General features: G+C 72.0%; 117 protein-coding genes, 3 tRNA genes and 1 pseudogene (2 of these 121 running past the window's edge). 47 read left to right on the top strand and 74 right to left on the bottom strand.

Going from position 1 to position 110,114, the window contains the following annotated elements:
* Positions 1-873, top strand: partial view of an ABC transporter ATP-binding protein gene (locus ABD998_RS01725; RefSeq protein WP_345435298.1) — the 3' portion only. Its footprint begins 636 nt before the window's first position; the window shows 873 of its 1,509 coding nt (coding positions 637-1,509); its start codon lies off the left edge, out of view; the stop codon is at positions 871-873.
* On the opposite strand, the gene ABD998_RS01720 is transcribed toward ABD998_RS01725, so the two are convergent.
* Genes ABD998_RS01720 through smc form a run of 4 tightly spaced genes read right to left on the bottom strand, consistent with a single transcriptional unit; the run spans position 857 to position 6,918 of the window.
* On the bottom strand, positions 857-1,357 hold the full coding sequence (locus tag ABD998_RS01720) for a DUF2004 domain-containing protein (RefSeq protein WP_345435296.1): 501 nt from the start codon (positions 1,355-1,357) through the stop codon (positions 857-859). The two genes, ABD998_RS01725 and ABD998_RS01720, sit on opposite strands and share 17 nt — an antisense overlap.
* Positions 1,358-1,381: 24 nt before the next feature.
* On the bottom strand, positions 1,382-2,251 hold the full coding sequence (ftsY, locus tag ABD998_RS01715) for a signal recognition particle-docking protein FtsY (RefSeq protein ID WP_345435294.1): 870 nt from the start codon (positions 2,249-2,251) through the stop codon (positions 1,382-1,384).
* Positions 2,252-2,287: 36 nt separating this feature from the next.
* On the bottom strand, positions 2,288-3,412 hold the full coding sequence (locus tag ABD998_RS01710; RefSeq protein ID WP_345435292.1) for a class I SAM-dependent methyltransferase: 1,125 nt from the start codon (positions 3,410-3,412) through the stop codon (positions 2,288-2,290).
* The gene (gene smc / locus ABD998_RS01705; RefSeq protein WP_345435290.1) at positions 3,409-6,918 is read right to left on the bottom strand and encodes a chromosome segregation protein SMC; all 3,510 of its coding nucleotides are present in this window, start codon (positions 6,916-6,918) and stop codon (positions 3,409-3,411) included. The genes ABD998_RS01710 and smc overlap by 4 nt, the downstream gene beginning before the upstream one ends.
* 211 nt (positions 6,919-7,129) lie before the next feature.
* Here smc and ABD998_RS01700 point away from each other — a divergent pair, with 211 nt between their 5' ends.
* From ABD998_RS01700 to cofD, 4 genes are all read left to right on the top strand, one after another.
* On the top strand, positions 7,130-7,252 hold the full coding sequence (locus ABD998_RS01700) for a hypothetical protein (protein ID WP_345435288.1): 123 nt from the start codon (positions 7,130-7,132) through the stop codon (positions 7,250-7,252).
* Between the two features lie 207 nt (positions 7,253-7,459).
* A complete protein-coding gene (locus ABD998_RS01695) occupies positions 7,460-7,750 on the top strand; it encodes a hypothetical protein (protein WP_345435286.1) in 291 nt (96 codons plus the stop codon).
* Between the two features lie 71 nt (positions 7,751-7,821).
* Positions 7,822-8,898, top strand: a complete 1,077-nt coding sequence (locus tag ABD998_RS01690) for a GNAT family N-acetyltransferase (RefSeq protein ID WP_345435284.1) — start codon at positions 7,822-7,824, stop codon at positions 8,896-8,898.
* Positions 8,899-8,927: 29 nt separating this feature from the next.
* Positions 8,928-9,935 carry a 2-phospho-L-lactate transferase gene (cofD, locus tag ABD998_RS01685; protein WP_345435282.1) on the top strand — a complete coding sequence of 336 codons (1,008 nt, stop codon included), beginning with the start codon at positions 8,928-8,930 and terminating at the stop codon, positions 9,933-9,935.
* Positions 9,936-9,947: 12 nt separating this feature from the next.
* Here the strand turns inward: cofD and ABD998_RS01680 are convergent, their stop codons facing one another.
* From ABD998_RS01680 to ABD998_RS01650, 7 genes are all read right to left on the bottom strand, one after another.
* Entirely contained in the window at positions 9,948-10,622 is a 675-nt protein-coding gene (locus ABD998_RS01680) for a SatD family protein (protein ID WP_345435280.1), read from the bottom strand.
* 72 nt (positions 10,623-10,694) lie between these two features.
* Positions 10,695-11,591, bottom strand: coding sequence for a bifunctional DNA-formamidopyrimidine glycosylase/DNA-(apurinic or apyrimidinic site) lyase (mutM, locus tag ABD998_RS01675; protein ID WP_345435278.1), 897 nt, complete (start codon positions 11,589-11,591; stop codon positions 10,695-10,697).
* Positions 11,584-12,273: a ribonuclease III gene (gene rnc / locus ABD998_RS01670; protein WP_345435276.1), complete on the bottom strand. Its 690-nt coding sequence runs from the start codon at positions 12,271-12,273 to the stop codon at positions 11,584-11,586. Before rnc ends, mutM begins: the two co-directional genes overlap by 8 nt.
* Positions 12,274-12,292: 19 nt before the next feature.
* Entirely contained in the window at positions 12,293-12,502 is a 210-nt protein-coding gene (gene rpmF, locus ABD998_RS01665) for a 50S ribosomal protein L32 (RefSeq protein WP_050721097.1), read from the bottom strand.
* Positions 12,503-12,504: 2 nt separating this feature from the next.
* Positions 12,505-12,999: a YceD family protein gene (locus ABD998_RS01660; protein ID WP_345436889.1), complete on the bottom strand. Its 495-nt coding sequence runs from the start codon at positions 12,997-12,999 to the stop codon at positions 12,505-12,507.
* A gap of 119 nt (positions 13,000-13,118) precedes the next feature.
* Positions 13,119-13,619 carry a pantetheine-phosphate adenylyltransferase gene (gene coaD, locus ABD998_RS01655; RefSeq protein WP_345435274.1) on the bottom strand — a complete coding sequence of 167 codons (501 nt, stop codon included), beginning with the start codon at positions 13,617-13,619 and terminating at the stop codon, positions 13,119-13,121.
* 19 nt (positions 13,620-13,638) lie between these two features.
* Positions 13,639-15,804: an ATP-dependent DNA helicase RecG gene (locus ABD998_RS01650; protein ID WP_345435272.1), complete on the bottom strand. Its 2,166-nt coding sequence runs from the start codon at positions 15,802-15,804 to the stop codon at positions 13,639-13,641.
* 50 nt (positions 15,805-15,854) lie between these two features.
* Here ABD998_RS01650 and ABD998_RS01645 point away from each other — a divergent pair, with 50 nt between their 5' ends.
* Complete coding sequence (locus tag ABD998_RS01645; RefSeq protein ID WP_345435270.1) at positions 15,855-16,424, top strand: RsmD family RNA methyltransferase; 570 nt, start codon at positions 15,855-15,857, stop codon at positions 16,422-16,424.
* Positions 16,425-16,430: 6 nt separating this feature from the next.
* Here ABD998_RS01645 and thiL read toward each other — a convergent pair whose 3' ends face one another.
* Positions 16,431-17,417, bottom strand: a complete 987-nt coding sequence (gene thiL / locus ABD998_RS01640; protein ID WP_345435268.1) for a thiamine-phosphate kinase — start codon at positions 17,415-17,417, stop codon at positions 16,431-16,433.
* Positions 17,418-17,466: 49 nt separating this feature from the next.
* Between thiL and ABD998_RS01635 the strand changes: the two genes are divergently transcribed.
* On the top strand, positions 17,467-17,988 hold the full coding sequence (locus ABD998_RS01635; protein WP_345435266.1) for a DUF3515 family protein: 522 nt from the start codon (positions 17,467-17,469) through the stop codon (positions 17,986-17,988).
* Here the strand turns inward: ABD998_RS01635 and ABD998_RS01630 are convergent, their stop codons facing one another.
* From ABD998_RS01630 to ABD998_RS01600, 7 genes are all read right to left on the bottom strand, one after another.
* A complete protein-coding gene (locus ABD998_RS01630; protein ID WP_345435264.1) occupies positions 17,989-19,083 on the bottom strand; it encodes a D-alanine--D-alanine ligase family protein in 1,095 nt (364 codons plus the stop codon).
* Positions 18,983-20,098: an NAD(P)H-dependent glycerol-3-phosphate dehydrogenase gene (locus tag ABD998_RS01625; RefSeq protein WP_425562943.1), complete on the bottom strand. Its 1,116-nt coding sequence runs from the start codon at positions 20,096-20,098 to the stop codon at positions 18,983-18,985. The genes ABD998_RS01630 and ABD998_RS01625 overlap by 101 nt, the downstream gene beginning before the upstream one ends.
* Positions 20,098-20,844: a lysophospholipid acyltransferase family protein gene (locus ABD998_RS01620; RefSeq protein ID WP_345435260.1), complete on the bottom strand. Its 747-nt coding sequence runs from the start codon at positions 20,842-20,844 to the stop codon at positions 20,098-20,100. The genes ABD998_RS01625 and ABD998_RS01620 overlap by 1 nt, the downstream gene beginning before the upstream one ends.
* Positions 20,841-22,205, bottom strand: a complete 1,365-nt coding sequence (murA, locus tag ABD998_RS01615) for a UDP-N-acetylglucosamine 1-carboxyvinyltransferase (RefSeq protein WP_345435258.1) — start codon at positions 22,203-22,205, stop codon at positions 20,841-20,843. The genes ABD998_RS01620 and murA overlap by 4 nt, the downstream gene beginning before the upstream one ends.
* A 67-nt stretch (positions 22,206-22,272) precedes the next feature.
* Complete coding sequence (leuD, locus tag ABD998_RS01610) at positions 22,273-22,869, bottom strand: 3-isopropylmalate dehydratase small subunit (protein WP_345435256.1); 597 nt, start codon at positions 22,867-22,869, stop codon at positions 22,273-22,275.
* 11 nt (positions 22,870-22,880) lie between these two features.
* The gene (gene leuC, locus ABD998_RS01605) at positions 22,881-24,335 is read right to left on the bottom strand and encodes a 3-isopropylmalate dehydratase large subunit (RefSeq protein WP_345435254.1); all 1,455 of its coding nucleotides are present in this window, start codon (positions 24,333-24,335) and stop codon (positions 22,881-22,883) included.
* A 232-nt stretch (positions 24,336-24,567) separates the two neighbouring features.
* Positions 24,568-25,605 (bottom strand): TerC family protein, encoded by a 1,038-nt coding sequence (locus ABD998_RS01600; RefSeq protein WP_345435252.1) that lies wholly within the window; start codon positions 25,603-25,605, stop codon positions 24,568-24,570.
* A 333-nt stretch (positions 25,606-25,938) separates the two neighbouring features.
* Here ABD998_RS01600 and ABD998_RS01595 point away from each other — a divergent pair.
* From ABD998_RS01595 to ABD998_RS01560, 8 genes are all read left to right on the top strand, one after another.
* Positions 25,939-26,011: transfer RNA gene (locus ABD998_RS01595), tRNA-Glu, on the top strand.
* 87 nt (positions 26,012-26,098) lie between these two features.
* The gene (locus tag ABD998_RS01590) at positions 26,099-26,728 is read left to right on the top strand and encodes an MBL fold metallo-hydrolase (RefSeq protein WP_345435250.1); all 630 of its coding nucleotides are present in this window, start codon (positions 26,099-26,101) and stop codon (positions 26,726-26,728) included.
* A 99-nt stretch (positions 26,729-26,827) separates the two neighbouring features.
* A complete protein-coding gene (locus ABD998_RS01585) occupies positions 26,828-27,640 on the top strand; it encodes a shikimate 5-dehydrogenase (protein WP_345435248.1) in 813 nt (270 codons plus the stop codon).
* Between the two features lie 33 nt (positions 27,641-27,673).
* Positions 27,674-28,924 carry a CoA transferase gene (locus ABD998_RS01580; protein ID WP_345435246.1) on the top strand — a complete coding sequence of 417 codons (1,251 nt, stop codon included), beginning with the start codon at positions 27,674-27,676 and terminating at the stop codon, positions 28,922-28,924.
* Positions 28,925-29,067: 143 nt separating this feature from the next.
* Positions 29,068-29,277 (top strand): hypothetical protein, encoded by a 210-nt coding sequence (locus ABD998_RS01575; RefSeq protein ID WP_345435244.1) that lies wholly within the window; start codon positions 29,068-29,070, stop codon positions 29,275-29,277.
* Between the two features lie 54 nt (positions 29,278-29,331).
* Positions 29,332-30,285 carry a LysR family transcriptional regulator gene (locus ABD998_RS01570; protein ID WP_345435242.1) on the top strand — a complete coding sequence of 318 codons (954 nt, stop codon included), beginning with the start codon at positions 29,332-29,334 and terminating at the stop codon, positions 30,283-30,285.
* A 127-nt stretch (positions 30,286-30,412) separates the two neighbouring features.
* A complete protein-coding gene (locus ABD998_RS01565) occupies positions 30,413-31,390 on the top strand; it encodes a putative oxygenase MesX (RefSeq protein WP_345435240.1) in 978 nt (325 codons plus the stop codon).
* Positions 31,391-31,418: 28 nt separating this feature from the next.
* Positions 31,419-32,447: a methionine synthase gene (locus ABD998_RS01560; protein WP_345435238.1), complete on the top strand. Its 1,029-nt coding sequence runs from the start codon at positions 31,419-31,421 to the stop codon at positions 32,445-32,447.
* A 148-nt stretch (positions 32,448-32,595) separates the two neighbouring features.
* Here ABD998_RS01560 and ABD998_RS01555 read toward each other — a convergent pair whose 3' ends face one another.
* On the bottom strand, positions 32,596-33,534 hold the full coding sequence (locus ABD998_RS01555; protein ID WP_345435236.1) for a DUF1998 domain-containing protein: 939 nt from the start codon (positions 33,532-33,534) through the stop codon (positions 32,596-32,598).
* 34 nt (positions 33,535-33,568) lie between these two features.
* Here ABD998_RS01555 and ABD998_RS17775 point away from each other — a divergent pair, with 34 nt between their 5' ends.
* Genes ABD998_RS17775 through ABD998_RS01545 form a run of 3 tightly spaced genes read left to right on the top strand, consistent with a single transcriptional unit; the run spans position 33,569 to position 35,205 of the window.
* Entirely contained in the window at positions 33,569-33,961 is a 393-nt protein-coding gene (locus ABD998_RS17775) for a tyrosine-type recombinase/integrase (protein WP_425562924.1), read from the top strand.
* A complete protein-coding gene (locus tag ABD998_RS01550; protein WP_345435234.1) occupies positions 33,870-34,652 on the top strand; it encodes a hypothetical protein in 783 nt (260 codons plus the stop codon). Before ABD998_RS17775 ends, ABD998_RS01550 begins: the two co-directional genes overlap by 92 nt.
* The gene (locus ABD998_RS01545) at positions 34,639-35,205 is read left to right on the top strand and encodes a hypothetical protein (RefSeq protein ID WP_345435232.1); all 567 of its coding nucleotides are present in this window, start codon (positions 34,639-34,641) and stop codon (positions 35,203-35,205) included. Before ABD998_RS01550 ends, ABD998_RS01545 begins: the two co-directional genes overlap by 14 nt.
* A 126-nt stretch (positions 35,206-35,331) precedes the next feature.
* Here ABD998_RS01545 and ABD998_RS01540 read toward each other — a convergent pair.
* Together ABD998_RS01540 and ABD998_RS01535 are read right to left on the bottom strand one after the other, a co-directional pair.
* A tRNA-Gln gene (locus ABD998_RS01540) sits at positions 35,332-35,403 on the bottom strand.
* Between the two features lie 91 nt (positions 35,404-35,494).
* Positions 35,495-36,376: a LysR family transcriptional regulator gene (locus tag ABD998_RS01535; RefSeq protein ID WP_345435230.1), complete on the bottom strand. Its 882-nt coding sequence runs from the start codon at positions 36,374-36,376 to the stop codon at positions 35,495-35,497.
* Positions 36,377-36,520: 144 nt separating this feature from the next.
* Between ABD998_RS01535 and ABD998_RS01530 the strand changes: the two are divergent.
* Together ABD998_RS01530 and ABD998_RS01525 are read left to right on the top strand one after the other, a co-directional pair.
* Positions 36,521-36,862: pseudogene (locus ABD998_RS01530) on the top strand (cupin domain-containing protein); the annotation flags it as partial.
* Positions 36,846-37,634 carry an alpha/beta hydrolase gene (locus tag ABD998_RS01525; protein ID WP_345435228.1) on the top strand — a complete coding sequence of 263 codons (789 nt, stop codon included), beginning with the start codon at positions 36,846-36,848 and terminating at the stop codon, positions 37,632-37,634. The pseudogene ABD998_RS01530 and the gene ABD998_RS01525, both read left to right, overlap by 17 nt.
* Before the next feature lie 58 nt (positions 37,635-37,692).
* On the opposite strand, the gene gltX is transcribed toward ABD998_RS01525, so the two are convergent.
* From gltX to ABD998_RS01495, 6 genes are all read right to left on the bottom strand, one after another.
* A complete protein-coding gene (gene gltX, locus ABD998_RS01520; protein ID WP_345435226.1) occupies positions 37,693-39,201 on the bottom strand; it encodes a glutamate--tRNA ligase in 1,509 nt (502 codons plus the stop codon).
* Between the two features lie 10 nt (positions 39,202-39,211).
* Entirely contained in the window at positions 39,212-40,444 is a 1,233-nt protein-coding gene (locus tag ABD998_RS01515) for an MFS transporter (protein WP_345435224.1), read from the bottom strand.
* Entirely contained in the window at positions 40,441-41,208 is a 768-nt protein-coding gene (locus ABD998_RS01510) for a fumarylacetoacetate hydrolase family protein (protein ID WP_345435222.1), read from the bottom strand. The genes ABD998_RS01515 and ABD998_RS01510 overlap by 4 nt, the downstream gene beginning before the upstream one ends.
* Before the next feature lie 71 nt (positions 41,209-41,279).
* A complete protein-coding gene (locus tag ABD998_RS01505) occupies positions 41,280-42,362 on the bottom strand; it encodes a branched-chain amino acid aminotransferase (protein WP_345435220.1) in 1,083 nt (360 codons plus the stop codon).
* A 56-nt stretch (positions 42,363-42,418) separates the two neighbouring features.
* On the bottom strand, positions 42,419-43,474 hold the full coding sequence (locus ABD998_RS01500) for a 3-isopropylmalate dehydrogenase (RefSeq protein WP_345435218.1): 1,056 nt from the start codon (positions 43,472-43,474) through the stop codon (positions 42,419-42,421).
* 37 nt (positions 43,475-43,511) lie between these two features.
* Positions 43,512-45,047: an MFS transporter gene (locus ABD998_RS01495; protein ID WP_345435216.1), complete on the bottom strand. Its 1,536-nt coding sequence runs from the start codon at positions 45,045-45,047 to the stop codon at positions 43,512-43,514.
* Between the two features lie 88 nt (positions 45,048-45,135).
* Here ABD998_RS01495 and ABD998_RS01490 point away from each other — a divergent pair, with 88 nt between their 5' ends.
* On the top strand, positions 45,136-45,678 hold the full coding sequence (locus tag ABD998_RS01490; RefSeq protein WP_345435214.1) for a TetR/AcrR family transcriptional regulator: 543 nt from the start codon (positions 45,136-45,138) through the stop codon (positions 45,676-45,678).
* A gap of 33 nt (positions 45,679-45,711) precedes the next feature.
* On the opposite strand, the gene serA is transcribed toward ABD998_RS01490, so the two are convergent.
* From serA to prfB, 5 genes are all read right to left on the bottom strand, one after another.
* Entirely contained in the window at positions 45,712-47,304 is a 1,593-nt protein-coding gene (serA, locus tag ABD998_RS01485) for a phosphoglycerate dehydrogenase (protein WP_345435212.1), read from the bottom strand.
* 131 nt (positions 47,305-47,435) lie between these two features.
* The gene (locus tag ABD998_RS01480; RefSeq protein WP_345435210.1) at positions 47,436-47,783 is read right to left on the bottom strand and encodes a hypothetical protein; all 348 of its coding nucleotides are present in this window, start codon (positions 47,781-47,783) and stop codon (positions 47,436-47,438) included.
* A 5-nt stretch (positions 47,784-47,788) separates the two neighbouring features.
* Positions 47,789-48,292, bottom strand: coding sequence for a DNA polymerase III subunit gamma/tau (locus tag ABD998_RS01475; protein WP_345435209.1), 504 nt, complete (start codon positions 48,290-48,292; stop codon positions 47,789-47,791).
* 17 nt (positions 48,293-48,309) lie between these two features.
* Positions 48,310-51,480 carry a lamin tail domain-containing protein gene (locus tag ABD998_RS01470; RefSeq protein ID WP_345435206.1) on the bottom strand — a complete coding sequence of 1,057 codons (3,171 nt, stop codon included), beginning with the start codon at positions 51,478-51,480 and terminating at the stop codon, positions 48,310-48,312.
* A gap of 89 nt (positions 51,481-51,569) precedes the next feature.
* Positions 51,570-52,679 (bottom strand): peptide chain release factor 2, encoded by a 1,110-nt coding sequence (gene prfB / locus ABD998_RS01465; RefSeq protein ID WP_345435204.1) that lies wholly within the window; start codon positions 52,677-52,679, stop codon positions 51,570-51,572.
* Between the two features lie 43 nt (positions 52,680-52,722).
* On the opposite strand from prfB, the gene ABD998_RS01460 reads away from it, so the two are divergent.
* Positions 52,723-54,045, top strand: coding sequence for an MFS transporter (locus ABD998_RS01460; protein ID WP_425562942.1), 1,323 nt, complete (start codon positions 52,723-52,725; stop codon positions 54,043-54,045).
* Positions 54,046-54,051: 6 nt separating this feature from the next.
* Here the strand turns inward: ABD998_RS01460 and ABD998_RS01455 are convergent, their stop codons facing one another.
* From ABD998_RS01455 to ABD998_RS01420, 8 genes are all read right to left on the bottom strand, one after another.
* Positions 54,052-54,207 carry a hypothetical protein gene (locus ABD998_RS01455; protein WP_345435202.1) on the bottom strand — a complete coding sequence of 52 codons (156 nt, stop codon included), beginning with the start codon at positions 54,205-54,207 and terminating at the stop codon, positions 54,052-54,054.
* A gap of 68 nt (positions 54,208-54,275) precedes the next feature.
* Positions 54,276-54,692: a pilus assembly protein TadG-related protein gene (locus ABD998_RS01450; RefSeq protein WP_345435200.1), complete on the bottom strand. Its 417-nt coding sequence runs from the start codon at positions 54,690-54,692 to the stop codon at positions 54,276-54,278.
* Positions 54,689-55,150: a TadE family protein gene (locus ABD998_RS01445; RefSeq protein ID WP_345435198.1), complete on the bottom strand. Its 462-nt coding sequence runs from the start codon at positions 55,148-55,150 to the stop codon at positions 54,689-54,691. The genes ABD998_RS01450 and ABD998_RS01445 overlap by 4 nt, the downstream gene beginning before the upstream one ends.
* Positions 55,125-55,508: a TadE/TadG family type IV pilus assembly protein gene (locus ABD998_RS01440; RefSeq protein ID WP_345435196.1), complete on the bottom strand. Its 384-nt coding sequence runs from the start codon at positions 55,506-55,508 to the stop codon at positions 55,125-55,127. Before ABD998_RS01440 ends, ABD998_RS01445 begins: the two co-directional genes overlap by 26 nt.
* A 2-nt stretch (positions 55,509-55,510) precedes the next feature.
* The gene (locus ABD998_RS01435) at positions 55,511-55,702 is read right to left on the bottom strand and encodes a hypothetical protein (protein ID WP_345436885.1); all 192 of its coding nucleotides are present in this window, start codon (positions 55,700-55,702) and stop codon (positions 55,511-55,513) included.
* Between the two features lie 36 nt (positions 55,703-55,738).
* Complete coding sequence (locus ABD998_RS01430; RefSeq protein WP_345435194.1) at positions 55,739-56,692, bottom strand: type II secretion system F family protein; 954 nt, start codon at positions 56,690-56,692, stop codon at positions 55,739-55,741.
* Positions 56,680-57,540, bottom strand: coding sequence for a type II secretion system F family protein (locus ABD998_RS01425; RefSeq protein WP_425562923.1), 861 nt, complete (start codon positions 57,538-57,540; stop codon positions 56,680-56,682). The genes ABD998_RS01430 and ABD998_RS01425 overlap by 13 nt, the downstream gene beginning before the upstream one ends.
* Positions 57,531-58,676: a CpaF family protein gene (locus ABD998_RS01420; protein WP_345435192.1), complete on the bottom strand. Its 1,146-nt coding sequence runs from the start codon at positions 58,674-58,676 to the stop codon at positions 57,531-57,533. Before ABD998_RS01420 ends, ABD998_RS01425 begins: the two co-directional genes overlap by 10 nt.
* A gap of 72 nt (positions 58,677-58,748) precedes the next feature.
* Between ABD998_RS01420 and ABD998_RS01415 the strand changes: the two genes are divergently transcribed.
* From ABD998_RS01415 to ABD998_RS01405, 3 genes are all read left to right on the top strand, one after another.
* Complete coding sequence (locus ABD998_RS01415) at positions 58,749-59,126, top strand: TIGR03618 family F420-dependent PPOX class oxidoreductase (RefSeq protein WP_345435190.1); 378 nt, start codon at positions 58,749-58,751, stop codon at positions 59,124-59,126.
* A gap of 49 nt (positions 59,127-59,175) precedes the next feature.
* Positions 59,176-59,257 (top strand) — tRNA-Leu (locus ABD998_RS01410).
* 45 nt (positions 59,258-59,302) lie between these two features.
* On the top strand, positions 59,303-60,040 hold the full coding sequence (locus ABD998_RS01405) for a DedA family protein (protein ID WP_345435188.1): 738 nt from the start codon (positions 59,303-59,305) through the stop codon (positions 60,038-60,040).
* Positions 60,041-60,050: 10 nt separating this feature from the next.
* Here ABD998_RS01405 and ku read toward each other — a convergent pair whose 3' ends face one another.
* On the bottom strand, positions 60,051-60,920 hold the full coding sequence (ku, locus tag ABD998_RS01400; RefSeq protein ID WP_345435186.1) for a non-homologous end joining protein Ku: 870 nt from the start codon (positions 60,918-60,920) through the stop codon (positions 60,051-60,053).
* Positions 60,921-60,995: 75 nt separating this feature from the next.
* Between ku and ABD998_RS01395 the strand changes: the two genes are divergently transcribed.
* The 3 genes from ABD998_RS01395 to ABD998_RS01385 all read left to right on the top strand — a co-directional run bounded on the left by ABD998_RS01395 (position 60,996) and on the right by ABD998_RS01385 (position 65,958).
* A complete protein-coding gene (locus ABD998_RS01395; protein WP_345435184.1) occupies positions 60,996-63,356 on the top strand; it encodes an ATP-dependent DNA ligase in 2,361 nt (786 codons plus the stop codon).
* Positions 63,357-63,456: 100 nt separating this feature from the next.
* Entirely contained in the window at positions 63,457-64,803 is a 1,347-nt protein-coding gene (gene gdhA, locus ABD998_RS01390; protein WP_345435182.1) for an NADP-specific glutamate dehydrogenase, read from the top strand.
* Between the two features lie 129 nt (positions 64,804-64,932).
* The gene (locus ABD998_RS01385) at positions 64,933-65,958 is read left to right on the top strand and encodes an NAD(P)H-dependent flavin oxidoreductase (protein ID WP_345435180.1); all 1,026 of its coding nucleotides are present in this window, start codon (positions 64,933-64,935) and stop codon (positions 65,956-65,958) included.
* 6 nt (positions 65,959-65,964) lie between these two features.
* Here ABD998_RS01385 and ABD998_RS01380 read toward each other — a convergent pair whose 3' ends face one another.
* The 4 genes from ABD998_RS01380 to murI all read right to left on the bottom strand — a co-directional run bounded on the left by ABD998_RS01380 (position 65,965) and on the right by murI (position 69,107).
* Positions 65,965-66,876 (bottom strand): cation diffusion facilitator family transporter, encoded by a 912-nt coding sequence (locus tag ABD998_RS01380; RefSeq protein WP_345435178.1) that lies wholly within the window; start codon positions 66,874-66,876, stop codon positions 65,965-65,967.
* 79 nt (positions 66,877-66,955) lie between these two features.
* Positions 66,956-67,540, bottom strand: a complete 585-nt coding sequence (gene rdgB / locus ABD998_RS01375) for an RdgB/HAM1 family non-canonical purine NTP pyrophosphatase (RefSeq protein ID WP_345435177.1) — start codon at positions 67,538-67,540, stop codon at positions 66,956-66,958.
* Positions 67,540-68,274, bottom strand: coding sequence for a ribonuclease PH (rph, locus tag ABD998_RS01370; RefSeq protein WP_345435176.1), 735 nt, complete (start codon positions 68,272-68,274; stop codon positions 67,540-67,542). Before rph ends, rdgB begins: the two co-directional genes overlap by 1 nt.
* Positions 68,271-69,107 carry a glutamate racemase gene (murI, locus tag ABD998_RS01365; protein ID WP_345435174.1) on the bottom strand — a complete coding sequence of 279 codons (837 nt, stop codon included), beginning with the start codon at positions 69,105-69,107 and terminating at the stop codon, positions 68,271-68,273. The genes rph and murI overlap by 4 nt, the downstream gene beginning before the upstream one ends.
* Before the next feature lie 59 nt (positions 69,108-69,166).
* Here murI and ABD998_RS01360 point away from each other — a divergent pair, with 59 nt between their 5' ends.
* Positions 69,167-70,498, top strand: coding sequence for a nicotinate phosphoribosyltransferase (locus ABD998_RS01360; protein ID WP_345435172.1), 1,332 nt, complete (start codon positions 69,167-69,169; stop codon positions 70,496-70,498).
* Between the two features lie 59 nt (positions 70,499-70,557).
* On the opposite strand, the gene ABD998_RS01355 is transcribed toward ABD998_RS01360, so the two are convergent.
* Genes ABD998_RS01355 through ABD998_RS01345 form a run of 3 tightly spaced genes read right to left on the bottom strand, consistent with a single transcriptional unit; the run spans position 70,558 to position 73,189 of the window.
* On the bottom strand, positions 70,558-70,824 hold the full coding sequence (locus ABD998_RS01355; RefSeq protein WP_345435170.1) for a DUF3039 domain-containing protein: 267 nt from the start codon (positions 70,822-70,824) through the stop codon (positions 70,558-70,560).
* Positions 70,825-70,862: 38 nt separating this feature from the next.
* Entirely contained in the window at positions 70,863-72,419 is a 1,557-nt protein-coding gene (locus tag ABD998_RS01350) for a hypothetical protein (protein ID WP_345435168.1), read from the bottom strand.
* The gene (locus tag ABD998_RS01345) at positions 72,395-73,189 is read right to left on the bottom strand and encodes an ABC transporter ATP-binding protein (RefSeq protein ID WP_345435166.1); all 795 of its coding nucleotides are present in this window, start codon (positions 73,187-73,189) and stop codon (positions 72,395-72,397) included. The genes ABD998_RS01350 and ABD998_RS01345 overlap by 25 nt, the downstream gene beginning before the upstream one ends.
* Positions 73,190-73,374: 185 nt before the next feature.
* Here ABD998_RS01345 and ABD998_RS01340 point away from each other — a divergent pair, with 185 nt between their 5' ends.
* From ABD998_RS01340 to ABD998_RS01330, 3 genes are all read left to right on the top strand, one after another.
* The gene (locus ABD998_RS01340) at positions 73,375-74,070 is read left to right on the top strand and encodes a phosphocholine cytidylyltransferase family protein (RefSeq protein WP_345435164.1); all 696 of its coding nucleotides are present in this window, start codon (positions 73,375-73,377) and stop codon (positions 74,068-74,070) included.
* 29 nt (positions 74,071-74,099) lie between these two features.
* On the top strand, positions 74,100-75,083 hold the full coding sequence (locus ABD998_RS01335) for a hypothetical protein (protein ID WP_345435162.1): 984 nt from the start codon (positions 74,100-74,102) through the stop codon (positions 75,081-75,083).
* Between the two features lie 111 nt (positions 75,084-75,194).
* Positions 75,195-75,497, top strand: coding sequence for a hypothetical protein (locus tag ABD998_RS01330; protein WP_345435160.1), 303 nt, complete (start codon positions 75,195-75,197; stop codon positions 75,495-75,497).
* Here the strand turns inward: ABD998_RS01330 and ABD998_RS01325 are convergent, their stop codons facing one another.
* Positions 75,498-75,806, bottom strand: coding sequence for a helix-turn-helix domain-containing protein (locus ABD998_RS01325; protein ID WP_345435158.1), 309 nt, complete (start codon positions 75,804-75,806; stop codon positions 75,498-75,500).
* A 133-nt stretch (positions 75,807-75,939) separates the two neighbouring features.
* Here ABD998_RS01325 and ABD998_RS01320 point away from each other — a divergent pair, with 133 nt between their 5' ends.
* Positions 75,940-76,155: an SCO4848 family membrane protein gene (locus ABD998_RS01320; RefSeq protein WP_345435156.1), complete on the top strand. Its 216-nt coding sequence runs from the start codon at positions 75,940-75,942 to the stop codon at positions 76,153-76,155.
* A 3-nt stretch (positions 76,156-76,158) separates the two neighbouring features.
* Here the strand turns inward: ABD998_RS01320 and ABD998_RS01315 are convergent, their stop codons facing one another.
* The 3 genes from ABD998_RS01315 to ABD998_RS01305 all read right to left on the bottom strand — a co-directional run bounded on the left by ABD998_RS01315 (position 76,159) and on the right by ABD998_RS01305 (position 78,266).
* A complete protein-coding gene (locus tag ABD998_RS01315; protein WP_345435154.1) occupies positions 76,159-77,007 on the bottom strand; it encodes a class I SAM-dependent methyltransferase in 849 nt (282 codons plus the stop codon).
* Positions 77,008-77,144: 137 nt separating this feature from the next.
* On the bottom strand, positions 77,145-77,399 hold the full coding sequence (locus ABD998_RS01310; RefSeq protein WP_345435152.1) for a type B 50S ribosomal protein L31: 255 nt from the start codon (positions 77,397-77,399) through the stop codon (positions 77,145-77,147).
* 78 nt (positions 77,400-77,477) lie between these two features.
* Positions 77,478-78,266 carry an ABC transporter ATP-binding protein gene (locus ABD998_RS01305; RefSeq protein WP_345435150.1) on the bottom strand — a complete coding sequence of 263 codons (789 nt, stop codon included), beginning with the start codon at positions 78,264-78,266 and terminating at the stop codon, positions 77,478-77,480.
* Between the two features lie 58 nt (positions 78,267-78,324).
* On the opposite strand from ABD998_RS01305, the gene serB reads away from it, so the two are divergent.
* Positions 78,325-78,960: a phosphoserine phosphatase SerB gene (serB, locus tag ABD998_RS01300; protein WP_345435148.1), complete on the top strand. Its 636-nt coding sequence runs from the start codon at positions 78,325-78,327 to the stop codon at positions 78,958-78,960.
* A gap of 39 nt (positions 78,961-78,999) precedes the next feature.
* On the opposite strand, the gene fabG is transcribed toward serB, so the two are convergent.
* Positions 79,000-79,710, bottom strand: a complete 711-nt coding sequence (gene fabG / locus ABD998_RS01295; RefSeq protein WP_345435146.1) for a 3-oxoacyl-ACP reductase FabG — start codon at positions 79,708-79,710, stop codon at positions 79,000-79,002.
* Between the two features lie 97 nt (positions 79,711-79,807).
* Between fabG and ABD998_RS01290 the strand changes: the two genes are divergently transcribed.
* Genes ABD998_RS01290 through ABD998_RS01280 form a run of 3 tightly spaced genes read left to right on the top strand, consistent with a single transcriptional unit; the run spans position 79,808 to position 81,266 of the window.
* Complete coding sequence (locus ABD998_RS01290) at positions 79,808-80,191, top strand: DUF3099 domain-containing protein (protein ID WP_345435144.1); 384 nt, start codon at positions 79,808-79,810, stop codon at positions 80,189-80,191.
* The gene (locus tag ABD998_RS01285; RefSeq protein WP_345435142.1) at positions 80,188-80,424 is read left to right on the top strand and encodes a hypothetical protein; all 237 of its coding nucleotides are present in this window, start codon (positions 80,188-80,190) and stop codon (positions 80,422-80,424) included. Before ABD998_RS01290 ends, ABD998_RS01285 begins: the two co-directional genes overlap by 4 nt.
* Positions 80,421-81,266: an SURF1 family cytochrome oxidase biogenesis protein gene (locus ABD998_RS01280; RefSeq protein ID WP_345435140.1), complete on the top strand. Its 846-nt coding sequence runs from the start codon at positions 80,421-80,423 to the stop codon at positions 81,264-81,266. Before ABD998_RS01285 ends, ABD998_RS01280 begins: the two co-directional genes overlap by 4 nt.
* 103 nt (positions 81,267-81,369) lie before the next feature.
* On the opposite strand, the gene ABD998_RS01275 is transcribed toward ABD998_RS01280, so the two are convergent.
* From ABD998_RS01275 to ABD998_RS01255, 5 genes are all read right to left on the bottom strand, one after another.
* A complete protein-coding gene (locus tag ABD998_RS01275; RefSeq protein WP_345435138.1) occupies positions 81,370-82,968 on the bottom strand; it encodes an ABC-F family ATP-binding cassette domain-containing protein in 1,599 nt (532 codons plus the stop codon).
* 78 nt (positions 82,969-83,046) lie between these two features.
* Entirely contained in the window at positions 83,047-83,376 is a 330-nt protein-coding gene (locus ABD998_RS01270; RefSeq protein WP_345435136.1) for a CHY zinc finger protein, read from the bottom strand.
* Positions 83,373-83,966 carry an energy-coupling factor transporter transmembrane component T family protein gene (locus ABD998_RS01265; protein ID WP_345435134.1) on the bottom strand — a complete coding sequence of 198 codons (594 nt, stop codon included), beginning with the start codon at positions 83,964-83,966 and terminating at the stop codon, positions 83,373-83,375. The genes ABD998_RS01270 and ABD998_RS01265 overlap by 4 nt, the downstream gene beginning before the upstream one ends.
* Entirely contained in the window at positions 83,963-84,655 is a 693-nt protein-coding gene (locus ABD998_RS01260; RefSeq protein WP_345435132.1) for an energy-coupling factor ABC transporter ATP-binding protein, read from the bottom strand. Before ABD998_RS01260 ends, ABD998_RS01265 begins: the two co-directional genes overlap by 4 nt.
* Before the next feature lie 8 nt (positions 84,656-84,663).
* On the bottom strand, positions 84,664-85,257 hold the full coding sequence (locus ABD998_RS01255; RefSeq protein ID WP_425562922.1) for a biotin transporter BioY: 594 nt from the start codon (positions 85,255-85,257) through the stop codon (positions 84,664-84,666).
* 64 nt (positions 85,258-85,321) lie between these two features.
* Here ABD998_RS01255 and ABD998_RS01250 point away from each other — a divergent pair, with 64 nt between their 5' ends.
* Positions 85,322-85,870, top strand: coding sequence for a TetR family transcriptional regulator (locus ABD998_RS01250; protein WP_345435128.1), 549 nt, complete (start codon positions 85,322-85,324; stop codon positions 85,868-85,870).
* 3 nt (positions 85,871-85,873) lie between these two features.
* Here ABD998_RS01250 and ABD998_RS01245 read toward each other — a convergent pair whose 3' ends face one another.
* The 7 genes from ABD998_RS01245 to sufB form a co-directional block, all read right to left on the bottom strand.
* On the bottom strand, positions 85,874-87,277 hold the full coding sequence (locus tag ABD998_RS01245; protein ID WP_345435126.1) for an MFS transporter: 1,404 nt from the start codon (positions 87,275-87,277) through the stop codon (positions 85,874-85,876).
* Positions 87,274-88,428, bottom strand: a complete 1,155-nt coding sequence (locus ABD998_RS01240; protein ID WP_345435124.1) for a MalY/PatB family protein — start codon at positions 88,426-88,428, stop codon at positions 87,274-87,276. Before ABD998_RS01240 ends, ABD998_RS01245 begins: the two co-directional genes overlap by 4 nt.
* 69 nt (positions 88,429-88,497) lie before the next feature.
* Complete coding sequence (locus tag ABD998_RS01235; protein WP_345435121.1) at positions 88,498-88,827, bottom strand: metal-sulfur cluster assembly factor; 330 nt, start codon at positions 88,825-88,827, stop codon at positions 88,498-88,500.
* A 9-nt stretch (positions 88,828-88,836) separates the two neighbouring features.
* Positions 88,837-89,607 carry a Fe-S cluster assembly ATPase SufC gene (sufC, locus tag ABD998_RS01230; RefSeq protein WP_345435119.1) on the bottom strand — a complete coding sequence of 257 codons (771 nt, stop codon included), beginning with the start codon at positions 89,605-89,607 and terminating at the stop codon, positions 88,837-88,839.
* A gap of 1 nt (position 89,608) precedes the next feature.
* Entirely contained in the window at positions 89,609-89,935 is a 327-nt protein-coding gene (locus ABD998_RS01225; RefSeq protein ID WP_345435117.1) for a non-heme iron oxygenase ferredoxin subunit, read from the bottom strand.
* The gene (sufD, locus tag ABD998_RS01220; RefSeq protein WP_345435115.1) at positions 89,932-91,143 is read right to left on the bottom strand and encodes a Fe-S cluster assembly protein SufD; all 1,212 of its coding nucleotides are present in this window, start codon (positions 91,141-91,143) and stop codon (positions 89,932-89,934) included. Before sufD ends, ABD998_RS01225 begins: the two co-directional genes overlap by 4 nt.
* The gene (gene sufB, locus ABD998_RS01215; protein WP_345435113.1) at positions 91,144-92,562 is read right to left on the bottom strand and encodes a Fe-S cluster assembly protein SufB; all 1,419 of its coding nucleotides are present in this window, start codon (positions 92,560-92,562) and stop codon (positions 91,144-91,146) included.
* Between the two features lie 228 nt (positions 92,563-92,790).
* Between sufB and ABD998_RS01210 the strand changes: the two genes are divergently transcribed.
* Both ABD998_RS01210 and ABD998_RS01205 read left to right on the top strand, forming a co-directional pair.
* On the top strand, positions 92,791-93,873 hold the full coding sequence (locus tag ABD998_RS01210; protein WP_345435110.1) for a COX15/CtaA family protein: 1,083 nt from the start codon (positions 92,791-92,793) through the stop codon (positions 93,871-93,873).
* Positions 93,874-93,988: 115 nt separating this feature from the next.
* On the top strand, positions 93,989-94,435 hold the full coding sequence (locus ABD998_RS01205) for a hypothetical protein (RefSeq protein ID WP_345435107.1): 447 nt from the start codon (positions 93,989-93,991) through the stop codon (positions 94,433-94,435).
* A 48-nt stretch (positions 94,436-94,483) separates the two neighbouring features.
* Here ABD998_RS01205 and ABD998_RS01200 read toward each other — a convergent pair whose 3' ends face one another.
* On the bottom strand, positions 94,484-95,551 hold the full coding sequence (locus tag ABD998_RS01200) for an alpha/beta fold hydrolase (RefSeq protein WP_345435105.1): 1,068 nt from the start codon (positions 95,549-95,551) through the stop codon (positions 94,484-94,486).
* A 26-nt stretch (positions 95,552-95,577) separates the two neighbouring features.
* Between ABD998_RS01200 and ABD998_RS01195 the strand changes: the two genes are divergently transcribed.
* Positions 95,578-95,844, top strand: coding sequence for an AbrB/MazE/SpoVT family DNA-binding domain-containing protein (locus ABD998_RS01195; protein WP_345435103.1), 267 nt, complete (start codon positions 95,578-95,580; stop codon positions 95,842-95,844).
* A gap of 6 nt (positions 95,845-95,850) precedes the next feature.
* Here ABD998_RS01195 and ABD998_RS01190 read toward each other — a convergent pair whose 3' ends face one another.
* Positions 95,851-97,338, bottom strand: coding sequence for an MFS transporter (locus tag ABD998_RS01190; protein WP_345435101.1), 1,488 nt, complete (start codon positions 97,336-97,338; stop codon positions 95,851-95,853).
* 38 nt (positions 97,339-97,376) lie between these two features.
* A complete protein-coding gene (locus ABD998_RS01185) occupies positions 97,377-98,309 on the bottom strand; it encodes a heme o synthase (protein WP_345435099.1) in 933 nt (310 codons plus the stop codon).
* A gap of 293 nt (positions 98,310-98,602) precedes the next feature.
* Here ABD998_RS01185 and tkt point away from each other — a divergent pair, with 293 nt between their 5' ends.
* From tkt to pgl, 6 genes are read left to right on the top strand one after another with little or no spacing between them, the layout of a single operon-like run.
* On the top strand, positions 98,603-100,699 hold the full coding sequence (gene tkt / locus ABD998_RS01180) for a transketolase (protein WP_345435097.1): 2,097 nt from the start codon (positions 98,603-98,605) through the stop codon (positions 100,697-100,699).
* Entirely contained in the window at positions 100,696-101,802 is a 1,107-nt protein-coding gene (gene tal / locus ABD998_RS01175) for a transaldolase (protein ID WP_345435095.1), read from the top strand. The genes tkt and tal overlap by 4 nt, the downstream gene beginning before the upstream one ends.
* On the top strand, positions 101,799-103,391 hold the full coding sequence (locus tag ABD998_RS01170) for a glucose-6-phosphate isomerase (RefSeq protein ID WP_345435093.1): 1,593 nt from the start codon (positions 101,799-101,801) through the stop codon (positions 103,389-103,391). The genes tal and ABD998_RS01170 overlap by 4 nt, the downstream gene beginning before the upstream one ends.
* Before the next feature lie 22 nt (positions 103,392-103,413).
* Complete coding sequence (zwf, locus tag ABD998_RS01165) at positions 103,414-104,961, top strand: glucose-6-phosphate dehydrogenase (protein WP_345435091.1); 1,548 nt, start codon at positions 103,414-103,416, stop codon at positions 104,959-104,961.
* Entirely contained in the window at positions 104,958-105,896 is a 939-nt protein-coding gene (locus ABD998_RS01160) for a glucose-6-phosphate dehydrogenase assembly protein OpcA (RefSeq protein ID WP_345435089.1), read from the top strand. Before zwf ends, ABD998_RS01160 begins: the two co-directional genes overlap by 4 nt.
* The gene (gene pgl / locus ABD998_RS01155; RefSeq protein ID WP_345435087.1) at positions 105,896-106,669 is read left to right on the top strand and encodes a 6-phosphogluconolactonase; all 774 of its coding nucleotides are present in this window, start codon (positions 105,896-105,898) and stop codon (positions 106,667-106,669) included. Before ABD998_RS01160 ends, pgl begins: the two co-directional genes overlap by 1 nt.
* A gap of 78 nt (positions 106,670-106,747) precedes the next feature.
* Here pgl and ABD998_RS01150 read toward each other — a convergent pair whose 3' ends face one another.
* The 5 genes from ABD998_RS01150 to gap all read right to left on the bottom strand — a co-directional run.
* A complete protein-coding gene (locus tag ABD998_RS01150) occupies positions 106,748-107,101 on the bottom strand; it encodes an RNA polymerase-binding protein RbpA (protein WP_345435085.1) in 354 nt (117 codons plus the stop codon).
* Positions 107,101-107,349: a preprotein translocase subunit SecG gene (gene secG / locus ABD998_RS01145; protein ID WP_345435083.1), complete on the bottom strand. Its 249-nt coding sequence runs from the start codon at positions 107,347-107,349 to the stop codon at positions 107,101-107,103. Before secG ends, ABD998_RS01150 begins: the two co-directional genes overlap by 1 nt.
* A 93-nt stretch (positions 107,350-107,442) precedes the next feature.
* The gene (gene tpiA, locus ABD998_RS01140; protein WP_345435081.1) at positions 107,443-108,234 is read right to left on the bottom strand and encodes a triose-phosphate isomerase; all 792 of its coding nucleotides are present in this window, start codon (positions 108,232-108,234) and stop codon (positions 107,443-107,445) included.
* Positions 108,225-109,439, bottom strand: coding sequence for a phosphoglycerate kinase (locus ABD998_RS01135; protein ID WP_345435079.1), 1,215 nt, complete (start codon positions 109,437-109,439; stop codon positions 108,225-108,227). Before ABD998_RS01135 ends, tpiA begins: the two co-directional genes overlap by 10 nt.
* A gap of 78 nt (positions 109,440-109,517) precedes the next feature.
* Positions 109,518-110,114 carry the 3' portion of a type I glyceraldehyde-3-phosphate dehydrogenase gene (gene gap, locus ABD998_RS01130; protein WP_345435077.1) on the bottom strand. The gene runs 408 nt beyond the window's last position, so 597 of the gene's 1,005 nt are visible here — the last part of the coding sequence; the start codon falls outside the window, past its right edge; the stop codon is at positions 109,518-109,520.

Raw genomic sequence — 110,114 nt, 5'->3', positions numbered from 1 at the left:
GCGGTGGCGCGCATCGCCGACCGTGTCGCGGTGCTCGACGCGGGGCGCGTCGTGGAGACCGCGACGACCGCCGCCCTCCTCGCCGCGCCGCACCATCCGACGACCGCCGCCCTCCTCGCGGCGCGTCCGTCCGGCCCGCGCCCGGGGCCGCCGGCCGAACAGGGACGCACGCTCCTCGAGGCGAGGGCGCTCGTGCGGCGCTACTCCTCCGGCGCGGGCACCGCGACGGCCGTCGACGGCGTCGACCTCGACGTCCGGGCCGGCAAGACGGTCGGCATCGTGGGCGAGTCGGGATCGGGCAAGTCGACGCTCGCGCGCCTCCTCCTCGGCGCGGAACGGCCGGACGCCGGCTCCGTACGGCACGGCTCCCCCGTTCCGCGCGTGCGGCTCGTGCCGCAGGATCCGCTCGGCTCGTTCGATCCGCGGCACGACGTGGCCCGCATCCTGCGTCTGTCGCACCGCGACGGCGCACCGGGCCCCGAGGCGCTCCTCGCACGCGTGGGGCTCTCCCTCGACGTGCTCGCGCGGCGCCCGGCATCCCTGTCGGGCGGACAGCGCCAGCGCGTCGCGATCGCCCGCGCTCTCGCGGGCCGCCCCGACGTGCTCGTGTGCGACGAGCCCGTCTCGGCGCTCGACGTCACGACCCAGGCGGGCGTGCTCGACCTCCTGCGCGGACTGCAGCGCGACGAGGGGCTCGGCGTCGTGTTCATCTCGCACGACCTGGCCGTCGTGCGCACGATGGCCGACCGGGTCGCCGTCATGCAGGCGGGGAGGATCGTCGAGGAGGGCCCGACGGAGGCGGTCTACGCCGCACCGTCCCATCCCTTCACGCGCGAGCTGATCGCGGCGATGAGCGCTACTCGGCGCTCGTGACGGAGTGCACGGCGCCGTCGCTCGTGAGGTTCACGAGCAGGACGTCGTCGGTCGCATCGGGGTCGAGCGCGTACTCGAGCACCGCGAACGGGTCGCCGCCGCCGTGCTCGTCGGCGAGGATCGTCATGCTCATGAGGTTGAGCGAGCGGATGATGTCGACCGCCGCATCGCCGGAGACGTCCACGAGGAACTCCTCGAGCCCGTCCCCCAGGGCCTCCTGCTGCATGAGGATGTACTCGGTGACCTCGCTCGCCCTGTTGTCGACCTCGCCGAGCATGGCGACGCGGCTGCGGCGGTCGATCTCCTCGAGCGATGACACGATCGCCGCGGCGGCGTCGAGCGCGTCCTGCGACACGTCTTCCTGATCGGGCGCCGTCAGGTCGACCGACACCGTCTGATCGCCGAGCTCAACGTTCTCGGACCAGAAGATCGAGCCGTCAGGGCCGGACTCCAGCAGGCCGAAGAAGTCGTGTTCGATCGCCATGGGGCCACTCTTCCATTCGCGAGGTCAGTCGACAAGCGACGCGGCGAAGACATGCGGGGTGAAGCCCGTGAGGTCTCCGATCCCCTCGCCCTGTCCGAGCAGCTTGACGGGGATTCCGGTGCGCTCCTGCACGGCGAGCACGAAGCCGCCCTTCGCCGAGCCGTCGAGCTTGGTGAGGACGAGCCCCGTCACGCCCGCGTGCTCGAGGAACGCCTGGGCCTGCATGACCCCGTTCTGCCCCGTCGTGGCGTCGAGCACGAGCAGCACCTCGCTGATGGGAGCCTGCTTCTCGATCACGCGGCGGATCTTCGTCAGCTCGTCCATGAGGCCGCCCTTCGTGTGGAGGCGGCCGGCCGTGTCGACGAGCACGATCTCGGTCCCCGTGCGCTTCGCCTCGTCGATCGTCTGGAAGGCGACCGATGCCGGGTCCTGCCCCTCGCGCTCCGGGCGCACGATACGGGCGCCGCCGCGCTCCGCCCACGTCGCGAGCTGGTCGACTGCCGCGGCGCGGAACGTGTCGGCGGCCCCCACGATCACGCTGCGCTCGTATCGCCGCAGGAAGTGCGCGAACTTCCCGATCGTCGTCGTCTTCCCGACGCCGTTGACGCCCACGACGAGGACGACGGCGGGGCGCTCTGTGAGCTTCAGCGTCGTGTCGAAGCGGGCGAAGTGCTCTTCCAGCGTCTCCTTCAGCATGCGCTGGAGGTCGCGCGGATCGGTCGTCCGATAGCGGTCCACCTTGTCGCGCAGCTCGTCGACGATGCGCTCGGTGATGTCGGGGCCGAAGTCGGCCGTGAGGAGGGCCGTCTCGAGGTCGTCCCAGGTGCCCTCGTCGATCGTGGGCTTGACGAACATCCCGCGCAGCGCGCGCCCCAGTGACCACTTCTCCGCCATGCCCCCAGCCTAGTTCGCGCGGGGGCGCGCGACGGATCAGCGGCGCGTCGACGCGGTCACCGTGAACCTGCTGTTCCGCCCGATCTGCCGGGTCGGCCCCACGATCCGCTCGAGGGCGCCGCGATAGACCAGGTGCGAGTTCCACACGCACCACAGCTCGCCGCCCCGGCGCAGCACGCGCGCGGCGTCCGCGAACAGACGCGGGGCGATGCGGTCGGTGACGGCCGCGCCGGAGTGGAAGGGCGGGTTGAGCAGGACGAGGTCGGCGGACGCGTCCTCGCAGGACCCGAGGCCGTCGTCGCGCACCACCGACACCCGGTCGGCGACGCCGTTGGCGCGGACGGTGGCCGACGCGGACGCGACGGCTGCGGCGGACTGGTCGGTGGCGACGACGCGCGCCTGCGGGTGCGCGAGCGCGAACGACGTCGCGAGCACGCCCGTCCCGCACCCGAGGTCGATCGCGCGCTCCGCGGCGGGCAGCTGGCCGAGGAAGCCGAGGTGGAACCGCGTGCCGATGTCGATCGACGCCCCGGCGAACGCGGCGCCGTGGGCGCACACGGTGAGTCCGAGGTCGTCGTGCCGCACGCGTCTCGGCCAGCGCGCGGCGCCGCCGCGGCGCGGACCCGCCGCCCTCAGCACGCGCGACTTTCCCGCGGCACGGCTCGCGGAGACGTCGGAGAAGTGACGCGCCAGCACGTCGTTCATCCCGAGCGTCATGTGCTTCACGCGGCCGCCCGCGACGACGCGGACGTCGTCGGCCGCGTGCGCGGCGACGAGCTCGGCGATCTCGTCGAGCGCGTCGAGCGCCCGCGGCAGCTGGAGCAGGACGAGGCGCGCGCCGACGAGGAGGCCGGAGTCGAGGCCGTGCCGCTGCAGCCGCGAGAGGTCGACGCCCGTCTCGCGGGCGTTCTCGGAGAGGGCGCGCTCGCCCGTGAGCGCGTCCTGGTGCAGCCGGACGCGCGTCGCCGGATGCGCGTCGAGCAGCGGCAGCGCGAGCGCACCGTAGCGGTCGCCGATGATGACGACGTCCGAGCCCGGCTCCCCCGCCTCGGCGAGGATGAGCCGGTCGCTGGCATCCGCGGCGACGAGATCCGGGGCCTCGACGTCGGGGCGGCGACGAAGCTCCGGCGCGAGACGGGCGAAGGAGTCGACGGCGGTCACGATGCCGCCCTGTCGCCGACCCGCTGCCCGACGACGGCCGACACCCCGTCCTGGCGCATCGAGACGCCGTACAGGGCGTCGGCGATCTCCATGGTGCGCTTCTGGTGGGTGATGACGAGGAGCTGGCTCGACGCGCGCAGCTGCTCGAAAACGCCCAGAAGGCGCCCGAGGTTGGCGTCGTCGAGCGCAGCCTCGACCTCGTCGAGGATGTAGAACGGGCTCGGACGCGCCTTGAAGATCGCGGTGAGCAGCGCGACCGCCGCGAGCGAGCGCTCGCCTCCCGAGAGCAGCGAGAGCCGCTCGATCTTCTTGCCGACGGGGCGCACCGTGACCTCGATCCCCGTCGTCAGCATGTCGTCGGGGTCGGTGAGCGCGATGTCGCCCTTCCCGCCGGGGAAGAGGATCGGGAACACCTCGTGGAAGGCGGCCCGGGTGTCCTCGAACGCCGCCGCGAAGATCGTCTGCATGCGCTCGTCGAGATCGGCGATGATCGTCAGCAGGTCCTTGCGCGTCTGGACGAGGTCGTCGAGCTGCTCGGTGAGGAAGCGGTGGCGCTGCTCGAGCGCGGCGAACTCCTCCAGCGCGAGGGGGTTCACGCGTCCCAGCTGGGCGAGCTTCCGCTCCGCCTCGCGCAGGCGCCGCTCCTGCATGCGGCGATCGTAGGGGATGGTCGACGGCTCGTCATCGTCCGGCGCCGCGCCGGGATCGCGGGGCGCCGGCTGGGTCGGGCCGTACTCGGCCACCAGGATCTCCTCGCCGAGACCGAGCTCGCTCGCGACGCGCTCGAGGAGGCTCGTCAGATGCAGCTTCTTCTCGTGGATCTGCAGCTCGAGGCCGTGCACGCTCTCGGTGAGCCCGGTGAGCCGGTCGCGCAGGCGCGCCTCGTCGGCGCGCAGCGCCCGCAGCTCCTCGGTGACGGCCGATCGTGCGCTCTCTGCCTCCGCCAGCGCGATGCGCGCCTCCGCGACCGACCGCGCCGTCGCGTCGAGCACGGCAGGCACCTCGTCGGCGACCCCCTGCGCGATCTCGCGCTGCGCCCGCCGCACGACGGCCCTGCGGGCGGCGCGCTCCGCCGATTCGCGCTCGCGCTCGCGCTGCCGCTCCAGCTCGTCGGCGCGCGCCGTCGCGGCGCGCACGCGCTCGCGCAGCGTCTCCACCTCGAGGCGGGCGGCCATCTCCCCCTCCCGCGCGCTCTCCACCGCGGCGAGCAGCCCTTCCCGTGCCGAGGCGTCGAGCACGGGTCGCGGCTGCGACGCCGCCACCTCGAACGCCTCGGCGGCCGTGCGCGCGTCGGCCTCGGCGTCGGCCACAGCCGACGCCGCCTGCACCAGGCCGGCACGCAGGCGATCGCACTCCGCGACCGCGGCCTCGTGACGCACGGTGACCCGGTTCACATGCTCGGCGTGCTGGGCGAGCTGCGCATCGTGGGTGCGGAGCTCGTGGAGCCGCTCCTTCGAGACGCGGCGCGCCGTCCGCAGCCGCTCGTCCGCCTCGGCCCGTTCGGCTGCGCGCGAGTCGACGGAGGCGCGCACCTCCACGAGGCGCTCGACCGCGGCGTCGCGCTCGGCCTGCAGCTCGAGGCGGGAGCGCTCGCCGCCCGTCCCCGCCCGCAGCGTGTGCGCCGTCGCCACCTCCCCCGTGCGCGTCACGGCGACGAGGTCGAGCTCCGGCTCCGCGGCGAAGACGGCGCGCGCAGCGGAGAGGTCGTCGACGATCACGACCCGGGCGAGCACGCCGCGGACGCCGTCGGGGCCTGTGACGACGTCGAGGGCGGAGACGGCCACGGGCGGCACGGGAGGACGCGCGGCCACCGGCGCGTCGGCGATGACGATGTCGACGACGCCCGCCTCCTCCGCCTCGGCCGCGACGCGGTGCGCCGCGGCCGTGTCGTCGACGAGCACGCCCTCCGCCCGTGTGCCGAGGACGGCGGCGATGGCGGCCTCGAAGCCCCCGCGCACCTGCACGCTGTCGCCCACGAGTCCCCGTACGCCGTCGCCTCCGCGCGCGATGATCTCCGCCGCGCCTCCGCGCACGTCGAGCGCGCTTCCGAGCGCCGCGGCCTTCGCCGCGAGGCCGTCCGCCTCGCGCTCGGCGACGCGGTGCGCCTCGCGCAGCGACTCGAGTGCCGTCTCGGCCTCCGCCGCCTCCCGCTGCGCGTTCTCGTACGCCGCCTGCAGGTCCGCCGCCTCGCCCTCCGTCGCGGCGATGTCCTCGAGCTGGGCGAAGGCGTCCGCGGCCTCGATGCGGCGGGCCTCTGCGGCGTCGAGGGCGTTCTGCTGGCGGAGGACGCCGCCGCGCACCGCGGCGAGCGTCTGCTGCGCCGCGTCCACCGCGGCGCGCAACGTCGTGAGGCGCATGTCGTGCGCGGAGACGAGCGCGCTCTGCTCGGCGATCTCGACGTCGAGCGCGTCCAGGTCGGCGCGCGCGGCCGCGACGCGACGCGAGGCCTGCTGGGCGGCGTCCTGCGCGCCGCCGATGCCGTCGGAGATCGCGACGGCCTCGGCGCGCGCGTCGTCGACGGCCGCCTGCGTGACGGTGACGCGATTCGCCGCCTCGTCGTCGTCGGCACCCAGGAGCGACAGACGCTGGTTGGCGAGCGTGAACAGTCCGCGCAGCCGCTCCTGGACCTGCTCGAGGCCGAAGAGCACGCGACGCGCCTCGTCCACGGCCTCCGCGTTCTGCTCGCGCTCGAGCGCGGAGATGCGCGCCTTCACCCGGTCCGACTGCTCCTGCAGGACCATCCGCTCGGCGTGGCGCTCGTGCTCGTCGCGCGCGTGCGCCGCGAGCGTGTCGCGCAGCTGCACCACGTCGTCGGCGTACAGGCGCGCCTTCGCGTCGCGCACGAGCGCCGCGATCGTCTGCGCCTCGCGGGCGATCTCGGCCTGACGCCCCAGCGGCTTCAGCTGACGCCGGATCTCGCCGGCGAGATCGCTCAGCCGCTGGAGGTTCTGCTCCATCGCGTCGAGCTTGCGGACCGTCTTCTCCTTGCGCCGACGGTGCTTGAGGATGCCCGCCGCCTCCTCGATGAAGCCGCGGCGCTCCTCCGGGGTGGCCTGCAGCACGCTGTCCAGACGCCCCTGGCCGACGATGACGTGCATCTCGCGCCCCAGGCCCGAATCGCTCAGCAGTTCCTGCACGTCGAGCAGCCGGCACGACTCGCCGTTGATCGCGTACTCGCTCTGGCCGCTGCGGAACAGCGTGCGGCTGATCGTCACCTCGGTGTACTCGATCGGGAGCGCGCCGTCGGCGTTGTCGATCGTGAGCTGCACCTCCGCACGCCCGAGCGGCCCCCGCGTCGCCGTGCCGGCGAAGATGACGTCCTCCATCTTCCCGCCGCGGAGCGTCTTCGCGCCCTGCTCGCCCATCACCCACGCGAGTCCGTCCACGACGTTCGACTTGCCCGAGCCGTTGGGGCCGACGATCGCGGTGACACCCGGTTCCAGCGCGAACGTCGTCGGCTGCGCGAAGGACTTGAAGCCCTTGAGCGTGAGGCTCTTCAGGTGCACCGGCGCCGCCCTCCGTCCTGCCGTCGATCCGCGTGATTCCGCGTCTCACGGTACCGGAAGGCACCCGCACGACCCGTCATCGGAGGCGGCTCGGCGCGGAGCAGACTGGGAATCCGCTTGACGTGCGCTGTGAAGCATGCGTAATGTGGCTGACCGCACACGATCACCCCGGGCGCACCGCCCGCATGAGGTCCGAGAGGAGGAGGCCGACATGGATACCACGACGAACACGCCAGACGCGTTCATCGCCCGCACGGCCTCCGTCCCCGCTCATGGGGCAGGGCTCCGTCTCGGGAGCTCGATCGCGCTCGGCACCGCACGACGTCAGTCGTAGCGCAGCCGCGCCGGACCCCTCCCTCCGTCTCGGGACGGGTCCGTCCTGACGGGACCGCGTCCTGTTCTCGCGCCTGAGCCGCGGCTCGACGCACCGCTCGGCCGGTCGCCCCGGCCGCGCCCCCGCCGTCCCCGGCAGCGCCACCCGGCCACCCGGGGTCGTCTCCCGTTCCGCAACGGAACACCTCTCCCTCACGAAGGAAGCACCGTGAACACGATTCACCTGTCCCGTCCCCACCCGCCCCAACCGCAGGCGGTCTCCCGCCTCGCCACGGAGCTCTCGGCCATCCCCGAGCGCACCCCGCGGACGAGCGCGGCCGATCGCCTCGCCATGCGCATCGGCCTGCGACTGCTGCTGTGGGGCACCCGTCCCGCCGACGCGCAGGAGCGGGCACGCGCACACCACGAGCGGCTGCGCATCGCCGAGGCGGCCCGTCGCGAGCACGAGGTCGCCGTCGCCCGCGCGCACCTGCTGCACGGCACCCCGTTCATCCGATGAGCTCCCGCCGACCCACCCCGCCCCGCGGAGCCGACCGCTCCGCGGGGCACCCCGCACAGAGAGGCATCCCCATGGACTGGACGATCGACCCCCTCGTCGTCCCCGCATCGCTCGACGCCGACGACGCCGCCGGCTTCCTCGCGCTCGCCCGCATCGCCAACGCGTCGTGGCGTCGGGATTCGGGCACCGACCTCCACGACGACGATCCCGCCGAACTGCTGAGCCGCTGGCAGGAACGGCGCTACCGCACCCACGACGGGCTCCTCGCCCGTCGTGGCGATGTCGTGGTGGGCGCCGCCTCGCTGTCGGAGGACACCACGACGACGCGCTCTGCGGAGGTCGAGGTCGCCGTCGATGCGGACGAGGAGGACTCCGGCGTGGGAGACGCACTCCTCGCGGCCGTGGAGGCGGTCGCCCGCGACCGGGGGCGCTCCGTCCTCCAGGGATGGACCATCCACCGCCCGACCGCCGTCGGCGAGGACGTCCTCGTCCCGCCGACGGGAGCCGGCGCCATCCCTGCGGCCGATCCGTCCGCACGGCGCATGCAGCGGGCGGGCTACGCGCTGGGTCAGGTGGAGCGCAACAGCGTGTTCGATCTGCACGGCTCGTTCGACGCGGTCGACGCCCTCCTCGCCGACGCGCTGGAGCGTGCGGGTTCCGACTACCGCGTCGTGTGGTGGGCGGGCGCCACCCCGGCCGAGCACGCAGACGGCTACGCGCGGGCGATCGCGCGGATGGCCACCGACGTGCCCGCGGGCGAGCTGTCGATCGAGGAGTCGACGTGGGACGCCGAGCGCCTCGCCGTGCGCGACCGCCGGCTCTCGGAAGCGGGCCAGCTGCTCGGCGTGACGCTCGTCGTTCACGAGCCGACGGGCGAGGTCGCGGCGTTCAACGAGCTGCAGGTCGGCGTCGACCGCACCCGGCCCACCTCCCAGTGGGGCACGCTCGTCATGCCGGAGCACAGAGGACGCCGGCTCGGTGCGATCGTGAAGTGCGTGGGGCTGCAGCGGTGGCGCGAGGTGGCGCCCGGGTCGCCGTGCGTGTCGACCTTCAACGCCGAGGAGAACCGCTACATGCTCGATGTCAACGAGGCCGTCGGATTCCGCCCCGCCGCGTACGCGGCAGCGTGGGAGAAGACCCTGGAGTGACGCCCCGCCGCCGCCGGTACCGTGGACGGATGCGCTACACGGTCATCGGGGGCGGCGTCGGCTGCGCCCGCTTCGTCTCGGGACTGCGGGAGCACGTGCGCCGCGAGGAGCCCGACGCCCGCATCGACGTGGTCGTCAACACGGCCGACGACTGGTGGGTGTCGGGCCTGCGGATCGCGCCGGACCACGACAGCCTGCTGTACGCGCTCGCCGGGGTCAACGACCGAGAGCGCGGCTGGGGGCGGTCCGGCGAGTCCGAACGCGTCTCCGCCGAGCTCGCGGAGTGGGGGGTCGCGCCCGGCTGGTTCACGCTCGGGGACCTCGACCTCGGCACCCACATCGCCCGGACGGCGTGGCTCCGCGCGGGCGCGACCGTGTCGGATGTGTACGCACGGCTGGGGGCGCGATGGCATCTCGGCGTCACCCTCCACCCCGCGACCGACGACGAGATCGACACCCACGTCATCGTCGACGACGGCCGGCGCATGCACTTCCAGGAGTGGTGGGTGCGCCATCGCGCCGCTCTGCCGGCCCGTGCCTTCGAGCAGGAGGGCATCGACCTGGCGCGTCCGTCCGCTGGCGCGCTCGAGGCGGTCGCGCGAGCCGACGTCGTGCTCGTCGCGCCCTCGAACCCGGTCGTGTCGGTGGGCCCCGTCCTCGCCGTGCCCGGCATGCGCGAGGCGGTCGCGGCATCCCCCGCGCCCGTCGTCGGCGTCTCGGGCGTCATCGGCGGGGCCGTCGTGCGCGGGATGGCGGATGCGTGTCTGGCCGCCATCGGGGTCGAGACGGATGCCGCCGCCGTCGCACAGCACTACGGCGCCCGCGCATCGGGCGGGCTGCTCGACGCGTGGATGGTCGGTCTCGAGGACGCCGCATCCGTCGCGCGCGTCGAGGCCCTCGGCATCGCGACCGCTGCGGTGCCGCTGTGGCTGCGCGACGCCGACTCGTCGGCGCGGGTGGCGCGCGATGCCCTGGCCCTCGCCCGCCGCGCGCGCTCCGCCGGCTCGGCGGGCGATCCCGACGCGCGCCGGGTCTGACCGGCGTCGGACCTAGCGGGCGTCGGGGAAGACGCGACGGGCGCGCACGCCGAGTTCGAGCGCCTCGGCGCCGATCCTCAGGGCCATCGACGCTGGCCGGTTGAGCGCCTGCGAGACCGCGGACGGCGAGACCCCCTCCATCTCGGCGATCGTCTTCTGCGGATAGCCGCACCAGCGGAGGAAGAGCGAGCGGCGCACGCGGGGGGTGAAGTCGGACACGAGCTGGTCGCGCGCCATCAGGTAGGCGTTGACGGGGCCCTCCTGGGCGATCTCGTGCGGAGCGGAGTCCTCGTCGACGACGAACCACGAGCGCGCGAACGGGGCGCGGGTGCGCTCGAGCTCGCGTGCGCGCTCGACGGCGGCTCGGGCGGCCCACCAGCCGGGTCCGTCCTGGATGCCCTCCGACAGCCGCGACTCGACGCGGGCGATGCCGCCGAGCCCGATCCCGAAACGGCATGCGACGCCCTTCGGCAGCGCGAGCTGGAAGTAGAGGGTCGAGAGGAGAGCGTCGTCGACGGTGCGGAAGACGGCCTGGAACTCGTCGCCCACGGTCGGGTACCAGGCCTGCAGCGCCCACGGGTAGGTGCGGTCGACCTCGATCACGGCCGCCTCGATGGCGTGCTGCACCTCGTCGCGTGACGCCGCCTCGCGCGAGGAGATGATGTCCGCGATCACTGCCACCGTCATGCGATGAAGCATATCACTGAATCCGTGCCGAAATTAAGCGGATTCGCTTAACTCGCGACCGGATGAAGCACGTCACTGACGTCGCTGGCAGCGAGGGCAGTAGTGACTGCCCCGGTTGGCGAACGCCTCGCGCACGAGCGGCCGGCCGCACCGGTCACACGACTGCCCCTGGCGTCCGTACGCGTGGAGCGAGTGCGCGAAGTAGCCCGCCTGGCCGTTGACGTTCACGTACTGGGCGTCGAAGCTCGTGCCCCCTTCGGCGAGGGCCTTCTGCAGCACGGCGCGCACCTCGGCGAGCAGCCGGTTCGCCGTGCGCGTCGACACAGCGGACGCCGACGTCTCCGGATGGACGCGCGCCGCCCACAGCGCCTCGTCGGCGTAGATGTTGCCGATGCCGCTCACGACCGTCTGGTCGAGCAGCACGCGCTTGACGGCAGACCGGCTGCGCGCGAGCGCCCGGACGAAGGCGTCGGGTCGGAATGCCGGATCGAGCGGGTCGCGGGCGATGTGCGCAGCCTGGGACGCGACGAGAGGCGCCGCGCTCCCCCGTCCGCCCGCCGCTCCGTCGCCCGTCGGGACGAGGGCGTCGACGGCGAGCGAGCCGAAGGTGCGCTGGTCGGCGAACACGACAGCGAGCTCGCCGTGCGAGGGATGGTCGACGACCATCCGGATGCGCTCGTGACGCTCACGGGGCGCGTCGACGGAGCGAAGCAGCAGCTGCCCGCTCATCCCCAGGTGCCCGACGATCGCCTCGTCCGCACCGTCGTCGAGCGGCAGCCACAGGAACTTCCCGCGGCGCACCGCGGCGGTGATCGCACGCCCCGCGAGCCTTCCCTCGAAGTCGGCCGCCGTTCCCGGATGCCGGGTGAGGGCGCGCGGATCGAGCACCTCGACGGCGACCACGGCCGCGCCGGCGACGGCGGGCTCGAGGCCCGAGCGGACGACCTCGACCTCGGGCAGCTCAGGCATCGACGCCGCGGTCGGACAACGCGTGCCACGCCGTCAGCGCCGCCGCCATCTCCGCCTGCTTCTTGCTGGTGCCCTCGCCCGTCGAGGTGTGGTCGCCGACGACCACGGTGGCGGTGAAGCGCTTGTCGTGGTCGGGACCCGACGCCGTCACGGTGTAGGAGGGCGCGCCCCTGCCGAGCCGCGCGGACAGCTCCTGCAGGCTCGTCTTCGGGTCGACGGCCGCGCCGTAGCGCTCGGGGTCGGCGAGCAGGGGCTCGATGAGACGCAGCACGAGAGCCGCGGCCTCCTCGGGACCCGCGGAGAGGTAGGCCGCGCCGAACACGGCCTCCGTCGCATCCGCGAGGATGGAGTCCTTGTCGCGGCCCCCGGTCTGCTCCTCGCCGCGCCCGAGCCGGATGTGCGCGCCGAGGCCGATGCCGCGCGCCACCTCGGCCAGGGCGACGGTCGACACGACGCTGGCACGGCGCTTCGCGAGCGCCCCCTCGTCGAGGTCGGGATGACGCGCGTAGAGCATGGTCGTCACGGCGAGCCCCAGCACGGAGTCGCCGAGGAACTCGAGCCGCTCGTTGTGCGGGATGCCGCCGTGCTCGTAGGCGTAGGAGCGATGGGTGAGGGCCAAACCAAGAAGCTCGGCGTCGATCTCGACGCCGAGCTTCTCGGTCAGTGGCCGCTGGTGCGCCACGGAAGTACGTTTCCGACGATCAGACGTCGGCGACCTTGCGGCCCTTGTACTCGAGGAACAGCTCGGTGCCCTGCGAGTCGGTGACGACCTTGGCCTGGTGCGGACGGCTGTAGACGACCTTGCCGTTCTCCACCGTCTTGACGAGGGCGGGCGCCTCCGCCTTCCACTGCGCGCGGCGCGAGCGGGTGTTGGAGCGGGAGACCTTCCGCTTCGGGGGGTTACCTGCCATGACTAGCTCTCTTCTGTGTTCGGGGCGGCGGTGTCCGCCGATCCATCCTGGTCGGTGAGTTCCCGGAGCGCAGCCCATCGCGGATCGAGGGGCTCCTGCTGCGGAGAACCAGTGCCCGGGGCCAGACGCTCGCCCGTGGCCGGATCAAGACCGGGGCAATCCGGCTGGCACACCGGCTGAAACGGAAGCGACAAAACGACCGCATCCCTGACCAGAGTTTCAAGATCCACGTGGTCGTCTTGAACCTCGAAGTCAGTGGTTTCCCCTCCAGGGTACTCGAAAAGCTCCTGGAACTCGACTTCGACAGGCTGGACGATCTCTCGCAGGCAGCGCCCGCACTCGCCCTCGTACTCCGTCTCGACGTCGCCCGTGACGAGGATGCCCTCGTGCACGGACTCGAGCCGGACCTCGAGGTCGAGCTCCTTCCCCTTCGGGATGGACACGATCCCCTCGCCCCACTGGTCGGGCGCCGGGATGACGAGCGAGTGCTCCCGCATCTCCCCGGGCTTGCGGACGATGTCGCGGACGGGCAGCACGAAGGGCCCGTTATGACGCGTTCTCACAAGGACCCACCCTACCGTCGCGACCCGCCGCGCGGGCCGCTCGGCGCCGCGCGTCAGAACTCCCGGGACGTCGCGCTCTCGAGGTAGCGCGCCACGGGTGCCGGGACGTACGGCGACACGTCTCCCCCGAGCCCGGCCACCTGCCGCACGAGCGAGCTCGACACCACGGAATGCGCGGGATCCGCGAGGAGGAAGACCGTCTCGACGCCGGCGAGGTGGTTGTTCACGACGGCCATGGGCGTCTCGTAGGCGACGTCGCCCTGCGAGCGGATGCCCTTGACGAGGACGCCGGCTCCGACCTCCTGCGCGTAGTCGACGAGCAGGCCGACGCTCCACGAGCCGACGATCACCCGGCCGCCGATGCCCGCCTCCGCGACCGACTGCTCGAGGAGCTGCAGGCGCAGGGCGATCGGCAGCATCCCCTCCTTGTCGGGGTTGTGCACCACGAGCACGTGCAGCTCGTCGTACAGCGACGCGGCGCGGCGGATGACGTCCAGGTGGCCGAGGGTGGGCGGGTCGAAGGAACCCGGGACGACGGCGATCCGGTTGCTCATGCGGCCAGCCTAGCGAGCGTCAGCTCTTGGCCAGGGCGGCGCGCTCGACCTGCGTGACCCGCCGCGCCAGCGCCTCGGCGAGCCCGGGGTGACCGTCGAGCAGCGGGTCCTCGTCGAGCACGCGGTCGGCCTCGGTCCGAGCCTGCGCGATAAGCGTCGCATCCTTGATGACCCGCAGCAGGCGCAGCGAGGAGCGCACGCCCGACTGGGCGTCGCCCAGCACGTCGCCCTCGCCGCGCAGCTCCAGGTCGGCCTCCGCGAGCGCGAACCCGTCGAGCGTCGCCGCGACGGCGTCGACGCGGGCACGCGCGTCGCTGCCCTCCGTCGCCTCCGTGACGAGCAGGCAGAGACCGGGCACGCCCCCGCGGCCCACGCGGCCGCGGAGCTGATGCAGCTGCGACACGCCGAAGCGGTCGGCGTCCAGGATGACCATCGTCGAGGCGTTGGGGACGTCGACGCCGACCTCGATGACGGTCGTGGCGATGAGCACGTCGAGCCGCCCGGCCGCGAACTCCTGCATGACGCGGTCCTTCTCCTCGCCTGGCATGCGCCCGTGCAGCGTCGCGAGTCGCATCCGCCCGAGCGACGGATGGCCGCCGAGCAGCTCGGCGACCTGCGCGACGCCCCATCGGGGCCCGCGCGAGTCGCCGTCCTCGGCCTCCGGCGCGTCGTCCTCCACGGCGGCCCTGCCCTTCGCGGAGACGTCGATCGCCGGGCACACGACGAAGACCTGGTGACCCTTGCCGACCTCCTCCGCCGCACGCTCCCAGACCCGCTCGAACCACCGCGGCCGCTCCGCGACCGGCGCCACGTACGTCTCGATCCCGGCACGGCCGGCGGGCATCGTGCGGATGGTCGACACGTCGAGATCGCCGAACACCGTCATCGCGACGGTCCGAGGGATGGGCGTGGCCGTCAGCACGAGGGCGTGCGGGCTCGTGCCCTTCGCGCGCAGCGTCTCGCGCTGCTCCACGCCGAACCGGTGCTGTTCGTCGACGACGACGAGGCCGAGGTCGGCGAAGGTCGTGTTCTCGCTCAGCAGCGCATGCGTGCCGACGACGATGCGCGCCTGGCCCGACGCGACGTGGAGGGCCGCGCGACGCCGCGCCGCCGCGGGCATCTGGCCCGTGAGCAGCGTGGGCATGAGCTCGGGCGCGAGCCGGGGCCCGAGCATGCGGGCGATGGAGCGGAGGTGCTGCGCCGCGAGCACCTCGGTGGGCGCGATGAGCGCGGCCTGCCCTCCCGACTCCGCGACCTGCAGCATGGCGCGCAGCGCCACGAGCGTCTTGCCGGAGCCCACCTCGCCCTGCACGAGCCGGTTCATCGGCCATCCCGCGACGAGGTCGGCGGCGATGTGCGCGCCGGTCGTCTCCTGGTCGGGGGTGAGCGGGAACGGCAGCGCCGCGTCGAACCGCTCGAGCAGGCCGCCGGGGCCCGCCTCCCGCCGTGCCGCGGCCATATGGCGCACGAACTGCCGCTGCTGCGCGAGCGCGGTCTGGAGGACGAGGGCTTCGTGCCAGCGGAGCACCTTGCGCGCGGCGTACGCGTGCGCCTCGTTGGCCGGGCGGTGCACGCCCTCCAGCGCGTCGCGCGCCCCCATGAGCTTCTCGCGGTCGCGCAGGTCTGCGGGCAGCGGCTCCGGCACCTCGCCGAGGGCGTCGAGGCAGGCGGCGACGAGCTTCTCGACCTGCATGCTCGTGACGGTGGCGGTCGCGGGGTAGACGGGGATGAGCCGGCTCGCGAACTCGATCGCACGATCGGCGGTGTCGTCGTCGTCCTCGAACAGCTCGTACGACGGATGCGAGAACTGGAGGCCGCCGCGGTACTCCCCCACCTTGCCCGAGAACACGCCGCGTCGGCCGCGGCGCAGCTCTCCCTGGCGCCAGTCCTGGTTGAAGAAGGTCAGCGACATCTCCCCGAAGCCGTCGCCGATGATCACCTCGAGCAGCCGCCCGCCGCGACTGCGCATGGGGCGCGACTGCACGCGGAGCACCTCGGCGACGATCGTCACGGCCTCGCCGAGCGGGAGGCCTGCGATCGGCGTGAGATCGCCGCGGCTCATGTAGCGCCGCGGATAGTGCGCGAGGAGGTCGCCCACCGTCGCCATCCCGAACGCGCGCGAGAGCGCCGCGGCGTGCGTCGCCCCCACGGCCTCGGAGAGCGCGGAGTCGAGCGTGTACGGCATGGGGACGAGTCTAGGAGGAGGCTCCGACATGCGGCCGGTATCGTGGCGGGGTGACGAGGATCATCGCGGGACGGGCTGGCGGCGCGCGCCTCGACGTGCCCCGCTCCGGCACGCGCCCCACGAGCGAGCGCGTGCGCGAGTCGCTCTTCGCTTCCCTCGAGGACACGGGTCTCCTGCCGGGGGCCGACGTCGTCGACCTCTACGCGGGGTCGGGCGCACTGGGCCTTGAGTGCGCGAGCCGGGGAGCGGCGGCGGTCGACCTCGTCGAGCGCTCGAAGCCCGCCGCCGCGATCGCGAGGCGCAATGCCGACACGGTGCGCCGCGCGATGGGGGCGGATGCCCCGCGCGTGCGCGTGCATCCCGTCGCGGTGCGCGCGTACCTCCGTTCTGCGGCTCCCGGCATCGACATCGCGCTGCTCGATCCTCCCTACGACCTCCCCGACGCCGAGCTGTCGGAGGACCTCTCCCTGCTCGCGCCGCTCCTCGCGGCAGACGGCCTCGTCGTCGTGGAGCGGGCGACGCGCTCCGGCGCTCCCGACTGGGCGGCGGCGGGGCTCGCCGCATGGCGCGACCGCGCCTACGGCGACACGACGCTGTGGTGGGGAGAGCCGGCGGGCTGAGAGCTCTCAGCCCGCCGCGGCGTCCCAGTCGCGGTAGGGGTCCCAGCCCGCCCTGCCCTCGTACGGCGCTCCGTCCACGAGCACGGCCGCGGGGCCTCGCTCGATGACGCGCCCCACCGCGCGGAAGCCGGTCGGCAGCTCGGCATCCGGGAAGGTGGCGAGCAGGGCGTGATCCTCGCCGCCCGCCAGCGCCCGCGCGGGGTCCTCGCCGAGCGCGGCCGACGCGAAGTCGATCGACGCCCGCGAGGCGTCGGCCATCCGGCCCGCGTCGAGGGCGAGCCCGTCGGAGACGTCCATCATGGCGGTCGCGCCGGCGAGCGCGGCGAACGGGCCGAGGCCCACGGGAGGCGCGGGCCGCAGCTGGGCCGCGAGCGCCGCGAGATCGCCGGGGCGCAGCACCGCGTCGTCGACCGGCAGAGGCGTCCCGTCCGCATCCCGGAACCTGCCGAACAAGACGGCGAGACCCGCGTCGGCATGCCCGAGCTCGCCGGCCACCGCGACGACGTCGCCCGGTCTCGCGCCCGAGCGCGTGACGGGGGCGCGGCCCTCGAGGTCGCCGAGCGCGGTCACGGCGACCGTGAGGACGTCGCTCACCGTGAGATCGCCGCCGACGACGGCGCAGCCCGGCGCGAGGGCGTCGCACGCCTCGCGGAGCCCGTCAGCGAGCGCCTCGACGAACGAGATGCGGGTGCCCTCCGGCATGGCGAGGGCGACGAGGAGCGCCGTCGGACGCGCGCCCATCGCCGCCACATCGGCGAGGTTCACGGCCGCCGCCTTCCAGCCGAGGTCGTGCCCGCTCGTCCACGCGAGACGGAAGTCGGGTCCGTGCACGAGGGTGTCCGTCGTCGCGACGACCGCGCCGGAGGGAGCCGCGACGACCGCGGCATCGTCTCCCGGACCGAGGATGGCCGCCGCGGCGCGCCCCGTGCGGGAGAGGATCCGCCGCAGGATGTCGCCCTCGCTCAGCTCGCCCACGGTCGGATCAGCATGCATCCGTCCAGCGTAGGCGAATGCCCAGGGGCGGCGAGCCTAGGCTGGAAGGGTGCCCCGCCGTCTCGTCGCCGCCCCCGTGCTCGCCGTCCTCGCGGCCCCGCTCCTCGCGGGCTGCACGCCCACGGTCCACCTCGAGGCGGCTCCCGACGCGGGCGACCCCCTCTGCGCCGACGTGTCGGTGCGGATGCCAGACTCCGTGTCGGGGCTCGAGCGCCGGTGGACCGACGCGCAGGCGACGGCCGCGTGGGGCGACGACGCCGGCACGGCCGTCATCCTCTCGTGCGGGTTCGACGCGCCGGCGCCGACCACGCAGCAGTGCGTGACGATCGACGGCGTCGACTGGATCGTCGACGAGACCGACCGGCCCAATCTCCGCATGACGACCTACGGCAGGGAGCCGGCCGTGCAGGTCTACGTGAACACCGAGGTGGTCACGGCCGACAGCGTCCTGGCGGGGTCGGCCCTCGGCTCGGCCGTGCAGTCCCTCCCCCGCACCGCCCAGTGCACCGATCCCGACGTGGCGGAGCCGGAGGCGACCGACGCGCCCACGACGGGCGACGCGGGCGACTGATCAGGCCGCGCGCGCCATCCCCAGCTCCACGAGCTCCGTGATGAGCTCCGAGTAGGTCATGCCCGACGCGATCCAGCACTTCGGGAACATCGAGATCGGGGTGAACCCCGGCATCGTGTTGAGCTCGTTCACGACGATGTCGCCGTCGGCCGTGAGGAACACGTCGACGCGGGCGAGGCCGCGGCCGTCGACCGCCTCGAAGGCGCGGACGCCGACATCGCGGATGGCCGCGATCTCCTCGTCCGAGAGGGCCGCAGGGCACACGACGTCGACGCCCTCTCCTCCGAGGTACTTCCCCTCGAAGTCGTAGAAGTCGCGCGTCGTGAGGACGATCTCGCCCGGCAGCGACGCGCGGGCGGGAGCCCCGTCGCGTCCCTCGAGCATGGCGACCTCGATCTCGCGGCCGACGATGCCCACCTCGACGAGCACCTTGTCGTCCTCGGCGAACGCGACGCGCATGGCCTCGTCGAGCTCGGATGCGTCGTGCGCCTTGGAGACGCCCACGCTCGATCCCGCGCGGGCGGGCTTGACGAACAGCGGGTACCCGAGGGCCGCGGCCTCCGCGCGCACCTCGTCGGCCGCGCGCTCCCAGCGCTGCTGGCGGACGGTCGCCCACGGCGCGACGGGCACGCCCGCCGCCTGCAGCGCGATCTTCATGAAGTGCTTGTCCATGCAGAGCGCCGAGTCGAGCACGCCGCCGCCCGCATAGGGCAGCTCGAGGATGTCGAGGAAGCCTTGCATGGTGCCGTCCTCGCCGTGCACGCCGTGCAGGATCGGCAGGACGGCGTCGACCACGCCGAGCTCCCGCTCGGCGCCGTCGGCGTCGACGACACGCAGGGTGCGGTCGCCGCCCGCCGTCGGCCACACGATGCGCGTGCCGTTGTCGACGACCTCGGGGAGCTTCGCCGCGTCGAGCCGGAACTTGCCGGGGTCGTCGTCCTCGAGGACGAAGACGCCGTCTCGCGTGATGCCGATCGGGATCACGCGGTAGCGGTCACGGTCGATCGCCCCCAGCACGCCGCCCGCCGTCGCGGACGAGATGGAGTGCTCGCTGGAGCGCCCGCCGAAGAGCACCGCCACTGTCGCCGTCGTCATTCGTCGTCCTCTCCCCCTGGGGGGTGTCATCGTCTGTCGTGAGATGCGGCGCGATGTCGCGCGGCGCGAGCGTGCCGTCCAGCACCATCTTCACCTGCTCGACGATGGGCATCTCGACGCCCTTCGCCTTCGCGAGCTTGAGGATGGGCGCGACGGAGCCGAGGCCCTCTGCCGTCTGCTCCATCTGCTTCACGACGTCCTGGAAGGTGTAGCCCTGGCCGAGGAGCCGGCCGGCCGTGTTGTTGCGGCTGAGGGGCGACTGGCATGTCGCGATGAGGTCGCCGAGGCCCGCGAGCCCCTGCATGGTCGCGGGCTGCGCGCCGTAGGCGACCGCGAAGTCGGTCATCTCGACGAGCCCGCGCGTGATGATCGACGCCTTCGTGTTCTCGCCGTAGCCGACGCCGTCGACGATGCCGATCGCGACCGCGATGAGGTTCTTCAGGACGCCGCCGAACTCGGTGCCGATGACGTCCGTGTTGACGAAGCTGCGGAAGTAGCGGTTGCGCGCCGTGCGCGCGATGCGGTCGGCCGTCTCCTGGCTCGACGAGGAGATCACGGCGGCCGTCGGCTGCTCCCTCGCGATCTCGAGGGCGAGGTTGGGTCCGCTCGCGACGGCGATGCGGGCGGGGTCGCAGTCGAGCGCCTGCTCGACGACCTGGCTCATCCGCAGTCCCGACCGCTTCTCGACGCCCTTCATGAGGCTGACGACCGGCACGTCGGCGTTCGCGATCAGCGGGCGCAGCTGCTTGAGGGTGTCGCGCGCCGACTTGCTCGGAACGGACAGGTACACCTGCTCGGCGCCCTCGAGGGCCTTCTGCAGCACGTGCGTGGCGCGGATCGACCGCGGCAGGTTGATGCCGGACAGGTACTGCGAGTTGCGCTTGGCCTGGTCGATCTCCTGCGCGAGCTCGGGACGTCGCGCCCACATGGTCACCTGCGCCCCGCCGTCCGCCAGGATCTTGCCGAACGTCGTCCCCCAGCTGCCCGCGCCGATGACGACCACGCGCTCCGGGATCACAGCTTGCCCGTCTCGGTCTGGCCATGCTGCGACGGGTCCCAGCGCTCGGGGGGCGCTGTCTCGCCTCGCAGCTGCTCGAGCAGCCCGGTGATCGCGGCCATGAGGCGCTCTGTGCCCTCCGAGATCGCCGCCTGGTCGGTGCGGCCGCGCAGATCGGAGAGGTCGACGGCGTCGCCGACGACGACCGTCATGGGCTTGCGCGGAGGGAAGAGCGACAGCTTGCCGTAGCGCGGCATGAGCGCCTGCGCACCCCACTGCGCCATCGGGATGAGCGGCAGATCGCCCGCGAGCGCGAGGCGCACGGCGCCCGACTTCCCGCGCATGGGCCATAGGGCCGGGTCGCGCGTGAGCGTGCCCTCCGGGTACACGATGACGCCGTTCCGCTTCGCCGCGAGCTCCTTCGCCTGCGCGAGGGCCTGCGCCGCGGCTCCGCGGGATCGCGCGACCGGGACCATCCCGGTCGCCCGCAGCGCCGCGCCGAGCACGGGCACGCGGAAGAGGCTCTCCTTCGCGAGGAAGCGCGGAGCGCGTCCCATCCGCCAGGTCGCCACGGCGACGATGAGGGGGTCGATCTCGCTGTGGTGGTTCGGAGCGAGGACGAACGCCCCGTCGGACGGCAGCTTCTCGCGATCGCGGATGTCGATGCGCGCGACGATGCCGACGAGCGGCACGACGATGGCGGCGAGCAGCCAGAAGATGCTCGGACGCGACTTCTCCGGAGAGGAGGAAGCGCCCACCGTCATCCCACGACGTCGAAGTCGGCTCCGAGCGCGGTGAGCTTCTCGAAGAACTTCTCGTACCCGCGGCGGATGATGCCGACACCGGACACGCGCGACGTGCCCTCGGCCGCCAGGGCGGCGATGACGTGGCTGTAGCCGCCGCGCAGGTCGGGCACGACGATGTCGGCGCCGTGCAGCGGGGTGGGTCCCGTGATGACGGCCGCCTGCTCGAGCTCGCGACGCGGAACACGGCGGTAGGGGCCGTCCAGACCGCGCGGGTGCACGACGATGTCGGCGCCCATCTGGTTGAGCGCCGCGATGAACCCGAAGCGGTTCTCGTACACGGTCTCGTGCACGACGCTCGTGCCGTTGGCCTGCGTGAGGGCGACGATGAGCGGCTGCTGCCAGTCGGTCATGAAGCCCGGATGCACGTCGGTCTCGACCGTGACGGCCTTGAGCGGCGCCGTGCCGCGCCGGAACCGGATGCCGTCGTCAGTGATGTCGAAATCGCCGCCGACCTTCCGGTAGACGTTGAGGAACGTGAGCATCTCGTACTGGCGCGCGCCCTTGACGAAGATGTCGCCGTCGGTCGCGAGGGCCGCGGCCGCCCACGAGGCGGCCTCGTTGCGGTCGAAGAGCGAGCGGTGGTCGTAGCCGCGCAGCTCGCGCACACCCTCGATGAAGATGACGCGGTTCGGCTCGTACGAGATGATGGCGCCCATCTTCTGCAGCACGCCGATGAGGTCCATGATCTCGGGCTCGATGGCGGCGTTGCGGAGCTCCGTGACGCCCTCCGCGCGCACCGCGGTCAGGAGGACCTGCTCGGTCGCCCCCACGCTGGGGTAGGGCAGCTCGATGTCGGCGCCGTGGAGTCCCTCGGGGGCCGACAGCCGGATGCCGTTGGGCTGCTTGTCGACGACGGCGCCGAAGGCGCGGAGCGCGTCGAGATGGAAGTCGATCGGGCGGTCGCCGATGCGGCAGCCGCCGAGGTCGGGGATGAACGCCTGGCCGAGCAGGTGCAGCAGCGGACCGCAGAAGAGGATCGGGATGCGCGACGAGCCGGCGTGCGCGTCGATCTCCTCGAAGTTCGCCGACTTCGCCTCGCTCGGGTCGAGCACGAGCGAGCCCGGCTCGTCGCCCTCCGTGACGGCGACGCCGTGCACCTCGAGCAGCGAGCGCACCACCTCGACGTCGCGGATGTCCGGCACGTCACGGAGGATGCTCGGCGTCTCGCCGAGCAGGGAGGCGACCATCGCCTTCGTCGCGAGGTTCTTGGCCCCGCGCACGTCGACCTGACCGCGCAGCGGACGTCCGCCGCGGATCTCGATCACCTCGCCGCGCGACGCCGATGCGTCCGCGACCTTCTCGTCGCCCAGGAGAGTCATGTGCTGGTGGCCTCACTACCGTTCAGGCGGGTTCTCCGCCGGCTTGTCGGGGCCCCGAGCCCCTGGCTCACGGAACGGGGATCGTCCGCGGCCGCCACGCCTCGCGGCGGGCCTCGAACTCCGCGATCTTCTCTTCGTTGCGGAGGGTGAGCCCGATGTCATCGAGCCCCTCGAGGAGCCGCCACCTAGTGTAATCGTCGATGTCGAAGGCGGCCGTGAAGTCGCCGAGTACGGCGGTTCGCTCGACCAGGTCGACCGTCATCGACGCGCCCGGCTGGGCCTCGATCGCAGCCCAGAAGCGCTTCGCGTCGTCCTCCGAGACGACGCCGGCGACGAGCCCCTGCTTGCCCGAGTTCCCGCGGAAGATGTCGGCGAACCGCGGGCTGAGGACGACCTTGAAGCCGAAGTCGCGCAGCGCCCAGACGGCGTGCTCGCGGCTCGAGCCCGTCCCGAAGTCGGGGCCGGCGACGAGGATCGACGCACCCTGGTAGGCGGGCTGGTTGAGCACGAACGCGGGGTCCTGGCGCCAGCCGTGGAAGAGGGCGTCGTCGAACCCGGTCTTCGTGACGCGCTTGAGGAACACAGCCGGGATGATCTGGTCGGTGTCGACGTTCGAGCGCTTCAGCGGCGCGGCGATGCCCGTGTGGGTCGTGAACTTCTCCATGACGGTGCTCCTCAGACGGCCAGGGCGGCGGCGGGCTCGAGATCGGACGGGCTGGACAGGGTGCCGCGCACCGCGGTCGCGGCGGCGACGAGCGGCGACACGAGGTGCGTCCGCCCGCCCTTGCCCTGCCTGCCCTCGAAGTTGCGGTTCGACGTCGACGCGCAGCGCTCCCCCGGCGCGAGCTGGTCGGGGTTCATCCCGAGGCACATCGAGCATCCGGCGAAGCGCCACTCGGCCCCGAAGTCCGTGACGATCTTGTCGATGCCCTCGGCCTCGGCCTGCAGGCGCACCCTGGCCGACCCCGGCACGACCATGACGCGGACCCCGTCCGCCTTCGTTCGCCCCTGGATGATCGACGCAAATGCGCGCAGGTCCTCGATCCGGCTGTTGGTGCACGACCCCATGAAGACGGCGTCCACGGCGACGTCCTTGAGCGGAGTCCCGGGCACGAGGTCCATGTACTCCAGCGCCCGCTCCGCGGCGGCGCGCTCGTTCGGGTCGTCGAAGTCGGAGGACGACGGCACGACGTCGCTGAGCGAGACGCCCTGTCCGGGGTTCGTCCCCCACGTCACGAACGGCTCCAGCTCGTCGGCGTCGATGAGCACCTCGGCGTCGAACACCGCGCCCTCGTCGGTCGGGAGCGTCCGCCAGTACGCGACGGCGGCGTCCCAGTCCTCGCCCTTCGGCGCGTGCGGCCGGCCCTCGAGGTAGGCGAACGTCGTGTCGTCCGGCGCGACCATCCCGGCGCGGGCGCCCGCCTCGATCGACATGTTGCAGATCGTCATGCGGCCCTCCATGGAGAGCGAGCGGATGGCGCTGCCGCGGTACTCGAGGACGTAGCCCTGCCCGCCGCCCGTGCCGATCTTCGCGATGACGGCGAGGATGATGTCCTTGGCCGTGACGCCGGGCTTCAGCTCGCCCTCGACCGTGATGGCCATGGTCTTGAAGGGCTTGAGCGGCAGCGTCTGCGTTGCCATGACGTGCTCGACCTCGCTCGTGCCGATGCCGAAGGCCATGGCGCCGAACGCGCCGTGCGTGGACGTGTGGCTGTCGCCGCACACGACCGTGATGCCCGGCATGGTGAGGCCCAGCTGCGGCCCGACCACGTGGACGATGCCCTGCTCGGCGTCACCCAGCGAGTGCAGGCGCACGCCGAACTCCTCGGCGTTGCGACGCAGGGTCTCGATCTGGGTGCGGCTCGTGAGGTCGGCGATCGGCTTGTCGATGTCGAGCGTCGGGGTGTTGTGGTCCTCCGTCGCGATCGTCAGGTCGAGGCGGCGCAGCGGCCGACCCTCGGCGCGGAGGCCGTCGAACGCCTGCGGGCTCGTGACCTCGTGCACGAGGTGGAGGTCGATGTAGATGAGGTCGGGCTGGCCGTCCTCGCCCTTGACGACGAGGTGGTCGTCCCACACCTTCTCGGCCAGCGTGCGCGGGCGATCGGGGATGACGGTGTCGGTGATGCTCATGCGTTCCTGCTCCTAGCGGTCGTCGGTGTCGGCCTACGACGGGACTCCGCGACGGGGGAAGGCCTAGAACAGGATCCCGTCGCGGCGCATAAGGAGGAGTCGGGCGCACCGCACCCTGCCAGCCTAGCAGGGTGCTCGTGCGCGACGCCTCATCGACGAGATGTGCGCAGACGGCCGCGGCGCGACGACCCGCCGCTGGGCAGATCGGCGCGCCGCGTCGGCGTCGGTGCGCTCAGTGCTTCGCGTCGTCGCCGATCGTGACGTCGGTCCCCTCGGGGCCCGTCAGCGTCGCCGTGCTGCGCTTCTCGCGAGCCGACGACACCAGGCTCGCGATGGTCGCGACGGCCATCGACCCGATGATGACGCCGAGCGACGTCCAGTTGTTGATCTCGGGGATCCATTCGATGTGGTGCCCGCCGTTGATGAAGGGCAGCTCGTTGACGTGGAGGGCGTGCATGACCAGCTTGACGCCGATGAAGGCGAGGATGAACGCGACGCCGTAGTGCAGGTACTTCAGCTTCTCGAGCAGATCGCCGAGGAGGAAGTACAGCTGGCGCAGCCCCATGAGGGCGAAGATGTTGGCCGCGAACACGAGGAACGGGATCTGGGTGATGCCGTAGATCGCGGGGATCGAGTCGATCGCGAACATGAGGTCGGTCACGCCGATCGAGATGAACACGATGAGCATGGGCGTGAGCATGCGCTTGCCGTTGACCGTCGTGCGCAGCTTCGCGCCGTCGTACTCGTCGCTGATGTCGATGAAGCGGCGGAGCGTGCGGACGATGAAGCTCTCGGTCTGCTGGTCGCTGTCGTGCTTCTCGGGCAGCGCCTGCTTGATGGCGGTGTACAGCAGGAAGGCGCCGAAGATGTAGAAGATCCAGCTGAAGCTCTCGATGAGCGCGGCGCCGAGGAGGATGAACGCCGCGCGCAGCACGAGCGCGATGATGATCCCCACCATCAGCACCTCCTGCTGGTAGCGGCGGGGCACCGAGAACTGGCCCATGATGAGCACGAAGACGAACAGGTTGTCGATCGACAGGCTGTACTCCGTGAGCCATCCCGCCACGAACTCGCCTGCGTGCTGCGCATCGCCGATCGCCCAGAGGATGCCCGCGAAGACGAGGGCGAGCGCGACGTAGAACACGACCCACAGCGTCGACTCGCGCGTCGAGGGGATGTGCGGCCGCTTCAGGATGATGAGCAGGTCGGCGACGAGGATGAGGGTCAGGATCACGAGGGATCCGACCTGGAACGCGACGGGGATGTCCAAAGCGCGTGGCCTTTCGGAGGGTCGGGGAATCGGCGAAAGTCTCTCCCCCGCGCGATGCGCGGCGCATGCCCGGGGCCTCGGATGCGAGGCCCGTGATGACGAGCAGACGTAGGCGGGATACTCCCCTTCGACCTCACAGGATACCCGCAGGGCGCCGTCCGCGGTGCCTGGAGAGGCACGGAGACGTCGGAGACACGGGAATCGGCGCTGATCAGGCAGACACGCGCGGGAAGGCCGCGGAGGGGGCCTCGATTTGGCCCGATCCGCGATCCCGTGTCATACTTTTCTGGTGCCCGGGAACGGGAACGAAACGAAAACTGAAGATCAGGTTACGGCCCCATCGTATAGCGGCCTAGTACGCCGCCCTCTCACGGCGGTAACGCGGGTTCGAATCCCGCTGGGGTCACCGTAACGAGAAGCCCGGTTCCGTCAGGAGCCGGGCTTCTCTCGTTGATGCGTCCCATGGGTGGATGCGCGGTGGTTGACTGGGCGCATGCGCGTCACGAAGCACGAACACGCCGCCCTCCGCATCGAGAAGGACGGGCGGACGCTCATCGTCGACCCGGGTGGATTCACCGCACCGCTCGACGTCGACGGCCTCGTCGCCGTCGTCGTCACGCACGAGCATCCCGATCACTGGACGCCCGACCACGTCGCGGCCCTGCGTGCGGCGGCTCCCGACGTCCCGATCTTCACCACGCCCGCGGTGGCGGCGCAGGTGCACGACGCCACGGTGGTCGCACCCGGCGACGTCGTCGACGCCGGCGGATTCCGCCTCGAGTTCTTCGGCGGCGTCCACAGCGAGATCCACTCCTCGATCCCGCTCGTCGACAACGTCGGCGTACTCGTCGACGACGCGCTCTACTATCCGGGCGACTCGTACGCCGTACCGGAGGGCCGGTCGGTCGCCCTCCTCGCCGCCCCGGCAGGCGCCCCCTGGCTGAAGATCGGCGAGGCGATGGACTTCGTCCTCGCTGTCGCACCGGATGCCGCCTTCGGAACCCACGACGCGACGCTGTCGGCTGCCGGGCTCTCCATGCACCGCGGCCGGCTGCGGTGGGCGACCGAGCAGGGAGGCGGCGCCTTCCACGACCTCGACCCGGGCGACGTCGTCGAGATCTGACCCTCGCGCGTGCGGGGCCCCGCCTACACGCAGGCGGGGATCGCGGCGTCGCCCGGTGCGCGTCCCGCGATCGGCGGCGGAGACGGGGATCATGGGGGCATGCCCATCCTCAACAAGGACATGTCCGTCTGCATCTCGCTCTCCGGACGGCCGTCGAACATCGGCACGCGCTTCCACAACGCGCTCTACGACGAGCTCGGACTGAACTTCGTCTACAAGGCGTTCACGACCGACGACATCGAGGGCGCGATCCGCGGCGTGCGGGCGCTGGGCATCCGGGGCTGCTCGGTGTCCATGCCCTTCAAGGAGGCGGTCATCCCCCTCGTCGACGAGATCGAGCCGTCCGCGGAGGCGATCGCGTCGATCAACACGATCGTCAATGACGACGGTGTGCTCACGGCGTCGAACACCGACTACGAGGCGGTCGCCGAGCTGCTCTCGACCCACGCCGTCGACACCGCCCTGCCCGTCCTGCTGCGCGGGTCCGGGGGCATGGCCAAGGCGGTGGTCGCGGCGTTCCGCGGCGCGGGGTTCGACGACCTCACCGTGCTCGCGCGCAACGAGATCGCCGGTCGCGCGCTCGCCGACGCCTACGGCTACCGCTGGGCAGCCGCCGAGCCGGAGCCGGGCGCCGCCGTCGTCGTCAACGTGACCCCGCTCGGCATGGACGGAGCCGACGCCGACGTGCTCGCGTTCGCCCCCGCCCACGTCGACGCCGCAGACGTCGTGTTCGATGTCGTCGCGTTCCCGTCCGAGACCCCCCTCGTGCGCGCCGGACGCGCCGCGGGGAAGCAGCTCATCACGGGCGCCGAGGTCATCGCGCTGCAGGCGGCACGCCAGTTCGCGCGCTACACGGGCATCACGCCGACGCCCGACCAGGTGGCCAGGGCCTCCGCGTTCTCGCGGGCCTGACGGGCACCGGCCCGCCCGTCGTACCCTGGCCGCATGGCCATCCTCATCCGGCGGTGGTGGGACGCGCCGCTCGACGTCGAGGGACTCGCGATCGACGCCGTCTCCGAGGTCGTCGACGCGGTCGCGCGACTCGTGCGCGCCCAGGGGCGTCGGACGGCGGTGGACACGACGTCCGAGCTCGTCCGTGCCGCGTTCGAGAGCGTCGAGCACATCCGCATCGGCGGACGCCCTCTGTCGCCGTGGGCCGAGATGTCGGGGTTCTTCCGAGCCGCCGACGGACACGTGCGTCTGCACGGCAACTACCCGCATCACGCCGACGCCATCCGGCGGACGCTCGGAGCGTCGTCCCGGTCGGACGTGGAGGCGGCCATCGGCGGGCGCCCTGCGCACGAGGTGGAGGACGCGATCGTCGCGGCCGGCGGCGTCGCGGCAGCCGTGCGGTCGCCGGCGGAGTGGCGCGACCACGCGCACGAGAGGGCGACGGGGCATGCGCCCTGGGCACAAATCGAGCCCGCGGGCATCCGAGCCGTCCCGCGATCCGACGACGCACCCCTCGCCGGCGTGCGCGTCCTCGACCTCACGCGCGTCATCGCCGGCCCCGCGTGCGCGCAGCTGCTCGCCTGCCTCGGCGCCGACGTCCTGCGGGTCGATCCGCCGCACCGCCCCGAGCTGCCTTGGCAGTACCTCGCGAGCGCCATGGGCAAGCGATCGGCCGTGGCGGATCTCGGCGTCCGCCGCGACGGGATCCGCGCCCTCCTCGACCGTGCCGATGTCGTCCTGCTGGGGTACCGGCCGGGCGCGCTCGACCGCTTCGGCCTCTCCCCCGCGCAGCTGGCGGCGGACCATCCCCGCCTCGTCGTCGCGGCGCTGTCGGCCTGGGGTGCGGACGGCCCGTGGGGCGCCCGCCCCGGGTTCGACTCGATCGTGCAGGCGGCGACCGGGATCGCCGTCGCGTGCGCGGACGCGGACGGCCGCCCCGGCGCGCTCCCCGTGCAGGCGCTCGACTTCGCGACGGGCTATCGGATGGCCGCGGGCGTCGTGGGCTTGCTGGCCGCCGGGCGCGCGGGGCTGGTGCGGACGAGCCTGGTGGGCGCGGCGCGCACGCTGCTCGCCGCCGGGCCGCCTCCTTCCGGGGGGAGTCGGAGCATGGACACCCCGCTCGTGACGGCGATGTCACCCGACGGACCGGTCGTGCTGCCGCCGCCGCCCGTGCGCCTCGACGGGGCGACGCTCGCCCGCGATGCGGGCGGCTACGGCACGGCGCCTCTCACCTGGGGCGGCTGAGGCGGCGCATGCCGCCGGCGCTCGACACGACCTGACAGCACGACACGGCCTGACAGCTCGACACGGCCTCGCGGCACTCTGGCGCGCGACACCCGGGCACGACCCTCCGGGGATATGTCCCCGGTGAGCCGCAGAATGGACACATGAAGCCGGAGGGGTGGGTGGTGATCGTGCTCGGCACGCTCGCCGCCGGGCTGATCTCCGTCGGCTATCTCGGCGCCATGGGGCGACTCGCGCCCGGCCAGACGGGTGGCACATCCCTCGTCCTCGTCCTCGTCGCCGTCGCCGCGATCGGAGCGCTGCTCTTCTCTCCCGAGGCACGTGCACGTCGCGCGCGCAGACGACGGCGATGAGCCCTCCCGCTATCGGCTCGACCCGCGAAACGCTGCATGAGATAGCTTGTGGCTATGGGTCGAGGCGACGCCGGGACGGCGAACGGCATCACGCTGCAGCAGTTGCGCTACTTCGTCGAGATCGCCGCGGAAGGCTCCATCAGCGCGGCCGCCGATCTGCTGTACGTCTCGCAGCCGACGATGTCCGCGGCGATGAAGGACCTCGAGCGCCGCGTCGGCCATCCGCTGTTCGTGCGGTCGGTGCGCGGTGTGACCCTCACAGAAGAAGGCGCGGAGTTCCTCGGATACGCGCGCCAGGTGGTCGAGCAGGCGGAGCTCCTCGAGCAGCGCTACCTCGGCAGGCCGCCGTCGCGACGCCTCCTGGCGGTGTCGACGCAGCACTATTCCTTCGTCGTCGACGCATTCGTGCGGATGGTGCGCGCGTCCGGCGCGGCGGAGTACGCCTTCACGCTGCGGGAGACGCGCACGTGGGAGATCATCGAGGACGTGCGCACCCTGCGCAGCGAGCTCGGCGTGCTCTACCGGAACGACTTCAACCGGAGCGTCATCGACAAGCTCCTGCGCGAGGCGGGGCTCGCGTTCACACCGCTGTTCGTCGCGACGCCGCACATCTTCGTGGCGCGGACGAACCCGCTCGCGACGCGCGACCGCGTGACGCTCGAGGATCTCGAGGACCTGCCGCGGCTCACGTTCGACCAGGGGGCGAACAACTCCTTCTACCTCGCGGAGGAGATCCTCTCCACCCGGTCGTCGGCGCAGGACATTCGCGTGAGCGACCGGGCGACGATCTTCAACCTCATGATCGGCCTCGGCGGATACACCATCTCGACCGGCATCATCTCCGATGACCTCGACCCGTCGATCGTCGCGGTCCCGCTCGCCGTCGACGAGCGGATCGAGATCGGATGGATCGGCCAGCAGTCGATCCCCCTCACCTCGCAGGCCGAGCGGTTCGTCACGGAGATGCGCGGCGTCGTGTCCGATTTCGGCGTCGAACTGATCGCATAGCCTCTGGCTATGTCTAGACGTCGCAGATCGTGATGGGGCTATGGGCGCGTGCTCTGCATACACTGGCGACCGCGACGCGGGGATCCCCTCCGCCGTCCCGCATCAGGAATCGAGGCACCGGGTCATCATGGCGACCGACTTCACGTTCAGCATCAGCACCACCCGCTTCGATGAGGACTACTCGCCCTCCGCCGGCTCGCGCATCACGACGAACTTCGCGAACCTCGCTCGCGGCGAGGGCCGCCGCGAGAACCTGCGGGGCGCGCTCGCGATGATCGATGCCCGCGTCAACGACCTCGCGGGCCATCCCGGCGGCGATCGCTACACGGTCGAGCTCGACATCGTGTCGGTGGATCTGCACGTCGACGCGGCAGGGCACGGAGCCGGCGTGCCGCTCATCGAGATGCTCGACGTGCACATCGTCGACACCGTCACGGGCGAGCGGACGCACGGCATCACGGGCAACAACTTCTCCTCGTACGTGCGCGACTACGACTTCAGCGTGGTCCTGCCCGCCCACAACGCGAACACGGCCGAGTTCGGCGCGCCGAGCGACTTCGGTGTGCTCCACGGCCTGCTCTTCCAGCACTTCGTCCAGTCGGAGGCCTATCGCGAGGCCTTCGCGCAGCCCCCCGTGATCTGCATCAGCGTCTCGACGAGCAAGACGTACCGCCGTATCGGCGAGCGCCATCCCGTGCTCGGCGTCGAGTACGAGCAGAGCGAGTACTCGATGACCGACCGGTACTTCGCGAAGATGGGCCTCGACGTGCGGTACTTCATGCCGCACGGCGCCGTCGCCCCGCTCGCCTTCTACTTCCAGGGAGATCTGCTCGCCGACTACTCCGATCTCGCGCTCATCGGCACGATCGGCACCATGGAGGCGTTCCAGAAGATCTACCGGCCGGAGATCTACAACGCCGTAGTCCCCGCCGGCGACGTGTACCGCCCGACGCTCGACAACGCCGAGTTCACGACGACGGGCATCGCGTACGACCGCGAGGAGCGCAGCCGGCTCGCGGTCACGCAGGGGAAGTACGCCGAGGAGCACTTCATGACGCCCTACCGCGACCTGCTCGACGAGTGGGCGACGAGCCGGGTCGGCTGACCGGACGACGAGACACGGAGAAACACAGATGACCGCACTGCTCCCCACCTCCATCGTCGGCAGCCTGCCGAAGCCGGCGTGGCTCGCCGAGCCCGAGAAGCTCTGGTCGCCCTGGAAGCTCGAGGGCGAGGTGCTCGCCGAGGGCAAGCACGACGCGCTGGGCCTCGCGGCGGACGACCAGGCTCTCGCCGGGCTCGACATCGTCAGCGACGGCGAGCAGACGCGCCAGCACTTCGTCACGACGTTCATCGAGCACCTCGACGGCGTCGATTTCGAGAACCGCGAGACGGTGCGCATCCGCGACCGGTACGACGCGAGCGTGCCGACCGTCGTCGGCCCCGTGAGCCGGCGGCGGCCCGTCTTCGTGGACGACGCGAAGGCGCTGCGTGCGCGGACGGACCGCCCCATCAAGTGGGCGCTCCCCGGCCCCATGACGATGATCGACACGCTCGCCGACCGCCACTACGGCAGCCGCGAGGAGCTCGCGTGGGAGTTCGCCGCCATCCTCAACCAGGAGGCGCGGGAGCTCGAGGCCGCGGGCGTCGACATCATCCAGTTCGACGAGCCCGCGTTCAACGTCTTCTTCGACGACGTGCGCGAGTGGGGTGTCGCGGCGCTCGAGAGGGCGGCCGAGGGGCTGCGCAGCGAGACGGTCGTGCACATCTGCTACGGCTACGGCATCAAGGCGAACAACGACTGGAAGGCGACGCTCGGCGACGAGTGGCGTCAGTACGAGGAGTCGTTCCCGCTCCTGCAGCAGTCGACGATCGACACGGTGTCGCTGGAGTGCCACCACTCGCACGTGCCGGTCGAGCTCATCGGGCTGCTGCGCGGAAAGAAGGTCATGGTGGGGGCGATCGACGTCGCGAGCGACGTCGTCGAGACGCCGGAAGAGGTCGCAGCGACGCTGCGGAGTGTGCTCCCCTACGTCGACGCCGACAAGCTGCTCCCCAGCACGAACTGCGGGATGGCCCCGCTCGCGCGCGAGGTCGCACGAGGCAAGATGGCGGCGCTCAGCGCGGGAGCCGCGATCGTCCGCGCGGAGCTCGCCGGCTGAGAGGGCGCGGCCGGGGCTGGCGGGTCCTCGCCGACCGCGGCGGGAGGGGCGCGTCGCGTGTGTCCGACCACCCCGGGTTCTACGATGTGCGTGGGCGCGGCGCGTCCGATCGCCATGCCCCATTAAGCTGCCGAGTTTCGCAAGCGGGTCAGAGGCCATGAACGCTGCCGAAAAAGCCCGGAACGGCTGGGCCGCTCGAGGTCGGGAGGTCGAGGAAGAACCGACGGTCGAGGAACCGGTTGGCCTTCTCGCACGAGGTCTCCGAAGCGAAGGAGCAGGTGTGGCAGGCCGCGCCGTGAAGGAAGTCCTCAGGGTCGGACGGCGTGCGTTGAGCGCAAACCGGGTCGGACGAGCATCGCGCGGCCCGACGCAATCCGGACAGCACGTTGCTCTGGAGCTTCGTCGGTTCTGAGAGAGCTACGAGGCCGCCAAGCGTTCCTTCGCTGTCGGACGCTGTCGTGCAGATGAGCAGCCCCGCCGCAGCCTCGCGCCCGGGCTCATCACGCCAGGCGTAGATGCGTTCGGTGAGACTGGCCGCGCCGTAGCCGGAGTACATCGCCAGCTCCCGGATGAGAATGTGCGACAGCGTATGAACGAGCCAGTAGCGCGGTGCGGGCATACGAATATCGGGATCCACCGCTTCGGCAGTCTCGGAGAAGCGACGGACGAAATTACGGCGGTGTGCTTGGACGTGGGCATCCCACAACGGGGCTCCCTCTATCTCTCGCTCCCACCGCGCGACAGCATCGAGGTCGAGCTGGAGGAAGATCCCTTCTCCTCGATCCTCGGTGGCAGGTACCCAGACGGGCTTGCCCGTCCGGGTGAGGTCAACCAGGCGCGAGGCGACGTCATGCACGCGATCCATCTCGTCGAGGCGAGTGAAGCCGAGGACAGCGTTCACCTTCTTCATCCTGTCCACGCCGACGACGCGGGTGAGGCGTGGATGCAGGTCAGCACCGCGCTGCTTCTCCGTGACCATGAGCCCTGTGTCGTTGTGCTGTTCGGGGAACAGAATCGGCTTCTGGATATAGCGCCACTCGGGGATGGGCGCGTTGCGGGACTGGCAGATGATCGTGGAGCCGCACATCCTGGTGGAGCTGTAGGAGCGACACATCCCGGCTGTGCGCTGGCACGACCTCCGACACTTCTACGCGAGTGCGTGCGCCTCGGCGGGCATCCCCATCGAGCGTGTCGCCAAGTACATGGGCCACGCCGACATCGACACCATGTATGAGCACTACCTGCACCTGTTCAGCGACGGCCACACCGGCGACGTGGCCCGCCTAGCCGCCGTGGCCAGCAGGAGCGTCGCACCGTCCCGCAGATCGGCGGTTAGGCTCGCCCGCCATTGGGGATCCCAATCCGCATGGCTTTGCCTCCTTGTCGATATAGTTGCCGCAAGAAGGGTTCAAGGAGGAAACTGTGGTCCCAATCAAGACGTCTGTCGAAGATGTCCAGAAGCTGCTGGGCTACCTCGGGAAGCAGATCGGGTGGGTCGATCAACCGAAGATTGAGAAGGTTCTTGGGTCTCTCGACGACCGCAAGATCGGCGCAATGGTTGAGTTTGGCCTGATCCTCCGAGACGGCGGGAACCTCCGTGCGACTGAACGCGGACAGTTGTTCAATAGTGACCAATCTGCCGCCCTGCGCGAGGTGCTGGCCCAGGTCGACCTTTATCGCGCAACTCTGGAGTGGGTTCACTACGGCAATCGAGCTGAAGCGACCGCCGCGGAGATAGGTCAGTATTGGGAGGCGTCCCATGCCGATACCCTCGGTGGACTCAAGGGCTCGACACTGAAGGATGGCGCGGTCACCTTTGGGCGCGTCGTATATGGGGCGGGCATCGGTACCTTCCTCGTAGGGCGCGGTGGTAAGGAGACTCGCACCACATTTGACCTGGCTGGCGTGGATGCACTCGTCAACGGCGCCACAACCGCTCTGGTGGCTGATAGCAATACCAGCGACCTGATTGTTCCTGCGAGTGCGACGCCCGCGGCTGAGGTTCCGGTCTCCGAGACAGTCACGAAGACGCTATCGTCCAACCCGACACCGTCACCCACGGTCTCTGTTTCGACCAGCCCCAGCGTGCACGTCAACTTCGAGATTCACATCGCCGCCGATGCCACCGCGGACACGGTGCGAGAGATCTTCAAGAACATGGCTCGCTACGTCCTCGACAAGCCCATCACAGATGACGCCGAGTGAGGACTGGTTACCGAATCTCGAAGGGCTCCGAGAGTTCCAGGAGGCCTATCGGCTGCCCGTAACCGACATCGCGCGGCAAGCCCCGACGCAGGCGCTCCATTCACTTCGAGAGGCCACAAGGAACGCTCCCGAGAGCTACCGACCGTATCTAGATGAGGCTGTGGACTGTTACGAAGCTGGCGCGTATCGCGGTGCAGTGCTCATGGTGTGGGCGGCAACTATTGAGCACATCTACTCGGTGATCGAGGGGCATCGCCAGGGGTTCAAGCTGCTCGAATCGGAGAACTTTAAGCGTTACGAGAAGGCGAGCTTCTACCGAAAGATCAAGAAGAAGAGCGATCTCCTGTACGTCAACGACGGGAATCTTCTGCTGATCTGCGAAGACGCCGGAGTGTTCAACAAGAACGCGCGCAGCATTCTCGATGATGCCTTGAGGACGAGGAACCGTTGCGGGCATCCGACCGGTTACGTCGTAGGTCGCGAAGAGGTCGTTGTGTTCATCGAGCGACTCATCAACAACATCATCAGCGGGGCGATGATCGACTGGAACTAGGCAGGCTATCCCCGCCAGTCACGTTCTCGTCGGAGGGAGTCCGGCGGGGATCGCGCGACCCGCGCCCATCAACGCAAGAGCCCCGGCAATCCGCCTTAAAGCGGAATCCCGGGGCCATCTGTCTTGCTGGGGTACCTGGACTCGAACCAAGAACAACTGAACCAGAATCAGCCGTGTTGCCAATTACACCATACCCCATGGTGTCCGCGGGCTTCCCCGCAACGAAGATCAAGCTTACCCGACGCGACGGGACCCGCCAAACCGGGCCGGAGCGCATGGCGTGTCGCCCTCACGTCGCCGCCCGGCGTGCCGCGTCGACGAAGAGCGCGACGGCGCGATCGCTCCGCCCCCGCCTCCTGCTCACGAGGATCGGAACGGGCTCGATGTCGTCGATCGGCACGCACGCGAGACCCGGGCGCCGGTAGTGCGTGGCGACCGACTCCGCCGCGATGTTGACGCCGATCCCTGCGGCGCACAGCTCGAGCAGCCCCTCGACGTCGTCCGCGACGCCGGCGACCCTCGGGCGGGCCCCGCTCGGCCGCGGGTCGACGAGCCACCACGCGCGCACCGCGTTCTCGGCGGCACCCACCACGACGAACGGCAGGTCGTCCGTCTCCCCGATGCCGACCGACGCACGCGCGGCCAGAGGATGATCGTCGCGCACGACGAGCACGCGCCGCTCGGTCGCGATGTGCTCCGACACGACACCGCCCTCGTCCGCGCCCGACGGGGGTGCGACGACGACGTCGACGAGGTCGTCGCGCAGCGCCTGCGCGCCGTCGAAGAACCCCAGCCGCACGACCTGCACCGACAGTCCCGCCTCGGCCGCCACCGCCTCTGCCAGCGCCCGGCTCACGACGGGGCCCGCGCCCGCGGCGACGACCCCGACCCGCAGCACCCCGCGCGACGGAGCGGCCGCCGCCCACTCCTCGACCGCCGCATGCGCGCGACGCGCCTCGCGCGCGAGGGGAAGCAGCTCCGCACCTCTCTCCGTGAGCGACACCGACCGCGGCGACCGCTCGAAGAGCCGTGCACCGACGACGGACTCCAGGCGCGCGATCTGCTGGCTCAGCGTCGGACCCGAGATGCGCAGGGCGGCCGCGGCCCGCGCGAAGTGTCCGTGCTCGGCGACCGCGACGAAATACTTCAGCTGCGTCGCCGTCACCTCCATGCCGCAATGTTAGCCGCTGACTAACCCGCATGCGATGCTCGCACGTGGACCTCAGCCGTCGACCGGCTCGAAGCTGGGAGGGCTCCATCCACCCCGACAAGGAGGTCACCGTGTCGAACGACGCCCCCGCCATCCCCAGCGCACTTCCACGCGCTCACCCATGAGACGTTCTTCGTGCTGGAGGGCGCCATCCGCCTGTGGATGGACGACGGCACCGGGTTCCGCGAGACGCGCATCCTCGAGGCCGGTGGCTTCGGCTTCGTGCCGAAGGGCACCATCCACTCGTACCGCATCGAGAAGACGGGCCGCATCTTCGGCGTGACGAGCGCCCCCTTCACCGATTTCTTCCGCGCCGTCGGGCGGCCCACCGACATCCCCGGCATCCCCGAGCCCGACCGCTTCCACATCCCCTCGTTCGCGCAGATGGCCGCCGCCGGCGCAGAGCACGACGTCAACTTCGTCGACGGCTATGAGCTCTTCGACTGAGCGCGTCGTGCGGGACGTCGTCTTCGACACCCGCCCCGGGTTCCGCCCGCTCAGCCTCGACCTGCACCTGCCGGCCGCCGATGGCGCACCCGTCATCGTGTTCGTGCACGGCGGCGGATGGCGCGTCGGCAGCAGGCGCATGTTCTGCCCGACGTTCGCGGTCGAGGACGGCTTCCCGCGGCTCACCGCCGCCGGCTTCGCCGTCGCATCGGTCGACTACCGGCTGTCGGGCGAGGCGGTCTTCCCCGCGCCGCTCGACGACGTGACGGCGGCACTCACGTGGGTCAGAGCTCGCGGCGCCGACCACGGCATCGACCCCGCGCGCATCGTAATGTGGGGCGAGTCGGCGGGCGCGCACCTCGCGGCGCTCGCCGGCCTGACGGATGGCCCTGGCGTGCGAGGCGTCGTGGACTGGTACGGCCCGAGCGACCTCCTCGCCTTCCCGGCGCCGCGCGCCGACGAGGAGCGACCGACCCGCGAGGAAGCACTCATCGGCGGCATCGTCGCAGAGAGGCCCGAGGCGGCGCGGCTCGCCAGTCCCGCCCTCCGCGTGCACGCCGGCGCGCCGCCCTTCCACATCGCCCACGGCACGGCGGATGACGCCGTGCCGTTCGCGCAGAGCGAGGAGCTGCACGCGGCCCTCGTCGCGGCGGGAGTGGATGCGGAGCTTCTGCGCGTGCCCGGCGCGGGCCACATGTGGCGCGGGCTCGAGGATCCCGATGCGGTCCTCTCCCCCGCTCTCGCCTTCGCCCGCCGCGTCGTCGGCGCCTGACGGCGCGGAGCGGCCGTCCGAGGAAGGCCCCGGCGAACCGGGGGCCTTCCTCGGACCGTCAGCCGATCTTCGAGACGAGCGCGCCGAGGCGGCGGAGCGACTCGGTCTTGCCCAGCAGCTCGATCGACTCGAACAGCGGCGGCGACACGCGGCGACCGGTGATCGCGACGCGCGGGGGGCCGTAGGCGACGCGCGGCTTGAGCCCGAGCCCCTCGACGAGAGCGCCCGCGAGGGCATCCTGCACGGCCTGCGCCGTGAACCCGCCCTCCGGCACGACCTCGAGGGCCGCGACGCACGCGTTCAGCACCACGCCGGCGTTCTCGGGGAGCCCCGCGACGGCGTCCTCGTCGTACGTCACGTCGTCCGCGAACAGGAAGCCGATCATCCCGGCTGCGTCGCCCAGCAGCGGGAGGCGCTCCTGGATGAGCGGCGCGGCCGCGGCGAGCAGCGCGCGCTCCTCGGCGGCCGGCTCGGGCGACAGCACGCCCGCCTCCTGCAGGTACGGCACGAGACGCGCGGCGAAGTCGTCGGCCGCGAGCATGCGGATGTGGTCGCCGTTGATCGACTCGGCCTTCTTCTGGTCGAAGCGGGCCGGGTTCGGGTTGACGTCGGAGATGTCGAACGCGGCGACAAACTCGTCGAGCGAGAACACGTCGCGGTCGGCCGAGAGGGACCAGCCCAGCAGTGCGAGGTAGTTCAGCAGACCCTCGGGGATCATCCCCTTCTCGCGCTGCAGGAACAGGTCGGCACGCGGGTCGCGCTTGGAGAGCTTCTTCGTGCCGTCGCCCAGGACGAGGGGCATGTGCCCGAACCGCGGGATGAACTCCGTCACACCGGCATCGACGAGCGCCCGGTACAGCGACAGCTGGCGCGCCGTGGACGGCATGAGGTCCTCACCGCGCAGCACGTGCGTGATGCCCATGAGCGCGTCGTCGACGGGGTTCACGAACGTGTACAGCGGGATGCCGTTGGGGCGCACGATGACGAAGTCGGGGAACGACCCGGCAGGGAACGTCACCTCGCCGCGGATCAGGTCGACGAACGTGAGATCCTCGTCGGGCACGCGCAGCCGCAGCGCGGGCTGCCGTCCCTCGGCACGGAATGCGGCCTTCTGCTCCGCCGTGAGGTCGCGGTCGAAGTTGTCGTAGCCGAGCTGCTTCGCGCGTCCGGCCGCCTCGTTGCGGGCATCGATCTCCTCCGCCGTCGAGAAGCTCTCGTACACGAGGCCCGCTGCGACGAGCCTGTCGAGCACGTCGCGGTAGATGTCGTGGCGCTGCGACTGCCGATAGGGCGCGTGCGGTCCGCCGACCTCGACGCCCTCGTCCCAGTTGATGCGCAGCCAGCGCAGCGCGTCGAGGAGCTGCCGGTAGCTCTCCTCGCTGTCGCGTGCGGCGTCGGTGTCCTCGATGCGGAAGACCAGCTTGCCGCCGTGGTGGCGGGCGTAGGCCCAGTTGAACAGGGCCGTGCGGACGAGGCCGACGTGGGGCAGGCCGGTGGGCGACGGGCAGAAGCGCACGCGCACGTCGGCGCCGGTGGCGGTCGTGGTGCGGGGATCGGGAGCAGACATCGTCCCCAGTCTAATCCGCGGCGATCCGTCCCCACGGGGAGAGCACCGCCGTGACGGCCACGAGAACGAGCGCCAGGAGCGCGAGCACGCCGTAGCCCCACTGGCCGAGCACGACGCCGGCGAGCACGGAGCCGACCGCGGCGCACGCCGTCATGAGGGTGTCGCTGACCCCCTGCCTGCGGGGGCGGATGGCCAGAGGGCTCGCCTCCGTGAGGAGCGCGGCGCCCGCGACGGTCGACGCGCTCCAGCCGAGGCCGAGGAGGACGAGCGCGACGACGACGGCCGCGGGCTCCTCGGGCCAGATGGCCGCCGTCACGAGGGCGGCCGCGAACACGGCCTGCCCGAGCACGATCACCGCGACCCGCCCCATCCGGTCGGCGAGGCGGCCGAAGACGGGCGAGAGGCCGTACATGCCGAGCACGTGGAGCGAGATCGTGAGGCCGACGAGGAGCGAGACGCCGTCCGCCGCGTGCGACAGGTGCTGCAGATGCAGCGGCGTCATCGCCATGACGGCGGCCATGACCACGTGCGAGGCGGCGACAGCCGCGATCGCATAGCGCGCGGCGATCGGATGGTCGCGCTCGCGCCGTGGCCCCGGCTCCGCGCCGGCGTCGCGCGCCAGGCGCTGCGCCGTGAGGAGCGGATCGGGTCGCAGCGCGACGAGGTAGAGCACGAGGGCCGCCGCCTGCGCGGCGATCGAGAAGAGGTACGCGCCCGTGAGGGGCGGCATCCCGATCGCCGCGCCGATGGCCTCGCCAGGGGTGAGGAGGAGAGGTCCTGCCACGCCGCCGACCGTCGTCGACCAGACCACCGTCGCGAGGTCGCGCGCCCTCCGCTCACCCGTCGAGAGGTCGGTCGCCGCGAAGCGCGACTGGAGATTGCCGGCATTGCCTGCGCCGATGAGCACGATGCCGACGAGGAGCAGGGGGAACAGGCGCACCCCGGCCGCCGTGATGACGAGCGCGATGCCGGCGAGCGCGAACGCGTTGCCCAGCGTCAGGGCGACGCGCCTCCCCCGCGCGCCGGCGAGCCGCGCGAGCGGGATGGCGCAGAGCGCGGCGCCGAGGGTCACCGACGCCGTCGCGAAGCCGGAGAGGGCGTCCTCGCCCGAGATGTCGGCGGCGAGGAGCGCGCCGAGCGAGATCGTCGCGCCGAAGGCGACCCCGCCGAGCACCTGCCCGAGCGACAGCACCCGGACGACGCGCCGCTGCAGCTCCGCGACGTCGGGCGCTGCGGCGCTCACACGGCGTCTCGGGCGGTGTTGCGGAGGATGCCGATGCCCGGCACCTCCACCTCGATGACGTCGCCGGCCGCGAACGGCCCGACGCCCGCCGGCGTCCCCGTGAGGATGAGGTCGCCCGGGAGCAGGGTGAACGCGGCGGACGCGTACTCGATGATCGTGGGCAGATCGAAGATCATGTCGCTGAACGGCGCCTGCTGCACGACCTCGCCGTTGAGCCGCGTCGTGATGCCGCCGTTCGCGAGATCGAACTCCGTCTCGATGGCGGGGCCGACGGGGCAGAACGTGTCGAAGCCCTTCGCGCGCGCCCACTGCCCGTCGGGCTTCTGCAGGTCGCGGGCGGTGACGTCGTTCGCGATCGTGAAGCCGAACACGACGTCGAGGGCGTCCTCCGCCTTCACGTTCTTCGCGATGCGGCCGATGACGGCCGCGAGCTCGCCCTCGAAGTGGGTGTCCTGCGTCTGCGGCGGGCGCACGATCGAGTCCCCCGGGCCGATCACGGAGGTGTTGGGCTTGAAGAACAGCAGCGGCTGCTTCGGCACCTCGTTGCCGAGCTCGGCGGCATGGTCGCGGTAGTTGCGACCCACCGCGACGATCTTCGACCGGGGGATGACGGGCGCGAGCAGGGCGACGTCGGCGATCGGGACGCGCACGCCGGTCGTCTCGTACCCGGCGAACATCGGATCGCCCGCGAGGACGACGAGCTCGGACCCGTCCACGATCCCGTAGGTGATGGCGTCGTTGTGGCTGAACCGCGCGATCTTCACCCGCCCAGCCTAGCCGCGACACGGCGACGCCCGCCCGGGAGGGTCTCCCGGGCGGGCGTCGCCGTGCGTGCTCAGGCGTCGAGTCGCGTCAGCCAGCCGCGCGTGTCCTCGCGGCGGCCGTACTGGATGTCGGTGAGCTCCTGCCGCAGCGACAGGCCGAGCTCGCCGATGGGCTGCGCATCGTCGAACCCTGCGCCCTTGAGGGCGCCGATGGGCGTGACGACGGCTGCCGTGCCGCAGGCGAACACCTCGGCGATGTCGCCCGATGCCACGCCTTCGCGCCATTCCCGCAGCGACACGGCGCGGCGTTCGACGGCGTGGCCGCGGGCCTCGGCGAGCTCGAGGAGGGAGTTGCGCGTGATCCCGTCGAGGATGGTCTCGGATGCGGGCGTCACGAGGGTGCCGTCCTTCTTCACGAACACGATGTTCATGCCGCCGAGCTCTTCGATGTTGCCGTCGGCGTCGAGGAACACGACCTGGTCGCACCCCTGCTCGTACGCCTCCGACTGCGGCAGCAGGCTCGCGGCGTAGTTGCCGCCCGTCTTCGCCGCGCCCGTTCCGCCCTTCGCCGCGCGGGCGTAGTTCTCGCTGAGCCAGATCGAGACCGGCTTCACGCCGCCCGTGAAGTACGACCCCGCCGGGCTCGCGATGAGGTAGTACGCGTACTTGTGCGCCGGGCGGACGCCGAGGAAGGCCTCCTTGGCGAACATGAACGGACGCAGGTAGAGGGTCTGCCCCTCCCCTTCCGGCACCCAGGCGCCGTCGACGGCGATGAGCTCGCGCAGCGACTGCAGGAAGTACTCCACGGGCAGCTCCGGCATCGCGAGCCGTCGCGCGCTGCGCTGCAGGCGGAGGGCGTTCTGCTCGGGCCGGAAGCTGTAGATGCCGCCGTCCGCGTGGCGGTACGCCTTCAGCCCCTCGAAGATCTCCTGTGCGTAGTGCAGCACGGCCGCGGCGGGAGACAGGCTGATGGGGCCGTACGGCTGCACGCGCGGCCGGTGCCATCCGCCCTTCTCCGACCAGCAGATGTCGACCATGTGGTCGGTGAAGACGGTGCCGAAGCCGGGGTCCTCGAGCAGCTGCGCGCGCTGCGCGGGCGATGCGGCCGCGAGGTTCCTCGTCACGGCGAAGTCGAGTGCGGTGGTGTCGGTCATGAATGTGTTCCTGTCTGCACGGTGCGTGTTCTGCCGTGTGGGCTCAGCCGGGGCTGTCAGCGGATCGTCTGCACGCGGGCGGCGATCGCGTCGCCGATCTCGGACGTCGAGCGGGCGCCCGACCGTGCGGCGATGTCCTCCTCGATCGCGCGCGATACGCGATCCGCCTCCTCTCGGAGGCCGAGGTGGTCGAGGAGGAGCGCGACGGAGCCGATCGCCGCGGTGGGGTCGGCCTTCTGGGAGCCCGCGATGTCGGGGGCGGAGCCGTGCACGGGCTCGAACATCGAGGGGAAGGCGCCGTCGGGGTTGATGTTGCCCGAGGCTGCCAGGCCGATGCCACCGGTGACGGCGCCGGCCAGGTCTGTGAGGATGTCTCCGAAGAGGTTGTCGGTGACGATGACGTCGAAGCGACCCGGGTTCGTGACCAGGAAGATCGTCGCGGCGTCGACGTGCAGATAGTCTACGGCCACGTCGGGGTGCTCCCCCGCCACCTCGTCGACGATCCGCTTCCACAGCGAGCCGGCGTTCACGAGGACGTTCGTCTTGTGCACGAGCGTGAGCCGCCTGTCGCGGCGCTCGGCGAGGTCGAACGCGTACCGCACGACGCGCTCGACGCCGTACGCCGTGTTGACGCTCGTCTCGTTGGCGACCTCGTGGGGCGTGCCCTGACGGATGGCGCCGCCGTTGCCGACATAGGGCCCCTCCGTGCCCTCGCGGACGACGACGAAGTCGATGTCGCCCGGCTCGGCGAGCGGCCCCGCCTGCCCCGCGTAGAGCTTCGACGGCCGGAGGTTGACGTAGTGGTCGAGCGCGAAGCGCAGCCGCAGCAGCAGCCCGCGCTCGATGTTGGCGTCCTTGAGGCGGGGGTCGCCCGGCACACCGCCGACGGCGCCGAGGAGGATCGCGTCGTGCCGGGCGATGGCCGAGAGGTCGTCGTCGGTGAGGGTGTCGCCCGTCTCGAGGAAGCGGCCGGCGCCGAGCGAGAAGCGGGTCTTCTCGAAGGAGACGTCGCCCCCCGCCGTCACGGCGTCGAGCACCTTCTCGGCTTCGGCGATGACCTCGGGGCCGATCCCGTCGCCCGGGATGACGGCCAGTTTCACGACGCGCGGCATTGCTCTCCTTCGGCAGTTCTCATCCGCCGCGCGGGGCTCAGCGCGGAGCGCGGTCGCGGCGTCCTCCCAGGGTAGTCGCCGCGATCGCCATCGCCAGCACGACGAGGCCGGCGCCGATGAGCGAGGTCACCGTGACGCCGCCGTCGAACGCCGCGGCGGCGGCCGCCTGCAGCGCATCGCCCGTGGTGCCGCCGATCGTCTGCGCCGCGTTGACGGCGCCCGCGAGGGTCTCCTGCGCGTGAGCGGCCAGCTCTGCGGGCACGCCGTCCGGCACGACGAGCGCGCCCCGATACCACGCCGTGAGGATGCCGCCGAGGATCGACGTGCCGAGCACCGCCCCGAGCTCGTAGGCGGTCTCCGACACCGCGCTCGCGGCACCCGCCTTCTCGACCGGCGCGTTCGCCAGGATGAGCTCGCCGGACACGGTCTCGGCCGCGCCGATCCCCGCGCCGAGGAGCGCGAAGCCCACGACGAGCATCCCCACGTCGTGGGCGCCCGCGAACGCCACGATGAGGTACGCCGCGAACGAGAGCACGAGCGCGACCGGGATGACGACGGATGCCCGAACGCGCCGGGCGATCGGCGTGACGGCGAACCCGCCGGCGATGGAGGTGACCGCCCCGGGGAGGAGCGCGAGGCCCGCCTCGATCGGGCTCAGCCCCACGATCATCTGGAGGTGCTGGGAGACGAAGTAGAGGAACCCGACCATCGCGATGACGCTGAACAGGTTGACGAGGAGCGAGCCGCTGAACGCCGCGCGTCGGAACAGCGACATGTCGAGCATCGGCTGGGCCATGCGCCGCTGACGCCGCACGAAGAGCCATCCGAACATCCCGCCGATCGCGAGGGGGAGCACCCCCGCGGCACCGTGGACGGCGATCTCCTTGATGCCGTAGGCGACGGGCCCGAGCGCGAGCATCGACAGCACGATGCTCGCGACGTCGATGCGGCCGGGGTGCGGGTCGCGGCTCTCGGCGACGAGGAACGGCGCGAGCACGAGCAGGAGCACGAGCATCGGCACGGCGAGCAGGAAGACGCTCTGCCACGGGAAGTGCTCGATGAGGAAGCCGCCGACGATGGGGCCGAGCGCGCCGCCCGCGGAGAACATCCCCGCCCAGACCGCCACGGCGATGCGCCGCTGGTCGCGGTTCGGGAAGATCGACCGCAGCAGCGACATGGTCGACGGCATGAGCGTCGCGCCGAAGAGGCCCATGCCCGCGCGCGCCGCGATGAGCCATCCCGCCGTCGGCGCGAACGCCGCGAGCACCGACACGGCGGTGAAGCCGACGGCGCCGATGAGCAGGAGGCGCCGCCGGCCGAACCGGTCGCCGAAGGAGCCCATCGTCACGAGCAGGCCGGCGAGCACGAGCGAGTACGCGTCGATGATCCAGAGCTGCTCGGCAGCCGTCGGCTCGAGGTCGCGCGCGATCGCCGGGAGCGCGAAGTTGAGGATCGTGTTGTCGATCGACACGAGGAGCACGGGGAGCATCAGCACGGCGAGCGCCGCCCAGGCGCGCCATCCGACGCGCTCGTGCGCGATCGGGGTCGTGGTCGTCTGCGTCGTGGTGCTCATGTCGCCATCCGTTTCTATACCGTCCAGATGGTACAGTAATTGGGATGGCTGTGCACCTGCTGAGCGGCGACATGAGAGGCTCGTCCACATGAGCCGACCGCCCAGGGCCCGCGACAAGGTCCTCGACGCGTTCGAGGCGATCCTCATCGAAGACGGCGCGCGCGCCGCCACGCTCGACGCCGTCGCTCGACGGGCAGGGGTGTCGAAGGGCGGCCTGCTCTACCACTTCGGCTCGCGCGACGCGCTCGACACGGGTCTCCTCGACCGCCTGCACGCGCTCGCGGCGCAGGACCTGGAAGCCATGCAGACGGCCCCGTCCGGCCCCGTCGACTACTTCCTCGCCACCTCAGGTCATGTCGGGAGCCCGTTCGACCGCGCCATCTCGGCGGCGGGCAGGCTCGCCCACGGCGGCAGCGCGAAGGCGACCGCCGCACTCGCCGAGCTTCGGGAGGCATGGGCCGACGCCATCCGCCCCCATGTGCGCGACCAGGCGGCGCTCGACCTCGTGCTGCTCCTGAGCGACGGGCTCTACATCAACTCGGCGCTGCTCAACGACGTGCCGGGGCCGGTTCCGACGGGCGCGGCGCTCGACGCGCTCATCGCGCTCGTGCGGACGGCGACGCGCCCCTGAGCCGGAGCTCGGGGGCGCGTCGCGGTCGGACGATCAGACCTCGGAGATCTCGATCTGGCGGATGACCGACGCGTCGATCGCGGCGCCCACCTCGGCGAGCAGCTCGTCGGGCACGCGCGAGTCGACCGTCAGGACCGAGAGCGCCTGGCCGCCCGCCTCGCGGCGTGCGATCTGCATGCCCGCGATGTTGATCCCCGCCTCGCCGAACCGCTGCCCGTAGACCGCGACGATGCCGGGGCGGTCGGTGTACAGCATGACGACGTGGTGGCGGTCGATCGGGACCTCGACCTCGTGGCCGTTGATGCCGACGATCTTCTGCACCATGCGCGTCCCGGCGAGCGTGCCCGCCACCGTGAGCACCGTGCCGTCGGAGAGGGCTCCGCGCAGGATGGTGATGTTGCGGTACTCGGGGCTCTCCTTCTCGACGATGAGACGCGTCTCGATGCCGCGCTGCTCGGCGAACAGGGGGGCGTTGACGTAGGAGACGTTCTCGCTCACCACGTTCGAGAGCACGCCCTTGAGCGCCGCGAGGCGGTACACGCTCACGTCGTAGTCGGCGAGCTCGCCGCGCACCTCGATGTCGAGGCTCGTGAGCGCCGAGGTCGCGAGGCCGCTGAACACCTGGCCGAGCTTCTCGACGAGCGCGATGCCGGGGCGCACGAACGGGTCGATGACACCGCCGGCGACGTTGACCGCGTCGGGGACGAGGTCGCCCTCGAGCGCGAGCTTGACCGACTTCGCGACCGAGACGCCCGCCTTCTCCTGCGCCTCGTCGGTCGACGCCCCGAGGTGCGGCGTCGCGACCACGTTGGGGAGTCCCGTGAGCGAGGTGTCGGCCGGCGGCTCGCTCGTGAAGACGTCGAGGCCGGCTCCCGCGATCTCTCCTGCCGCGAGAGCCCCCGTGAGCGCCGCCTCGTCGATGAGGCCGCCGCGGGCGACGTTCACGACGTACGCCGTCGGCTTCATGGCCTTCAGCTGCGCCGCGCCGATCATGCCGGTCGTCTCGGGCGTCTTCGGCATGTGGATCGTGAGGAAGTCGGCCTGGGCGACGAGCTCGTCGAGGCTCAGCAGCTCGACGCCGAGCTGCTGGGCGCGCGCCGAGGTGACGTAGGGGTCGAAGGCGACGACGCGCATCCCGAAGCCCTGCATGCGGGCGGCGACGAGCGCGCCGATGCGGCCGAGGCCGACGACGCCGAGCGTCTTCTCGAAGAGCTCCGTCCCCGTGTACGCGCTGCGCTTCCACTCCCCCGCCCCGAGCGAGGCGCGGGCGGCCGGGATGTGGCGGGCGAGGCTCAGGATGTGCCCGCACGTGAGCTCGGCGGCGGAGATGATGTTCGACGTCGGCGCGTTGACGACCATGACGCCGGCCGTCGTCGCGGCCTTGATGTCGACGTTGTCGAGGCCCACGCCCGCGCGGGCGACGACCTTGAGCTTCGGCGCGTGCGCGAGGGCCTCCTCGTCGACCTTCGTCGCCGAGCGGATGAGGATGGCGTCGGCGTCGCTCAGGGCGTCGAACAGGGCGGGGCGGTCGGTCCCGTCCACATGGCGGATGTCGAAGTCGGGGCCGAGCGCCTCGATCGTTGCGGGGGACAGTTCTTCGGCGATGAGCACGACGGGCTTCGGCACGGGTGGATCCTTCGATGCGTATGTGCGCGGGCGCGCGGGGGCGGGGCTGCGCGCCACACGCCGTGGGGGCGCGACGGCCCCACTCTATCGGAGGGCGGCGGCACGACCCGACGCGCGGCGGGGGATGACGCTCAGACGGCGAGGAACGCCGTCGACGCGGTGTACGCCTGCGCGTTCATCCAGTAGACGGCCGTGAGCATGAGTCCGCCCGCGAGGAGGAGGGCGAGCGCCGCGCCGCCGCGGCGCATCCCCGCGAACAGCGCGACGAAGAACAGCACGACGGGGACGGCGATGGCGAGCACGAGGACGACGGCCGCCATCGGGGTGAGCGAGGTGCCGTACTGGCTCGCGATCTGCGCGTAGAGCACGAGGTACGACACGCCGCTCCACACGGCGTACGCGTAGAGCAGCCCGAACGCGCCGGCGACGACCGACACGACCCAGACGGGCGTGCGCTTCTTCGGGGTCTCCACGGCCATGCGCGTCACGCTCCCACCACGATGAACGACCCGGACATGAGGAAAGGCCACGGCACGAGCACGACGGCGCCCGCGAGCAGGAGCACGATGCGCTTCCAGGTCGCCGCGCGGCGGGTCAGGACGAGGACCGCCGCGAACCAGGCGGCGGGCGTCGCGATCGCGAGCCACATGCTCGCCTGGAACATGACGTCGGCCACGGCGTCGGTGCCCGACTGCACCCACGCCGCGAGGCGTGTGGTCCCGAGGACCCATCCGATCGTCCAGAAGAGGTAGACGCCGCCGAGCAGGCCGAGGGAGACCAGGGCGACGTTCCCGAGACCCTGTGCCGGGGCCGGTTCGGCTGCGGCCTCCTCGGGAACCGTCTCGCTGCCGGCGCCGACCGCGCGCCATCCTGCGGGCAGAGCCGGTGCGTCGTCGGACGCGCCGGTCGCCGGCGTGTCGCCGCCGGGGCGGAGGGTGGGGTCGTCGTCGCCCTCCCAGGAGAGGGCGTCATCTTCGCGCGACGGCATGCTGCCAGCGTACAAGCTCAGTCCAGGACGATCCCCGTCGTCTCGAGGCCCTTGGCGTACTGCAGCCGGACCGTCACGCGGAAGTCGTCGTCTGCGGCGTCGTACCGCCCTTGGAGACCCTCCGCGACGATCCGCCACGGCCGATCCGACGAGCCCGTCGTGTCCCGCCCGTCGTCCTCGACGGCCTGCGGGTAGTCGTAGGGGGCGCTCGTCCGCTCCCCGAGCGTCGTCGAGAGCGTGTCGACGGCGATCTCGCCGGACGCGACCGCCACCTGGAGGATCCTCTGGAACCCGGTCGCGCGCATGCCGGTCGACGTGCGGAAGTCCTGGTAGTCGCCGAGGATCTCGACGACGTCGTGTCCGGGGATGCCTCCCGCGTCGGCCGTCTCGATGCGGGCGAGCCCGTGGTAGTGGCCCGAGAGCACGAGCACGACGTTGCGGTTCGGCGCCACGATGCGCTCCCACAGCTCGTCGGCGCGCGACACCCAGCGGTTCGAGGTGGCGCGCTCGGCGTCGGCTGAGCCGTCCTCCGGCAGCAGGTGCTCGTGCGTCGCGACGATGACGTTGGCGTGCGGGTGGCCGGCGACGACCCCCTCCGCCCAGGCGAGCTCCCGCTCCCCGTACGCGTAGGGCAGCGAGAGCACGACGAACTCCGCGCGCGCCGCCGTGAACGACGACCAGCTCGCGCTCGCGTCGTCGGGCGCGATGGCGCCGCCGAAGGCGGGGTCGTCGGCGTACCGGTCCGGGCCGAACCAGTCGTTGTACAGGTCGACGGTGGCGCCGCGCTTGCTGTCGTGGTTTCCCGGCAGCGTGCTCACGGGCACTCCCGCTCCCTCGATGACGGCCTGAGCGGCGGAGGCGAGCGCGAACTCGCGCTCCGCCCTCGCGGGGTCCTGCGCCGCGTCGACCCAGTTCTGCACGAGGTCGCCCGTGTGCACGGCGAACGCGATGCGCCGGGCCTCGGCGTTCGCGGCGACCCAGGCCGCCTGCTCGAGCGCGACGGCCGGATGCGCTTCCGTCAGGTACTGCGTGTCCGTGAGGTGGCTGAGGGCGAGGTCGTAGTCGGAGGGATCCGCGAGCCCGTCGGCGGCGTCGCGGATGGCCTCGGTGCGCGGCACGATCTGCACGAGCACCGCGTCCGCACCGGAGGGGAGCTCGCCCGCCAGCGTCACCGTGCCGTCGGCGGATGCCGTCCGCTCGTCGAGTGCGCGCCATCCGCCGTCCGTCCATGCCGACAGCCGCACGGGAGCGGGGCCCGTGACGACACCGGACCACGCGACGCGACCGGAGGAGCCGGCTGCGAGCTCGAACCGCAGGAACGGATGCGCCCAGCCGTCGTCGGCGGCGTCTAGCGCGGCGGCAGAGGCGTCGAGCGGCCGCTCGTCCGCACCGGCCCGCCCGGCGAGCGGTCCGTCCGCCGCTCCCGCCCAGACCGCCGTGATCGCCGTGTCGACGCCCTCGGCCGATGCGTCCGTCGGCGTCGGCTCCTCGTCGACCGCCGTCACGGGCACGGTCGCGGCGATGCGCTCCTGCGCCCGGGCGCTCAGCACGTCGGCCCGCTCTCGCAGCGGCGCCGCGTCGGGCGTCGCCCGGGCGGGGACGAAGTCGGTCGCGTCGTCGCCCGTGAAGGCCGCGCGCTGCCATGTCTCCCCCGCGAGCCGGTCGACGCCGAAGGTCGAGAGCGCGAGCCCCTTGGTGCAGGGGCTCGCGACGTCGACGGGCGCGTCGAGCTCGTTGGCGTGGAAGATCCCGACGCTGTCGACGCGCGCGCCCTCCGTGTCCTCCAGCCAGACGCCCGACCCCTGATAGCCGAGCGGATGGGCGAGACCGTCCTCCGCCGTCGCCGTCCAGGTCGCGCCGGGGGCCAGTCGTTCCCCCGCGGGGATCTCCGCGAGCACCGCGCGCTCGCGGAAGCCGTCGGCATCGCAGCCGATGAGCCGCCATCCGCCGATCGCGACGGGCTCGGCGCCGTAGTTCGCGAGCTCGACGAGGTTCCGGGGCGAATCGAGTTCGGCCACGACCGGGTCGGTGGCGATCTCGCTGATCGCGACCCCCGGCTCCGCGGGATAGGCGAAGTCCGTCGCGACGCGGCTGTCGGCGTCGGCGTTCCGCTCGCCGGGCGTACGCGGAGCGACGATCCAGTCGCCCGTGCCGTCCGCGCGCTGCCAGCTCTCCCCCGTGCGGTGATCGAGCACGGCCGGGAGCTTCTCGTCGCCCGTCTGGCAGGCCGTGTCGGCGTGGGCGGAGATCGTCACGCCGTCGACGCGCACGCCGTCGTCCGTCACGAGGAGGGCGCCCGACACGGTGTCGGCGAGCGAGGTCGCCGTGCGGACGTCGGCGGCGCCGGCGTATCCCGGCCCGCCCACGGCGAGGCGCTCGCCGGGCTCGATCGCCGTGCCGTCGGCGAAGACGACCTGACGGGTGCCGGCCGTGAGCGATCCGTCGCGCGTGCACCGGTAGAGGCTCCAGCCCGAGAGGTCGACCGCGGCGTCCGTCGCGTTGGCGAGCTCGACGACGTCGTCGTCGGCCGCGGCAGGGCCCGCGGGCGCGATCTCGGCGATGACGACGGATGGCGCGGAGGCGGCGGCCACGACCGCTCCCTGTGCGCCCGGCGTCGAGCGGGTGCGCACCCAGTCGACGTCGGGATCGCCCGTGCGCGCGACGCGCTGCCAGCTCTCGTCGAGCCCCGCGGCGAGCGTGTCGGGGACGGTGCCGTGCGCCCCGCACTCGCTGTCGGTGGGCCATGGCGCCCGCGGATAGGCGGCGAAAGCGTCCACGGGCAGGTGCCGGGCGTCCTCCAGGACGAGCCCGTAGCCATCCGCCGAGAACGGCCCCCGCAGCGCGCGATCGCCGCCCGCAGAGCCGATGACGAGGCGCTCGCCCGCGGCGAGGACGACGCCAGCGAGGTCGGCCTCGACCTCGGACTCGCCGAGCCGCGTGCCCTCGCCCGTGCAGCGGTACAGGCGCCATCCGGACAGGTCGACGGCGTGGGCGGAGAGGTTCCGCAGCTCGACGGACGAGGCGTCCGGATCGGCGGAGGTGCCGGCGACGACCTCGTCGATGACGACGTCGCCCGTGCTCTGCGCCGCGAGAGGCGGCGCGGGGGTCGCGCAGGCGGGGACGGCGATCGCGGCGAGGAGGAGGACGGCGAGGGCGCGGCCCCGCGCGGGGCCCCGGACACGGCTCACGGCTGCGAGCGTCCCCGCCCCCGATGAACGGACGCGGACGCGGCGGCCGATGCGGTGTGAACGCCGGGCGTCGGCCCGGCGTCAGAGGCTCAGTCCTCGACCTTGCGCTTGCGCCACCGGATGCCGGCGTTGATCAGGCCGTCGATGTCGCCGTCGAACACGACGGCGGGGTTGCCCACCTCGTAGCCCGTGCGGAGGTCCTTCACGAGCTGCTGCCCGTAGAGGAAGTAGGAGCGCATCTGGTCGCCCCAGCTCGCCGTGATGGTGCCGGCGAGCTCCTTCTTCTTCGCGGCCTCCTCCTCCCGCTGGAGGAGGAGCAGGCGCGTCTGGAGGACGCGCATGGCGGCCGCGCGGTTCTGGATCTGCGACTTCTCGTTCTGCATCGACACGACGATGCCCGACGGGAGGTGCGTGATGCGGACGGCGGAGTCGGTCGTGTTGACCGACTGGCCGCCGGGGCCCGAGGAGCGGAAGACGTCGACGCGGATGTCGTTCTCCGGGATCTCGACCTCCTGCGCCTCCTCCATGACGGGGATGACCTCGACGGCGGCGAAGCTCGTCTGGCGCTTGTCGGCGGAGCCGAACGGGCTGATGCGCGCGAGCCGGTGCGTGCCGGCCTCGACGGAGAGGATGCCGTAGGCGTACGGCGCGTCGACCTCGAAGGTGGCCGACTTGATGCCGGCGCCCTCCGCGTACGACGTGTCCATGACCTTCACGGGGTACTTGTTGCGCTCGGCCCAGCGCAGGTACATGCGCATGAGCATCTCGGCGAAGTCGGTCGCGTCGTCGCCGCCCGCGCCGGAGCGGATCGTGACGACGGCTGACCGCTCGTCGTACTCGCCGTCGAGCAGGGTCTTCACCTCGAGGTCGCCGATGACGCGCTCGAGGTCGGCGATCTCCTTCTGCGCCTCGGCGACGGAGTCCTCGTCGCCCATCTCGTTGGCGAGCTCGACGAGCACCTCGAGGTCGTCGAGGCGGCGCTCGACGGCCGTGATGCGCGCGAGGTCGGACTGACGGTGGCTCAGCGCGCTCGTGACCTTCTGCGCGTTGGCGGTGTCGTCCCACAACCCGGGGGCGGCCGCCTCCTGCTCCAGGCGAGCGATGTCGGCGCGCACGGCGTCGACGTCCACCACCTCGCGGATGTTGTCGAACGTGGTGCGCAGCGCCTGGATCTCGGCGGAAGGATCGAACTCAAGCATGACGATCCAGCCTATCCTGCCGCGGGGCGTAAGTTGGTGGGCGATGAGCACGCGAACCGGATCCGACGACGCCGGGTTCGACGCGCTCCGGCGCTACGCCCCCATGGTGTACGGCCCGACGGCCCTCTACTCGCTCGGGCAGGGTGCCATCCTGCCGCTCCTGCCGGCGCTCGCGGCACGGCAGGGCGCGGACCTCGCGGTGGCCGCGCTCATCTCGGCCGCCATCGTCGTCGGGCAGCTGGCGGGCAACATCCCCGCCGGATGGCTCGTGTCGCGCGTCGGCGAGCGGTGGACGATGCTCATCGCCGCGCTCGCGTCGCTCGCGGGCATCGCCGGCATGCTCGTCGCGCCGAGCATCGGCGTGCTGGGCCTGTCTGTCTTCCTCCTCGGGTTCTGCGCGTCGTCGTTCGCGGTCGCGCGCCACACCTTCATGACGACGCGCGTGCCGTATCGCTTCCGCGCGCGTGCGCTCGCCCTCGTCGGCGGATCGTTCCGGCTCGGCGGATTCACGGGGCCGTTCGTCTCGGCGGGACTGCTGGCGCTCTTCGACGACGAGATCGCGTCGGTGTGGTTCTTCGGGGCGTGTCTGCTGGGCGTCGCGGCGCTCGTCGCGTTCGGTCCCGATCCGGAGCAGAAGGCGCTCGAGGCGGAGCGGACGGCCGCCGCTCCGGCGGAGCGCGGCGTCGTCCCCGACGAGGCGGAGGACACGGGCGAACCCGTCACGGGAGCGGTGGCGACGGCGCGGACGGGCGGCGCGAGGAGCCCCGGCGTGCTGCGCACGATGTGGCGGTTCCGCGGGCTGCTCGCCCGGCTCGGCACGACGGCGGCCTCGCTCTCGGCCGTGCGGTCGGCGCGGCAGGCGGTGCTGCCGCTGTGGGGCGTGTCGATCGGCCTCGACTCGCAGACGCTCGCGCTCGTCGTGGGCGTCGCGGGCGCCGTGGAGTTCTCTCTGTTCTACGTGAGCGGGCAGGTCATGGACCGCTTCGGCCGGCTGTGGGCCGCCGTCCCGGCGATGCTGCTCATGGGCGCGGGGTTCGGCGCGCTCGCGTTCACGCACGACCTCGACACGTCGGTGATGTGGTTCGGCGTGCTCGCCCTCGTCATCGGCGTCGGCAACGGGCTCTCGTCGGGCATCCTGCTGACGCTCGGCGCCGACGTCGCCCCGAAGACCGATCCCGCGCCGTTCCTCGGCTCGTGGCGCACGCTGACCGACGGCGGGGCGGCGCTCACGCCGCTCGTCGTGTCGGCGATCACGGCCGCGGCGTCGCTGCCGGTCGCGACGGCGGTCGTGGGGGTCATCGGGCTCGTCGGCGCGGGCGCGTTCCTCCGGTACGTGCCGCGCTACGCGCCTCCGCGCGGGAGGTGACGGCGCTCAGACCGACACGATGACGACGATCGCCGTCGCCGCGGCGAGCGCGACCGCGACGACGGCCGCGCTCGTGAGGGCGACGACGAGACGGGCGGGCGGGTCGGTCTCGGTCTCGACGGCGGCGGGCAGGGGCCACGATCCGGTGCTGCGGGGGTCCATGTCGTTCCTCTCGGCGGGAGTCTCCGTACATGAGACGCACCGCGGCCCGTTCCGTTACGCGAGTCGCCTCACTCCAGGCCGGTGCGGCTCGTGGCGGTCGCCTCGAGGGGGATGCCGCCCGGGACGACGATGCTCACGATCGGCGGATGCCACACGGTCGCGACGGTGACGCGCGCGGAGACGCCGTCGGGAGTCTCCGCCGAGACGAGCGCGGTGTCGTCGCCCGTCGCGGCGAGGAGGGCGGCCGCCTGCTCCGCCACGCGCGCGTCGTCGAGACGGGCGCGCACGGCGCCGCCCTCGACGGAGAGCGCGAAGCCGTCGGCTGCGGCGAGCGCGGCAGAGGCGGCGAGCGCGTCGAGGCGCTTCTGCGCGAGATGGAGGGCCGTGGCATCGGCGCACACGACGATGAGCGCGATCGCGAGCACCGCGTATCCGATGGCGAGAGGCAGGATGCTGCCGGCCTCGTCGCCGCGGGGCGATCTCACGATCCGTCCCAGAACCGCGACACCCGCTGCGCGGAGGTCGCCTCGACGGGGAAGGAGGCGAGCTGGTCGAGCCCGAGGACGGGAGGGATGAACGGCAGGGGCACCTGCGCGGCGATGGTGACGACGACCGTCGTCCCGGGCTCCGGGCATCCGCTGTGCGCACCGGGGCACGTGACGGCGACCTCGAGCGCAGCCGGGTCCATGCCGTACTCGACGGCGACGGCCGCGATGACGCGCTGCACCTCGCCGATGCCCTCGGCGTGGCCGTCCGAGCGCGCGAGCACGTGGGCGGCGTGCCGTGCGGCGGCCTCCACGCCGAGGGCGTGCTCCTGCACGCTCCCGAGCATCACGACGAGGTACGCGAGCGGCACGAGGAGCAGCAGCCCGCCCACGAGGAACTCCAGGGCGGCCGACCCGCGCTCGTCCGCTGGATCATCCGATCGTCTCGGCGGGAGCACGCGCGGTCACCTCCCACGTGCCGGGCACGCCGATGAGTCCCACGACGGGGATGGCGGCGCGCACCGTGACGAGGACGTCGTGCCCGTCGTACTGCGCCGTGACGTCCTGCGCGTAGCCGGCGCCGACGGCGCGCTCGATGACGGCCCTCGTCCGGGCGACGCCGCCCTCTGCTCCCACGTCGGCGAGGGCGGCATGGTAGGCGCCCTCGACCGCGGCGTCGTGGATCATGTTGCGCACGTGCACGGCGATGCCGAGCTGGAGGACCGCGAGGGTCAGCACGGTGAGGAGGGCGCCGACGAGGACGAACTCGACGACAGCCGACCCGCGCTCGTCGTCGCGGATCGCGACGACCGCCATCGTCAGATCCCGTTGACGCTGGAGATGGCGCGTTCGAAGAGCCCCGTGAGCGCGGGGCCTGCGAGCGCCCAGATGAGGACGACGAGCCCGGCCGACATCAGGGTGATGAGGACCCAGCCGGGCACGTCGCCGCGCTCGTCGCGCTTGAGATCGTGGAGCACGTCGCCCCACGCCGTGCGTGCGCGGACGACCATGTCGGTGATGCTCATGGGTTTTCCTTTCTCGAGCGCTCAGCCGATGCCGAGGCGCAGCATGACGATTCCGGGGAACACGGCGAACAGGACGCTGAGAGGCAGCAGGCCGAAGACGAGCGGGAGGAGCATGAGGATCTCCTTGCGCCCCGCCTTCTCGATGAGGGCGCGCTTCGCGTCCTCGCGGGCATCGGAGGCCTGAGCCTGCAGCGTCTGGGAGAGCGGGGACCCGCGGTCGATCGCCGCGACGAGGTGCTCGACCGTGCGGTCCAGCGCCGGCGACGGGAGGCGGCGCGCCAGCGCGGCGAGCGCATCGGGCAGCGTCGACCCGGTGCGGACGTCGAGGACGACGCGGCGCAGTTCGAGGGACAGCTCGCCGCTCCCGAGCATGGCGACGCGCGCGATGCTGTCGAAGATCCCCTCCCCCGCCGAGAGGCACAGCGCGAGGAAGTCGAGCACCGTGGGGAGCTCGTCGCCGATGCGCTCCATCCGCGCCCTGGCCCGCGCGCCGAGCAGGAGATCGGCCCCGATCGCGCCCGCGACCGCTCCCGCGACCGGGAGGGCGAGCGCCTGCCCTGTCGCGGCGCCGGCGAGCGCGAGCACGACGACGACCGCGCCGCCGGCGGCCGTGCCGGCGAGCGCCGCCGCGAGCTGGCGTCCCCGGAAGGCCGCGACGTCGGTGTCGCGGCCGGCCTGCGCGAGCCGGCGGGCGATGCCGTCGCTCCCTCCGAGGAGCGCGGCGAGGTGCTCCTGGCACACCGCCCACGCGGCTCGCGCGACGCCGACGAGTGCGGCTCCGGGATCCGTGACCGAGGTGCGGACGGTCGTCCCCGCCGCGTCCGTGACATCGCGGACATACGGCGCGACGCGGCGCGCGAGGCCCGCCGCGCTCCAGCGCGGCGCGAGCATGAGGAGCGCCCACGCGCCCGTGCCGAGCGCCCCGCCGAGGACGAGGGCCAGCGCCGCATCGGTGGCCCACGTCAAGCGAACCACCTCCGGGTCTCCGGGAGACGGCCGATCCGCAGCATGACGCGGAAGGCGACCACCGAGACGACAGCGCCGGCGAGGAGGAGCATGACGCCCTCCGGGCTCGTGTACGACTCGGCTCCCTCCGAGCGCAGGGACAGGAGCGCGACGATCACCCACGGTGCCGAGACGCCCAGCACGGCGGCGCCGCGCGTCCACGACTGCCGTGCCTCCACCTCGGCGCGCAGCGCCGCGTCGGCCCGGACGGAGGCGGACAGCGCGCGCAGCACGGGGGCGAGCTCCGTGCCGCCGACCTGCCGCGCCATCCGGAGCGTCTCGACGATGCGGTCGGCCATGGGATCGGCGAGCGCGGTCTTCAGCCGGTCGGCGCTGGACTCGAAGCTCCCGGACGCCGCCATGTCGCGCTCGAACCCCGCGAAGGCGTGACGCAGGGCGGCGGGGGCCGAGCGGGCGAGGCTCGACACCGCGTCGGGCAGCGACATCCCCGCCCGCACCGACGAGACGAGGAGGTCGCACACGTCGGGCCACAGTGCACGGCGAGCCCGCACGAGCCGCTGCGCGCGCGAGCGCAGCTGGAGGGCGGGCGCCGCCCCCGCCGCGACCGCCGCGAGGAGGGCGAGGGCGGGGACGGACGTCGCCAGCCACACGGCCGCCGCGCCGAGGAGCGCCGCCGCGGCGGAGGCGAGCACCAGGACCCGCGGCGCGACGTGTGCGAAGCCGGCCTCCTCGAGGAGCGTCTCGATCCGCGGCGCCCTGCGCGGCACCATCGGGAACCCCGCCGGCCACAGCCACGGAGAGAGGGCGAGGAGGACGCCGGCGGCGAGCGCGACGCCGAGGACCACGATCACCGCCATCGCTCCCCCGTCCGGTAGACGGCACGCGTCTCGGGGGCGTCGTCGACGATGCGGCCGGTCGGCGCGATGATCTCCTGCACGCGGCGACGCCCGCCGGCGGCGCGCTGGCAGTGCACGACGAGATCGACGCTCGTGGCGATGGCCGGCAGCACGAACCCGCGGTCGATGTTGCGCCCCGCGAGCAGCGGGAGAGCGGCGAGCTTGGCGAGCGCGTGCTCCGCGGAGTTCGCATGGATGGTCGCCGCGCCCGGGATGCCCGTGTTCAGGGCGAGCAGGAGGTCGAGGGCCTCGGCATCGCGCACCTCGCCCACGACGAGGCGGTCGGGCCGCATGCGCAGCGCCTCCTTCACGAGCCGGCGGAGCGTGATCTCGCCCGTCCCCTCGAGGCTGGGCTGGCGTCCCTGCAGGGCGACGAGGTCGGGGGCGTCGACGCCCAGCTCGAACGTCTCCTCGACCGTGATGATGCGGTGGCCGGGCGGGCTCGCGGCGATGAGCGCGCCGAGCAGGGTCGTCTTGCCCGCATGCGTGGCGCCCGACACGAGCACGCTGCTCCCCTCCGCCATCGCGTCCCGCAGGATGGCCTCGGCGTCCTCCGACAGCGATCCGATCGCGACGAGGTGCTCGAGGGTGCGCACGGTCGGGAGGAATTTGCGGATGTTGACGGCCCAGTGCCGGCGCGCGATGCCGCCCAGGACGACGTGGAGGCGCGATCCGTCGGGGAGCGCCGCGTCCACGAAGGGCTGGGAGAGGTCGACGCGACGGCCGGTCGCGTGCAGCATGCGCTCGACGAGGTCGCGCACGGCAGCCTCCGTGAGGGACAGCGGGAGCCGCTCCGTCACGCCGTCGCGGGCCGCGAACACGCGATCGGGGGCGTTGATCCAGATCTCCTCGATGCCGGGGTCGTCGAGGTGCTCCTGCAGCGCGCCGTAGCCGGTGACGGCGGCGAGCACCTCGCGCACCGCCGCCTGCTCGTCGTCGACGATCGCGAGACCGCGCGCGAGCGCGTAGTCGTTGTGACGCCGCACCTCCGCCTGCGCGAGCCGGCGCGCGGCCTCGGGTGCGACGGACGGATCGGTGCGATCCGCCCGCAGACGGTCGCGCACGCGGTCGGCGACGGCACTCACGACGGGGCTCACGGCGCCATCCTGTCCGAAAACGCGACACCGCCTCCGAAGTTATCCACAGCCGTGGTCTGGCACGCTCGGGGCATGCTCTCCTCCGCCGCCCTCGCGCTCCTCTCCGAGCGCCACCTCGCCGTGCTCTCGACAGTGGGCAGGAGGGGTCGCGTCCATGCCGTTCCCGTCGGGGTGACCTACCGCGACGGCCTCGCGCGCGTCATCGGGTCGCGCGGCACCCAGAAGTTCGTGAACGCGGCGCGATCCGGCCGCGCCGTCGTGACGACGGTCGACGGGGCGCGCTGGCTGTCGCTCGAAGGCCCCGCACGCGTCGTCGACGACCCGGCCGCCGTCGCCGAAGCGGTCGCGCTCTATGCCGCGCGGTACCGCGCTCCGCGTGCCAACCCCGACCGCGTCGTGCTCGAGATCACCGTCGAGAGGGTGATCGGATCTTCCGGTATGAGGGCGTGACGCGCCGGCACAGGAGAGGCACAGCCTCGGCCGTAGACTGAACGCGTCCGCGGGAGTGGTGAAACTGGCAGACACGCAGGATTTAGGTTCCTGTGCCTCCGGGCGTGCGGGTTCGATTCCCGCCTTCCGCACGAGACGCGATCCCGCGTCGCCGACCGATCGACCTCCGGAGCACCGTGCATCACATCGCGCTCATCCCGTGGCTGGACCCGCAGGCGATCATCGCCGCCGCGGGGCCGTGGGCCCTCCTCGTCGTGTGCCTCATCGTGTTCTCCGAGACGGGGCTGCTCGTGGGCTTCCTGCTCCCCGGCGACACGCTCCTCGTCATCTCGGGCCTCCTCACCCACACGAGCAACGTGTTCGGCGTAAACATCTGGGTCGTGAGCGGGCTCATCGCCCTCGCCGCGTTCATCGGCGGCGAGGTCGGGTACCTCATCGGCCACAAGGGCGGGCCCGCCGTGTTCGAGCGGAAGGAATCCGGCCTCTTCAGCCGTCGGAACGTCGATCGCACGAACGCGTTCTTCGAGCGGTTCGGCGGGATCACGGTCGTGCTCGCCCGCTTCGTGCCGATCGTGCGCACCTTCGCCCCCGTCGCGGCGGGCGTCGGCCACATGCCCTGGAAGAAGTACTCGCTCTACAACCTCATCGGCGCCGTGCTGTGGGGCTTCGGCCTGACGATGTTCGGCTACCTCATCGCGTACATCCCGTTCGTGCGCGACCTCGTGACGGAGTACATCGACATCATCCTGCTCGCCGCCGTCGCGGGCACCGCGCTCATCGTGCTGTGGCACTACCTGCGCGAACGCCGCGAAGCGCGCCTGCACCCCGCGTCGACGGCCGACGACGTCGTTCTCGACCGCGAGGTGTTCGAGCGCGGCCCCGACATCGACGGAGACGGCAAGCCCGACCTCTGAGCGCCTCGACTCAGGAGGCCTTCTTCGACTTGCCGCGCGGCTTCCGCGCTGGCTTGTCGTCGGCGTCGTCGGGTTTTGCGTCGTCGGCGGCACCGCGCGCCTTGCGGGATCGCTCCACGCTCGCGCGCAGGGCCTCCATGAGGTCGATGACCTCGCCGCCCTCCTCCGCCTCCCCGCCGAAGGTCGCCTCCGTGTCGACGGCGTCGCCCTTCTCGAGCTTCGCGTCGATGAGGGTGCGCAGCTCCCTCTGGTACTCGTCGACGAACTCCTCCGGGTCGAAGTCCGACGAGTAGCTCTCGACGAGGCTCGCCGACAGCTCCAGCTCCTTCTCGCTGATCTTCACGGGCTCGTCGAGCGCGGGGAACGACGCCTGCCGGATCTCGTCGGACCACAGCAGGGTCTGCAGCATGAGCACGCCGTCGCGCACCCGCAGCGCGGCGAGCCGCGTCTTCTGCCGCAGCGAGAACCGCACGATGGCGGTGCGGTCGGTGCGCTCGAGCGTCTCCCGCAGGAGCGCGTACGACTTGGGCGATGACGAGTCGGGCTCGAGGAAGTACGCCCGGTCGAACGCGATGGGGTCGACCTGGTCGCTCGGCACGAACTCGACGACGTCGATCTCGCGGCTGCGCTCCGACGGGAGCGACTTCAGGTCGTCGTCGGTGAGGACGACCGTGCGCTCGCCGTCGTCGTACGCGCGGTCGATGTCGCGGTAGGCGACGACCTCGCCGCAGACCTCGCACCGCCGCTGGTAGCGGATGCGGCCTCCATCGGCGGCGTGGACCTGGTGGAGCGGCACGTCGTGATCCTCCGTCGCGGCGTACACCTTGACGGGCACGTTGACGAGCCCGAAGGTGAGCGCGCCCTTCCAGATCGATCTCATGGCACCAGTGAACCGCGGCGGGCGCCGTCTGACCAGGGGTTGACGCGATCCCGCGCCGCGCGCATAGCCTGGGGCATGCCCGCGGAGCAGCAGACGGTGGAGATCGACGGCCGGCGGCTGCGCGTGTCGAACCTCGATCGCGTGCTCTACCCCGCGACGGGCACGACGAAGGCCGACGTCATCGGCTACTACACCCGGATCGCCCCGCTGCTGCTCCCCCACGTCGCCGGGCGCCCCGTCACGCGCAAGCGATGGGTCGACGGCGTCGGCACCGACGACGCCCCCGGCGAGGCGTTCTTCGCCAAGGCCCTCGAGCCGGGCGCCCCGCGCTGGCTGCCGCGGCGCGCCATCCGCCACAGCACGGGCCCGAAGGACTACCCCCTCGTCGACGAGGTCGCCGCCCTCGTGTGGATGGCCCAGGTCGCGAGCCTCGAGCTGCACGTCCCCCAGTGGCGGTTCGCCCCCGACGGCGAGCCGGGGCCCGCCGACCGGCTCGTCCTCGACCTCGACCCCGGCCCCGGCGCGGGCCTCGCCGAGTGCGCCGAGGTGGCGCGGCTCGTGCGCGGCATCCTCCGCGACATGAGACTCGACCCGCTGCCCGTCACGAGCGGGAGCAAGGGCATCCACCTCTACGCCGCGCTGCCGCAGACGCTCCCCTCCGACCGCGCGTCGGCCCTCGCGCACGAGCTCGCCCGCTCGCTCGAGGCCGACCATCCCGATCTCGTCGTGAGCGCCATGCGCAAGGATGCCCGCGCCGGCCGCGTCTTCGTCGACTGGAGCCAGAACAACGGGAAGAAGACGACCATCGCGCCGTACTCCCTGCGCGGCCGCTCGCGCCCGTGGGTGGCGGCCCCGCGCACCTGGGAGGAGCTCGACGACCCCTCGCTCGCGCAGCTCGACCTCGCCGAGGTGCTCGCCCGCGCCGACCGGATGGGCGACCCGCTCGCCGCCGTCGACGCGCCCGTCCGCGCGGCGCCGCTCGGGTCGTACATCGCCAAGCGGTCGGCGGACCGGACGCCCGAGCCGGTGCCCGACAGCCCTCACGTCGAGGCGGCGCCCGGCGACGCGCCCCGCTTCGTCGTGCACGAGCACCATGCGTCCCGGCTGCACTGGGACCTCCGCCTCGAACGCGACGGCGTGCTCGTGAGCTGGGCCGTCCCGAAGGGGATCCCCGAGACGGCAGCGCGGAACCACCTCGCCGTGCAGACGGAGCACCACCCGCTCTCGTATCTCGGCTTCCACGGGACGATCCCCGCCGGCGAATACGGCGCGGGGACGATGACGGTGTGGGACACGGGCACCTACGAGACCGAGAAGTGGCGGGATGCCGAGGTCATCGTCACGCTGCACGGGCGCGGGGGCGGGCCGCTCCCCGGCACGCGCATCGCCCTCATCCGCACCGACGGCGACGGCGAGAAGTCGACGTGGCTGCTCCACCGGACGAAGGGCCAGGCCGAGGCTCCGGCGCCTCCGGCTCGGCCCGTCCCCATGCTTGCGGTGAACGGCGCACCGGGCCTCGCCCGGAGTCTCGGGCGCCCTCCCTGGGTCGAGTTCAAATGGGACGGCGTGCGCGCGCTCGGCGAGTGGCGAGGCGGCGCGCTGCGGCTGTCGGGCCGCTCCGGCGCCGACATCACCGCACGGTACCCCGAGCTCTCAGGCGCCGCGCGCACGCACCTCGACGCGTGGGACGCCGTCGTCGACGGCGAGATCGTCGCGCTCGACGCGCGGGGGCGCCCCCGCTTCTCGCTGCTGCAGAACCGCATGCACCTCGAGCGGCCGGACGACATCGCCAGGGAGAGCGCGCGGACGCCGGTCCGCTTCCACCTCTTCGACCTCCTCCGTCTCGACGGCCGGGACCTCACGGGCGCGCCGCTCCACGAGCGCCGGGCCCTCCTCGAGCGGGTCTCCGCCGATGCCGGACCGTCCGTGGTCGTCCCTCCTGTGCTCGACGACATCGACCTCGCGCTCGAGGTGGCACGGGAGCACGACCTCGAGGGCGTCGTCGTGAAGGACCGCCGGTCGCCCTACCGCGGCGGCGAGCGCAGCGAGCACTGGATGAAGATCAAGCTCACGCGGACGCAGGAGGTCGTCATCGGCGGGTTCCGTCGGGGCCGCGGCGCGCGGGCGGGCACGTTCGCCTCGCTCCTGCTCGGCGTGCCGGGCCCGGATGGCCTGGCCTACGCCGGCCGGGTCGGGTCGGGATTCTCGGAGCGGGAGCTCGCGCGGCTGCGGGCGATGCTCGGTCCCCTCGAGACGCCGGAGGCGCCGTTCGCCGATGTGCCGGCGGAAGACGCCTCCGACGCCGCCTGGGTGCGCCCCGAGCTCGTCGGCGAGGTCGAGTTCGCCGAATGGACGCCGGCCGGCAGCGTGCGGCATGCGCGCTGGCGGGGGCTGCGCCCCGACAAGTCGCCCGACGAGGTCCGCCGCGAGAGCTGAGCCGTCCTCCTCGCGCCATCCCTCGTCCGCTCGACGGCATGGGCGGACCGCCGCGTGCCGATATCCTGGCGGTTTGCATGCCAGCGAGAGGAGCAACACGATGGCAGCACTCCCCGACGCCCTGACGTCCGTCTTCGACGAGGTCGTCCGCCGCAATCCCGGCGAGGCCGAATTCCACCAGGCGGTCCGCGAGGTCCTCGAGAGCCTCGGCCCCGTCATCGCCAAGCGTCCGCAGTACGTCGACGCCGAGATCATCCGGCGGCTGTGCGAACCGGAGCGGCAGATCATCTTCCGCGTGCCGTGGACCGACGATGCCGGACGGGTGCAGCTGAACCGAGGCTTCCGCGTGGAGTTCAACTCGGCTCTCGGCCCGTACAAGGGGGGCATCCGCTTCCACCCCTCCGTCTACCTGGGGATCGTGAAGTTCCTCGGCTTCGAGCAGATCTTCAAGAACGCCCTCACCGGCATGCCGATCGGCGGCGGCAAGGGAGGGTCCGACTTCGATCCGAAGGGCCGCTCCGACGCCGAGGTGATGCGCTTCTGCCAGTCGTTCATGACGGAGCTGTACCGTCACATCGGCGAGCACACCGACGTGCCCGCCGGCGACATCGGCGTGGGCGGGCGCGAGATCGGCTACCTGTTCGGCCAGTACAAGCGCATCACGAACCGCTACGAGTCGGGCGTCCTGACCGGCAAGGGCATCACGTGGGGCGGTTCGCAGGTGCGCACCGAGTCGACGGGCTACGGCACCGTCTTCTTCGTGCGCGAGGCGCTCGCGTCGCGCGGCGGGAGCCTCGACGGCCGGACCGTCGTGGTGTCGGGGTCGGGCAACGTCGCCATCTACGCGATGGAGAAGGCCGCGGAGCTCGGCGCGCGGGTCGTGGCGTGCTCGGACTCCGGCGGCTACGTCGTCGACGAGGCCGGGATCGACCTCGACCTCGTCAAGGAGATCAAGAACGGCCGCCGAGGCCGCATCGCGGAGTACGCCGACGCCAGGCCGTCGGCGCGCTTCGTCGCCGACGGGTCGATCTGGGATGTGCCCTGCGACGTCGCCCTGCCCTGCGCGACGCAGAACGAGCTCGACGAGGACGGCGCGGCGGCGCTCATCCGCGGCGGCTGCGGCATCGTCGCGGAGGGCGCCAACATGCCCACGACGCCCGCTGCCGTGCGCGCACTGCGCTCCGCGGGCGTCGTCTTCGCTCCCGGGAAGGCCGTGAACGCCGGAGGCGTCGCGACGAGCGCCCTGGAGATGCAGCAGAACGCGTCGCGCGACTCGTGGACGTTCGAGCACACCGAGGCGCGCCTGTCCGACATCATGGGCCAGATCCACGCCCGCTGCCTCGAGACGGCAGATGAGTACGGAACGCCGGGCGACTACGTCGCGGGAGCGAACATCGCGGGATTCACCCACGTCGCCGACGCGATGCTCGCTCTCGGCGTCGTCTGACGGAGGCGCCCGCCGACCCGCGGACGCCGTGCCCGGGCCGGCGGGCGAGCGGCGGCCGACGAAGGTCGGCGGGCGGTCCGCCGCGGGGTAGCGTCGAGGGCGGACAGCCCGCATCCCGGAGGAGGCACCGTGACCCTCGAGAGCTCGCTCGGCATCGAGCACCCCGTCGTCCTCGGCCCGTTCGGCGGCGTCTCGTCCGTCGCCCTCGCCGTGCTCGTCAGCGAGGGCGGCGGCCTCGGCTCCTTCGGCCTGTACGGATACGCGCCCGACCGCATCGCCGAGACGGTGTCGGCGCTCCGGTCCGGAACGACGCGCCCCTTCGCCGTGAACCTGTGGGTGCCGACGGGCGACGAGGTCTCCCCCGCCGATGTGCCGTGGGAGCCGCACGCCGCCGTCCGCGCCCTCTTCGACGAGGTGGGCGTCGCCGTCCCCGCACGACCCGACGCCTTCCTGCCCGACCCCGAGGCGCAGCTCGACGCCGTCATCGCCGCCCGGCCCGCCGTCCTCAGCACGGTCTTCGGCGTGCTCTCCCCCGACCGGGTGGAGGCGGTCCACGCCGCCGGCATCCGTCTCATCGGCACGGCGACGACCGTCGAGGAGGCCGTCGCCGTCGCCGAGTCGGGTGCCGACGCGGTCGTCGCGACGGGCTCGGAGGCGGGCGGCCACCGCGTCTCGTGGCTCCGCCCGGCAGAGGAGTCGCTCGTCGGCACGTTCGCGCTCGTGCCGCAGGTCGTCGACGCCGTGGACATCCCCGTCATCGCGGCCGGAGGCATCGCCGACCGGCGCGGCGTCGCGGCGGCGCGCGCCCTCGGCGCCGACGGCGTCCAGGTCGGGACCGCGTTCCTCCGCACTCGGCAGTCTGCGGCGCCCGACGCGCACCGCGCCGCGATCGCGATGCCGCACAGGACGACCCTCACGCGGGCGATGAGCGGGCGCCTTGCGCGGGGCATCCCCAATCGCGCCCTGCGCACCCTCGAGAGCGCGCCGGTCCTGCCCTTCCCCGCGCAGAACTGGCTCACAGGACGCTTCCGCGCGGAGGCGTCGGCGCAGGATCGCGGCGACCTGCTGTCGCTGTGGGCGGGGCAGGCCGCGGCGCTCGCGCATCTCGACGATGCGCACGACGTGCTCGCGGAGCTCGTCGCCGGCCTGCGCTGACGCCTCTCAGCGGTGGGCGTCGCCCCGATCGGCGTGGCCGGCCGACTCGATCTGGAACGTGGAGTGCGCCACGTCGAAGTGCTCGGCGAGGCACTCCTGCAGTCCCGCCAGCACGAGGCCGCTGCGTCCGGCGTCGACGACCTCCTGCTCCACGACGACGTGGGCGGTGAACACGGGGGCGCCGCGGGTGAGCTGCCACACGTGCACGTCGTGCACGGCCGCCACCCCCGGGGCGGCGAGGATGTGCGCGCGGATGTCGCCGACGCTCGTTCCGTCAGGGGCGGACTCCGCCAGCACGCTGACGACCTCCCGGAGGAGACCGAGGGCTCGAGGCACGATGAGCGCCGCGATGGCGAGGGAGGCGATCGCGTCGGCGGCCGTCCATCCGGTGAGGAGGATGACCACGGCCGCGACGATGACGAGCGCCGAGCCGACGAGGTCGCCGAGCACCTCGAGGTAGGCCCCGCGCACATTGAGGCTGCGCCGCTGGGCGGCGCTCAGAAGCCACATCGACACGGCGTTCGCGACCAGGCCGACGGCCGCGACGACGAGCATCCAGCCGCCGGCGACCTCCGCGTCGCCCGGCTCGATCAGACGGCGGACGCCCTCGACGGCGACCGTGACGCACAGCACGATGAGCACGATCGCGTTGACGAGGGCGCCCAGCACCTCGGCGCGCTGATAGCCGTAGGTGCGCCGGTCGTCGGCGGGGCGTGCCGCCACCGCGCTCGCGATGAGGGCGACGACGAGGGCGATCGCATCCGTGAGCATGTGCACGGCGTCGGCGAGGAGCGCGAGCGATCCCGTCCAGAACGCGCCGGCGAGCTGGACCGCGAAGACCGTCGCCGTGATCGACAGCGAGATCGTCAGCAGCCGGCGGTTGTCGGCGCCGCGGATGCCGTGCGCGTGGTCGTGCATGTGTTCAGGCTAGGCGCGACCGACATCGCGGCGCGCCGTTCCGCGCCAGTCGGGAACGAGGATGGTTCTCGTTCCCGGCTCAGAGGGCGGCGAGGAGCGGCCCCAGCGCGGCGAAGGCCCGCGCTCGATGCGAGACGGCGTTCTTCTCCTCCGCCGACCACTCCCCGACCGATCGCTCCTGGCCTTCGGGGAGGAAGACGGGGTCGTAGCCGAACCCGCCCGCTCCGCGCGGCTCCCGCGCGATCCGGCCCGGCCAGACGCCCTCGACGGTGTGCTCGCCGCCGCCGGGGAGGACGAGCGCGATGACCGAGGTGTAGTGCGCCGTGCGGTGGGGGTCGCGGATGTCGGAGATCTGATCGAGCAGCAGGGCCAGATTCGCCGCGTCGTCCTTCGCATGCCCTGCCCAGTAGGCGGAGAACACTCCGGGCGACCCGCCGAGCACGTCGACGCAGACGCCCGAGTCGTCGGCGAGCGCGGGAAGACCGGTGTGGACGGCGGCCGCCCTCGCCTTGATGAGGGCGTTCTCCGCGAAGGTCGTGCCGTCCTCGACGGGCTCGGGTCCGTCGTAGGACACCACCTCGAGGTCGGGGCGCGTGCGCGCGACGATGCCCTGGAACTCGGCGACCTTGTGCGCGTTGTGCGTCGCGAGGACGATGCGGCCCATCACTCGGCCTGCCCGAGCGCCGCGAGCTGGTGGCGGCGGAGCTCGGCCGTCCCGGCGAGGCCGAGCTCGAGGAGCTGATCGAGCTCCCGCTTGTCGAACGGGGCGCCCTCCGCGGTGCCCTGCACCTCCACGAACAGGCCGCGGCCCGTCACGACGATGTTCATGTCGGTCTCGGCCCGCGAGTCCTCGACGTACGGCAGGTCGAGCAGGGGGACGCCGTCGACGATGCCGACCGAGATCGCGGAGACCGAGTCGAGGAGCACCTGCGACTTCTGCCCGATGAACTTCTTCGCCCGGCCCCACTCGATGGCGTCGGCGAGCGCCACGTAGGCGCCCGTGATGGCCGCCGTGCGCGTGCCGCCGTCGGCCTGCAGCACGTCGCAGTCGATCACGATGGTGTTCTCGCCGAGCGCCTTGGTGTCGACGACTGCGCGCAGAGCGCGGCCGATGAGACGGGAGATCTCGTGCGTGCGCCCGCCGATCTTGCCCTTGACGCTCTCGCGCTGGTTGCGCTCGTTCGTCGCCCGCGGGAGCATCGCGTACTCGGCGGTGACCCAGCCCTTGCCCTTGCCGGTGAGCCAGCGCGGCACGCCGTTCGTGAACGAGGCCGTGCACAGCACCTTCGTGCCGCCGAAGCTGATGAGCGCCGACCCCTCGGCCTGGCTGCTCCAGCCGCGCTCGATCGTCACGGGGCGGAGCTGGTCGGGGGTGCGGCCGTCGGCACGCTGCGTCATGAGGGTCCTCTTCTCGAAAGGGGCAGGTCGATGGCACCCGTGCGCACGAGGCGCACGTCGCGCACCTCACGGCCGAGCAGGCGGTTGGCGAGGCGGGTGAACGTCGCGGTGTCGGCGCCCGTCGCCTCGTAGGCGTGTGCCGGGACGGCGTCGTTCCCGGCCAGCAGACCGCCCGAGACGAGCTGGCGGTAGACGTCCTTCGCGGTCTCGGAGTCGCTCGAGATGAGCGTCACCGCGTCGCCCATCACGTAGCTGATCGCGCCCTTGAGGAACGGGTAGTGCGTGCAGCCGAGCACGAGGGTGTCGACCTGCGCGGCGCGCAGCGGCGCGAGGTACTCCTCCGCGACGGCGAGCACCTCGGCCGAGTCGGTCGTGCCGGCCTCGACGAACTCGACGAAGCGCGGGCAGGCGGCGGTGTGCACCTCGACGCCAGGGGCGACGGCGAGCATGTCCTGGTAGGCGCCGGAGCCGATCGTCCCCTCCGTCCCGATGACGCCGATGCGGCCGCTGCGCGTCGCGGCCACGGCGGTGCGGACGGCCGGGCCGATCACCTCGACGACCGGGACGTCGTATCGCTCCCTGGCGTCGCGCAGCACCGCCGCCGACGCCGTGTTGCAGGCGATCACGAGCATCTTGACGCCCTGGTCGACGAGCGTGTCGAGGACCTCGAGCGAGTAGCGGCGCACGTCGGCGATGGGCTTCGGACCGTAGGGCGAGTGCAGGGTGTCGCCGATGTAGACCATCGACTCCCTCGGCAGCTGGTCTCCGATCGCGCGCGCGACCGTGAGCCCGCCGACGCCCGAGTCGAAGATGCCGATGGGCGCGTTGTTCACGATGCCCCAGCGTACCCGCGTCGCGGCGCAGGGTGCGCGCGCCGGTAGGCTGGTGCGCCATGAGCGCCTCCACGGCCCTGATGACGGACCGCTACGAACTCACCATGCTCGACGCCGCGCTGCGGGATGGCACGGCCTCGCGCCACTGCGTCTTCGAGCTGTTCGCGCGGCGGCTCTCCGGTGGGCGCCGCTTCGGCGTCGTCGCCGGCACGGGCCGCCTCCTCGGGCTGCTGCGCGACTTCCGCTTCGGCGATGAGGAGCTGCGCTTCCTCCGAGACGCGCAGGTCGTGAGCCCCGAGACCGTGCGCCACCTGGAGTCGTACCGCTTCACCGGCAGCATCACGGGGTACCGCGAGGGCGAGCTCTACTTCCCCGGGTCCCCCATCCTGACGGTGGAGGGGACGTTCGCCGACGCCGTCATCCTCGAGACCCTCGCCCTCAGCGTCATGAACCACGACTCGGCCGTGGCGACGGCCGCGGCCCGCATGAGCATCGCCGCAGGCGACCGTCCGCTCGCCGAGATGGGCTCGCGCCGCGCGGCGGAGGCGTCCGCCGTCGCGGCGGCCCGCGCCGCGTACATCGCCGGGTTCGGCGCGACGAGCAACCTCGAGGCGGGTCGCCGCTGGGGCATCCCGACGATGGGCACGGCAGCCCACGCATGGACGCTGCTCCACGACACCGAAGAGGAGGCCTTCCGGTCGCAGATCGCCTCCCTCGGCGTCGACACGACCCTGCTCGTCGACACCTACGACATCCGCCGGGGGGTCGAGCTCGCCGTGCAGGTCGCCGGCACGGGCCTCGGCGGCGTGCGCATCGACTCGGGAGACCTCCCGCTCGTCGCGGCCGAGGTGCGCGCCCAGCTCGACGCGCTCGGTGCGACCGGCACCCGCATCACGGTGACGAGCGACCTCGACGAGTACGCCATCGCCGCGCTCGCCGCATCGCCCGTGGACGCGTACGGCGTGGGGACGTCGGTCGTGACCGGGTCGGGCTATCCCACCGCCGGGATGGTCTACAAGCTCGTGGCCCGGCAGGACGCCGGAGGCGGCTGGGTCGCCGTGTCGAAGAAGGCCGAGGGCAAGGGCTCGCAGGGCGGCAGGAAGGGCGCGTTCCGCAGGCTCGACGGCGGTGTCGCCGTCGAGGAGCACGTGGAGATCGCCGACGGCTTCGAGACGCTCCCCGCGGCCGCCGACGTCGCCGGCTCACGCGCGCTGCAGGCCGTTCTCGTCGAGCACGGCGACATCGACCCGGCCGCGGAGGGCACGCAGGGCGTCGTCGCGGCGCGCGCGCACCACCTCGCGGTCAGGGAGGAGCTGCCTGTGCGGGCGCTCGCCCTCAGCAAGTCCGATCCGGCCATCCCGACCGTCTTCTCCGACGCGGGCGACCGCTGACACGACGGACCCCGTCGGCTGCGGTGCCGACGGGGTCCGTCATCGCGGGACGATCGCGGTCACTTCTGCAGCGACTCGTAGATCTCCTTGCAGGTGGGGCACACCGGGAACTTCTCGGGGTCCCGTCCGGGGGTCCACTTCTTTCCGCACAGCGCGCGCACCGGCTTGCCGGTGATCGCCGACTCGAGGATCTTGTCCTTCTTGACGTAGTGCGAGAAGCGCTCGTGATCCCCCGGCTCGACGGTCTCCTCGCGGAGGAGCTCTTCGAGCTCGCGGTCGAGGAGGGCCGTGCCGCCCTGATCGGGGCTGTCAAGCGGGGTGCTCATGTCTGGCAGTCTATCCGCGCGGGGGCGCCCGCGGTCCGTCAGGTTGCGCCGGCGAACTCCATGATCCGCGTGCCCCGGGCGTCGAACGCGGCGGCGCCGATGGCGACCCCGAGGAGGAGGACGCCGCTCCCGGTGCCGAGCCCCGTCCACAGGACGACGAGCGGATCGGCGGCCACGCCCGCGACCGCCTGCCCTGCGAGCCACAGGGTCGGACCGCTCAGCAGGAGGGACCCGATGAGCACGAGCGACTGCGACCATGCGCCGGTCGCATCCGTCCGCTGCGGCTGCCGGAAGGGCCCGTCGCCGGGCCGCGCGACAGCGTACGGCGCGACGACCGATGCGATGCTCGACAGCCCGAAGCCCGCGAGGAGCAGGGCGACCGCGGATCCGACCAGGGCCGGCAGCAGGTCGGGGCGTCCGCTGACGAGGAGCGCCGCCGGCACGGCGACGGCGAGGACGGGGACGGCGGCCAGCGTGACCGGCGCGAGGCGGCCGATCCGGTCGGAGGCGCCGCGCGCGCCCGTGGCGATGTGCAGCCACACCGCCGACGAGTCGTACGCGAGGTCGTTGTGCGGCAGCCAGCCGTAGAGGAGCGCCATGAGGGGGACGGGGACGAGCGCGGCGATCTCGAGGGGCACGCCAGCGACGAGGAGGGGGAGGATGGGCAGGACGCCGCCGAAGGGGATGACGAGGACGTTCGCGATGTACCGGCTGTCGCGCAGCCCGTACACGAGGCTGCGGGCGGCGATCGCCCCGGCCGCCGTGGCCGGGAGGAGGGCGAACCACCCGAGCCCCGCCCCTCCCCGCGCGACGACGGGATGCTCGACCGTGTGCAGCAGTCGTCGCACGAGCCAGGCCCAGGCGATCAGCAGCGCGGCGACCGTGGCGACCGCGACGGCGAGCGCGGCTCCGGGCGACCCTCCTCCGATGGTCGTCGCGGGTGCCGCTGCCCAGGCGCCGAGCGGCGTGAACGAGACGGCGGCGACGATGCGGTCGACGGAGGCGAGCGTCGCGGCCCCCCAGAGGGAGGCGGTGAGCAGGACGGCGGGCGCGAAGATCGCGAGCGCCGAGGCGATCGCGACGCCGACGCCGTCGGCGACCCGTCCGCCGGCACCGGCGATCGCCTTCACCGCCATCACGATGCGCGCGAGCACGACGCAGGTGAGCAGGTGGCACAGGGCGCCGACGACCGCGGCCGCCGGATGCGCGCCGGCACGCGTCCAGAGGACCGCCGCGACGACGTCGAAGGCGGCGACGAGCCAGGTCGGCACGCTGACGATCGTCGAGAGGAGGAGAGCGGCCGTGAGCGGCAGCGGCCCGATGTCGAGGGTGCGGAATCGGCGCGGGTCGAGGGGATCCTCCGCGGCGGTGAAGAGAGGGAGCGCCGCCGACAGCACGATCACGAGCGCGCCGGCGAGCGAGACCGCGCCGACGACGGTCTGCGTCGGCAGATCGCCCAGGGCGAGGGCGCGCACGATGAGGACGGCCGCGCCCGCCACGAGCGCGCCGAACCCGATCAGGCGGCGCAGGCCATCCGGCCCGCGGAACGCGCCGACGAGGAGCGCGGCCCTCAGTCGGAGAACGTGTGCAGCCACTCGAGCCCCTCCACCTCGCCGAGCCCCCCGGACAGCTCGACGAAGCGCTGCTCGAGCGTCTGGTCGCCCTTCACGTCGGCGACGAGGCCCTCCTCCAGGACCTGCCCGGCCACGAGCACCGCGACACGCGTGCAGACCTGCTCGATGAGATCCATGCCGTGGCTCGAGAGCAGCACGGTGCCGCCGTTCGCGACGTAGCCGTCGAGGATCTCGAGCACCTTGGCCGAGGACGCCGGGTCGACGGCCTCGAACGGCTCGTCGAGCACGAGGAGCTGCGGGGAGTGCAGCATCGCGCCGGCGAGCATGATCTTCTTCGTCATTCCCGCCGAGTAGTCCGACACGATGCGGCCGAGGGCGTCCTCGAAGCCGAGGGCCGCGGCGAGATCGTCGGTGCGCTCGGCCACCGTCTTCGCCTTCATGCCGCGCAGCATGCCGGTGTAGTGCAGGAGCTGGCGCCCGGTGAGGCGGTCGAAGGTGCGCAGTCGATCGGGCAGCACGCCCATGCGCCGCTTCGCCTCGCGGGGGCGGCTGCCGAGGTCGACGCCCGCCACGCGGATCTCGCCGCGATCGGGTCGCAGCAGGCCGGAGATCATCGACAGCGTGGTCGTCTTCCCCGCGCCGTTCGGACCGAGCAGCCCGTAGTACATGCCGGACGGCACATCCAGGTCGATCCCGGCGACCGCGTGGGTTCCGCCGTAGGTCTTCGAGACGCCGCGGAGCGTCAGAGCGGACGCGCGCGGCTCGGGCACGGGAAGGTCGGCCTCGGTCACCGCACCAACGTACCAAGGCGCGCCTGATCGCCCGGGAGGCGTCACGGATCGGTCACGACAAGCTGTCAATCCCGCGCGCAACCGGCCGGATTATCGTCGATCCGACCACCCTTCGCTACCATGGACGAGCCACCTCATCGTGAAATCTCGATGAATCGGCCGTGAACCGAGCACCAGGAGCAGCCATGACCATCCAGACCGTCATCCTCGCCGCCGGCATGGGATCGCGCCTCGGGCGGGTCCTCCCCAAGTCGCTGACCGTCCTCTCCGACGGCCGCTCCATCATGCAGCAGCAACACGAGAACATCCGGGCTGCGTTCGGCGACGACGCCCGCATCACCACCGTCGTGGGGTATCGGGCCGAGGACATCGTGGAGCGCTTCCCCCAGGCCAACTACGTGTACAACGAGCGCTACGACCAGACGAACACGTCGAAGAGCCTGCTGCGCGCGCTCTCCGCCACCGGACGCGGCGGCGTGCTGTGGATGAACGGCGACGTCGTCTTCGACCCGCGCATCCTGGGCCGCGCGACGGCGCTCATCGAGGCCGACCAGTCGTTCGTCACGGTCAACACCGCCAAGGTGAGCGATGAGGAGGTGAAGTACACCGTCACGGCGGAGGGCTTCATCGACGAGCTCTCGAAGACGGTCGTGGGCGGCATCGGCGAGGCCGTGGGCATCAACTACATCTCCGCGCGCGACAAGAAGGCCTTCATGCGCCACCTCACGCGCGTCGGCGACCAGGACTACTTCGAGCGCGGCCTCGAGCTCGCCGTCGCGGAGGACGGACTGCGTCTGGCCCCCATGGACGTGTCGGATCTGTACGCCGTCGAGGTCGACTTCGCCGAGGACCTCGAACGGGCCAACGCGGCGCTCATCTGAGGCCCAGCGCCGGCGGCTAGCATCGCGGCATGGCCGAGAGGGTCCCCCGCATCCATTCGCTGCCCGACGACGCGCCGTGGCAGGGCGGGCTCCCGCCTGCCGGCTCCGAGGAGCATCCGTTCGCGATCCGCGCGCTGGACCGCGTCCTCTCCATCCAGCGTCCCGCCGTGCTCGCACATCTCCGTTCGATGCGGCTGCGCCATCCGGAAGCGACGCCGCCGGAGCTCGTGCGCATGCTGGAGCGGCGCTACCTGCTGGGAGTCACGACAGGAGGGGCCGCCGTCGGCGCGGCCGCCGTCGTCCCCGGCGTGGGGACGGGGATCACACTCGCGATCTCGGGTGTCGAGACGATCGGGTTCGTCGAGGCGACCGCGCTGTACGCGCAGTCGCTGGCAGAGGTGCACGGCTTCGCGGTGGACGATCCGAACAGGTCGCGGGCGCTCGTGATGACGCTCATGCTGGGCAAGGAGGGCGTCGATCTCGTCCGCAACCTCGCGTCGCAGGTCGTCGGCAAGGGCACATCGCTGTCGACGCACTGGGGCGACCTCATCACGAAGACCCTGCCGCGCGCGGCAGTCGGACCGCTCGTCGATCGTCTGAAGGCGGCGTTCCTCCATCAGTTCGCGGTGCGCGGCGGCACGAGCGTCGTCGGCAAGGCCCTGCCGTTCGGCGTGGGCGCCGCGGTCGGAGGGGTCGGCAACCACGTGCTCGGGCGCCGGGTCGTCGTCGCATCGCGGAAGGCGTTCGGGACCGCACCGGGGACGTGGCCGTCATGGCTCGAGCCGAAGCCGGGCGCCGAGACGATGGAACGCAGCGCCCTGCGCGGCGTGCGGATGGCCGGGGCCTCGCTCCGGACGGCGGCCGGTTCGATGGGCGCCGGCGTCGGCGCGATCGCGCGCGGCGTCTCGCGACGGCGTCCGGGAACCCCGCGGATCGAGGCGTCGCCTGGCGCCCGCGCCGCCGCCGACAGCGCGGCCGAAGCGGCCCCCGAGGAGGGCCCGACGCGTCCGTGATGCGCCGTCGTCCCGTGCACAGCCGTCCTGCGGAGCGGGTTCTCCCCCGTTCCGCCGCTGCACCCGCCGGATAGGGCGAACCGCGTCGGAGGGCGTTCGTATCGTCGGCGCATGCTCACTCCGCTGCCCGCTCCCGATCGGCGCCGTCGCGCCTATCTCGTCCCGTGGGATGTCGACCGGGCCGACCCCGACCATCCGCGGGTGCGGAACGCGGCGAAGGAGCCGGCTGATCTCGTGCGCGTCTTCGTGCACGACGAGACGGCGCCGCCGTCCATCGAGCACTGGGGGCTCGTCCTGCCGGGCGAGGTGTGCGAGCTCTGCCTGTGCGACCGCGACCTGTCGCGCACGATCGTGAGCGTCGCCTGGTTCCGCGCGGACGACGGAGAGGAGTACCTGTGGCGGTTCGTCCTCTGATCAGATCCAGGTGCGGGGCTGGCGCCGGAACTCGTCGCGACGCGTGTAGCCGTACGGCCGGCGACCCGAGGGGAGGTCGTCCGCGTCGAGGTCGACGAGCAGATCCCCCACCTCGACCTCGAGGGCGACGGCGATCTGGAGCAGCGTGTACAGAGTCGGGTTCCCCGCCCCCTTCTCGATGCGCTGCAGGTGGGTGAGGTCGAGATCGGCGCACTCCGCGAGCTTCTTCGCACTCAGGGTCGCCGCATGCCGGATCTGCGCGATGCGCTGCCCCACTTTGAGCGATGCGTCGGAGTGCGGGGTCGGCATCCCTCCAGCATCCTGACGGTCGCTTTCCGAGGGTAAGCTTCCCTGCGGTAGTTTTTCTGCCACGGCTTTCCTGCGGTAGTGACGAGTCCGCCCGGCGGCACGTCCGACCGCGGACGCGCCGTAGACTCGGCGGGTGACCGTCCTCCTCGCGATCCTGCTCCTCGTCAACGCCGCCTTCAACATCGTCGTCTGGCCCAGGTTCTGGAAGCGGATCACGTCGGACCCCCGTGCCCGCGATGCGGAGGGACGCAAGACGGCGTTCCTCACCGTCCACGCGACGCTCATCGGCATCGCGATCGCGATCGCCGTCGCCTCCGCCGCGGCGGGCGTCTGGGCGCTCGTCTCCTGACGGTCAGGCGCGTCGGCGCGCCGCGATGGTGAAGGTGCACGGCACGAGCATCCGCTCCTCCCCCGGCCAGGCGAAGCCTCCCGGCACCTCCACCATCCGCGGGCTGAACCGCCAGGGAAGCATGCGCCCCTCGTCGAGGAGCACGAGCTCCAGCCCGGCCGCGAGCAGCGCCGAGACGATCTCCGAGAGCGGATGCGGCCACTCGTACGTCCGCGCGTGCGCCACCGTCCCGTCGCCCGCGTATGTGCCGGCCTCGTCCCACGTCTGCGCCGTGCCGTCGCCGAAATAGCGGTAGCGGACGACGAGCTCGTCGCGATCCTCGTCGAGCGTGTACAGCATCGGATGGCCGTCGCGGATGTAGAAGAGACCGCCCGGCCGCAGCAGAGCGGCGACCTGCCTGCCCCAGGCCGCGAGATCATCGAGCCAGCAGATCGCGCCGATGCTCGTGTAGACCACGTCGAACTCGTGCGCCACCGCGGCCGCCGCGCAGAGCACGTCGGACTCCACCCACGTGGCCTCGACGCCCGCCCGCGCGGCGAGACGCTCAGCGGCCGCGAGGGCCTGAGGCGAGAAGTCCACTCCCGTCACGCGCGCACCCGCGCGCGCGAGCGAGACCGTGTCGGTGCCGATATGGCACTGCAGATGCACGACGTCCTTGTCGGCGATCCGGCCATCCGGAAGGAGCGGCTCGAGGACGCGGAGGTCGTCCGCGACGACGTCGGACAGCGCACCCGGCTCGTCATACCGCCCGAGCTCGTAGGACTCCTCGTGGAGCGCGACGCGGTCCTCCCAGTTCGCGAGGTTCGCCGCCCGAGCGTCCTCCCACCCGATCGTCACATGCTCGCCGTTCACGCGCCCACCCTATCGTCGCCCGACGGCGGGCGAGCGACGATCGATCTCGACGCCGGATCGATCACCATCGGGATCGACTGACCGGGAATGCGAAGAGGGCCCCGCCGAAGCGGAGCCCTCTCGACAGCCTGCGGACCTTACTTGGAGCCGCCGAAGCCCTTGAAGCGCTGGTTGAACTTCTCCACGCGGCCCGCGGAGTCCATGATGCGCTGCTTGCCCGTGTAGAACGGGTGCGAAGCCGACGAGATCTCGACGTCGATGACCGGGTACTCGACACCGTCGAGCTCGATGGTCTTGTCGCTCGACACCGTCGAGCGCGTGAGGAAGGTCTCTCCCGAGCCGAGGTCACGGAAAACGACCGGCTGGTACGTCGGGTGGATGTCAGTCTTCATGGTTGTCCTTGCGGGATCGGTTCGATCGGATGAGAAAGTCTGCGGGCGCGGAGCACCAAGGGCCAAGCTTACCAGAAGTCAGCTCGCGGTCGCGCGAGCAGCGTAGCGCCCGCCATCCTGCGAGAGCGCGATCGGAAGGCCGAAGGTCTCCGTGAGCGTCGCCTCCGTGAGCGCCTCGTCGAGCGGGCCGGCCGCGACCGCGCGGCCGTCGCGCAGCAGCAGCGCGTGGGTGAAGCCCACGGGGATCTCCTCGACGTGATGCGTCACCATGACCATGGCCGGGGTCCCCGGCGCCTGCGCATACGCGCTCAGCAGCTGCAGGAGCACCTCACGGGCGCCGAGGTCGAGGCTCGCCGTCGGCTCGTCGAGGAGGAGCAGCTCCGGGTCGGTCATGATCGCGCGCGCGATCAGCACGCGCTTCTGCTCGCCGTCGCTCAGGGTGCCGAACTCGCGGTCGGCGAGCGCATCGAGCCGCCACTGCGCGAGCACCTCGTGCGCTCGCTCCTCGTCGACGTCGTCGTACTGCTCGTTCCATCGCCCCGTCACGGCGTACGCGGCTGTGAGCACGGTGTTCAGCACCGTCTCCTCGGGCTGCAGCCGCTTGGCGAGCGCACTCGAGGCGAACCCGATGCGGGGGCGCAGCTCGAACACGTCGGTGCGACCGAGGCGCTCGTCGAGGATGTCCACGGTGCCCGTGGTGGGGTAGAGGTACGCGTCCGCCATCTGCAGGAGCGTCGTCTTGCCCGCTCCGTTTGGGCCGAGCACGACCCACCTCTCGTCGTCCTTCACCGTCCAGGTGATGCCGTCGACGATGTTGCGGCCGCTGCGGCGCACCACGACGCCGTCGAAGGAGAGCACGGGGAGCATGCGTCCAGCCTACCGAGACAGCCAGGTGCACCCGGCCGTGGCGCGCCCGCTACCCTCGTTGATCGTGACCCGCTTTCTCGTCGTCCTCGATGCCGACTCCACGCTCATCCGCAACGAGGTGATCGAGCTGATCGCGGACGAGGCGGGCCGCGGTGCCGAGGTCGCCGCCGCGACCGAGGCCGCCATGCGCGGCGAGGTCGACTTCGCCGAGAGCCTTCGCTCGCGCGTGAAGGCCCTCGCCGATGTGCCCGTCGCCTCGTTCGCACGGGTCACCGCGCGCGTCGAGCCCACCCCCGGAGTCCACGAGCTCATCGAGGCGGTGCACGCGCGCGGGGGCGTCGTCGGCGTCGTGTCCGGCGGGTTCCACGAGATCCTCGACGCCGTCGCCCCGGAGCTCGGCGTCGACGTGTGGCGGGCCAACCGGCTCGTGGCGGCGGACGGCGTCCTGACAGGCCAGGTCGACGGGCCCATCGTCGACGCCGCCGCGAAGGCCGAGACCCTCGCCGAGTGGGCGGCCGAGCGGGGCGTCCCCCTCCCCCGCACCCTCGCGATCGGCGACGGCGCGAACGACCTCCTCATGATCGCGCGCGCCGGCCTCGGCATCGCCTTCAACGCCAAGCCCGCCGTGCGCGCGGCGGCACCCGTCGCGATCGGCCCCGTCGACCTGCGCGAGGTCATCCCTCTGCTGCCGTGAACGCACGCGGCCGCCGCCCCGAGGGACGGCGGGCGGACGTCAGTGGCCCATGCCGAGCCCGCCGTCGACGGGGATGACGGCACCGGAGACGTAGGCGGCGTCGTCGGACGCGAGCCACGCCGTGACACCCGCGACCTCTGCGGCGCTGCCGTATCGGCCGGCGGGGATGGCCTTCCGGTACTCCGCCTGGGTCTCCTCCGGGAGCTCGGCCGTCATGTCGGTCTCGATGAAGCCGGGGGCGACGACGTTCGACGTGATGCCCCGCGCGCCCAGCTCGCGCGTGAGCGACCGGGCGAAGCCGACGAGCGCGCTCTTCGACGAGGCGTAGTTCACCTGGCCGGCCGAGCCGTAGAGGCCGACCACGCTCGAGATGAGGATGACGCGTCCGAAGCGGGCGCGCACCATCCCCTTGATGGCGCGCTTGACGACGCGGAACGAGCCGCCCAGGTTCGTCGCGACGACGTCGTCGAAGTCGCCCTCGCTCATGCGGAGCAGCAGGGTGTCCTTCGTGATGCCCGCGTTCGCCACGAGGACGGTCACGGGGCCGAGCTTCTCCTCCACCTCGCCGAAGGCGGTGTCGAGGGCCGCCGAGTCCGTCACGTCGGCGCGCACGGTCAGCGTGCCCTCGGGGCCCTCGCCGCTGCGTGCCGTGACGGCGACGCGGTATCCCTCGGCGACGAAGCGCTCGGCGATGGCGCGGCCGATGCCGCGATTGCCTCCCGTGACGAGGACGACGCGATCAGTGCTCACAGCAGGACTCCCTCTGCAGGTCGATGGAACCGCACCAGCTTATGCGGCCGGGCGTTCACGGCTCGCGCGCGATCGCGCGAAGTAGGCTGGACGCACCGTGAAGATCCGAAAGCCCCCGACGCAGTCGGCGACCTCTCTCGATCGCGCTCCGCGCGACGACGAGTCCCATCGCATGCGCACCTACCTCCTCACCATGGCGGTGCGCACGCTCTGCGTGATCCTCATGGTCGCGGTGACGCCGTACGGCTGGTACTCCTTCGTGTTCGCGGCGGGCGCCGTCGTGCTCCCCTACATCGCCGTCGTCATCGCGAACGCGGCCCAGGCGGGACGGGTGACGCAGGCGAGCGCCCCCGAGCGCCTCGCGCTCCCCCCGGCGTCCCCCGCGCCGCACGACGCGCCCTCGGTCTTCCGGATCGACGAGACGCCGCGCGGCACGGGCGACGAGCGCGGCGACGACGCGTCCGGGAGCGAACGCGGATGATCGGCCTCGGCCGCGGGCTCGACGAGCCCGTCTGCTCCCGCGCGGGATGCTCCGAGCCCGCGGAGTGGAGCATCGTGTGGCGCAACCCCCGCATCCACACGGACGGGCGCACGAAGACCTGGCTCGCGTGCACCGAGCACGTGGGCTACCTGCGCGACTTCCTCGCGACCCGCGATTTCCCCCTCGAGGTGCTGGCCGGCGTCTCCGACCGTGCGAAGGGAGACCTCGCATGATGCGCTCGCGCGCGGCACGCTGGTCCGTCTACGTCCTCATCGCCATCGTCTTCGCCGTCGCGTGCGCGTTCCTGTCGCACTGGCAGTTCGAGCGCAACGAGGAGCGGGCGGCCGGCAACGCGCTCATCGAGCAGAACTACGATGCGGAGCCCGTGCCGCTCGCGGACCTCATCCCCCTCGGCGCCTCGTTCGCCGCGGGCGACGAGTGGCGGCCCGTCGTCCTGACCGGCGAGTACCTGGCCGACGACCAGCTCCTGGTGCGCAACCGCGCCAGGGGCGGGACGAGCGCGTTCGAGGTGCTCGTGCCGTTCCTGCTCGACGACGGGCGCATCATCGCCGTCGACCGCGGATGGCTGCCGCCGGGAGAGGGGGACTCCCCCGACGCCGTCCCCTCGGCGCCGGAGGGCGAGGTGACGATCGTCGCGCGCCTCAAGCCGGGCGAGCCGCTGCCGGCCTCGGGACGGAGCGCCCCGCAGGGCCAGCTCCCGACCATCCATCTGCGGTCCGTGGCAGAGCTCACGGGCGACGCGACCATCCTCGACGCGTACGCGCTCATGGTGTCGGAGGAGCCGTCGGCGTCCGCCGCGCCGAACGCGATCGACGCGCCCGAGATCGAGCCGGGCCCGCACCTGTCCTACGCGATCCAGTGGATCCTGTTCGCGATCATGGGCTTCGTGTTCATCGGGTACATGATCCGCACCGAGGTCCGCGCACGACGCGAGGACGCCGTCGATCCGGACGAGGACGACGACGCGCTCGAGCATGCGCCGAAGGGCCGCCGTCGCCGCCGCGATCGCGACGCCGATGCGGAGGACGCCCTCCTCGACGCCGAGCACGGCTGACGCGCGACGGCTCGGAGGCCGCCCGCCCGTCGTCCAGGTCGCAGTCCGCGTCCGGAACAGCCCGCTTCGGGCCGCGAACTGCGACCTGGACGAGAGGAGGAGGCTACGCGAGCGTGATCAGCTCGAGGTAGCTCTTGTTCCAGATGTCCTCTACCCCGTCGGGCAGCAGCAGCACCCGCTCCGGGTTGAGCGCCTCGACGGCGCCCTCGTCGTGCGAGACGAGAACGACGGCGCCCTCGTAGTGCGACAGCGCCCCGAGGATCTCGTCGCGCGAGGCGGGGTCGAGGTTGTTCGTCGGCTCGTCGAGCAGGAGGACGTTCGCGGACGACACCACGAGCGTCGCGAGCGACAGGCGGGTCTTCTCGCCGCCCGACAGCACGCCGGCGGGCTTGTGCACGTCGTCGCCCGTGAACAGGAACGACCCCAGCACCTTGCGCGCCTCGGTCTCCGTGAGGTCGGGCGCCGCCGACACCATGTTCTCGAGCACCGAGCGCTTCACGTCGAGGTTCTCGTGCTCCTGCGCGTAGTAGCCGATCTTGAGCCCGTGGCCGGGCTCGATCTGCCCCGTGTCGCTCTTGTCGGCACCGGCGAGGATGCGCAGGAGCGTCGTCTTCCCCGCACCGTTGAGGCCCAGCACGACGACCTTGGAGCCGCGGTCGATCGCGAGGTCGACGCCCGCGAAGATCTCGAGCGCCCCGTACGACTTCGACAGGCTCGAGGCCATGAGCGGCGTCTTGCCGCAGGCCGCGGGCTTCGGGAAGCGCAGCTTCGCCACGCGGTCCTCCTGGCGGACCTCCTCGAGCCCGGAGAGGAGCTTCTCGGCGCGCGCCACCATCTGGTGGGCCGCCGCGGCCTTCGACGCCTTCGCCCCGAAGCGCGCCGCCTGCTGCTGCAGGACCGACGCCTTCTTCTCGGCGTTCGCGCGCTCCTTCTTGCGGCGCTCCTCGTCGGCGACGCGCTGGCGCTGGTAGTGCTTCCAGCCCATGTTGTAGATGTCGATGACCTGCCGGTTCGCATCGAGGTAGAACACGCGGTTGACGGTCTCGCCGACGAGGTCGACGTCATGGCTGATGACGATGAGCCCGCCCTTGTAGGTCTTCAGGAACTCCCGGAGCCAGATCACGCTGTCGGCGTCGAGGTGGTTGGTCGGCTCGTCGAGGATCATCGTCTCGGCGTCGGAGAACAGGATGCGCGCGAGCTCGATGCGTCGACGCTGACCGCCCGACAGCGTCTTGAGCGGCTGATCGAGGATGCGGTCGGGCAGGGAGAGGTTGTGGGCGATCGACGCGGCCTCCGCCTCGGCGGCGTACCCGCCGAGCGCCTCGAAGCGCTCCATGAGCCGCGCGTAGCGCTTCATGGCCTTCTCGGCGGTCTTCGGATCGTCCGCCGCCATCTGCTCCGACGACTCGCGGATGCCCGCGGCGAGGTCTCCGAGATCGCGTGCGTTCAGGATGCGCGTGCGCGCGGTCTCCTCGGGGTCGCCCGAGCGCGGATCCTGCGGCAGGTAGCCGAGCTCCCCCGACTTCACGACCTTGCCGTCGGAGGGGATGAGGTCGCCCGCGAGCACCTTCGTCAGGGTCGTCTTGCCCGCGCCGTTGCGGCCGACGAGGCCGACCTTGTCGCCGGGTCCGACGCGGAAGTCCACGCCCGACATAAGGAGGCGTGCTCCGACGCGGATCTCGAGGCCCTGCACGGCGAGCACAACGGCACCTGTCTCTCTGAATGGGGGTGGGAGCGGCCGAAGGGCCAGCCTCCCAGTATAGGCGGCGGCCGCTGGGGGTCAGGCGAAGTAGAGGTGGTGGTGCCGGCGGCACCCCTCGTTGAACGCCCCTCCGCATGCCCCGCAGGCGCCTGACGCGCGGTAGTCGGCGATCGACGAGGTGGCCCCGCAGCGCCCGCACAGCAGTGCGTGCTCGGCCCCGTCGCCGGCGGCCCACACCCGCGCCCCGTGCGACGCGTCCGCATCGTGGCACGCGTGGCACGGGTACCAGCGCCGGCAGCACGCAAACAGGATCGCGAGGACGTCGTCGGGTCCCGCATAGTGCGCGCAGCGCGTCTCGCCGTCGATGACGGCGCCGTGGACGACGCGGCCTCCGACCACCCGCGTCACGCGATCCCCCTGGCGCTCAGCGCGTCCGCGACGTCGTCCGCGTGCCGCAGCGACATCACGAGGAGCGGCACGACGGCGCGGAAGCCGAGGCGCACACCGCGCGCGCGCTGCGCCTCCCGGATGCGCCGGGCGAAGTCGGCGACGACGGGGACGAGCGCGATCGTGAGCGACAGCGTGAACGCGACCCGCCACGGGTCGACGCCGAGGCGCGCCAGCGGGCGGAGCATCCTCTCGACGACGTCGAGCAGGTCGCCCGTGCGGGTCGTGAGGGTGAGGAGAGACGCGAGCAGCACGACGCAGGCGACCCGCACGGTGTTCACGAACGCCGGCTCGAGCCCGAGGAAGACGAGCTGCGTGACGGCCATGAAGGCGACGATCCAGCGCAGCGTCCACGCCTGGCGCAGCATCACGCGGGGCCCGAACCCGCCGAGGAGGAAGAGCACCGCCACCGCGACCAGCGTCGCCGCCGCGGTCGCCGGCGTGTGCGGCCAGAGCGAGATCCCGAGCGCGAGCACGGCGAGCACGGCGAGCTTCGCGCCGGCGGGCAACCGGTGCAGCGGGCTCGTGCCGGGGCGGTAGAGCGAGATCACGCGAACTCGGCCCGATAGCGCGCGATGACCGTGGCGGGGTCGCCGGCCTCGACGAGGCGCCCGTCGGCGAAGCGGAGGACGATGTCGCAGCGCTCGGCGAGGTCGAGGTCGTGGGTGGCGACGACGACCTGCGGTGCGGCGCCTCCTATGAGCAGGTCGCCGATCCGCCTCGCGTTGGCGAGGTCGAGCAGCGTCGTCGGCTCGTCGGCGACGACGAGCGCGGGCTCGCGCACGAGGACCGACACGAGGGCGAGCAGCTGCTTCTGACCGCCCGACAGGCTGTACGCGGGCTGGTCGGCGTGCGCGGCGAGGCCGTGGCGTGCGAGCGCCTCGGCGACGCGCTCGGCGATCGCGCGCTTCGCCAGCCCGTGCCCCCGCAGGGAGAGCGCGACGTCCTCCGCGACGGTCGGCATGAGGATCTGCGCGTCGGGATTCGTGAAGACGAAGCCGACGCGGTCTCGGATGGCATGGGTCGCGGGGTCGATGCCGTGGACGCGGACGCGGCCGCGCGCGATCGGCGTGAGCCCGCCGAGCACGCGCGCGAAGCTCGACTTGCCCGATCCGTTGGCGCCGATGACGGCGACGCGCGCGGCGTCGGTGCGCACCGTGACGCCGTCGAGGATGGTCGTGCCGTCGGCCTCGACGCCGACACCGTCGAGTTCGAGCTCGAGAGCGGGATGCTCTGTCACGGGCGGCGTCAGCCCCGCGCCGCGGCGGCCGGACGCGACGAGCCGAAGGCGACGGGGTAGGCGCGGTGGACGGCGACCACGAGCACGGTCGCGACGGCGGCCTTGATGAGATCGCCCGGCAGGAACACGAGGCTCGAGAGGGCCGCCTCGCCGAGGGGCAGCCCCATGACGAGCGCCTGCACGGGCACGCCGACGGCGTAGATCGCGAGGATCCCCCCGACGACGCACGCGATGGCGACGCGCCACCATCGCAGGCGGCGGCCTCCCCCATGGGCGATCAGCCCGACGACGGCGGCGCCCAGCACCCAGCCGAGCACATAGCCCGCCGTGGGCCCGGCGAAGACACCGAGGCCTCCGCGTCCGCCCGACAGCACGGGCAGCCCCACCGCGACGAGCACGAGCACGACGAGCACAGCCGCGGCACCGCGGCGCCATCCGAGCACGGCGCCCGCGAGCATGACGCCGAGCGTCTGCGCCGTGATGGGCACGCCGACGGGCCCGGGGATGGGTCCCACGATGCCGAGCGCGATGATGATCGCGGCGAACACCGCGATCCGCGCGATGTCGCGCCCCTCGAAGCCTGTCGTGCGGGCCATCCTCATCCTCCTCCGGCGGAACGCCTCCTGAACAGCGTTCACCTGAACGGCGTTCAGTATACTCATGGACATGGCCGGCGAGACGACGGGACGTCACGGACGGACGGGGATCGTCGACGTCGCCGTGCGCCTGCTCGACGAGCACGGGCTCCCCGACCTGACGATGCGCCGTCTCGCCGCCGAGCTGGACGTCCGTCCGAGCGCGCTGTACTGGCACTTCGACAGCAAGCAGGTGCTGCTCGCGGCGGTCGCCGACCGGATCGTCGGCGAGGCGGTCGCGCCCGAGGGCGCAGCCGTCGGCGACGTCGCCGGCGCGCTCAGGGACGCACTTCTGCGCCACCGGGACGGCGCCGAGGTCGTGCTCAGCTCGCAGGCGCTCTCGCTCGGCGCCGACGAGGCGAGGCGGCGCATCGCGGAGGCGCTGCCCGCCGACGTCGGCGCCGCCGGCGCCGCCGCGCTGCTCCCCTTCGTCCTCGGACACGCCTCGATCGTGCAGCAGCGTCTGCAGGCGGCGCGGATGGGCGTGCTCGACACCCCTCCCGACGTCATCGCCGCCGAGGCGGAAGCCGACTTCGCGGCGGGTCTGCGGATCGTCCTCGCGGGGCTCGGCGTCGCCTGACGCTCAGAGCTCGCGTGCGTGGCCGAGGCGCAGGCCGGGCACGAGCGCCGCGAGCGCGAGCGCGAGTCCGATCGCGAAGACGGCCGTGAACGCCCCGCCCGTGCCCGCGAGCGCCGTGAAGGCAAGCCCCATCACGGCCATGGTCGCCGACGCGCCCACCGAGTCGCTGATCTGGAGCGCGGCCGAGTTGAAGCCCTGGTTGTGCTCGGACGAGTACGCGAGGGTCAGCACCGTGAGCCGCGGGTACACGAGGCCCATCCCGAGGCCCGCGAAGCCCCAGCAGACGATCGGCACCCACGCCGGCAGGCCGAACGCCGCCGTCGCGGTGCAGGCCGCGAGCGCGACGGCGAGGAGGGCGGCCCCCGCCGTCGCGATGCGGCGGTTGCCGAGCCGGTCGCCGAACCGGCCGGACAGCTCGGCGGCCGCCGCCCACGTGAGCGCGGCCGCCATGAGACCGGCACCCGCCGTCGTGGGAGAGAAGCCGTAGTCCGCCTGGAGCAGGTAGGGCACGTAGATCTCGGCGCCGAAGAGCGCGCCGGCGATGAGCCCGCGCATGACGACGACGCTCGGGAGCCCCCGCGCGAGGCGGACGACCCCGCGCGGGAGGAGCGGCAGGATCGCGAGCGCGACGACGGCGAGAGCCGCCGCGGCCGCGATCCCTCCTCCGGCGCCGTCGATCTCGCCCGCGAGTGCGAGGGCGAGGGCCGCCGCCGCCACGACCACGGCGAGCACCAGCCGCCGACCCACTCCTCCCACGCGCACGGGCTCGCCCGACGTCCCCAGCCCTCGCAGGCGCGGGGCGATGAGCGCGAAGGCGGCGACCGTGCACGCGGCGATGCCGCCGAAGACCCAGCGCCAGTGCAGGTACTCGGCGACGGCGCCGGCGAGCAGGGGGCCGATGAGCGACGGGACGATCCACGCCGCCGAGAACGCCGCCATCACACGGCCCTGCAGGTGGGCCGGGTACACGCGGGCGACGACGACGTAGAGCGAGACGACCTGCCCGCCCGAGCCGAGCCCCATGATGAGGCGGCCGACCACGAGCGTCGGCATGTCGGCGGCGACCGCGTCGATGACGAGGCCGGCGACGAAGAACGCGCCCGCCGTGACGAGCGGTGCGGCGGGACCCGTGCGGTCGCTCCAGGCCCCTGCCGCGACCATCCCGATGACGGCGGCGGCGAAGGTGCCGGAGAACGCGACGGCGTAGAGCGACTGCCCGTCGAGATCGGCTGCCACGACCGGCATGACCGTCGTCACGGCCAGCGACTGCAACGCGGCCAGGAAGATGAGCGCGACCGCGCCGACCGTCGTGAGGAGGTACGGATGCCCCCAGACCCCGCGGCCGGCCGTCGGAGTGTGCGAGACGGGGACCTGTCCGGACGCGGCGCGGGGATCGACTCCGCTCACGCTGCGGCGATCCGGCCGATGCGCTGCACCGCCTCGGTGAGGATCTCCGGCCCGGTTCCGTAGTTGATGCGCGCGAACCCGCGCCCCTCGGCACCGAACGACGGGCCGGGGTTGAGGGCGACGCGCGTCTCCTTGAGGATGCGGCGGGCGGGGTCGTCGTCCCAGCCGAGCGCCGTGAAGTCGACCCACCCGAGGAAGCCCGCGGCTCCCGGCAGGTAACGCGCACCCGGGACGTGCGCGGCGAGCAGCTCGGCCAGGAGGTGCCGGTTGAGGTCGAGGCGCGCCACCAGGCCGTCGAGCCAGTCGTCGCCGTGGTCGTACGCCGCGATGCCGGCGACGATGCCGAACAGGCCCGTGCGCCACTCCACCTCCCACGGCATGCCGTCGACGAGACGCTGGGTGGCCGTCGATGCCGTCACGAACTGCGCGGCCTTCAGGCCCGCGAGGTTGAAGGTCTTGCTGGGGCTCGTCACGACGATGCCCACCGCCTCGGCCTCCGGCGCGGCCGCGAGGAAGGGGGTGAACACGGCGTCGGGCATCGTGAGCGGCGCGTGGATCTCGTCGCTCACGACGTAGCCGCCGTGGCGCTCGGCGATGCGGGCGAGCTCGGCGAGGTCGTCGCGCGCGTGCACCGTCGCGGTGGGATTGTGCGGATTGCAGAGCAGGATGGCCTTCGCCCCCGCCGCGAACGCGCGGTCGATGCCGTCGAGGTCGAGGCGCCATCCCTCGTCCGAGCGGAGCAGCGGCACCTCGACGTTCGTCGTGCGGGTCTCGTCGCGGACGTCGAGGAAGGGAGGATAGACGGGTGGCGTGACGATGACGCCGTCCCCGGGCTCCGCGACCGCACGGACGGCCTCGGCGACGCCCATCATGACGTCGCACGTCGTGCGGATGCGCGCGGGGTCGACCTGCCAGCCGTGACGCCGCTCCGCGAAGCGCGCGTACGCGTCGGGGTATGCCGTCTTCGGCGGGACGTAGCCGGTGTCCCCGCGGTCGACGGCGGCGTGCAGAGCCTCCGCGATGGCGGGCGCCAGGGCGAAGTCGGTCTCCGCCACGAAGAGCGGCAGCACGTCGTCGGGGTACTTCGCCCACTTCGTGCTCGTCCTCGTGCGGAGCTGGTCGAGGGGCAGGGCGTCGAGCGGCGTGGTCACCTCCCGAGCCTATCCGCCGGACGCGCCGAAGGCCCGGAGCGGGCAGCTCCGGGCCGTCTCAGGGCGTCATCAGATCGCGAAGCCGAGGGCCCGCATCATGTCGCGCCCGTCGTCGGTGATGCGCTCGGGCCCCCACGGCGGCATCCACACCCAGTTGATGCGGAACCGCTCGACGACGCCGTCCAGCGACTGCGCGGTCTGCTCCTCGAGCACGTCGGTGAGCGGGCAGCCCGCGCTCGTCAGCGTCATGTGGATGACGAGCGCGTCGTTCTCGTCGTCCCAGGCGAGATCGTAGATGAGGCCGAGGTCGACGACGTTGACGCCGAGCTCGGGGTCCATGACGTCCTTGAGCGCCTCGGTGACCTCGTCGTACTTCTCGGGTGTGAGGGTCGCGGTCATGATGCGACCCTACGCCTCGATCGGCTCGCCGGGGGCGAAGTAGCGGTCGTAGCCCTCGTTCTCGAGGCGCTCGGCCAGCTCGGGGCCGCCTTCCTCGACGACCTGGCCCTTGACCATGACGTGCACGTAGTCGGGCGTGATGTAGCGCAGGATGCGCGTGTAGTGCGTGATGAGGAGGACGCCGAGGCCGGTGTTCTCCTTCGCGCGGTTCACGCCCTCCGACACGATCTTCAGCGCGTCGACGTCGAGGCCGGAGTCGGTCTCGTCGAGGATCGCGAGCTGCGGCTTCAGCAGCTCGAGCTGGAGGATCTCGTGGCGCTTCTTCTCGCCGCCCGAGAAGCCCTCGTTGACGTTGCGCTGCGCGAACCTGTCGTCCATGCGCAGGTTCTTCATGCCCTCCTTGACCTCCTTGGTCCAGGAGCGCAGCGCCGGCGCCTCGCCGTCGATCGCGGTCTTCGCGGTGCGCAGGAAGTTCGTCACCGTCACGCCGGGGATCTCGACGGGGTACTGCATCGCGAGGAAGAGGCCCGCACGCGCGCGCTCGTCGACCGACATCTCGAGGACGTCCTCGCCGTCGAGCGTGATCGAGCCGCCGGTCACGGTGTACTTGGGGTGACCGGCGATCGTCGACGCGAGCGTCGACTTGCCCGAGCCGTTGGGGCCCATGATGGCGTGGGTCTCGCCCGTCTTCACCGTCAGGTTCACGCCGTTGAGGATGGGCGTCGTACCCTCATCGGTCTCGACCGTCACGTGCAGGTCGCGGATCTCGAGGACTGCCATTTCAGATTTCCTTCTTCACATTCGGGTCGATGAGCACGTCGTCGCCGTCGATCTCGACGACGTAGACGGGGACGGGCTCGTAAGCGGGGAGGTTCAGGGGCTTGCCGGTGCGCAGCGAGAACGCCGAGCCATGGGCCCAGCACTCCAGGCTGTCACCCTCGACGAACCCCTCCGACAGCGAGATGTCGCCGTGCGTGCAAACGTCGCCGATCGCGTGCACCTCGTCGTCCGCATCGCGGACCACGGCGATCGCGACGCCGTCGACGACGACGCGCAGGGCGGTGTCCTGCTCGAGGTCGCTCAGCGCGCACACGCGGGAGGCGGTCATGCCGACGCCCCCTGGGCGAGCTCCTGCTCGATGGCGGCGACGAGCTCGTCCTGCAGATCGCCCGCGTCGATCTTCTGCGCGATCTCGTTGAGGAAGCCGAGCACGACGAGACGGCGCGCCTCGGCGTCGCTGATGCCGCGCGCCTGCAGGTAGAACAGCTGCTCGTCGTCGAAGCGCCCCGTCGCCGATGCGTGACCAGCGCCCTTGATGTCGCCCGTCTGGATCTCGAGGTTCGGGATCGAGTCGGCGCGTGCGCCGTTCGTGAGGATGAGGTTGCGGTTGGCCTCGTAGGAGTCGGTGCCGGTGGCATCAGGGCCGATGAGCACGTCGCCGATCCACACGGCGCGCGCCGTGTCGCCCTGCAGCGCGCTCTTGTAGAGCACGTCGCCCGTCGTCTCAGGGCCCTTGTGGAAGAGGTAGACCTGGCTCTCGAGGTGCTGGCCGTCGTCGGCGAACGACAGGCCGTAGACCTCGCCGTTCGCGCCGGCGCCCGCGAGCTCAACGGTCGGGTTCACGCGCACGACGCCGCCGCCGAAGCTCACCACGATGTGCCGCAGCGAGGCGGAGCGGTCGACGCGCGCCTGGTGCGCCGCGACGTGGACGGCGGAGTCGTCCCACTGCTGAACAGACACGACGGTGAGCTGCGCGCCGTCGCGGACGAGGATCTCGACGTCCTGCGCGTAGTGGGCGGACCCGCTGTGTCGCAGCACGACGGTCGCCTTGGAGTGCTCGAGCGCCTCGATCACGATGTGGGCGTCGGCGCGACGGCCGGGACCCTGGCCCTCGATCGCCACCACGATCGGCTCGGCGACCTCCTCCTCGCGCGGCACGCGGATGTGCAGCGCTTCGGCCGCGCCCTGCCAGGCGACGGCTGCGGGCAGGTCCTCGGGGGCGAAGAACTCGCCTCGCGGCGCCGTGCCCGGGGCGAGCGGCGCGGCGGCGTAGGCCTCGCCGGACGAGAAGGCGTACGTGACCCCGTCGTTCTTCTCCGCGAGGGCGAACAGCGACGACACCCGGTCGACGGGCGTGTGCTTCCAGTTCACCTCGCGGCCCGTCGGCACGCCGAAGTCGGCGGGCTCGTAGGAGCGCAGGCGCTCCGAACGGGTCTGGATGGGGACGACCGCGTCGTCGCGGAGCGCCGCGGCGGGGTCGACGTGAGCGTGCTGATCCTGCGCCGTCTGCTCCGGCGCCTGCGTCGAGGCCGTCATCTAGCCGACCGATCCTTCCATGCCCATCTCGATGAGCTTGTTGAGCTCGAGGGCGTACTCCATGGGCAGTTCGCGGGCGATCGGCTCGATGAAGCCGCGCACGATCATGGCCATGGCCTCGTCCTCGGGGAGTCCGCGGCTCATGAGGTAGAAGAGCTGCTCCTCGCTCACCTTCGACACCGTGGCCTCGTGGCCCAGCTGCACGTCGTCGACCCGGATGTCGATCGCCGGGTAGGTGTCGCTGCGCGAGATCGTGTCGACGAGCAGGGCGTCGCAGCGCACGGTGTTGGCCGAGTGGTGCGCGTTCGCGTCGACGCGCACCTCGCCGCGGTAGCCCGCGCGACCGCCGCCGCGCGCGATCGACTTCGAGACGATCGACGACTGCGTGTACGGCGCCATGTGGATCATCTTCGCACCGGCGTCCTGGTGCTGGCCGGGCCCCGCGAACGCGACGGACAGGGTCTCGCCCTTGGCGTGCTCGCCCATGAGGAAGATCGACGGGTACTTCATCGTCACCTTGGACCCGATGTTGCCGTCGATCCACTCCATCGTCGCGCCCTCGTGGGCGACGGCGCGCTTGGTGACGAGGTTGTAGACGTTGTTCGACCAGTTCTGGATCGTCGTGTAGCGCACGCGGGCGTTCTTCTTCACGATGATCTCCACGACGGCCGAGTGGAGCGAATCGCTCTTGTAGATGGGCGCCGTGCAGCCCTCGATGTAGTGGACGTAGGAGTCCTCGTCGGCGATGATGAGCGTCCGCTCGAACTGGCCCATGTTCTCCGTGTTGATGCGGAAGTAGGCCTGCAGCGGGATCTCGACGTGCACGCCCTTGGGCACGTAGACGAACGACCCTCCCGACCAGACGGCGGTATTGAGCGCGGCGAACTTGTTGTCGCCCGCCGGGATGACGGTGCCGAAGTACTCCTCGAAGAACTCGGGGTGCTCGCGCAGGGCCGTGTCTGTGTCCATGAAGATGACGCCCTGCGCCTCCAGGTCCTCGCGGATCTGGTGGTACACGACCTCCGACTCGTACTGCGCCGCGACGCCCGCGACGAGGCGCTGGCGCTCGGCCTCGGGGATGCCGAGGCGCTCGTACGTGTTCTTGATGTCCTCCGGAAGCTCCTCCCACGTCTGGGCCTGCTTCTCGGTGGAGCGCACGAAGTACTTGATGTTGTCGAAGTCGATGTCGCTGAGGTCGGCGCCCCACGTCGGCATCGGCTTGCGGCCGAAGAGCTGAAGCCCCTTCAGGCGGGTCTTGAGCATCCACTCGGGCTCGCTCTTGAGCGCGGAGATGTCGCGCACGACGGCCTCGTTGAGGCCGCGCTTCGCGCTCGCTCCCGCGGCGTCGGCGTCGTGCCAGCCGAACTCGTACACCCCCAGACCTTCGAGCTCTGGGCGGTCGATCAGAACATCCGACATCTCACACTCTCCTCGTCGGGTCCTCGCGGTGTCATCCGCTCCGGCATGCCGTCGCCCGTCGAGTGACCGGGTGTGGATGCCGCTGTGGGGCCCTCATCACGACGCGATCATCGCGCCTAAACTGTTGGTGATGCATCCCGCGCTCTCGCGCGCATCGCAACGATCCCGATTCTACAGGTTCCCCCGGCATCCGGGCCGCCCGGATGCCGCGTGCGAGCCGGAGGACCCATGTCCCGCAGCACCATCGCGCCCACCCCCGCACCCGACCGCGCCCTCGTCTTCGGCCGACCCCTCCGCGTGCTCGCGTGGCTGTCGTTCCTCGCCGAGGTCATCATCATCGGAACCGGGGGCGCCGTCCGACTGACGGGCTCCGGTCTCGGGTGCACCGAGTGGCCGCTGTGCACCCCCGAGTCGCTCGTCCCGCTGCCGGAGCAGGGCTTCCACGGGATCGTCGAGTTCGGCAACCGCACCATGACGGGCGTCGTCGGCGTGCTCGCGCTGGCGGTGCTGTTCCTCACCCTCGCGGCCGTCGCCGGACGGGCACTGGTGCTGCGCGCCGTCTGGTTCGCCCTGGGCGGCATCGTCGCGGGTGCCGTCGCGTTCGCCGCGACGGCGGCCGCCGGCCTGGGCGCGTTCGCGTTCTCGGCCGCCCTGCTGGCGTCCGTCGTCGCGGCGGCCGTCGACTCCGTGCGCCGCGCTCCGCGCCGACGGGATCTCGTCGTGCTCGCCTGGCTCGTGCTCGCTGGCGTGATGGCGCAGGCGGTCGTGGGCGGGCTCGCCGTGCTGACCGACCTGAACGCGTTCGTCGTCGGCTTCCACTACACGTCGTCGCTGCTGCTCGTCTGCGTCACCGCCGCCTACCTCGAGCGCCTGCGCGCGCCGGAGGGCCCCCGCGAGCGTGCCGTGCCGCGCGGGGTGGCCGTCCTCACGCACGTGACGGGGCTCGCGCTGGCGGCCACCATCTTCTTCGGGGTGCTCACGACGGGGTCGGGCCCCCACTCCGGCGACGACGACATCGTCCGCACCGGCTTCGACGCGACCGTCCTCGCGCACGTGCACTCGTGGCCCGGCTACATCCTGCTCGCGCTCGTCGTCGTGCTCCTCGCCGTCGCGTGGGCGAGGTCCCTCCCGACGCGGACCTGGATGCTCGTCCTCCTGCTCGCGATCGGCGTGCAGATCGTCGTCGGCGTCATCCAGGCGCGCACGGGGCTGCCGGAGCTGCTCGTGGGCACGCACATGGTGCTGGCCGCCCTGTCGGCGGCGACCTACACGGTGGTCGTGCTGCGGCTGAAGCGGCCCGTCGCGGGCTGACGGGGAACGGGTCGCCCGTTCACAGGCGGCGCATAGCGGGCGCATCGACGGCGCCAGGGACGCGCACCCAGGGTGGGACGGGCGTGCCGAGACGCGGCGCGCCCAGAGGAGGAACATGTCCCGCCCCCACCGTCTCAGCCGCAGCGTCGCCTACTGGGCGCTCGTCTTCGCGTCCGTGCTCTCGCTCGCGGGCGGCGTCGCCCTGTCGCTGCCGCGCATCGGCACCATGGAGGAGATGCTGCTCGCCGGAACCGCCACCGGCGTCGAGGTCTACGTCGGCCAGGCGTGGATCACGCTCGCGGCCGGCCTCGTCGGCGCCGGCGCGCTCGGCATCATCCTCGCGCTCGCCCTCGCAGCCGCCAAGACCCTCGTGTCCTCTCGCCCCGTCGTCGTCGAGCAGATCGACTGGGAGGCCGAGGCCGAGGCCGACGACGCCGAGCCCCACGACGTCGCCGAGGAGGACGACACCGCGCAGACCGAGGCCGACGTGCGGAAGGACGACGCCGACGAATTCGCCGACGACTTCCGCGACGCGCGGTCGGAGAGCCCCGCGTCGCGCTGATCCCGCGCGTGCCGCCGCGCCGCCCGCTCGTCGTCTCGGCGACGGGCGTCAGCGGCCATCCCGCAGCGACCGGATGAGCGCCGCGAAGGATCGCGGATCCTCGTCGTGGAAGGTGTGACCGGTGTCGACGCGCACGACACGGCCGTGGGACAGCGCGGCCCCCGCCCGTGCCGCGTCGTCATCGGTCATCGCGCCCTCCAGGATCCCGTCCGCGGTGACCCTCCAGTTGGCGTGGACGAGCAGCGTGGGACGATCGACCGCCTCGACGGCCGCCTGCTGGTCGAATCCGGCCTGCCACGTGCCCCGGTAGAACGCGTCGGCGAAGCGCGGGTCGAACTCGTGCATGTGCGCGAACGCCTTGTTGACGGACGGCGGCAGGAACCAGATCTTCAGCGGGCGGTCGGGATGCCGCCGGCGGCGCTTCCGCGCGAAGCGGGCGATGCCGTCGGCGCCACGGCCGAAGTGGCGGATCCAGGCGTTGTGCTCGGCGTACCAGGCCGCGAAGTCGCCGCGGCCTCCCTCCGCGAGGAACGCGTGTGCGGGCGCGGCCAGGTCGACGTAGTTGAACTGCCGAGGCATCCGCTCGACCTCGGTGGAGAACAGCGGCGGGTCCTCGAGGAGGACGGACGCGACCCGATCGGGCGCATGGGCGGCGATCCAGAGGGCGACGAGGCCGCCCGACGAGTGGCCGGAGAGGATGACCGGTGCGCCGATGACGGCGTCGATGAACCCCACGAGATCGGCGCCGATCTCCGCGGCGGAGTAGCGCCCCGGCGTGCGGCTCGACGATCCGTGTCCCACGACGTCGACGGCGAGCACGTGGTGATCCCGCGACAGATCGGGGAGGACGGGAGCGTAGCTCTCCCACGCCGAGGCCTGCCCGTGGACGAGGAGCACGGGGGCGCCGTTCGCGGGACCCTCGGCGTACGAGATCACCGCCCCGCTCGGCACCGTGTGCCGTCGTTCGACGAATCCTCGCGCCGCGACCTCCGAGCGCGCACGGTCGGCATACGTGAGGTTGTTCCAGGCGTAGCCGCCCACCGCTGCAGCCGCGGCGACGGCTGCCCCCAGGACGATGAGCACGACGACCATGGCGACCTCCTCCATGTTCCACATGTTTCGACATGTATAACATGGAGATCATGAACGCAGACACCCCTTCCGCCGCCTCGGCGACGCCGGCCCGGCGGTTCTACGGATCCGTCACCGTCGGAGAGCGCGGACAGATCGCCATCCCCGCGCAGGCCCGTCGCGATCACGGATTCGAGCCCGGTCAGAAGCTCATCGTGCTCGGTAACGAAGACGGCGTGGCGCTCATGAGCGCGGAGCGCCTGCTCGCCCTCCTCGACGACTCCTCGGCTCTCGCCGCACTCGTCGCCGCGTCGGGCGCGGACGCCCTGCCGCGCTGAGTCCCGTCAGGCCTCGGGAGCGCCGGCCCGGTCCGCGCGACGACGGCTGCTGAGGTCGACGAGCGACACCGCGAGCGCGACGGCGACGAAGAGCGCCACGGCGACGAGCCCCATGGCGTACGCGTCGTGGTAGACATCGAGCGCGGGCTTCTGCCCCTCCTCGCGGAAGATCGTGGAGTAGAACAGCGACAGGCCGACAGCGGTTCCGATCGCCGTTCCGATGCGCTGGCCGAGCTGGCCGATCGATCCCGCCACACCGCCCTGGGCGGGCGGGATCTCGGCGAGCGTGAGGGTCTGGTTCGGCGAGATGACGAGGCCCCCGCCGAAGCCTCCCACCGCCATGACCGCCGCCATCGCCCACGGCGCGGCCTCGGCGGGGAGGAGCAGCGCCACGACCGCGAGGCCGACGACGGTCGCGAGCACGAGGACGAGGCCCGACACGACGACCGGTCGCCCGTAGCGGCCGACCAGCTGGCCGCCGAGCCACGACGACACCGCGCTCGCGAGCGCGAAGCCGATCGAGACCATCCCCGCATGGAGAGCCGACACTCCGAGACCCGTCTGCAGGAACAGGGTCGTGAGGAGGAAGAGCGCGGGGAGCCCCGTGAAGTACGCCGCCATGAGGGTCGTCCCGTTGCGGAACGAGGACACGCGGAACAGGCGCAGGCTGATGAGCGGCGACCCGCCGGCCCGCTCGTACCGGCGCTCCCACGCGACGAAGGCGCCCGCGAACACGACGAAGACGACGAGTGTCCACCAGCGCTCCGGCGCGTCCGTCGATGCGCCCGTGGTGAAGAGGAACGGCAGCATGAGTGCGACGACGGCGACCGCGAACAGGAGGATGCCGACCGGGTCGAGCGAGAGCGGCCGGTCGTCGGGACGGCGCACCTCGGGCAGGAGCAGCACGACGAGCAGCAGCGCGATGCCGAACAGCGGCACGTTCATCCAGAAGATGCCGCGCCATCCGTCGCTCTCGCCGCCGAGGGCGATCAGGAGACCGCCGATGGTCGGGCCGAACGCCGTCGCCAGGCCGATCATGGCTCCGAAGAGGCCGAACGCCCGACCGCGCTCCCTGCCCGTGAAGAGCTGCTGGATCGTCCCCATCACCTGCGGCATCTGGATGCCGGCCGCGACGCCCTGCACCAGTCGCGCGGCCAGGAGGATCCAGATGTTCCCCGCGAGCGCGCACGCCGCGCTCGACAGCGTGAACAGCGCCAGGCCGACGATGAGAAGCGCCTTCCGCGAGCGCTGATCGCCCAGCCGCCCCATCGGGACCAGCACGAGTCCGAAGGCGAGGATGTACCCCGACACGACGAGCTGGAGCTCGGTGGAGCCGGCGCCGAAGGCCGCCTCGATGGACGGGAGCGCGACGTTGACCTTCGAGATGTCGAGGATCGTCAATCCCGACACGCTCACGCAGACCCAGAACGCCTGCCACCTCCGCGCGTCGGAGAGGGGGATGGATCGGGTGGGCGGCTGCGCGGAGTTCGACATCGCTCTGAACGCTACTCCCCCGCGACGCGAGGGCGCGGTCAGAAGGGCAGCAGCGGGTCGATCGCGACGGCGACGAAGACGAGCGTGAGGTATGTGATGGAGGCGTGGAACACGCGCATGGGGCGCGGGCGCGCATCGCCGTCGAGCTCGAGGACCGTGCGGGCGTAGAGGCGGTGCGACTCGTAGATGAACCAGCCGCCGAACACGACGGCCGAGACGGAGTAGACGAGGCCCATCCCCGCGACGGGGATCAGCAGGAGCGAGCACGCCACGGTGGCCCACGCGTACAGGATGATCTGGAGCCCGACCTGCGAGCCGGAGCGCGTCGCGCCGAGCATCGGGACGTCGGTGTTCTCGTAGTCGTCCGCGTACTTGATCGACAGCGGCCAGTAGTGGGGCGGCGTCCAGAGGAACACCAGCGCGAACAGGATGAACGCCGACCAGGAGAGCGAGTCCGTCACGGCCGCCCATCCGATGAGGACGGGGAAGCAGCCCGCGATGCCGCCCCACACGATGTTCTGCTCGGTGCGCCGCTTGAGCACGATGGTGTAGATGACGACGTAGAAGAAGATCGCACCGGCCGACAGCGCCGCCGTGAGCAGGTTCGTCGTGAGGAGGAACCACGCGGTCGACACCACCGCCAGCGTCCAGGCGAACACGAGCGCATTGCGGGGCGGGATCTCGCCCGTCACGATCGGGCGGTTCTCCGTACGCGCCATGTGGGCGTCGATGTCGCGGTCGATGTACATGTTGAACGCGGCGGCCGAACCGGCGCTCAGAGATCCGCCGACGACGGTCGCGAGGACGAGCAGCGGGTCGGGCAGCCCGTCGGCGGCGAGGAACATCACGGGGACGGTGGAGACGAGCAGCAGCTCGAGCACGCGCGGCTTCGTGAGGGCGACGTACGCCTTGATCTTCCGAGCGAGCCTCTGACGGGAGCCCCGCTCGGAATCGACGATCGTCGTGGACATGCGCACACGTCTCCCCTCGGCCGGCACAGACACACCCGATTCTATGGCATCGTCCAGCCCGGTCCGGCGCGCTCACACGCAGGCGGCCGCCGACGTGAGATCCCCGACACCCTCGCGTCACAGTGGTCTGCCACACTCGCGGCAACCGGTCGTCACAGACCGGCACGCCCCTCTCGCCGCAGGGCTATGCTGGGGCCAGAAACGCGCGCCCGAGCGCCGTCTGCCGTGTCCGCCCTTACGTGGCGGCGCAGACCGGGTACCGGGCGCACAACCCCACCACGAAAGGCGGTCCGGTGTCGGAACTGCGTTGGGATGAGATCGATCGGCGCGCTGTGGACACGGCCCGCCTGCTGGCAGCGGATGCCGTGGAGAAGGTCGGCAACGGCCACCCCGGCACGGCGATGAGCCTCGCGCCGGCGGCGTACCTGCTGTACCAGCGGGTCCTGCGTCACGACCCGGCCGACACGCACTGGGCGGGCCGCGACCGGTTCATCCTGTCGGCTGGCCACTCCTCGCTGACCCAGTACGTCCAGCTCTACCTCGGCGGCTTCGGCCTCGAGCTCGACGACCTGAAGTCGCTGCGCACGTGGGGCTCGCTCACGCCGGGCCACCCCGAGTACGGCCACACCAAGGGCGTCGAGATCACGACGGGCCCGCTCGGCCAGGGCCTCGCCTCGTCGGTGGGCTTCGCCTACGCGGCGCGCTACGAGCGCGGCCTGTTCGACCCCGAGGCGCCCGCCGGCGAGTCGCCGTTCGACCACTACGTGTACGTGGTCGCGGGCGACGGCGATCTGCAGGAGGGCGTCACGAGCGAGGCCGGCTCCCTCGCCGGCCACCAGCAGCTGGGCAACCTCATCGCGATCTACGACTCGAACCAGATCTCGATCGAGGACGACACCAACGTCGCGTTCACGGAGGACGTCGCCGCGCGCTACGAGGCGTACGGATGGCAGGTCCAGGTCGTCGACTGGAAGAAGACCGGGGACTACGTCGAGGACGTCGCGGAGCTGTTCGCGGCGATCGAGGCGGCGAAGGCGGAGACCTCGAAGCCCTCGCTCATCATCCTCAAGACGATCATCGGCTACCCCTCGCCGGGCAAGCAGAACTCCGGCAAGATCCACGGCGCGAAGCTCGGCGGCGAGGAGCTCGCCGCGACGAAGACGGTGCTCGGGTTCGACCCGGAGGCGCACTTCGCCGTCGCGGACGACGTCATCGCGCACACGCGCTCCCTCGCGGATCGCGGCGCCGCGGCGCACGCCGAATGGCAGAGGTCGTTCGACGCGTGGGCCGAGGCGAACCCCGAGCGCAAGGCGCTGTGGGACCGCCTCCAGGCAGGCACGCTTCCCGAGGGCATCGAGAACGCGCTGCCGGTGTTCGAGGCGGGCAAGGACGTCTCCACCCGCGCGGCATCCGGCCAGGTCATCAACGCCCTGGCCGCAGAGCTCCCCGAGCTCTGGGGCGGCTCGGCCGACCTCGCGGAGTCGAACCTCACGACCATCAAGGACGCGAAGTCGTTCATCCCCTCCGAGTGGTCCACCCACGAGTGGTCGGGCTCGCCCTACGGCCGCGTCCTGCACTTCGGCATCCGCGAGCACGCCATGGGCGCCATCCTCAACGGCATCGTGCTGCACGGGCCGACGCGCGCGTTCGGCGGCACGTTCCTCATCTTCAGCGACTACATGCGCCCGCCCGTGCGACTCGCGGCGCTCATGAACGTCCCGAGCATCTTCGTGTGGACGCACGACTCGGTCGCCCTCGGCGAGGACGGCCCCACGCATCAGCCGATCGAGCAGCTCGCGACCCTGCGCCTCATCCCGAACCTCGCCGTCGTCCGCCCGGCGGACGCCAACGAGACAGCGGCGGCGTGGCTCGAGATCCTCCGCCGCCAGGAGGGACCGGCGGGCATCGCCCTGACGCGTCAGAACATCCCCGTCTTCGCGCGCGGCGAGGGCGAGGCCTCCGGCGACGTCTTCGCGTCGGCGGCGAACACGGCCAAGGGCGCCTACGTCCTCGCCGAGGCGCCGAACGGCACGCCCGACGTCATCCTCATCGCCACCGGCTCCGAGGTGCAGCTCGCCGTCGAGGCGCGCGAGCGCCTCGCCTCGGAGGGCGTGAACGCGCGCGTCGTGTCCGCACCGTCGCTGGAGTGGTTCGCCGAGCAGTCGGACGAGTACCGCGAGAGCGTGCTCCCGGCCCGCGTCACGGCGCGCGTCTCGGTCGAGGCCGGAGCCACGGGCCTGTGGAAGGGCGTCGTCGGCTCCACGGGCCGCACCGTCGGCATCGACCACTTCGGCGCGTCCGCCGACTACCAGACCCTGTTCCGCGAGTTCGGCATCACGACGGACGCCGTCGTCGAGGCCGCACGCGAGACCCTCAAGGAGAACGCATGACCTCCCCCACCGCAGCCCTCTCGGCCGCCGGCGTCAGCATCTGGCTCGACGACCTCTCCCGCACCCGCATCACGTCGGGCAACCTCGCCGACCTCATCGCGAACCGCGACGTCGTCGGCGTGACGACGAACCCGTCGATCTTCCAGGCGGCCATCACGGCGGGCGTCGGCTACGAGGACGCCCTCGCCGCCCAGGCCGCGGCCGGCGCGTCCGTCGACGAGGCGATCTTCGCCATCACGACGACCGACGTGCGCGACGCCAGCGACATCTTCCGTCCGCTCTACGACGCCACGAAGGGCGTCGACGGCCGCGTCTCGATCGAGGTCTCCCCCGACCTCGCGCACGACACGGAGGGCACCATCGCGCAGGCGAAGGAGCTCCACGCCGCGGTCGACCGCGAGAACGTCCTCATCAAGATCCCCGCCACGAAGGCGGGCCTGCCCGCCATCACGGCGGCGATCGCGGCGGGCATCTCCGTGAACGTCACGCTCATCTTCAGCCTCGAGCGCTACGCCGAGGTCATCGACGCCTACCTCGCGGGCCTCGAGCAGGCGAAGGCGGCCGGCCTCGACCTCTCCGGCATCCACTCCGTGGCGTCGTTCTTCGTCTCGCGCGTCGACACCGAGATCGACAAGCGCCTCGCGGCCATCGGCACCGACGAGGCGCTCGCGCTGAAGTCGAAGGCCGGCGTCGCCAACGCCCGCCTCGCCTACGAGCTGTTCGAGCAGAAGTTCGCCGAGGAGGGCGCGAAGGCCCTCGTCGCCGCAGGTGCGAACGTGCAGCGTCCGCTGTGGGCGTCGACCGGCGTCAAGGACCCGTCGCTGCCCGACACGCTGTACGTCACGGAGCTCGTCGCGGCCGGCGTCGTCAACACGATGCCGGAGAAGACGCTCGAGGCCACGTTCGACCACGGCGTCGTCACGGGCGACACCATCACGGGCGCCTACGCCGACGCGCACGCGGTCGTCGACGGCCTCGCGGCGGTCGGCGTCGACTTCGCCGACGTCACGCAGCTGCTCGAGGACGAGGGCGTCGAGAAGTTCATCGCCTCCTGGCACGACCTCCAGAACACGGTGAAGGCCGCCCTGGAGTCCGCCCAGTGACATTCGCCATCCGCCTGTCCGGTGCGACGAGGGCGGCCGTCCACGACGTCGTCGCCGGCCTCGCGGCCGATCTCGTCGCATCGGGCATCACGAACGAGGACCCCACGCTGTGGGGTCCCGATGCGGAGGCGGAGGCGGCGCGTCGCCTGGGCTGGGTCCAGGCCGTGACGACCTCCCGTCCGCTCGTGGCCGAGGTCCTCGCCCTGCGCGAGGATCTCGGGGCGCTCGGCGTCGACCGCATCGTGCTCGCGGGCATGGGCGGCTCCTCGCTCGCCCCGGAGGTCATCGCGCGGGCCTCGGGCGTGGAGCTCGTCGTGCTCGACGCCACGGCCCCCGGCCAGGTGCTCGCGGCCCTCGACGGGGGCATCGAGCGCACGGCGCTCGTGGTGTCGTCGAAGTCGGGATCGACGGTGGAGACCGACGCCCAGCGGCGCGCGTTCGAGGCCGCCTTCCGCGACCTCGGCATCGACCCCGCCTCGCGCATCGTCGTCGTCACCGATCCCGGATCGCCGCTCGACGCATCCGCGGCTGAGGCCGGGTACCGCGTCTTCCACGCGGACCCCGATGTGGGAGGCCGCTTCTCCGCCCTCACGGCGTTCGGGCTCGTGCCGGCCGGCCTCGCCGGCGCCGACATCGCCCGCCTGCTCGATGAGGCGGAGGCCGTCATGCTCGACGTCGCGATCGACTCGCCGTCGAACCCCGCGCTCGTCCTGGCGGCGGCGATCTCGCAGCCCGGGCGCGACAAGCTCGGGCTCGTCGACGATGCCGCCCCCGCGACGGGCCTCCCCGACTGGATCGAGCAGCTGGTCGCGGAGTCCACCGGCAAGGACGGCCGCGGCATCCTGCCCGTCGTCCTCCTGCCCGTCTCACCGGAGGTGGAGCGGGTCCCCGACGATCTGCAGGTCGTCCGGATCGTCGACGACGTCGACGATGTGCCCCACCACCCGGATGGCGAGGTGCTCGTCGCGGGAGACCTCGGCGCGCAGCTGCTCGTGTGGGAGTACGCCGTCGCGATCGCCGGGCGCCTGCTCGGCATCGACCCGTTCGACCAGCCCGACGTCGAGGCGGCCAAGGCCGCCGCCCGCGGGCTGCTCGACGCGCGCCCCGCGCCGGCCGCGCCCGCCTTCACGGAGGACGGCGTCGAGGTGCGCGTGAGCGATCCGGCGCTCGCGTCCTCCGGGACGATCGCTGGCGTGCTCGACGAGCTGTGGTCACGCGTGCCCTCCGACGGGTACGTCGCCATCCAGGCCTACGTCGACCGCACGGCGTCGCCGCAGCTCGCGGGTCTCCGCGAGCTCGTCGCGGCCGACTCCGGTCGCCCGACGACCTTCGGATGGGGCCCGCGCTTCCTCCACTCCACGGGCCAATACCACAAGGGCGGTCCCGCGAACGGCGTGTTCCTGCAGATCACCGAGCGCACGCCGGTCGATCTCGAGATCCCCGGCCGTCCCTTCACCTTCGGCCAGCTCATCGAGGCGCAGGCGGGCGGCGACGCCCAGGTCCTCGCCGCGGCCGGCCGCCCCGTCGTCACGCTCACACTCACCGATCCCCAGACCGAGGTCCTCTCGCTGTTCTCCGCAGCGCAGTAGGCCAGGAGGAGTCCCCCATTCCATGACCGTCCAGATCTCGCGCGGCCAGAATCCGCTGCGCGACCCCGACGACCGTCGCCTGAACCGGATCGCAGGGCCCAGCGCCCTCGTGATCTTCGGCGTGACGGGCGACCTGTCCCGCAAGAAGCTCATGCCCGCGGTGTACGACCTCGCCAACCGCGGCCTCCTGCCGCCGGGCTTCGCGCTCGTCGGCTTCGCGCGCCGCGAATGGGAGGACGAGGACTTCGCGAAGGTGGTGCAGGACGCCGTCAAGCAGCACGCGCGGACGGAGTACCGCGAGGAGACCTGGCAGCAGCTGGCGCAGGGCATCCGCTTCGTGCAGGGCGCGTTCGACGACCCCGCGGCGTTCCGCCGCCTGCGCGAGACGGTCGACACCCTCGACGTCGAGCGCGGCACGATGGGCAACCACGCGTTCTACCTGTCGATCCCGCCGAAGTCGTTCCCCGTCGTCGCGCAGCAGCTGCTCGAGTCGGGCCTCGTCGACGACAAGCCGGACGACACCCGCTGGCGCCGCGTCGTCATCGAGAAGCCGTTCGGGCACGACCTGGAGTCCGCGCGCGAGCTGAACGACGCCCTCGAGGCCGCGTTCCCCGCCGACTCGATCTTCCGCATCGACCACTACCTGGGCAAGGAGACGGTCCAGAACATCCTGGCGCTGCGCTTCGCCAACGAGCTCTACGAGCCGATCTGGAACCGCAACTACGTCGACCACGTGCAGATCACGATGGCCGAGGACATCGGCGTGTCCGGACGCGCGGGCTACTACGACGGCGTCGGCGCGGCACGCGACGTCATCCAGAACCACCTGCTCCAGCTCCTCGCGCTCACGGCCATGGAGGAGCCCATCAGCCTCTCCGCCGAGCATCTGCGCGCAGAGAAGGAGAAGGTCCTCGCGGCCGTCACGCTGCCGGCCGACCTCTCCACGGCGACCGCACGCGGTCAGTACGCAGGCGGCTGGCAGGGCGGCAAGAAGGTCACCGGCTTCCTCGAGGAGGACGGGATGAGCCCCGAGTCGCGCACGGAGACGTACGCGGCCATCAAGCTCGACATCAACACCCGCCGCTGGGCCGGCGTGCCGTTCTACGTGCGCACGGGCAAGCGCCTCGGCCGCCGTGTGACGGAGATCGCGGTCGTGTTCAAGCGCGCCCCCGAGCACCTCTTCTCGCGCGGCCAGACGAGCGAGCTCGGCCAGAACGCGCTCGTCATCCGCGTGCAGCCCGACGAGGGCGTGACGCTGCGGTTCGGGTCGAAGGTCCCCGGCGCCGGCACGAACGTGCGCGACGTCACGATGGACTTCGGCTACGGGCACGCCTTCACGGAGGCGAGCCCCGAGGCCTACGAGCGGCTCATCCTCGACGTTCTCCTCGGCGACCCGCCCCTCTTCCCCCGCCACGAGGAGGTGGAGCTGTCCTGGCGCATCCTCGACCCCGTCGAGGAGTACTGGGCGTCGCTCGACGAGCCCCTCGAGCAGTACGACTCCGGTTCGTGGGGCCCGGCTTCGGCCGACGCGCTCCTCGCCCGCGACGGCCGCGTTTGGAGGCGCCCGTGATCATCGACCTTCCCGACACCAGCGTCAGCGAGGTCGCCAAGCGCCTCGTCTCCGTGCGCGAGGAGGGCGGCGCGGTCGCCCTCGGCCGTGTGCTCACGCTCATCATCAAGTCGAAGCGCACGCTCGACGAGGCCGTCATCGACGCCGCCAACGACGCCTCGCGCGAGCACCCCATGAGGGTCATCGTGCTCGTGACGGACTCCCGCGGCGAGGCGAAGCTCGACGCCGAGATCCGCGTCGGCGGAGACGCCGGCGCGAGCGAGGTCATCGTGCTGCGCGCCTTCGGCCCCGCGGCGAGCAACGAGGAGACCCTCATCACGGGCCTCCTCCTCCCCGACGCTCCCGTCGTCGTGTGGTGGCCGGACGAGCCCCCGGCCCGCCCCGGCAAGGACGCGCTCGGACGCATCGCGCAGCGGCGCATCACCGACACGTCCACGGCGCCCTACGCTCCCGACCGGCTGCGCCAGCTCGACCTCGTCTACACGCCCGGCGACACCGATCTGGCCTGGACGCGCCTCACGCGGTGGCGCGAGCAGCTCGCCGCCGTGCTCGACCAGCCGCCGTTCGAGCCGGTCACGGGCGTCGAGGTGCGCGGAGCGTCGACATCGCCTTCGACGGCCCTGCTCGCCGCCTGGCTGGGCATGGCGCTCGAGGTCCCCGTCGAGTGGTCCTACGAGGCGCCCGAGACGTGGGCGCACGGCATCCACTCCGTCGTGCTGAAGCGCGCCGACGGCGACATCGTGCTCGAGCGCCACAGCGCCACGCACGCGACGCTGACGCAGCCCGGCCAGCCTGACCACGTGCTGCTGCTGCCCCGCCGCTCGCTCCGCGAGTGCATCGCCGAGGAGCTCCGGCGGCTCGACCCCGACCTCCTCTACGGCCGTGTGCTCACGGACGGCTGGGAGCGTCTCGGTCCGCCAGCCGAGGAGGCGTGATGTCCGACGCCGACACGCGCGTCGTCGTCCAGCCCGACAAGGCGGAGCTGGCCGCGCACGTCGCCAACCGCTTCGTCGGGCTGCTCGCGCAGCTCACGCAGGAGCAGCGTCCCGTGCACGTGTCGCTCACGGGCGGCTCGATGGGGGCGGCCGTGCTGTCGGGAGTGGCCGGCCATCCGTGGCGCGACAACATCGACTGGTCGCTCGTCCACGTGTGGTGGAGCGACGAGCGGTTCGTGCCGCGCGCCGACGCCGAGCGCAACGCCGGGCAGGCGCGCGGCGCCCTCCTCGACGCCATCGCCATCCCGGCCGGCAACGTGCACGAGCCTGCCGGATCGGACGACGGCGTGTCGCTGGACGAGGCGGCGGTCTCCTACGCGGAGGATCTGGCGCGCTTCGCCCAGGCGGACGGGACCCCCTACCCCGTCTTCGACGTGTGCTTCCTCGGTGTCGGGCCGGACGGGCACATCGCCTCGCTCTTCCCCGACCGGTCGGAGGTCGGCGTCGTCGACGCGGTCGTGCTGCCGGTGCGCGACTCCCCCAAGCCCCCGGCGGAGCGGGTCACCTTCACGCGGCCCGTCATCAACGCCTCGACGCGCGTCTGGATGGTCCTCGCCGGGGCCGACAAGGCGGCAGCGCTGGGTCTCGTGATGGCAGGGGCGAGCTTCGCCTCGGTGCCCGCCGCCGGAGCGTACGGCACGGAGCAGACGATCGTCTTCACCGACGCCGCCGCGGCGGCCGAGGTGCCGGAGGACCTCATCGACCCCGACTAGGCTCTGCGCGGAGCGCACCGACCTGGTGACAGCGAAGAAGGCCCCGATCCGCGGATCGGGGCCTTCTTCGCGCGGTCTCTACTGCCCGCGCTTCTCGCGGAGCTTCTGGAGCGCCTCGCCGAGGAGCTCCTCCGCCTCGTCTTCAGTCCGGCGCTCCTTCACGTAGGCGAGGTGCGTCTTGTACGGTTCGTTGCGGGAGGCCTCCGGCGGGTTCGCCTTGTCGCGCCCGGCCGGGAGCCCGGAGTGCGGGTGGTCGATGAGGTCGGGGATCTCCTCCTCGGGGATGCCGGCCGCGTAGTACCGGACGGCCTCGTTCCCGAGCGCGTCCCAGTACGACACCGCGAGGCGGTCGGCGTGGTGCCCGTGGTCCTGCTCGCCCATGGGGCCGGAGCCGACGCGGGTGCCGCGGATCGCGGACGATCCCGTCGCCATCAGATGACCTGGAACTTCGTGATGAGCCCGAGTCCGACGATCGAGAGGAACCACACCAGCGCGAGGATGATCGTGAGGTAGTTCAGGTTGCGCTCCGCGAGGCCCGACGAGCCGACGGCCTGCGACATCCCGCCGCCGAACATGTCGGACAGGCCGCCGCCGCGCCCCTTGTGCAGGAGGATGAGCAGCGTCAGGAGGAGGCTGGTGACCCCCAGGAGGACCTGGAGGACGAACTGCAGTACTTCCACGGAGAGCCTTTCGTGCGATCCGGCGCGTCGCACGCACCGGGGTCCAGTATAGGGCGGCGGGCGTGCGGCCCGGTGACCCGGGCCGCACGCGCGTCACACGCCGACGTGCTTCTCGAAGCGGATGATCGCCGCGAACTCGTCGACCTTGAGGCTCGCGCCCCCGACGAGCGCGCCGTCGACGTCGGGCTCGCGCATGAAGGAGGCGATGTTCGCCGACTTCACCGACCCGCCGTACAGCACGCGCGTGCGCGCCGCGGCCTCGGCGCCGAGCGAGGACGCGATGACCTCGCGGAGCTTCGCGCACACCTCCTGAGCCTGCTGCGGAGTGGCGGCCTGCCCGGACCCGATGGCCCACACCGGCTCGTAGGCCACGACGATGTCGGCGTCGGAGGAGACGCCCGCGAGCGCCTTCTCGAGCTGCGCGACGGGAACGGCGCTGGCGCCGAACTTCTCGAGGTCCTCGCTCGTCTCGCCCACGCAGATGACGGGGACGAGGCCGTGCTTGAGGGCCGCGGCGACCTTCGCCGCGACGACGTCGTCGCCCTCCGCGTGGTACTCGCGCCGCTCGGAGTGGCCGATGATGACCTGCTTCACGTCGAGCTTCGCGAGGAACGCGCCCGAGACCTCGCCCGTGTAGGCGCCGTCGTCGTGCGTGGAGAGGTCCTGCGCACCGAGCGTGAAGGGGATGCGGTCGGCATCGATGAGCGTCTGCACGCTGCGGATGTCGGTGAACGGCGGGAACACCGCCACCTCGACGCTGCCGTCCTCGTGCTTGGCGTCCTTGAGCGTCCAGTGCAGCTTCTGCACGAGCGCCACCGCCTGCAGGTGGTCGAGGTTCATCTTCCAGTTCCCCGCGATCAGCGGGGTCCTCTTCGTCATGCCCATCCGAGCACCTCCAGTCCGGGAAGCTTCTTGCCCTCGAGGAACTCGAGGCTGGCACCGCCGCCGGTCGAGATGTGCCCGAAGGCGGCATCCTCGAACCCGAGCTGGCGGACGGCGGCGGCGGAGTCTCCCCCGCCGACGACGCTGAGACCGTCGACCTCGGTGAGCGCCTGCGCCACGGCCTTCGTGCCCGCGGCGAACGGCGCGAGCTCGAACACGCCCATGGGGCCGTTCCAGAACACCGTCTTCGAGTCGCGGATGGCCGCGGCGAACGTCTCCGACGTCGCGGGGCCGATGTCGAGGCCGAGACCGGAGGCGCCGAACGGCGACTCCTCGATCGCGTCGGCCGACGCGACGACGTGATCCGCGTCCGCCGCGAAGGCGGAGGCGACGACCACGTCGGTGGGGAGCACGAGCTCGACGCCCTTCTCGCGCGCGGCCTCGATGTAGCCCCGCGCGGTGTCGATCTGATCGGCCTCGAGGAGGCTGGAGGCGACCGCGTGGCCCTGCGCCGCGAGGAATGTGAAGAGCATCCCGCCGCCGATGAGGATCCGGTCCACCCGCGGGAGGAGGTGGTCGATGACGCCGAGCTTGTCGGACACCTTCGAGCCGCCGAGGACGACCGTGTAGGGGCGCACCGGGTTCTCGGTGAGCGAGTCGAGGACCTCGAGCTCCGCGGCGATGAGGAGGCCCGCGGCGCTCGGGAGGAGCTTCGCGAGGTCGTAGACGCTCGCCTGCTTTCGGTGCACGACGCCGAACCCGTCGGAGACGAGCACGTCGCCGAGCTCGGCGAGCTGCGCGGCGAAGGCGGCGCGCTCGGCGTCGTCCTTCGCGGTCTCGCCGGCGTTGAAGCGCAGGTTCTCGAGGACGGCGATCCGGCCGTCCTCGAGGCCGTCCGCGACCTCGTGGGCGGAGTCGCCCACCGTGTCGGTCGCGAACGCGACGGGCCTGCCGAGCAGCTCGGCGAGCCGGTCGGCCGCGGGCCGGAGGCTGTACTGGTCGTCGGGCTCGCCCTTCGGGCGGCCGAGGTGGGAGATCGCGACGACGCGGGCGCCTGCATCCAGCAGGGCGTTCAGCGTCGGGAGCGAGGCGCGGAGGCGGCCGTCGTCGGTGATGACGCCGTCCTTCAGCGGGACGTTGAAGTCGCATCGGATGATGACGCGCTTGCCGGCGAGGTCGCCGAGGCTGTCGAGAGTTCGCAGTGACATCGATTCCTCAATCTACAGGCGGGAAGCCCGCAGGCGCGTGGCTGCGCGCCTGCGGGCTTCCCGGACGGTTCCTGAAGCTCAGAGCTTCTCGGCGACGATCTCGGTGAGGTCGACGAGACGGTTCGAGTAGCCCCACTCGTTGTCGTACCACGACGAGAGCTTGACCTGCGTGCCGAGGACGCGCAGGAGGCCGGAGTCGAAGATCGACGAGTGCGGGTCGTGGACGATGTCGCTCGAGACGATCTCGTCCTCGGTGTACTTGAGGATGCCCTTGAGGGGGCCCTCCGCGGCCTCCTTGAAGGCGGCCTTGATCTCGTCGACGGTCAGCTCGCGCTCGGTCTCGACCGTGAGGTCGGTGATCGAGCCGGTGGGGACGGGCACGCGGAGCGCGAAGCCGTCGAGCTTGCCCTTGAGCTCGGGGAGGACGAGGCCGATGGCCTTCGCCGCGCCCGTCGAGGTGGGGACGATGTTGAGGGCGGCGGCGCGCGCGCGACGGAGGTCGGAGTGCGGGCCGTCCTGGAGGTTCTGGTCGGCCGTGTAGGCGTGGACCGTCGTCATGAGGCCGCGCACGATGCCGAACTTGTCGTTGAAGACCTTGGCGAGCGGGGCGAGGCAGTTGGTCGTGCACGACGCGTTCGAGATGATGTGGTGCTTCTCGGGGTCGTACAGGTGCTC

Origin of the sequence: Microbacterium gilvum (assembly GCF_039543865.1) — a bacterium.
Taxonomy (GTDB): Bacteria; Actinomycetota; Actinomycetes; order Actinomycetales; family Microbacteriaceae; genus Microbacterium; species Microbacterium gilvum.
Note: the sequence above shows the minus strand (reverse complement) of the source record. Positions and strands in the feature narration are given on the sequence as shown.

Excerpts from the sequence above, each read along its gene's own strand:
- leuD (WP_345435256.1), bottom strand. The coding sequence starts at position 22,869 with ATGGAGAAGTTCACGACCCACACGGGCATCGCCGCGCCGCTGAAGCGC.
- ABD998_RS01325 (WP_345435158.1), bottom strand. The coding sequence starts at position 75,806 with ATGCCGACCCCGCACTCCGACGCATCGCTCAAAGTGGGGCAGCGCATC.
- ABD998_RS01585 (WP_345435248.1), top strand. The coding sequence starts at position 26,828 with ATGCCCATCCTCAACAAGGACATGTCCGTCTGCATCTCGCTCTCCGGA.
- ABD998_RS01480 (WP_345435210.1), bottom strand. The coding sequence starts at position 47,783 with ATGGCCGTGGAGACCCCGAAGAAGCGCACGCCCGTCTGGGTCGTGTCG.
- ABD998_RS01620 (WP_345435260.1), bottom strand. The coding sequence starts at position 20,844 with ATGACGGTGGGCGCTTCCTCCTCTCCGGAGAAGTCGCGTCCGAGCATC.
- sufD (WP_345435115.1), bottom strand. The coding sequence starts at position 91,143 with ATGACGGCCTCGACGCAGGCGCCGGAGCAGACGGCGCAGGATCAGCAC.
- ku (WP_345435186.1), bottom strand. The coding sequence starts at position 60,920 with ATGAGATCGATCTGGAAGGGCGCGCTCACCTTCGGGCTCGTCAACGTG.
- sufC (WP_345435119.1), bottom strand. The coding sequence starts at position 89,607 with ATGGCAGTCCTCGAGATCCGCGACCTGCACGTGACGGTCGAGACCGAT.
- sufB (WP_345435113.1), bottom strand. The coding sequence starts at position 92,562 with ATGTCGGATGTTCTGATCGACCGCCCAGAGCTCGAAGGTCTGGGGGTG.
- ABD998_RS01525 (WP_345435228.1), top strand. The coding sequence starts at position 36,846 with ATGAGCTCTTCGACTGAGCGCGTCGTGCGGGACGTCGTCTTCGACACC.
- prfB (WP_345435204.1), bottom strand. The coding sequence starts at position 52,679 with ATGCTTGAGTTCGATCCTTCCGCCGAGATCCAGGCGCTGCGCACCACG.
- ABD998_RS01395 (WP_345435184.1), top strand. The coding sequence starts at position 60,996 with ATGCCCGCGGAGCAGCAGACGGTGGAGATCGACGGCCGGCGGCTGCGC.
- ABD998_RS01535 (WP_345435230.1), bottom strand. The coding sequence starts at position 36,376 with ATGGAGGTGACGGCGACGCAGCTGAAGTATTTCGTCGCGGTCGCCGAG.
- murA (WP_345435258.1), bottom strand. The coding sequence starts at position 22,205 with ATGACTCTCCTGGGCGACGAGAAGGTCGCGGACGCATCGGCGTCGCGC.
- ABD998_RS01455 (WP_345435202.1), bottom strand. The coding sequence starts at position 54,207 with ATGGACCCCCGCAGCACCGGATCGTGGCCCCTGCCCGCCGCCGTCGAG.
- ABD998_RS01435 (WP_345436885.1), bottom strand. The coding sequence starts at position 55,702 with ATGGTCGTCCGCGCACGCACGGCGTGGGGCGACGTGCTCCACGATCTC.
- ABD998_RS01720 (WP_345435296.1), bottom strand. The coding sequence starts at position 1,357 with ATGGCGATCGAACACGACTTCTTCGGCCTGCTGGAGTCCGGCCCTGAC.
- ABD998_RS01590 (WP_345435250.1), top strand. The coding sequence starts at position 26,099 with ATGCGCGTCACGAAGCACGAACACGCCGCCCTCCGCATCGAGAAGGAC.
- ABD998_RS01235 (WP_345435121.1), bottom strand. The coding sequence starts at position 88,827 with ATGACCGCGACCCTCACACCCGAGAAGTACGACGAGGTCACCGAGGCG.
- ABD998_RS01555 (WP_345435236.1), bottom strand. The coding sequence starts at position 33,534 with ATGTGCGGCTCCACGATCATCTGCCAGTCCCGCAACGCGCCCATCCCC.
- ABD998_RS01560 (WP_345435238.1), top strand. The coding sequence starts at position 31,419 with ATGACCGCACTGCTCCCCACCTCCATCGTCGGCAGCCTGCCGAAGCCG.
- ABD998_RS01580 (WP_345435246.1), top strand. The coding sequence starts at position 27,674 with ATGGCCATCCTCATCCGGCGGTGGTGGGACGCGCCGCTCGACGTCGAG.
- ABD998_RS01210 (WP_345435110.1), top strand. The coding sequence starts at position 92,791 with ATGTCCCGCAGCACCATCGCGCCCACCCCCGCACCCGACCGCGCCCTC.
- ABD998_RS01135 (WP_345435079.1), bottom strand. The coding sequence starts at position 109,439 with ATGTCACTGCGAACTCTCGACAGCCTCGGCGACCTCGCCGGCAAGCGC.
- ABD998_RS01310 (WP_345435152.1), bottom strand. The coding sequence starts at position 77,399 with ATGAAGACTGACATCCACCCGACGTACCAGCCGGTCGTTTTCCGTGAC.
- ABD998_RS01355 (WP_345435170.1), bottom strand. The coding sequence starts at position 70,824 with ATGAGCACCCCGCTTGACAGCCCCGATCAGGGCGGCACGGCCCTCCTC.
- ABD998_RS01205 (WP_345435107.1), top strand. The coding sequence starts at position 93,989 with ATGTCCCGCCCCCACCGTCTCAGCCGCAGCGTCGCCTACTGGGCGCTC.
- ABD998_RS01360 (WP_345435172.1), top strand. The coding sequence starts at position 69,167 with ATGAGCGCCTCCACGGCCCTGATGACGGACCGCTACGAACTCACCATG.
- ABD998_RS01475 (WP_345435209.1), bottom strand. The coding sequence starts at position 48,292 with ATGCCGTCGCGCGAAGATGACGCCCTCTCCTGGGAGGGCGACGACGAC.
- ABD998_RS01305 (WP_345435150.1), bottom strand. The coding sequence starts at position 78,266 with ATGCTCCCCGTGCTCTCCTTCGACGGCGTCGTGGTGCGCCGCAGCGGC.
- pgl (WP_345435087.1), top strand. The coding sequence starts at position 105,896 with ATGTCCGACGCCGACACGCGCGTCGTCGTCCAGCCCGACAAGGCGGAG.
- gltX (WP_345435226.1), bottom strand. The coding sequence starts at position 39,201 with ATGTCTGCTCCCGATCCCCGCACCACGACCGCCACCGGCGCCGACGTG.
- tpiA (WP_345435081.1), bottom strand. The coding sequence starts at position 108,234 with ATGGGCATGACGAAGAGGACCCCGCTGATCGCGGGGAACTGGAAGATG.
- ABD998_RS01490 (WP_345435214.1), top strand. The coding sequence starts at position 45,136 with ATGAGCCGACCGCCCAGGGCCCGCGACAAGGTCCTCGACGCGTTCGAG.
- ABD998_RS01650 (WP_345435272.1), bottom strand. The coding sequence starts at position 15,804 with ATGCCGTACACGCTCGACTCCGCGCTCTCCGAGGCCGTGGGGGCGACG.
- ABD998_RS01495 (WP_345435216.1), bottom strand. The coding sequence starts at position 45,047 with ATGAGCACCACGACGCAGACGACCACGACCCCGATCGCGCACGAGCGC.
- gdhA (WP_345435182.1), top strand. The coding sequence starts at position 63,457 with ATGGCAGCACTCCCCGACGCCCTGACGTCCGTCTTCGACGAGGTCGTC.
- ABD998_RS01195 (WP_345435103.1), top strand. The coding sequence starts at position 95,578 with ATGAACGCAGACACCCCTTCCGCCGCCTCGGCGACGCCGGCCCGGCGG.
- ABD998_RS01630 (WP_345435264.1), bottom strand. The coding sequence starts at position 19,083 with ATGACGACGGCGACAGTGGCGGTGCTCTTCGGCGGGCGCTCCAGCGAG.
- ABD998_RS01460 (WP_425562942.1), top strand. The coding sequence starts at position 52,723 with ATGAGCACGCGAACCGGATCCGACGACGCCGGGTTCGACGCGCTCCGG.
- leuC (WP_345435254.1), bottom strand. The coding sequence starts at position 24,335 with ATGAGCATCACCGACACCGTCATCCCCGATCGCCCGCGCACGCTGGCC.
- ABD998_RS01200 (WP_345435105.1), bottom strand. The coding sequence starts at position 95,551 with ATGTGGAACATGGAGGAGGTCGCCATGGTCGTCGTGCTCATCGTCCTG.
- rph (WP_345435176.1), bottom strand. The coding sequence starts at position 68,274 with ATGACGCAGCGTGCCGACGGCCGCACCCCCGACCAGCTCCGCCCCGTG.
- ABD998_RS01280 (WP_345435140.1), top strand. The coding sequence starts at position 80,421 with ATGATGCGCTCGCGCGCGGCACGCTGGTCCGTCTACGTCCTCATCGCC.
- ABD998_RS01700 (WP_345435288.1), top strand. The coding sequence starts at position 7,130 with ATGGATACCACGACGAACACGCCAGACGCGTTCATCGCCCGCACGGCC.
- ABD998_RS01660 (WP_345436889.1), bottom strand. The coding sequence starts at position 12,999 with ATGCGGGAGCACTCGCTCGTCATCCCGGCGCCCGACCAGTGGGGCGAG.
- ABD998_RS01425 (WP_425562923.1), bottom strand. The coding sequence starts at position 57,540 with ATGGCGGTGATCGTGGTCCTCGGCGTCGCGCTCGCCGCCGGCGTCCTC.
- thiL (WP_345435268.1), bottom strand. The coding sequence starts at position 17,417 with ATGCATGCTGATCCGACCGTGGGCGAGCTGAGCGAGGGCGACATCCTG.
- mutM (WP_345435278.1), bottom strand. The coding sequence starts at position 11,591 with ATGCCTGAGCTGCCCGAGGTCGAGGTCGTCCGCTCGGGCCTCGAGCCC.
- coaD (WP_345435274.1), bottom strand. The coding sequence starts at position 13,619 with ATGAGCAACCGGATCGCCGTCGTCCCGGGTTCCTTCGACCCGCCCACC.
- ABD998_RS01150 (WP_345435085.1), bottom strand. The coding sequence starts at position 107,101 with ATGGCGACGGGATCGTCCGCGATCCGCGGCACCCGCGTCGGCTCCGGC.
- rdgB (WP_345435177.1), bottom strand. The coding sequence starts at position 67,540 with ATGGGCCGCATCGTCCTCGCGACGCACAACGCGCACAAGGTCGCCGAG.
- ABD998_RS01680 (WP_345435280.1), bottom strand. The coding sequence starts at position 10,622 with ATGACGGTGGCAGTGATCGCGGACATCATCTCCTCGCGCGAGGCGGCG.
- ABD998_RS01185 (WP_345435099.1), bottom strand. The coding sequence starts at position 98,309 with ATGTCCACGACGATCGTCGATTCCGAGCGGGGCTCCCGTCAGAGGCTC.
- ABD998_RS01500 (WP_345435218.1), bottom strand. The coding sequence starts at position 43,474 with ATGCCGCGCGTCGTGAAACTGGCCGTCATCCCGGGCGACGGGATCGGC.
- ABD998_RS01190 (WP_345435101.1), bottom strand. The coding sequence starts at position 97,338 with ATGTCGAACTCCGCGCAGCCGCCCACCCGATCCATCCCCCTCTCCGAC.
- ABD998_RS01340 (WP_345435164.1), top strand. The coding sequence starts at position 73,375 with ATGACCATCCAGACCGTCATCCTCGCCGCCGGCATGGGATCGCGCCTC.
- ABD998_RS01570 (WP_345435242.1), top strand. The coding sequence starts at position 29,332 with ATGGGTCGAGGCGACGCCGGGACGGCGAACGGCATCACGCTGCAGCAG.
- ABD998_RS01285 (WP_345435142.1), top strand. The coding sequence starts at position 80,188 with ATGATCGGCCTCGGCCGCGGGCTCGACGAGCCCGTCTGCTCCCGCGCG.
- ABD998_RS01415 (WP_345435190.1), top strand. The coding sequence starts at position 58,749 with ATGCTCTCCTCCGCCGCCCTCGCGCTCCTCTCCGAGCGCCACCTCGCC.
- ABD998_RS01440 (WP_345435196.1), bottom strand. The coding sequence starts at position 55,508 with ATGGCGGTCGTCGCGATCCGCGACGACGAGCGCGGGTCGGCTGTCGTC.
- ABD998_RS01330 (WP_345435160.1), top strand. The coding sequence starts at position 75,195 with ATGCTCACTCCGCTGCCCGCTCCCGATCGGCGCCGTCGCGCCTATCTC.
- tal (WP_345435095.1), top strand. The coding sequence starts at position 100,696 with ATGACCTCCCCCACCGCAGCCCTCTCGGCCGCCGGCGTCAGCATCTGG.
- rpmF (WP_050721097.1), bottom strand. The coding sequence starts at position 12,502 with ATGGCAGGTAACCCCCCGAAGCGGAAGGTCTCCCGCTCCAACACCCGC.
- ABD998_RS01335 (WP_345435162.1), top strand. The coding sequence starts at position 74,100 with ATGGCCGAGAGGGTCCCCCGCATCCATTCGCTGCCCGACGACGCGCCG.
- ftsY (WP_345435294.1), bottom strand. The coding sequence starts at position 2,251 with ATGGCGGAGAAGTGGTCACTGGGGCGCGCGCTGCGCGGGATGTTCGTC.
- ABD998_RS01575 (WP_345435244.1), top strand. The coding sequence starts at position 29,068 with ATGAAGCCGGAGGGGTGGGTGGTGATCGTGCTCGGCACGCTCGCCGCC.
- cofD (WP_345435282.1), top strand. The coding sequence starts at position 8,928 with ATGCGCTACACGGTCATCGGGGGCGGCGTCGGCTGCGCCCGCTTCGTC.
- ABD998_RS01255 (WP_425562922.1), bottom strand. The coding sequence starts at position 85,257 with ATGAGGATGGCCCGCACGACAGGCTTCGAGGGGCGCGACATCGCGCGG.
- ABD998_RS01690 (WP_345435284.1), top strand. The coding sequence starts at position 7,822 with ATGGACTGGACGATCGACCCCCTCGTCGTCCCCGCATCGCTCGACGCC.
- ABD998_RS01505 (WP_345435220.1), bottom strand. The coding sequence starts at position 42,362 with ATGACCGACACCACCGCACTCGACTTCGCCGTGACGAGGAACCTCGCG.
- ABD998_RS01545 (WP_345435232.1), top strand. The coding sequence starts at position 34,639 with ATGACGCCGAGTGAGGACTGGTTACCGAATCTCGAAGGGCTCCGAGAG.
- ABD998_RS01225 (WP_345435117.1), bottom strand. The coding sequence starts at position 89,935 with ATGACCGCCTCCCGCGTGTGCGCGCTGAGCGACCTCGAGCAGGACACC.
- ABD998_RS01250 (WP_345435128.1), top strand. The coding sequence starts at position 85,322 with ATGGCCGGCGAGACGACGGGACGTCACGGACGGACGGGGATCGTCGAC.
- zwf (WP_345435091.1), top strand. The coding sequence starts at position 103,414 with ATGACCGTCCAGATCTCGCGCGGCCAGAATCCGCTGCGCGACCCCGAC.
- ABD998_RS01565 (WP_345435240.1), top strand. The coding sequence starts at position 30,413 with ATGGCGACCGACTTCACGTTCAGCATCAGCACCACCCGCTTCGATGAG.
- ABD998_RS01380 (WP_345435178.1), bottom strand. The coding sequence starts at position 66,876 with ATGCACGACCACGCGCACGGCATCCGCGGCGCCGACAACCGCCGGCTG.